Origin of the sequence: Tropicimonas sp. S265A (assembly GCF_049800835.1) — a bacterium.
GTDB lineage: Bacteria > Pseudomonadota > Alphaproteobacteria > Rhodobacterales > Rhodobacteraceae > Dinoroseobacter.
In genome coordinates this window covers 167,988-257,619 of sequence record NZ_JBNAFU010000004.1, presented here as the reverse complement: position 1 = coordinate 257,619, position 89,632 = coordinate 167,988, and the positions used below count along the sequence as shown (strand labels likewise).

Sequence of the window (89,632 nt, the reverse complement as noted above, 5' to 3'; positions counted from 1 at the left end):
CGCCGGGGCTGCGATGGCTGCGACGAGAGCGGAGAGGATCAGTGTGCGGTTCATTGGGTCTTTCCTTTATATGTGCGTTGCGGGCGATATGTGCGTTGCGCCGCGATTGGGTTTTGGTGAGCGGCAGATCGTTTGTGCCTGCCGATGAGGGAGAATTGGGGCAGATCGGTTTGGAAAGAAACGGGCATTTGGGCCGACCCATATGTGCAAAAATGCGCATCACGCCCGCGTGAGGGGTGTTGCTGTGCGATTTTCCGCCAGCACTCGGAAAAGCCACGTGAAATCAGAGGCTTGGCCCTGTCACACCGCTCACACCCCCGTGACGTTACGAAAGAAACCGCGCGCGCGGGCGAAACCTCGCACCGATCACAAGTTTCGTGAGCGGGACATCAGACAAAACCACCCGCCACATACGCACGACACCCGCACGAAACGCATACCGGAGGACCGGAAAGCCGGAGGAAAGCGAGTCGGAAAGGGGGAAAACCCAGGTTGCGGCGCCCAGGCTGCGCGTAGCGTGCTGTTGGAATTAATCGCGCTGAGCCCAGCCCGTGCGGGCCTACATGGCGCGTTTCGTGATTTCCGGCAGGCGGGCGGACACTTCATCCGCACTCATGCCCGAGCGCAACTTCGGATCATAGAGCATCCGCAGCAAAACCTCATCCCGCCGCGTTAGCAACGCAAACTCCTGATCGTCGTTGAAAATCGATGGATAGGCTTCACGGCAATCATTCGACAAACCGAGACCCTGTGCCAACTCCTCTTGGATGCAGGAGGCCCGCATGACATCCGGATGTTCGGCGCGAACGATCGCAACCGCGCGCTTGAACCCACGGCTTCTATCCGCATGTGGCTCCGCCACGACGAGGCACAGGTGATTGGGGCGCATCTTGGCGATATTGCGCACCACACTCTTGGAAATACCCGGCACCAGCTTTGGCAGAGTCTTCGACAGGCTCTTTCGTTCCGCCTCGTTCACGACGATCACGTGGAAGTTCGGCTTGTTCGGGTTCACCGTCATCGGATGTCGGGTCAGGCGCGCAAGAGTATTGGTGTAGCTCGAAATGGCCTTGAGGTCTTTGATCCGCCGGTCCTTGGGAACAGATGCACCAAACATCACCTGCAAGCGCACGGGTTCCTCCCAGCGCAGAAGTGGCTTGGCTGCCTTTGATCCAGACGCTGACAACCCGCCGCCATACTCCGTGTGAAGAGCAATCTCCAGAAAGTCGCGTTTCAGGCTTGCCGCCGTCATCGAGGATTGCGGCACTGTGCGGATCGTCTTCAGCAGACCACGGTCCTGAAACGTCCTCTGCATCTTCGCGTAATACGCCGACAACTCGTCGCTCGGACCCTGCGCGCGTGTGCTCTTCACCACGTCGGCCCCGGCCACTCCGCCAACGCTCAGCGCGCAGGCGGTGAGGCATCCGGTGAAGGCGCGGCTGAAAATTGCCATGCGTGGGGCTCCTATTGTCAGGCCGGTGAAGGGTGGCATGCCGCCGAAGCTGTCGCAAATCACGTTTTTGACGGTCGAGAACTCAGTTTGAAAGCACGACCTTATACATGGGCGCTGATGTTACCGATTTCATCCCTGATCGCGAATCGTAGCGCCTAGCGGCGCAGCACGGCGCCGGGATTCATGATCCAACCTGGGTCCAGCGCAGCCTTGATTGCGCGCATTGCGGTCAGCTTCGCGGGATCTGAATAACGCTCCAGATCCTCGACCTTCAGGCGCCCGACCCCGTGTTCCGCAGACACCGATCCGCCCATTTCATGAACAATGTCGTGCACGCACCGCTTGATCGCGGGGCGCTCCTCTTCGTGATCCGCGCGAGACAACCCGGGTTGGGGAAACACATTGTAATGCATGTTGCCGTCACCCAGATGGCCGAAGCAATTGATCCGGTATGAACCGATTTGTGCCAATGCCTGCGTTGCGCGCGGGATAAAGGCCGGCACCGCCGACAGGGGAACGGAGATATCGTGCGAACTCACCGAACCGATACGGCGGTTTGCCTCCGGGATCGACTCGCGCACTGTCCAGAGCTCTGCCGCCTGGCGCTCCGACCGCGCAATCACACCGTCAAGAACAAGCCCGGCTTCAGCCCCCCGTTCGTAAATCCTGGCCAAGGCTGCATCAGGATCAAATCCATCTCCGCCGCCGAGGTCAATCAACGCCGACCAGGCCGGATGCCCCTCGAACGGCAGGCGTACCTGCGGCATCGTCTCAGCCAGGAACGTAAATCCCATACCGCCGATCAGTTCGAACGCCGACAGAGTGTCGCCGGCAATGTCCCCGACAATGCCCAGCAACTCAAGGGCAGCGGCGGGGTCTCTGACCACCAACATTGCGACCCCGCGACGGGCGGGCCTGGGCACCAGCTTCAGCGCCGCAGCCGTAATGATGCCCAAGGTCCCCTCCGCCCCGATAAGCAGGTGGCGCAGGTCGTACCCGGTGTTGTTCTTGTGCAGCCGTGTCAGACCATGCCAGATTTCGCCTGACGGCAGCACGGCCTCGAGCCCAAGGCACAGATCGCGCGCATTACCCCACCGCAGGACATTCACGCCCCCTGCATTGGTCGCCAGCAAGCCCCCGATCCGCGCGGACCCTTCCGAGGCGAGTGACAGGGGAAACAACCGGTCTGCGTCCTTTGCTGCCCCCTGGACGTGCGCCAGAACAACTCCAGCCTCAGCGACGAGGACATTCTCCTCCGCGAAGACCTCGCGAATACGGTTCATGCGGTGCAGGGACAGAATGACAGGTGCTGGGCCTTCGGCCGCGATCTGTCCGCCGACCAGCCCGGTACCACCGGAAAACGGGACAATTCCGACACCTGCAGCCGCGGCAAGCCGAACAACCCGGGCAACCTCATCCACCGTCTTGGGTGCCACGAGGCACCCCCCGGAGCTGCGATAGCGCCCGCGCGGTTCCTGCAACCATGCTTCGGTCAGATCGGGAAAGGTCTCGGGCGGAAGTGCCGCTTTCAGGGATGCCTCAAGTGGCGCGGGGATCTTGGCAAGGTCTGTCATGGCGACACAGGATCACGAGGTCGTCACAGGCGCAAGTTCAGCTGTCATCATCGCGCAGGTACGCAGGGCGCAAGACCACGACAGTTGGCTCCGACGGGAGGGTGCGAAGGCTGACCTCTATGTGGTTTTCGCGCCGCCACTCAACGCGGAACTCTTCCTCCATCCCCGAAACGAAAGTTTCCAGAGTGAAATCGCCGAACCAATGCATCGGCAGAATGACGGAAGACCGCAGGCGTTTGAGCAACGCGATCATGTTGGGCAAAGGCAGGGTGTACCCGCCATCGACCGGTGCCATCACCACATCCAGCCGCCCCAGCGACGCGATCTGACTGTCGGACAGTTCATGATGAAGGTGCCCCAGATGCCCGATGCACAGCCCGGCAATCTCGAACACGAAAATCGAGTTTGCCAGTGGCTCGTTCACTGTTCCGAACCCGGACCTGATATCCGTGGGCACATTGCGCACCAGCACGTCCCCGAGTTCGAGATAATGATCGATCGGGTTGTTACCATCAGGCGCCCACCCCGGCAGCACATGCGGAATCCGGGGGTCTGGATTCGGTGTCCAGTGGGTGGTGTGGGCCTTGTTCATCGTGGCGACTGTCGGAAAGAACGCCGTATCTCCCAGAAACCCGGTATAGTCCGTGACGGCGGTGAACCCATCTGGTCCTTCGATCAGAAAACTGGCGTGGGCCACGTAACTGAGCCGCACGGTGAATTCTTCCAGGCCCTCGCCGAAACTGACCGGCTGAACATATTGAAATTCCGGGCTGGCATCGGCAATGGCGATGCAATGGCTCGGCTTGCGGTCCTGGGCGTTCGCCAGCGGCGCGAACGCGACAAGTGCAACAGCAGCGAGGATCGGTTTCATGAGCGCTCTGTCTCCCGGTTCGGATATGCCATACGAGGAGCTAGTGCGAAGCATTGGCCTGCCCATTCAAGTCTGCAAATATCCCTGTCGGAGCCCCCCGGTGCGCCAGAGAGACCGCTCTGTGAAACTTGCGCGTCCCCTGTTACCCTGCCCCCGTACGCCCGCGCCGGTCGCCGCGCAAATGCGCGTACAGCACATGGTTCCGCCATCTTCCGTTGATCTGAAGATAGCTTTGCGCCACCCCCTCATACTTGAAGCCACACCGTTCCAGAACGCCGCGCGATGCTGCGTTTTCCGGCAGGCACGCAGCCTCGATCCGGCTGAGATCCATCTCGGTCTGAGCATAGTGGACGAGCGCCACGATGGCTTCACGCATGAAGCCTTGTCGGGCATGGGGGGCGCCGGTCCAGTAGCCAAGGGTCCCCGCCTGCGCCGGTCCGCGCCGGATGTTGTCCAGCGTGATCGCTCCCAGCAGGGCCTGGTCGCTGCGCCGGATCAGAAACAAGGGCAGCGCGGTGCCGCCCTTGATTGAGCGCGTCGCCCAATAGACCCTGTTGGTAAAGCTCTTTCGGCTCAGGTGGTCATGCGACCATGTCGGTTCCCATTTCATCAGAAACCCGCGACTCACTTCGCGCAGGCCTGTCCAAGCGCGAAAATCGGCGTGTGACGGGGGACGCAGTGTCATGCGCTCCGTCTCGATCCGCACCGCCGACTTTTTCAAGAGCATCAGGCCGCCAGACGCTCCCGGATCTCGTCCAGACGGGGGGCAGCCTCTGCCGGACCATAGAGCGCCGCTGCCGCACGACCTTCGGAACACAACTGCCCCGCATAGGCTTTGACATCTCCGGTGGTTACCGCGTCGATCCGGGCAAGCGTCTCGTCCAGAGGCGGAACACGGCCCCAGATACCAACCAGACGCGCGAGCCGCTCTGCGCGCGCGGACGGGCTTTCCAGCCCCATCAGCAAGCCCGACTTCATCTGCGCCCGGGCACGCGCGACTTCTTCCGACGACATGTCGGCGGCGGACCTGCGAAGCTCTGACAGAGTGATATCGGTCAGTTCGGCAATCTCGGTCGCGGATGTTCCGGCATAGAGCGTCAGCATGCCTGTTTCTTCCCACGATCCGGCTTGTGCGAAGATCGAGTAACACAGGCCGCGCTTTTCCCGCACCTCCTGGAACAAGCGCGAAGACATGCCGCCGCCCATCGCCGTGGCATAAACCTGGCCCGTGTAGACCGCATCATCCAGATACCCGTGACCCGGCAGGGCCAACGCGAAATGGACCTGCTCCAGAGGCTTGATCATCCGAGCCTCGCCGCAGGTGAACTCCGCCGGGTCGACAGCCCCGCGGGGCCGCGCTTGCATGTCGCCGAAAAGCGCCTCCGCCAGCTTCACAAGGGCCGCGTGATCCACTGCACCAGCGGCAGCCAGAACCATGTTCTGCGGATTGTAGTGCGCTTCGACAAACCGGAAAAAGTCATCGCGCGCAAAACTGCGGACCCGTTCCGTCGGCCCGAGGATCGTGCGGCCCAGGGCCTGCCCGTCAAACGCTTGCTCCTGCAACCAGTCAAACACCACGTCGTCGGGCGTATCGAGCGCCTGACCGATCTCTTGCAGGATGACCCCGCGTTCGACCTCGATCTCGTTGGGATCAAAAACGGGGTTACGCAGGATATCGGCGATCACATCGACAGCCAGCGCTACATCGCTTTCCAGAACGCGGGCGTAGTAGGCCGTCACCTCGCGGGAGGTATAGGCGTTGATGTACCCGCCCACGTCCTCGATCGCCTCAGCGATCTGCAGGGTGGAGCGTTTCTGTGTGCCCTTGAAAGCCATGTGCTCAAGAAAATGAGCAATGCCGTTCTGTTCGATCCGTTCATGACGCCCGCCAGCCTGCACCCAGATGCCAACAGCAGCGGATTTCAGCCCGGGCATCGCCTCGGACACGATGCGAAACCCGTTGGGCAAGGTTGTCAGTTGTGGATCCGGGGATGTCGTCATGGCACTCGTCATGCGGCGATCCGCTCGCGGATCAACTGTTCCAATGCGCCTAGGTCATTGTCGACCCGGGTCACACGCTCTGATCGGTCATACAGGTCTTTCATCCGCTCGGGCAAGGGCGGGTGGATCCCGGTCGCCGCTTCGACGGCGGCGGGAAACTTCGCCGGATGAGCCGTGGCCAACGTCACCATCGGGCTGTCACCAAGATGCGCTTCGGCAACGTGGACCCCGACCGCGGAGTGCGGGCAGAGCAATTCTCCCATATGGGCAAAGGCGGATTTGATCCGGGCGGAGGTTTCCTCTTCGGAGACGCGACCGGAGGCGAAATCCGTTTGCAAGCGCTGCAAGGCACCCTGGCTCAGGTGGAACCCGCCTTGCCCCTTCAATTCGTCCATGAGTTGCGCGACGGCCGTACCATCGCGGTCGTACACATCAAACAGAAGGCGCTCGAAATTGGAGCTGACCTGAATGTCCATCGACGGGCTGATTGACGGGATCACCTCGTCGGTCACATACTCCCCGGTGGTCAGGCAGCGATGCAGGATGTCATTCTGGTTTGTCGCCACGATCAGCTTGTCGATCTGCAACCCCATCCGCTTGGCTATGTAACCCGCAAAGATATCGCCGAAATTTCCGGTCGGAACTGTGAAGCTCACTTCCCGTTCCGGCGCCCCTAGCGCCGTAGCGGCCGAGAAGTAGTAGACGACCTGCGCCAGAACCCGCGCCCAGTTGATCGAGTTGACGCCTGCCAGTCGCACGCCGTCCCGGAAGTCATGATCGTTGAACATGTCCTTCAGGCGAGCCTGGCAATCGTCGAAGTGACCTTCCAGCGCCAGAGCATGCACGTTCGCCTCCGACGGGGTGGTCATCTGGCGGCGCTGCACTTCGGAAACCCGGCCATGCGGGTACAGGATAAAGACATCCGCCGCCGCCAGCCCGCGAAACGCCTCGATCGCGGCAGAACCGGTGTCGCCGGAGGTCGCTCCGACAATGGTCACGCGGCTACCGCGTCGCGTGAGTTCGCGCTGAAACAACTGACCGATCAGCTGCATCGCGAAGTCCTTGAACGCCAGTGTCGGCCCGTGGAACAGTTCGCACAGGAAATGGTTCGGTCCAAGTTGCACCAGGGGCGCGCGCGCATCGTGACCAAACCCGGCATAGGCCTTGGCGATATCTTCTGCGAACTCTTCGTCGGTGAAGCTGCCGGCGATGAACGGGCGCATCACACGAAATGCAACCTCCTCATAGGGCAGTCCACGTAGCGCGCGGATGTCGCCGGCGCTCATTTGCGGGATGGTCTCTGGCACGTAAAGCCCGCCATCGCGCGCCAGCCCTGTGAGCATGGCTTCGTGAAATGCCAGCGCGGGCGCCTGCCCCCGGGTCGAGATATACTGCATGTCGCTCAGCTTTCGTCGGTCGTCTTGCGCCCGTCGGACAGGGCACCTTGGCGCCTCATACGCCAGAGATAATAGAGAGTCATCCCGAACCATACGGCCGCAAGGGAAAACCACGTGCCGGCGTATTCGAGATGATCATTGGGGATGCCGCTGGTGTCGACCGGGTACGGTTTGGCGAAGGGGGCCGGTTCGGATGTTTCGCGCAGAACCAGCAGGACGGGTTCGGTATTCAGATGCGCCGCAAGTGCGGGCACATCGCGGGCAAACCACAGCCGGTCGGACGGGTCAGGCTCCGGTGTGAAGCTGTCCACCTCTTCGGGCCAGTGCAAATTGCCGACGACGGTTGCGCGCCCGCCTGTCCGCTCCACATCGCGCTGCGCCACGGGCAGGAACCCGCGATCAACCATGATGCGCCGTCCATCGTCGGTCTCAAACGCCGTAATGACCCGGTATGCGGCCCCCACGCCCTTGGCCGAGGCCAGCACATCAAGGTGATCCTGGGTAAACGTCCCCGTTGCCTCAACTGACAGGAAACGGTCCGCTTCAGGGTCAGGGGCGGTCGGGATGGCAACCGCCGCCTCGGTGATCCGCGCCTCGATCTGGGCGAGGTAGGCTTCCTTTTCTCCCAGCCGGTTCACCTGCCAGTTCCCCAGTGCGAGCAAGACAAGCGTGCCGATCAGCCCAAAAGCCAGAGGGATTGCAAACCGTGTCATCAGCTCAGTCCTTTGACAGCAAACGGCCGGGACAAGGCCCGGCCGTCTGAAGCGTTCGGTCGATTTGGGTCAGGCGCCCCAGACATAGATGGAAGCGAACAGGAACAGCCAGACCACATCCACGAAGTGCCAGTACCACGCTGCGGCCTCGAACCCGATATGCTTGTCGGCGGTGAAATGACCTTGCCGCAGGCGCAGGTAGCACACGAAAAGAAAGATCGTGCCGATGATCACGTGCGCCCCGTGGAACCCGGTCGCCATGAAGAAGTTCGCGCCGTAAATATTGCCGGCAAAGCCGAACGCGGCATGGGTGTATTCGTACGCCTGAAACGCAGTGAAGATCACACCGAGGATAATCGCCAGAAGCAGACCTGTCGCCATATCCTTGCGGTTGTTTTCGTGCACCAGCGCATGGTGCGCCCAGGTGGCGGCTGCGCCCGAACACAGCAGGATCAGCGTGTTGATCAGTGGCAGATGCCAGGGGTCGAAGGTTTCAATTCCCACAGGTGGCCAGACACCGTCGACCGCCGGGCTCATGCCGCCCGGATCCATCGGATAGAGCGCGTGCTTGAAGAACGACCAGAACCAGGCAAGGAAGAACATCACCTCGGACATGATGAAGAAGATGAAGCCATAGCGCAGCCCGATGCGCACGACCGGCGTATGGTCTCCCGCGCTGCTTTCGCGGACGACCTCCGTCCACCAGCCGACCATTGTGACGATGACGCCAAGCAAGCCGACGATGAACATCGCAGGTGTCATGCCTTTCATCCAGAGCACGGCTCCGAACAACATGATGAACCCGGCCACGGCGCCTACGAAAGGCCAGACCGAGGGTGGCAGAATGTGGTAATCGTGGTTTTTCGCGTGTGCCATGCGGAGTCCCTCGCGCGTTTAGTTGTAGCTCTGTGCCGGACCTTCGGATCGGGTCAGGCTGGCTTGGGTTTGATCCCCTGCCTCTTCGGGCATGTCGATCTGATAGAATGTGTAAGACAGGGTGATGTGGCTGTTGAACTTGGCCTCATCATCCTCGACAAGCTCGGGGTCGACGAAGAACGTCACCGGCATCAGCACCGTTTCCCCCGGCATCAAAACCTGTTCCTCGAAACAGAAGCAGTCGATCTTGGTAAAGTACGGGCCCGCGTTGAACGGGGCCACGTTGTAACTGGCAGATCCCGCGACGGGAACATCGGTCGGGTTGTGCGCCTCGTAGAAGGCCAGACCGGTTTCACCGATGCGGATCTCCACCTCGCGCTCGACCGGTTTGAAGGTCCAGGGCATGTCGCGCTCCAGCGAGGCGTCGAACTTGACCTTGATGGTGCGGTCCAGAATGACGTCCGATCCGGCTTCGGCGGTATTGGTGGTACCGCCGAAGCCGGTGACGCGGCAGAACCAGTCATAAAACGGCACAGCCGCCCAGGCGAGGGCCCCCATCGTCACCACGACGCCGACCAGTTGCAGCACGGTCTTGCGGTGGTTGGGCGGCGTTTTGGATGTGTCTTGAACTACGGTCCTGTCAGTCATTGCTGTCCTCGATCGATCAGTTCGGGGCGCGCTACATGGTCAAAGCCCTGAACCGGGCCGTCTTCGGTGACTTTGGCGATGGTCAGGCCAAACACAATGGCGGCAAATCCGATCAGCAATCCCGCAACGCCGAAATTCCGACCCGAGCGACGGGTATGCAATTCATGATCCTTGCCGAATGCCATCGTGTCAGCCCCCTATCAACGTCAGGCCTGCACGGGTCAGCGTCGCCTCGATCAGAAGCGCACCAAAGTGCAGGAAGAGATAAAGCAGAGAGAATTTGAAGACCCGCTTCTCCACCGCGTAACCGTCCGCATCCGCCTGCGCCTCGTCACGGCGCCAGATATCCCAAGCGCCCTTCAGGAAGATGGCATTCAGCACGAGGGCGGTGACCAGATAGAGCGGCCCGGCAACCGGGGTCAGCGCAAGGCCAAGAGCCACCGGCACGAGCAGCACGGTATACACGAGGATATGCTGGCGTGTCTTCCGACGACCGTGCGTGACCGTCAGCATCGGTATGCCCGCGTCGTCGTAGTCCGATTTCATGAACAGGGCGAGCGCCCAGAAGTGCGGCGGTGTCCACATGAAGATCAGCGCAAACATCAGGACCGCTTCGACACTTACGGACCCGGTCGCTGCGACCCACCCGATCATCGGCGGAAAGGCCCCCGCAGCACCTCCGATCACGATGTTCTGCGGCGTCGACCGCTTGAGCCACATCGAATAAACAACAGCATAGAAGAAGATCGTGAAGGCCAGCAGGGCCGCAGCCAAGGCGTTAGTGGCCAGCCACAGCATCACCACCGACAGCCCGGACAACCCCAGTCCAAGCGCCAACGCCTCCCCCGGGGCGACCTTGCCCGCGGGAATAGGGCGCTGGCGCGTCCGGCGCATCACCTGATCGATATCCGCATCCCACCACATGTTCAGCGCGCCCGAGGCCCCGGCCCCGATTGCAATGAACAGGATTGCGCAGAACCCGACCATCGGGTGCACCGGAGCAGGTGCAATCAGCAAGCCCACAAGGGCCGTGAATACCACCAGCGACATCACACGCGGCTTCAGCAGCGCGAAGTAATCGCCAAAGCTTCCCTCCCCGCTCTGAATAGCAGGTCCCTGGCGGGTTTCGAAACTCAGGTCGCTCATGCGGCCTCCTCAGACAAGCGCCAAGGCGCCCGGGTTCGGGCGCCTCGTTCGAACGATCGGGATCAGCGGGACGCGACTTGCGTCGGCGCAGGCACACCGGTGTTGGCGGCAACCTGCTGCGCGACCCACTCCTCGTATGCTTCCTTCGACACGACCTTTACCGTGATCGGCATATAGGCGTGATCCTTGCCGCACAGCTCGGAGCACTGGCCAAAGTAAATGCCTTCCTTCTCGGCCGAGAACCAGAGCTCCGCCAGACGCCCCGGGATACCGTCCTGCTTCACGCCAAAGGCAGGAATGGTCCAGGAATGGATCACGTCGGCGGCCGTAACCTGGACCACAACCGTGGTGTCCACGGGAACGACCATCGCCGTGTCGGTGGCCAGAAGGTAATGTTCCGGCGCGTAGCCGTGCTCTTCAAGCTCATCCTCGGCAAGCATGAACCCTTCAAAGCTGATATCGTGATCGGGATACTCGTAGCCCCAGTACCACTGGTAGCCGGTCGCCTTGATCGTAACCTCGGCTTCGGGAATCTCCTGCTGCTTGAACAGGACCGGCAACGAGAACGCACCGATAAACACGAGGATCAAGATCGGCACCACCGTCCAGGTGATCTCGATCGGCGTGTTGTGGCTAAATGCGGCCGGGTTCGGGTTGGCCTTGGCGTTGTGACGGATGATTGTCCATGCAATCAGCGCGGTGACAAACAGCACGATGATGGTGATGATCACCAGCAACATTCCATCGAGCCACTGCAACTCGCGCGCGAGTTCTGTCGCGGCAGGTTGAAAGCCGATGCCACGGTCGATTGGCTGTCCGATAATCTCCATGCCTTCGCGATTGTCCGCCCAAGCGGAAGACGCAGTCAACGCGCCGAAAGCAGCCGCTAGCATGCCGGTTGTCCGGGTGAATTTCGCCATGTGTCGTTTCCTGTTCTCGCGCGGCTCGCAAGCCGCCCCTGTTCGCTTGCGGCGCGGTCGCCGCATTCCCATCTGCCCGGTATAGGGCGTCGGCATAGGCCGCATTGCCGTATGCCGTTGTGTCCTGCCAGTGTGTGAACCATATTCTATTCGACCAGACAAGAAGGCGACCTGCGCCCTCGTGTCGCGATTTGACATAGATCAAGGAACCCGTGATGACCGACGCAGCGTTTCGCCCGTTTGAGACCTCAATCGACGAAGGCCGGGCGCTTGCCTTGCTGCAATCCGCCGTCGCAGGCGCGGATGATGGCGAGCTTTTCCTTGAGAAAAGGCGGTCTGAGGCGCTGGTTCTGGATGACGGTCGAATCAAGACCGCCAGTTACGATGCCAGCCAGGGATTCGGCTTGCGTGCGGTGCGGGCCGAAACCGCCGGGTATGCGCATGCTACGGAGATTTCGGAAAGCGCGATTGCCCGAGCCGCCGAAACCGCACGGTTGGCCGTTGGGGATGGCGGCGGTGTGATGGCCTCGCCGCCCAAGGCGACCAACCGGCGGCTCTATACCGACGAAAACCCAATGGATGCGGCCCCCTTCGGCGTAAAGATCGACATGCTGCGCGAGATCGATGCCTTTGCCCGTGCGCTGGACCCAAGGGTTGTTCAGGTCTCCGCGTCCCTCGCGGCATCAATTCAGGAGGTCGAGATACTGCGCCCGGAAGGCCTGCGTGTATCCGATGTGCGCCCCATGACCCGGCTGAACATCTCTGTCATCGTGGAACAGAACGGTCGCCGGGAAAGTGGGTCCGCCGGAGGGGGCGGCCGCTACGGCCTGACCAGTCTGATGGCGGCAGACCATTGGCAGTCCGTGGCGCGCGAAGCGTTGCGGGTCGCGGTTGTCAACCTGTCCTCCATCCCTGCGCCTGCGGGTGTCATGGAAGTGGCCCTCGGGCCGGGCTGGCCCGGCATCCTGCTGCACGAGGCGGTGGGGCACGGGCTTGAAGGCGACTTCAATCGCAAGAAATCGTCGGCTTTTGCCGGTTTGATGGGCCAGCGCGTGGCGGCCCCCGGGGTCACTGTTCTGGATGATGGCACGATCCCGGACCGACGCGGATCGATCAGCGTCGACGACGAGGGGACGCCATCGGGCAAGAATGTCCTGATTGAAGACGGTATCCTTGTCGGCTACATGCAGGACCGCCAGAATGCGCGCTTGATGGGTGTGGAGGCGACAGGCAACGGACGCCGTGAGAGCTATGCGCACATACCGATGCCACGGATGACCAACACCTACATGCTGGGTGGCACGGCGGCGCCGGGGGATATCGTGGCGGATGTGAAGGATGGTATCTACGCGGTCGGGTTCGGGGGCGGACAGGTCGACATCACCAACGGCAAGTTCGTCTTCAGTTGTACCGAGGCTTACCGGGTCGAGAACGGAAAGGTCGGCGCGCCGGTCAAGGGAGCCACACTGATCGGTGACGGCCCCACGGCCATGACAAAGATCCGCGGTATCGGGAACGACATGGCCCTGGACCCCGGCATGGGCAATTGCGGCAAGGCCGGGCAATGGGTGCCGGTCGGTGTCGGGCAGCCGACTTTGTTGATCGATGGGCTGACAGTCGGAGGTGCCGCCGCCTGAACTCAACCCTTGGGCGAAAAAAATCGGGATAAGCCGATTTTTTCCTGTCTCTTTTACACGGCATTAAGGTTTACGGGCGCAATCTGGGCACAGATCAGGCGGGTTCGGGTGTTTGCGGTCTCTGTCGACCCACCCACCCTCGCACCACCTCAGACTTGAGGCGCAAACGACCCCTCCCGAACTCGCCTGATCCAACCCTTCCGCGGGATGTGCTGCCCAGCGGGCAGCAAGAGGATCCAGATGGCCCGCGACGACGCCCCCCAGCAGGACATGTTCGCCTCTGAGCTTCGGACGCACCACACCGCAGATGCGCATGATTTTCTGGGCTTCGCGCCCCCTGCATCCGAAGACGAAGCGCTGGATTGGTTGCAACTGATCCGCAGCCCGCGCATCGGACCGACCACGTTCCTCAAATTGCTCCGCAAACACCGCAGCGCAAGGCGCGCACTGGACGCCTTGCCAGACAGCGCCTGGGAAGCCGGGTTGCGCGACTACAGGCCGGCAGAGCGTCAGGTCGCGGAACGCGAATACAGGGCCGGTCAAAAGCTGGGCGCGCATTTGTTGGCGCTGAGTTCGGTGCGCTACAGCGCGCAACTCTCACAGATTAATGACCCACCGCCGCTTTTGTGGTGCCTCGGCGACGTGGGGCTGATGACGCGGGAATGCATCGGTATCGCCGGTGCGCGCAATGCGTCGTCTCTCGGCATGCGCCTGACGCGCGCGCTGGCCAAGGGATTGGGCAGCGAGGGCGCAGTCATCGTCTCGGGCGTGGCGCGCGGAATAGATCGCACCGCCCACGAAGCCGCGCTTGAGACCGGGACGATCGGCGTTCTTGCGGGCGGTGTGGATGTGATCTACCCGCGTGAAAACACGGATATCTACGAAAAGATGCGCGAAGACGGGCTGCTCATTTCGGAACAACCGCCCGGAATGCAACCACAGGCCCGGCACTTTCCGCGCCGCAACCGGTTGATCTCGGGCCTGTCGCTCGGGATTGTCATCCCCGAGGCCGCAACCAAGTCCGGGAGCCTGATCACCGCACGCGATGCGTCCGACCAGGGACGGGAGGTCATGGCCGTACCCGGGCATCCGTTCGATGCCCGCGCCGCGGGGTGCAACCAGCTGCTGCGCGAGGGGGCGACACTGATCCGAAACGCGGATGATGTGCTGGACGCGCTGCGCCCATTGGTCGATGCGCCCCAGCCCGGCCCCGTCGAAGGCGACGCCATGGCGCCGCGCCGCGCGAACCCCACCGCGTCAAATCCCGATAGCCGACCGCCACCGCCCGACCAGATCCGGGCACGCATCCTCGCCCATCTTGGCGCAGCCCCTTTGCCAGAAGATCAGTTGATACGAGATCTCGTCCTTCCGGCTGCTGCCGCAACCTCTGCCCTCGTTGAGTTGGAAATGGCAGGGCGCGTGATCCGGCACCCGGGGGGTGCGCTGAGCTTGGGCGGCTAGGCCGAACGTGTGCCAGAAAGCCCGCCGGAGCTAAGCCCGCTTTGCCAGTATCACGCCCCATACTGCAGGCGCGGCATTGACATTCACGAGGATCCCTCCACATCTTGCGCGCCAAGACCAGCCCCGTGAAATTAGGATCACACATGCCCGTTGTCATTGTTGAATCCCCGGCGAAAGCCAAGACAATCAACAAGTATCTCGGAGACGACTACACGGTGCTTGCCTCCTACGGGCATGTGCGGGACCTCCCCCCCAAAGATGGCTCCGTCGACCCCGAACACGGCTTCGAGATGCTGTGGGAAGTGGCGTCCGACAGCAAGAAACATGTCAAGGCCATTGCCGACGCGCTGAAGGACGATGACGCGCTGATCCTCGCGACCGACCCCGACCGTGAGGGGGAGGCGATCAGCTGGCACCTGATGGAGACTCTGACAAAGCGCAAGGCGATCAAGAAGTCCACCGAAGTGAGCCGGGTCGTGTTCAACGCGATCACCAAGACCGCCGTGACGGACGCGATGAAGGCACCCCGCGACGTGGATATGGAGCTGGTTGAGGCGTATCTCGCCCGCCGTGCGCTTGACTATCTTGTGGGCTTCAACCTTAGCCCGGTTCTGTGGCGCAAACTGCCCGGCGCGAAGTCGGCTGGCCGCGTGCAGTCGGTCTGCCTGCGCCTGATCGTTGAGCGCGAGATGGAGATCGAGGCCTTCGATCCACAGGAATACTGGACCGTCCGCGCGATGCTGGAGACCCCGCGCGGCCAGACGTTTGAAGCGCGCCTGACCCATCTGGGCGGCAAGAAGCTCGACAAGTTCGACATCGCGACTGCCGAGGCCGCAGAACTTGCAGTCAATGCCGTGTCCTCGCGCGCGCTCAGCATCCATTCGGTCGAAGCCAAACCCGGCACGCGCAACCCGTCCGCGCCCTTCATGACCTCCACCCTCCAACAGGAGGCCAGCCGCAAGTTCGGCATGGGCGCACGCCAGACCATGAGCACCGCTCAACGCCTCTACGAGGCGGGCCACATTACCTATATGCGGACCGACGGCATCGACATGGCCCCCGAGGCCGTTACGGCGGCCCGCAGCGCGATCGAGGACCGCTTCGGTACGAAGTACCTGCCCAAGAGCCCGCGCATCTATAAGAATAAGGCAAAGAACGCACAAGAAGCACACGAGTGCATCCGACCGACGGAGATGTCCGCCGCCCCGGACGTATTGAAGCTGACGGACGCGGATCAACGCAAGCTGTACGATTTGATCTGGAAACGGACAATCGCCAGCCAAATGGCCGCCGCCCAACTGGAGCGCACCACGGTCGATATCGGATCCCAAGACAAACAGGTCGTGCTGCGGGCCACCGGCCAGGTTATCGTGTTCGACGGTTTCATGAAGGTCTACACCGAGGGTCTTGATGACGATGTTCTAGACGATGACGACAAGCGCCTGCCGCAAGTCGCACAAGGCGAACCTGCAAAGCTTGCCGCATCAGGCCTTGAGGCGATTTTCGTCAAAGCCGCCGAGAGCGAGGGCAAGATCACCGCAGATGGCGGCCTGCGACGTCACCCCGGTGGGCTTCTGGACGACAGTGGCGCGGTTTTCGGCCAGCAGCATCATACCCAGCCACCCCCGCGGTACACCGAAGCCACCCTGGTCAAGCGGATGGAGGAACTCGGGATCGGTCGCCCGTCCACCTATGCCTCCATCGTGACGACGATTCAGGATCGCGGCTATGTCGTGAAGGAAAAGAACCGTCTGATCCCCGAAGACAAGGGGCGGCTCGTGACCGTCTTTCTCAGCAATTATTTCCGCAAGTACGTCGGGTATGACTTCACCGCCGACCTCGAAAACCAGCTCGACGAGGTAAGCTCAGGCGATCGCAACTACAAAGACGTTCTGGAACGCTTCTGGCGTGACTTTTCAGCCGCCATTTCCGAGACCTCCGAGCTGCGCATCACCGATGTTCTGGAAAAGATCAACGAAGTTCTGGAACCGCATCTGTTCCCCCCCAAGGAAGACGGATCGGATCCGCGCCTGTGCCCGAACTGCGGAGCGGGACGACTGAGCATGCGAACTGCGCGTTCCGGCGGGGCGTTCATCGGATGCTCGAATTATCCCGAATGTCGCTACACCCGCGCGTTCGCCCCGCCGGGCGACGGAGATGACGAGATCGGGCCAGATGGCAAGATGCTGGGCGTGGACCCAAACACGAGCCAGCCCGTCACCTTGCGAAAGGGCCGGTTCGGCCCCTATGTCCAACTGGGTGAGGCGACCGAAGAAGAGCCGAAGCCGCCGCGCGCCTCGCTTCCGAAGGGCTGGAAGGCAGAGGAACTGGATATAGAGAAAGCCCTGATGCTGCTGAGCCTGCCACGGGAGATCGGCCCCCACCCCGAAGACAACGAGAAAGTCGAAGCCGGGATCGGGCGTTACGGACCCTACGTGAAGCACGGACGCATCTATGCCAACCTGCCTGAGGTGGACGAGGTCTTCACCGTTGGCATGAACCGGGCGGTCGAACTCCTGGCCCAGAAAGCCGCGCGCGGCGGGCGCGGAGCGGCCGCAAAGCCGCTGCGCGAACTCGGAGAACACCCGCAGGAAGGTGGTCCGGTCAACGTCATGGATGGGCGGTACGGACCTTACGTCAAATGGGCCAAGATCAACGCGACCCTGCCCAAGGGCACTGAACCCGACGCGGTCACGATGGACATGGCCGTCGAACTGATCGCGGAAAAAGCGGCGAAAGGCGGCAAGAAAAAACCTGCTGCCAAACGCAAGACCGCTGCGAAGAAGACGACCAAGACCCCCTCCAAGGCCGCCACTGCGAAGAAAAAAACAGCCTGAGACCCTTTGCGTACGGCCCCTGCATTGACAGTTTTGCGCCGCAGCGCCAAAAACGGGCAACTTCTTAAGGGGCACTTCTCATGAACAAGATCTACGGAACCGCGACCGAAGCGTTGGACGGGCTGCTTTCGGATGACATGCTGATCGCGGCAGGTGGATTTGGCCTTTGTGGCATTCCCGAGTTGCTGATCCAGGCCATCGTGGACAGCGGTGTCAGCGGTCTGACCGTCGCCTCGAACAATGCCGGGGTGGACGATTTCGGATTGGGGCTTCTGCTGCAAACCAGGCAGGTCAAGAAGATGATGTCGTCTTATGTCGGTGAAAATGACCTGTTCATGCAGCAATATCTGTCAGGCGACCTGGAAATCGAATTCAACCCGCAAGGCACCCTGGCGGAGCGTATGCGCGCCGGCGGAGCGGGAATTCCTGGCTTTTATACCAAGACAGGGGTCGGAACCGTCATCGCCGAGGGCAAGGAGCACAAGGATTTCGACGGTGAGACATACATCCTTGAGCGCGGGATCTTTGCGGACCTCGCCATCGTCAAGGCTTGGAAGGCCGACGAGACCGGCAATCTGGTGTTTCGCAAGACCGCGCGTAATTTCAACCCACCGGCTGCAATGTGTGGTAAGGTCTGCGTTGTTGAGGTCGAAGAGATTGTTCCCACAGGCTCACTCGATCCGGACAACATCCATCTGCCGGGCATCTACGTGCATCGGTTGATTCAGGGTGAGCATGAAAAGCGGATCGAGCAACGCACGGTTCGCGCGGCCTGAGAGGGGAGCTCGGAGGCGCCATGAAACCACGTACGCTGGGATCGGTTCTTGATGACCGCGAAGCCCTCGCCGGGTTTTCGCGCGCACGCGTTGCAATCGTGCTGACCAATCCGAACATCAAAGACAATCCGATCGTCTACGTGAACGACGCCTTCGAACGCGTGACAGGGTACTCCAAGACTGCCGCGATCGGACGCAACTGCCGGTTTCTCCAGGGCTCTGGTACGGATGAAACGGACGTGGCGAAGCTGCGTCAGGCCATTGAGCGCGAAGAAGATGTCACCGTCGACATTCTGAACTACCGCGCGAGCGGCGAGCCGTTCCTGAACCGGCTGATCATCGCACCGGTAAAGTCGGATGACGGAAATTGCCATTACTTCATTGGCATCCAGAAGGCCATGTCCGGCCGCGATCTGGATCAGTCCACCGTCAGCCTGGAAAAGAAGCTGTCGGCGCTCCAGCGTCGGGTCAGCAAGGACATGTCGATGCTGATCGACATCGTGCGCGAGAAATCGAACACGATGCACAGCGAAGAAGGGTTCCAGGCCCTGGCACGGCGGATCGAATGCCTGCAACTGCTGTACGAGGAAATGAGCCTGAGCGATCGCGATGCCCATCGCCAAGGCATTCCGATGGCGAGCTACCTGACACGGGTCGCCAACGCGATCGCACATGCCGATGGCAAACCGGGGGTAGCCTTCACGGTGGACTGCGCGAGGTTCGATTGCAGTCTCGAAGTGGCCCTGCGCATCGGCCTGATCCTGTCAGAAGTTCTGACCAACGCATTTTCCCACGCGTTCTCGGGGCTGGATGCGGGCACGGTCAAACTGTCGGTCACTGAACTGACCGAGGGCGGGTGCCGCCTCGTAATCTCGGATGACGGCATCGGGATCCCGCGACAAATGCAATGGCCCAGTGATGACACCCTCGGCGGTCGCATCGTCGGGGAGCTGGTCGAAGGTCTTGAAGGGACCATCAATGTAAATCGCGGTGCCGCCGGCACCGTAGTGATCATAGACGTGCCCGCGGGCGCCTGAAGTAACAGAAGGAACCGGCAGCACCATGCCTTGGGATCGCAACCAGATGGCCGCACGTGCGGCGCAGGAACTAGAAGACGGCATGTACGTGAACCTCGGGATCGGGATTCCGACACTGGTGTCGAACTACATACCCGAGGGCGTCTCCGTCACGCTGCAGTCGGAAAACGGCATGCTCGGCATGGGACCGTTTCCGTCCGAGAACGAGGTTGACGCCGATCTGATTAACGCGGGCAAGCAGACAATCACGGAGCTACCGCAAACTGCTTACTTCGACAGTTCCCAGAGCTTCGGCATGATCCGCGGCGGCAAGATCGCCATGGCAATCCTCGGGGCCATGGAAGTGGCCGAAAATGGTGATCTGGCAAACTGGATGATCCCCGGCAAGTTGATCAAGGGCATGGGCGGCGCGATGGACCTCGTCGCGGGGGTCGGTCGTGTTGTTGTCGTGATGGATCACACCAACAAGAAGGGTGAGACGAAACTGCTGAGCGAGTGCACCCTGCCGTTGACCGGCAAAGGCGTGGTCGACCGCATCATCACCAACCTTGGCGTTCTGGATGTGGCCGAAGGTGGCCTCAAGATCGTTGAAACCGCCGATGGCGTGACCGAAGACGAAATCCGCGCGAAAACCGCAGCGCACATTGTCTGATCGTCCCATCGAGCAGGAACAGAACGGCTCCAAGGGCCGATATGTCCTGCGCGAAAAAGGTCTGGAGGCCGAGCTAACGTACACCGTGAGCTCCCCTACCCTCGTGATTGCAGACCATACGGGCGTGCCAGAAGCGCTGCGCGGAACGGGGGCTGGCAAAGCCCTCGTCGCCCGCCTGGTCACGGATGCGCGGACACAAGGCTTTCGCATTGTCCCGCTTTGCCCCTTCGTGAACTCTGAACGGCGCAAGCACCCCGAGTGGGCGGACCAGTTTCAGGTCTAGCGGGTGTCAGTTTGATGCGATCGGTGCGAACACGCACCCATCGGTAGCCAGTTCTGGCGGCGTCACGCACAACCCGCGCGCCACGCGCCACGCCGACAGCACCTTTAACACATATGCCCGCGTTTCGGGGAAGTCCGGCACACCGCCCGCCCCATCCTGAGCACGCTCTACCGCGCCCTCCCCGGCATTGTAACCGGCCAGAGCGAGGATCGGGTCGCCATCGAACCGCTCCATCAACCAGCTGAGGTAGGCAACACCGCCCCGCAGGTTCTGTTGCACATTGAATGGGTCCTTTACCTCGAAACGCTCTGCGGTGGCCGGGATCAATTGCATGAGCCCTTGCGCACCTTTCGGGCTGACAACGTCGACGTCCCCGCTGCTCTCCGTCCAGGCCACGGCTAGAATAAGCGCCGGAGAGACATTTTTCCCGATCGATGCAGTCAGCATGTCGCGCCCGTATTGCTCGGCAAGACTGGCAAGCGCGCTCAACGGCGGCGCTGCGGGCGCGGGATCGGCGCGGTCAAACCACGCCATCGCGGATAAAAAGCGCGCCGGTCCCGCATCCACGCGTCCGGTGCCCATGCTTTGCCAGAACCCCGACACTTCCAGCGGTTCCACATCAGTTGGCGGCGTGTCGGGCGCGGCGTCCGGTATGGCGACAGGCGGCGGATCGGGCGGCGGAACGATTTGAATATTAATCCTGTTGCGCGCCCCCGGGGCAGGCGGTGCGATCTTCTTGAAAGTGAAATCCGACGGCGGCACGGGCAACGTCTGGGTCTGTGCAGGCGCCGAAGGCTGGACCGGCAAACGAGTCGCCGAGTCCTGTCCCGTTTGGGCGGCTCCGTGAGTCGCTGTGAAAACGAGCCCAAACACGCCCCATATCGCGCCAAAACGGATATTTCCTGCCTCATTCCTGGGTTGTGCAGCCCCACCGGGCAGACAACGCCAAAAAAATTCGAAGAAAAATAAGAGCATTCTAGACCCAAAACCCCGGCATTAGACGCGTTGCGAAGGACAAACCCAGCGCTGGATCCCGGGATTGTTCACGTATCCTGCATAGGGGCAGCAAGTTTTCGCGAAAACACATTTCTTAACTCAGTGCTGCCCAAATCGCGCCCGAATCCAACAGCAAATTACAGTCATTCCGAACGGCACAGCGGTGCAACAGAAACGCACCAGCCACATCGGTACCTGACCTGACTGAAGTAACTTAACAAGGACCAAACTTATGAAACTCTTCAAGCTCGCACAGACTTTCCGCAACGACGAAGACGGCGCAGTGACCGTTGACTGGGTTGTTCTGACCGCAGCCATCGTTGGCCTGGGCATCGCAGTGTACGGTGTTGTCTCTGGCGGTATTAACGACCTGTCCACGGACATCGACACCCAGCTGAAGACTGACCAGATCAAGACGACCTTCCAGTAAGGGTCTCGATCTACCCAAAGAATCAAAAGGCCACGCCGCGCGCGTGGCCTTTTCAGTGAAACACGACGGCAACGCGGGCCCTTTAAGGCCACGCGCCAAACTTGGTCGTGAATCCGCCCCATTCCTGACAGATTTCCAAGTGACCTTACGTCACCTACAGAATGTGATCGCGAAAACCGCGGCAGCGCCAGAAAGGAAGCAAGGGATGGAACTCAAGACATTGATTAAAGACTTTATCGACCAGGAAGACGGCGCAGTGACCGTCGACTGGGTTGTCCTGACAGCCGCTATTGTCGGTTTGGCCGTCGCCGTTTACGGCGTCATCAGCCAGGGCGTTCAGGATCTGTCGACAGACATCGACACCCAACTCAAGACAGACCAGATCAAGACGACTTTCAACTAAGCCAAGCGCGAGCACCGGGAACGGGCAGTGCCGCCGGCACCGCCCTTTTTTGTTCGCTCACACCATTTCGCCCAGGCGAAAAATCCCTCAATTACCTGTTTTTAATTAACTTTTAGATGCCGTGGACTATTCGGCGAGCCGAGGGCCATGTCCAACAAACGCAGTCAAAAGACCTACCATTTTCCGCAAACGCACCACATTCGCGCCCGATTTGAGGGCGACATTGAGCACATCGAAACGGACACCAACACAACGCGCTGTGACGGTGGTAATCTGTAACAAAGGACCAAACACATGAAACTCTTCAAGCTCGCACAGACTTTCCGCAACGACGAAGACGGCGCAGTGACCGTCGACTGGGTTGTTCTGACCGCAGCCATCGTTGGCCTGGGCATCGCCGTTTACGGTGTTGTTTCCGGCGGCATCAACGACCTGTCCACGGACATCGACACCCAGCTGAAGACTGACCAGATCAAGACGACCTTCCAGTAAGGGTCTCGATCCACCCAAAGAATCAGAAGGCCACGCCGCGCGCGTGGCCTTTTTCGTGGAAGCCCGTCTTTGAACGGAAAGCCATGATGTTGCCGGATTTGCGCCGCGTCGGGAACATAGCATCGCGTTAACAATAGACTGAAGTAACCGGAACTAACCGTTCCACAGGTACAATCGAAAGGCGAACACATGCGTTTGGTGTTTGGACTGGTTTTGATTATTGGCGTTGGTCTCGCCGGGTTCGCGGTATGGACGGCCAAAGGGCGTTTTGATCAGTACCAGACTGTGCTGGCGTCCCAACAGGAACGCCTGGCACAAGCCGTCGACGTTGCCGAGATTTTCGTGATGGCCAAGGAAATCCGCTACGGACAAGAACTGACCCAGGAGCATGTGCGCAAGGTGCGCTGGCCCGCAGACGCGATTCCGGAAGGGGCGTACACGACCCTCGAAGAGATTTTCCCCGAAACTGTCGAGGGGGCCTTGCGGACGGCAACCCGTGCCATGGATGCGAATGAGCCGATCCTGAAGGCTAAGGTCACCGCACCTGGCGATACCGCTGGCGTCGCCTCGCGTTTGAAACGTGGTATGCGCGCCTTTGCGATCAGCGTGAACGTGACATCCGGCGTCTCCGGTCTCTTGCGGCCTGGTGACCGCGTCGATGTCTACTGGAGCGGCCCGATACAGGACCGCGAAGTGACCAAGCTCATCCAATCCAACCTGTCGCTCATCGCGATCGACCAGAACGCCGACATGGACGAGGCCACGCCGACAATTGCGCGCACCGTTACTGTACAGGCCTCACCGCAGGACGTCGCCTCGCTCGCACAGGCGCAACGCACAGGGGTGTTGTCACTTTCGCTGGTCGGTGCCTCCGACGATACGCTCGCCACGGCGATCGAAGTTGACCAAAATCGCCTTCTCGGCATCGAAGAAGAAGAAATCGTGATCGAAAAAGCCGAGGTCGAAGAAGTGTGCACTATCCGTACCCGCAGGGGTGCAGATGTAGTGGAAATCCCGATCCCCTGCACAAATTAAACCGCTGCAAGCGTACAAGCCGAGGCGTGGTGACCGTTGCAAAATGGCCACCGCGCCTCTTTGTTTTTAAACCAGCTTGCGTGAATAACACCGCCTTAGCCCATGATTCTTGCTAAAAATCTCGGAACCATGCACATTGCACGGATAAGGGACACAAGATCCCATTTTAATCGAGTGGTCATAGAGGCAGGATCACATGACACTGAAACGCATCTTTTGCGCGGGCCTGATCGGCGTCGCGTTGACCACGTCCCCAAGCGTGGTCGTGGCGCAATCTGAACCGATTCGCGTCCTTCAAGGGGAGACGAGTGCGCCGCTGCGGGTTCCGATGAACCGGGCCGTCGTCGTCGAGAGCGAGGTCCCGTTCGCGGAACTCTCAGTCGCCAACCCCGGAATTGCAGACATCGCAACGCTGTCAGATCGCACGATCTATGTCCTGGGCAAAGCACCCGGACGGACCACGATGACGCTGCTTGGCGCCGATGGGCGCCTGATTACCAACGTCGACGTTCAGGTCACCCCGGATGTTGCGGAGTTCAAGGAACGTCTGACGCAGATCCTCCCGGGTGAGAACATCGAGGTGCGGACCGCGAATGACGGGATCGTCCTGAGCGGTACGGCCAGCAGCATCACCGCGCTGGACCGTGCACTCGATCTCGCACAACGCTACGCCCCGGACCGGGTGTCGAACCTGATGACGGTCGGCGGCTCGCAACAGGTCATGCTGAAGGTACGTTTTGCAGAAATGCAGCGGTCGGTCGGCAAGGCACTGTCCGCAGGTATTACGGCCCAATACTCCGGCGACGATTTTTCGGTCTCCATCGGTGGCGGCAGTGGCTCGCTCGTGGATGGCGGCTCCGCAGGCCAGCCAGGCTCGACAACGCTCAACCTCAATCCAGAGGCGCTCGGCAGTATCGGCATCGGCTTCGATATCGGCGATGTGTCAATGGGCATCCTGCTCGAGGCACTGGAGCAAAAGGGCATGGTCCGCACGCTGGCGGAACCCAACCTGACTGCTTTGTCGGGCCAGAGCGCCAAGTTTCTGGCGGGTGGCGAATACCCGATCCCGGTGGCCGATGGCGACGGTGGGATCACGGTCGACTACAAACCCTTCGGTGTGCAGCTTGGGTTCATCCCGCGCGTGCTCGACGACGGGGTAATCAACCTCGAAATCGCGGCTGCGGTCTCAGCCATCGACTCCTCGGTGGCCATTGTAACCGAAAGCCTTTCGGTCGATGGGTTCAGCCGGCGCGAGGCGGAAACAACCGTGCAGCTGCGTGACGGCGAAAGCTTTGCAATTGCAGGACTTTTGCAGGATGACTTCCGCGATTTTGTTTCGCAGGTGCCGTGGTTCGGGGACATCCCGGTACTTGGCACCCTGTTCCGCAGCTCGGACTATCAGCGCGCGCAATCTGAACTCGTCGTCATTGTCACTGCACACCTCGTGACACCGACACGTGGGGAGGCCTTGGCCCTGCCGACCGACCGGGTTCGCATCCCGTCCGAAACCGAGCTGTTCCTGTTTGGTCGCACGACAAGCAACCGGTCGCCGCAAAGCGGTGCCGCAGGCGAAGTGGCACAACAGGACTTTTCCGGGTCCTATGGTTACGTGTTGGAGTAAGCGAGATGAAAATCATAACCCGCTCCGCAATCGTCCTTGCCGCCGCAACCTCGTTGAGCGCCTGCGCAGTCTACATGGGCACCGACGAAATCGGTGCCGAACTGGACGAAGGCAACTTCGGCAATCCGACGATGAACAACATCCTCGTGCAGACCGGACAACGATCTGCCGAGGCGAGCCTCGCACGGCGGTTCCAACAAGAGGTTCCATCGACGATCAACTTCGCGTTCGACAGTGCTGCTTTGACACCAGAGGCGCAGGCCGCGCTGGACGAACAGGCGCGCTTTATCCGGCAGTTCCCCGAGATCAAGTTCTCGGTCTTCGGGCACACTGACCTTGTCGGTTCCCCATCCTACAACCGTGGGCTCGGCCAACGCCGTGCCACGGCGGCGGTAAACTACATGATCTCGCGCGGGGTTGCGCGAGAGCAGCTTCAGGCGCTGGTCACCCTGGGTGAAACGCAACCACTGGTCGTCACCCAGGATCGGGAAGTCCGCAATCGGCGCACGGTTACGGAAGTCTCGGGCTTCCTGCCGCGCGCATTGACCGAACTGGATGGCAAGTACGCGGCTGTGATCTACCGCGAGTTTGTCGAGGCCGCGACGTTCGAACAGCAGATCGAGTTCGAAGACGGCGGCGGTGCCGGAGGCGGCGAAGGGGGCGGCGAAGAATAACGCGCGCCCAAATCCTGCCTTCAAGACCCCTGATTGTCCCCGCCACCGCGCGGGGGCTTTTCTTTTTGGGTGTTTGTTTTCGTCAGCCGCACAATCGCGGCTGTTTTGCCAAATTACTGCCCTGTTTACCCGCCAGCTTTAGGACCAGAGGCGTGAGTCTGTGAACCCTACCGGGGACTCCGTCGGTTTTTGAGGTGAAGATATGTCGAAAGCAGCGGCAGCAACCAATGCGTTTTCCGAAGCCGGAGAGGCGCCCGTTCAGGACGGGCCGCCCATTCTGGCCTGCACAGTGTCACGTGATGTGCAGAACTTTGAAATTCTCATCGACGAGATGGAAGCCAAGTACGGCGAGGCGTGGGGCGATCTTCTGCTTGAGGAAACGCTCGCATTTCTTGACCAGCCCGATGCTGCTCAACTTCAGGTTCTGGCGCTTGCACTGGATATCGATGACGAACCGGATCTTGACCTGATCCTCGACGTAACGCGCAAAGCAACCGAGCTCCAGGTGAATGTGCTGGTCATCGCGGACGAGCTGGACCCGCTGATCCTGCACCAGGTGCTTCAGGCCGGCGCGCGTGAGTTCCTGCCCTACCCGATGCCCGAAAACAGCCTCGCGGAGTCGATCGAACGGATCGTCCGCCCTGTCGTTCCGGCGGTCGCCTCCGCCCCGATTGACCCTGCCCCGCCCGAGGCACCGACAGAAGCTCTGCCGACACGAGTGACGAACGATTGCACGATCTTTGCGGTGCAAGGCCTGGCCGGCGGCGTTGGCGCGACGACCCTTGCCGTTAATCTCGCTTGGGAACTGGCAACGCTCAAGGGCACAGAACCTCGTGTCGCGCTGCTTGATATGGACCAGCAGTTCGGGTCCGTTGCGACCTATCTGGACCTGCCGCGCAAGGATCAGATCTTCGAACTGATGAGCGACATCGACAGCCTCGACGAGGATTCGTTTCGGCAATCCCTTCAGGTCGTGGAAGGCAAACTGAGTGTGTTCACGTCCCCGGCGGAGATCTTGCCGCTTGACCTGCTGCCGCCCGAAGACATGGAAAAACTGATCTCAACCGCTGCGGGCATGTTCGATTACATCGTGATCGATATGCCAAGCGCTCTGGTAAACTGGACCGAAACCGCGTTGCGCATGGCGGATGTCTTCTTTCCGGTGATCCAACTGGACCTGCGGTCGGCTCAGAACTCGCTGCGCTTCGTGAAAACACTGAAATTCGAGGACCTTCCGGTCGAAAAGCTGCGCTTCGTATTGAACCGGGCGCCGGGCGTGACGGATCTGGCCGGCAAGTCGAGGGTCAAACGCATGGCCGAAAGCCTCGACATCAGCTTCGGAGAAAAGCTGCCAGACGGCGGTAAGGCGGTTCTTGAATCCAATGACCACGGAACGCCACTGGCCTTGCGTTCCGCGAAGAACCCTCTGCGCAAAGAGGTGATGAAGCTCGCGAAGTCACTGCATGAAATCAGTTCGGGCGCTGAACAAGTCGCCAAGTAAGTAAAAGGGGCAACAGGTGTTTTCGAAGTACCGCAAGGACGAACCGGCCAAACCGGTGGCCGTTGAAGCAATCGCAGCGAAAGCTGCGGCCGTTGTTCCCGCAGATACCCAGGACAAGGGCGCGTCCAAGGCCGCGCGCCGCCCCATGCCGCAAAAGGCGGCTGCGCAACCCGAACAGGCGGACAAAGAAGCACGCCGCCAGCAAAAACTTAATGAAATCAAGGTCGAGCTTCACAAGGAACTGTTGGAGCAGCTGAACCTCTCGGCACTGGAAAGCGCGAGCGAAAAAGAACTGCGCGCAGAAATTGCCGAGATCGCCTCGGAAACCGTGGCGGGCATGAGCGTTGTTCTGAACAAGGAAGAGCGGCGCACCCTGCATGAAGAACTGTATGACGAAGTCCGTGGCCTCGGCCCGTTGGAGCCGCTCCTGAAAGACGACAACGTCAACGATATCCTCGTGAACGGACCACAACGCGTCTTTGTCGAGCGTGACGGCAAACTCTCGCTTTCAGACGTGAAATTTCGCGATGAAAAGCACCTGTTACGGATCATCGACAAGATTGTCTCCGCTGTGGGACGCCGTGTGGACGAACAGAACCCCTATGTGGACGCCCGTCTCGCCGATGGCTCACGCTTCAACGCGATGGTGGGCCCAATTGCCTGCGACGGCAGCCTCGTTTCCATTCGTAAGTTCAAGAAAGACAAGCTTGGCATCGACGATCTAGTGCGTTTCGGCGCGTTTTCAGAAGAGATGGCCGTTTACTTGCAGGCTGCGGTCGCCTGTCGCCTGAACGTCATCGTGTCGGGCGGGACCGGGTCGGGTAAGACGACCACGCTCAATGCCCTGTCCAGCTTCATCGACAATTCCGAACGTATCCTCACGATCGAGGATACCGCGGAACTCCAGCTTCAACAGGTGCATGTGGGCCGGATGGAAAGCCGCCCTGCAAACGTCGAGGGAAAGGGCGCCGTTTCACAGCGCGATTGTTTGCGCAACGCCCTGCGGATGCGCCCCGACCGGATCATCGTCGGCGAGACCCGCGGCGAGGAAGTGATCGACATGTTGCAGGCGATGAACACTGGCCACGATGGCTCGATGACCACCATCCACGCAAACTCCGCCCGAGACGGTGTCAGCCGATTGGAAAACATGGTCGCAATGGCCGGGATCGAAATGCCGATCCGTGCCCTGCGCGCGCAAATCTCCAGCGCTGTAAACTTGATTGTGCAGGCCTCGCGCCTTCAGGACGGGTCGCGCCGCATGGTCTCCATCACGGAGATCACGGGGATGGAAGGTGACATCATCTCCATGCAGGAGGTGTTCAAGTACCAGCGCACCGGCCTTGGACCCGACGGCAAGATCATCGGTCACTTCACGGCAACCGGCGTCCGCTCCCACTACTCGGAGCGTTTCAAGTCCTGGGGCTACGACCTTCCACCGTCCATATACGAACCGACAAAGGCCTGAGCCATGGAAATCAGTATCGAACCACTCATTTACATCGGCATTTTTGTCGGCGTGGTGATGCTGGTCGAAGGCATCTACCTGGTGGCGTTCGGCAAATCGATCAGCCTCAACAACCGGGTCAACCGGCGCCTCGAAATGCTCGACAAGGGCGGCAATCGCGAGGCTGTGCTGGAACAACTCCGCAAGGAGATGTCGCAGCACAAGGGAACGTCGATCCTGCCTCTCTACGCGATGCTCGCGGACAAGGCTCAGAAGGCCAACATCGCCTTCTCGCCCTTGGCGCTGATCATGATCATGGTCTTGTTGACCGGTGTGGCCTTTATCGGCCTGACCATCGGAACCGGCGCAAGTCTGCCGATCCGTGGGGTCGCGTCAGTCGTGATCGGTGTCGGCGGCGTCTACATGTGGGTCGCCAAGAAGGCGAAGAAACGCCTCGCCATGATCGAAGAGCAATTGCCGGACGCCGTTGAACTCATGGTGCGATCCCTGCGCGTCGGGCATCCGTTCACATCGGCAATCAACATTGTCGCGAAGGAGGTCGCGGACCCGTTGGGCACGGAATTTGGCATGATCGCTGATGAAGCCGCTTACGGTCGCGACATCACGGAGGCGCTCAAAGAGCTTGCCGAGCGAATCGACATGCAGGATTTGCGCTTCCTTGCAGTGGCCGTGTCCATCCAGAGCCAATCGGGGGGCAACCTTGCGGAGATCCTCGATGGCTTGGCGAAGGTGATCCGGGCGCGGTTCAAGCTGTTCCGGCGGGTGAAGGCCATCACCGCGGAGGCGAAATGGTCAGGAATGTTCCTGTCGGGCTTTCCGTTTGCCGCCCTTGTCGGGATCAACCTTCTGGAACCCGATTACTATGCGGATGTCGTTGATACGCCTGCATTTATTCCCGCCTGCGTGATCGTCGCCGTGTTCCTGACAGTGAACGTCATCTTCATGAAAATGATGGTCAACATCAAGGTTTGACCTGCCCGCCCGGAGATATCTGATGCTCGAGACGATCAACCTCAAAATCACCGAACTCCTCGGCCCATTGGGACCTCTGTTCGTGGTGGGATTCCTCGGCGCGATCCTGATTTTCGCCACGCTGCCGGTCTTGCTGCGCCGGGAAAAAGACCCGCTGCAAAAGCTCAAGGAAGAGCGCACAGGCCAAAAGCGTCAGGCAGCCGCCAGCGCCGATCAGAAGCAGTTGCGCCAAAACGATCCGGGCAAGAAGCTCGAGCGGTTCTCTCAATACCTCGAACCTCAGGACACTGCCGAGTTTTCCGCAATCCGGCTCAAGCTGATCCAGGCCGGATATCGTCAGAAATCCTCGGTCCAGATTTTCCACTTTGCCCAATTCGCTCTCGGCATCGGCTTTCTGCTGCTTGGGGTGCTTTACACTTTCTTTCTTGGTGGTGGCGGAGCGGAACCGGATGTCACCAAGGCCACGCTCACCACGCTGCTGCCGGGGTTTTGCGGCTACTACCTGCCGAAATACTGGATCGATAAACGGATCAACAAGCGCCAGGGCGAGATTGAAAACGGCTTTCCGGACGCGCTTGACCTGATGCTGGTCTGCGTCGAGGCCGGCCAGGGCATCGACCAGGCCATCATCCGGGTATCGAGCGAAATCCGCGCAGGTTTTCCGGACCTCGCCGACGAGTTCGAGATGGTCTCGTTCGAGATCAAGGCAGGTAAGGATAAGGTCACGGTTCTCAAGGACATGGCGGAGCGTTGCGGAGTACCGGATGTGACGTCGTTCGTGACGGTTCTGATCCAGTCGCAGAGCTTTGGTACCTCCATCGCGGATGCGCTACGGGTCTACGCGTCCGAGATGCGTGACAAGCGCGTGATGCGGGCTGAGGAAAAGGCAAACGTGTTGCCGACAAAGCTCACCCTCGGCACGATGATGTTTACAGTTCCACCGCTGTTGATCATCCTGATCGGGCCATCAATGTGGAATATCTATGAGACCTTGTCACAAAGAGGAGGGCAGTAGGCAGATCGCCATCCGCGCGGCGTTTCTGGCGCTTGCGCTCTGCGGGCTGACCGCGTGCGATACGGGATCTTCAGCGGTCCTCACCCCGATAGAGGATGGTCCCGTTGCTCCCGGTGTCGCCGTTTCCGAAGCCCCGTTGGTCGATCAGATTACCGTTGCAAACAGGCTTATGGCCGCCGGGGAATACGAACTTGCGCTGGATGCCTTCTTCCGTGCTGCTTCCCAAACCGGCCTGACCGCCGAAGTGCTCAGCGGGATAGGGTCCGCCAACCTGGAACTCGGCCGCCTGGATCAGGCCGAAGCGCAACTGCGAAACGCGATAGACAAGGACGAGGACTACACCCCCGCATGGAACAACCTCGGGGTGATCTTGATGGAAAAAGGGGAATACGGCGAAGCCAGCCGGGTCTTCAAAACGGCCTTTGCGCTCGACGATGGCGCCTCGGACGAAATTCGGTCGAACCTGAGCTTAAGCCTCGCAAAAATGGAAAATGCGCGTTATAGTCAAGAACATAACAAAGAAGACGACTTTGGCCTCGTCTGGCAGGGCTCCGGCAGTTATCTGCTCGTCGCCCCTGATCAGCCGTAAGGATCGAAGCGCTCGAGCAGTAAAGGACGCGAAGATGCGCCGCATTCTCATCTGGGGCCCTGCGGCCCTGGCTGCCCTTGCCGTTTCGGCATGTGCGCCGAAAGACGACGTCGATGTGACCCGCGAATTTGACGCTGTCAACGTGATCGACGAAAGCAATCTCAACGATCTGATGCTGAATTCCGCCTCCGCGGACGAAGCGGTGACTTACTTTGAACGGGCTACGAGAGAGTTTCCCGACCGGGTCGATCTGAAACGCGGTTTGGCGAAGTCGCACACCCGCGCAGGGAACACGACACCCGCCGTCGTGGCGTGGACAAAGGTTATCGACACGGGCGAGGCGACAAATGACGATCGTGTCGAATTCGCTGGCGCGCTGATCCGCGCAGGTGAATGGGACCGCGCCAAGACGCAACTGGACAAGATTCCACCCACCTACGAAACCTTCGATCGCTACCGCATGGAAGCGATGGTCGCGGACAGCGAAGAAGACTGGCGCGCATCCGACAGTTTCTATGAAACGGCCGTGGGCCTGACTACACGGCCCGCCGGGGTGTTGAACAATTGGGGATACTCGAAGCTGACCCGTGGTGAATTCACCGACGCGGAGCGCTTGTTCAACGAGGCGATTGGCTACGACCCCAAGCTCTTCACCGCGAAGAACAACCTGATCCTGGCACGCGGTGCACAGCGCAACTACGTCCTGCCGCCGATCCCGGTGACGCAGACGGAACGGGCTCAGTTGCTGTATACGCTTGGCCTGTCGGCCGTGAAACAGGGCGATGTGTCAACGGGGAAGGGTCTCCTGAGGGAGGCGGTCGATACACACCCGCGCCATTTCGAAGAAGCGGTACGCGCGTTGCGTACACTTGAACAGGGGGCTTGAGCTCATGACCGTCACGATGTCCGAGGCCCTTTGGTTTCTGCCCTTCATCGTGCCGGTCTGCCTTTTCGTGGCCTGGAGCGACATGAAATTCATGCGCATCCCGAACAAGACCGTCCTTCTGCTGGTCGGAGTGTTCGCCGTCGTCGGGTTGGTTGCCCTGCCGCTCGTGGACTATGCTTGGCGCTGGGTGCATCTGATCGTCATTCTGCTGATTGGGTTCATCGCATCGAGTGCGGGTCTTGTCGGCGCGGGCGACGCCAAGTTCGCCGCCGCCATGGCACCATTTTTCGCGTTTGGGGACGCGGCCCTGGTGCTCATGCTGTTTTCAGCCATTCTGCTTGGGGCGTTCGTGACGCACCGGATCGCCCGCGCAATCCCGGCCGTGCGCCGTGCACTGCCCGACTGGGAAAGCTGGACCCGCAAGCGCGACTTTCCCATGGGGCTCGCCCTCAGCGGCACCCTGATGTTCTACTTTCTTCTTCCGGTAATCCTGCCGGGAATTACCCTGTCTTAAGGTCCTCAGCCTAGCCTGCCCTCGGAGGATTGAAATGAACCAGCACATGCCCCCAGCGCTCGCGCCCGCGCGCCCTCGATCCATCGCGGATCTGGGCCTGCCTGCGACCATGTTGCAGGACATCCTGCTCAAGACGATGTTTCGCCGCTCATTAGAGCGGGCCTCCGAACTGTCGGAGGCGATGTCGATCCCCGTGCCGCTGGTTCAGGATCTGATCGACACCGCGCGCCAACTCAAGATGATCGAGTCTCTGGGCTCCCTTACATCTTCGGGTATGGAAGAAATGCGTTTCGCGCTGTCGGATTTGGGCAAGGCGCGCGCATTGGATGCGCTTGCGCAATCGGAGTATTACGGTGCGGTTCCTGTTCCGCTGGAACACTTCGCCGCGCAGTCGGAACGCCAGTCCATCAAGAACGTGACCATCACGGCAGAAAAGCTCGCTCAGTCCATGGGCCACCTCGTTTTGCCCAAAGATCTTCTGCGCCATCTTGGCCCGGCCATCACATCGGGTCGCTCGGTACTGCTCTACGGCCCGCCGGGCAATGGTAAGTCATCGATTTCAAACGGTATTCGCGACGCACTTGGGGACCATGTCTACGTGCCGCGGGCCATCTCCTACGGCGGCCAGATCATAACCGTTTTCGACCCGGTGGTGCACACGGAGGTGGAAAGCCCCGAGCAGGCCACCTCAACCCTGCGCCGCGTCGCAGGGTTCGACCACCGGTATGTCTGCTGCCAGCGCCCCGCGGTGATCACCGGGGGCGAGCTGGAACTTTCAATGCTTGATCTCAGCTACAACCCGGTAGCCCGAACCTACACAGCGCCCCTGCAAATGAAGGCCACGGGCGGCATTTTCATCGTGGACGACCTTGGTCGACAGGCTGAACCGCCACAGGCCCTCATCAACCGCTGGATCGTTCCGATGGAAGCCAGCTACGACATCCTGGCGCTTCAATCGGGTGAAAAGTTCGTGGTGCCCTTCGACACGCTCGTGATCTTTTCAACCAACTTCCACCCCAACGATATCTTCGACCAGGCGGCGTTGCGCCGGGTGTTCTTCAAACTCAAGATCGACGGGCCCACAAAGGAGGAATTCCTGCGCATCTTCGCGTTGGTTGCCAAGGCCAAGAAGATGCCGCTGGACGAGGCGACACTGCTGCACCTCATCACCAAGAAATACCCCGAGGTGGACAACGTCTATGCCAACTTCCATGCCCCCTTCCTGATCGATCAGATGATGGCCATCTGCAACTTCGAAGGGCTGTCGCCGCAGATGTCGCCGGACCTGATCGACCGCGCCTGGGAGAACCTCTACGTCAAGAAGGAAGCGATCGTTCACTAAAGACTGGCGCATCGCCGGGCCGGGCTCTAGCTGAGGTGCATGACCGATCTTCCAGCTTCGCTGTCCCGTTGGTTTTCTGATCAGGGTTGGCAGCTTCACCCACACCAGATCGACATGCTTGCGCGCAAGGATGCGCCTGCGCAGGTTCTCATTGCCCCAACGGGCGGCGGCAAGACGCTGGCTGGCTTCTTGCCCACACTGGCGGAGCTTGGCCCGACACCGCCGCCGGGGTTGCACACGCTCTATATCTCGCCGCTCAAGGCACTGGCTGCGGATATCAAACGCAATTTGCGGCGTCCGGTTGAACAGGCCGGACTGGCAATCCGCATCGAAGATCGCACGGGCGATACCACTCAGACGCAACGCAAACGGCAACGCGCGGATCCTCCGCACATTCTGCTGACAACGCCGGAAAGCCTTGCGCTGCTGCTCAGTTACGAAGACGCCCAACGGACCTTTGCGGGTGTGCAGCGCGTGATCGTGGACGAAATTCATGCGCTGGCGGAGTCAAAACGCGGGGATCAATTGATGCTCGGACTGGCGCGCCTGAACACGCTCGTGCCAGGCCTGCGGCGGGTCGGCTTGTCCGCGACAGTGGAGGATCCGCCCGCTATCGCCCGCTTTCTGGCCCGCAATCCCGATCCGTGCGAGATCCTGATGGCAGATCCGGGGCCCGCCCCGGACATTGCGATGCTGACGACCGACGACGCGCCGCCGTGGTCGGGGGGCGGTGGGCGATATGCGATCCCGGCGATCCTGGATCAGGTGCGCCGCCACAAGACAACGCTGATCTTTCACAACACCCGGGCGCAAGCGGAGCTGTTCTTTCACAACCTCTGGCTGGCCAACGACGATGCCCTGCCAATCGGCATCCATCACGGCAGCCTCGCGCGGGAACAGCGCGCCCGGGTCGAACAGGCCATGGTCGATGGTAGTCTGCGCGCGATTGTCTGCACCGGATCACTCGACCTCGGGATAGACTGGGGCGATGTGGACCTCGTCATTCAGGTGGGTGCCCCCAAGAACGTGAAACGGCTTGTGCAGCGGATCGGGCGCGCAAATCACCGCTACAACGCCCCCTCCAAGGCGTTGCTCGTGCCCGCAAACCGTTTCGAGGTCGTGGAGTGCCACGCCGCCCTCAAGGCCGTGGCTGACGGGCGCCTCGATGGCGAACCGCGTGGTCCCGGCCCGCGAGACGTGTTGTGCCAGCACATCCTGATTTCGGCGGCTGCCGGGCCGTTCGACGCGGACGCGCTGTTCGCCGAAGTATGCAGCGCGGGCGCCTATGCCAACCTGAGCCGTGCCGCCTTTGACGCGTGCCTTGAATTCTGCGCGACTGGCGGCTACGCGCTCAGGGCCTATGATCGCTGGCAACGCCTGCAACAACGCACTGACGGTCTCTGGCGCCTGCGTGACCCGCGCGCCGCACGTCAGATCCGGATGAACATCGGCACAATCATCGACACCGAAACACTGAAAGTGCGGCTCAAGAACCGGCGCGGCGGCACTCCGCTGGGGGAGGTCGAGGAAGGATTCGCGGCAACCCTCACCCCGGGCGACACGTTTCTGATCGGAGGGCAGATCGTGCGCTACGAGGGGTTGAACGAAATGACGGTGGAGGTCACGCGGCGTGCCGACAAGGAGCCGAAGATCGCCACGTTCATGGGGACGAAGTTCGCCACTTCCACGCAATTGTCCGAGATCATTCTTGAGATGTTTCGACAGGAGGACTGGCCGGAGTTGCCAACCCCGACGCGGGACTGGCTGGCATTGCAACGCAAGGTATCGAAATTGCCCGAAACACACCGCTTGCTGGTCGAAACCTTTCCCCATGACGGGCGCGATCATCTGTGCGCGTACGGCTTTGCGGGCCGCAATGCACAGCAGACACTCGGACTGCTGCTATCTCAACGCATGCAGAAGAACGGGCTGGACCCGGTCGGCTTCGTCGCCACGGACTACGCCACACTGATCTGGGGCTTGCGGCCGGTCGAAGACCCCTTGCCGCTTTTTGCCGCCGGGCAATTGCGCGCGGATTTCGAACACTGGCTGTCCGGCAACGCCGTGATGAAGCGCACCTTCCGCGCAAGCGCGATTGTGGCGGGCCTGATTGAGCGGAACACGCCCGGGCGCCGCAAGACGGGACGGCAGGCGACGTTCTCATCCGATATCCTGTACGACACGTTGCAGAAGTACGACCCGGATCATGTCCTCCTTCAAATCACGCGTGAAGAAGCGTTGCGTGGCCTCGTGGATTTCGGGCGGATTGAGGGGATGCTCAAACGCACGACCGGGCGGGTCGATCACCGTGCGCTGGACCGGGTCAGCCCCTTGGCCGCGCCGCTGTTTCTGGAGCCGTCCAGAATCCCTGTGGCAGGTGCCGAAACCCGTGACCGCATGGTGGCGGAGACGGCTGAACGGCTCATGGCGACGGCAGGTCTGACCCTTTGACCGCTGTTTTCCCTTGCATGGGCAGGCAAAATACGATTGGACCAAAGCATGAACATGCTGCCTTTTACCTTCGCGGGCCTCAATCTGCACGCGCTGCCGTCCGGAGCGTTGTGGTGGGAGTCGGCGCGGTGCTTGATGGTGGCGGATCTGCATCTGGGCAAATCGGAACGTATGGCTCGGCGCGGCGGCGCTTTGCTGCCCCCATATGAAGTGACGGAAACGCTCAACCGGTTGAAAGAAGATATCGCTCTTCTGTCCCCGGCGGAGGTGCTTTGTCTCGGTGACAGCTTTGATGATACGGCGTGTTTCAAGGCTCTGCACAACGCCGATTTGGCGAAACTTTCAGATTTGCGGGCAAAGTGTAACTGGGTCTGGATCACGGGCAACCACGACCCCGTCGGCGTCGATGCGCAGGAGATGTTCGAACTGACACGAGGCCCGTTGGTTCTGAGGCACATCGCGCACGCGGGCGCTCTGGCCCCCGGCACCCTTGGCGAGGTTTCGGGGCACTATCATCCCAAGCATCAGGTGCCGACGCGCGGCGGACGGGTTTCTCGGGCGTGCTTCCTTGTCACCCCGACGCGCATGATCCTGCCGGCATATGGGGCTTACACCGGTGGGCTTCAGCTGTGTGACCCGGCCTTTGATACCTTCAGAACCCCCGGCAGCTATGCCATTCTGACCGGATCGCGACCTGTCGCTGTGCCCCTGGACGTCCCTTCGCAAAGTTCGGCAAGGGTGGCAGGCCGATGACAAACACGGCCGACTTGGAAAGCCGCATTCGCCAGAGTTTCGACCGCCAGAGCATGATGAAGACGTTTGGCGCAGAGTTGGTGGACGTCTCGGAGGGCAAGGTGGTGATCCGCGCGCCGGTTCTACCGAAAGCGACCCAGCAACACGGTTTCGCCCATGCCGCGCTTACCTTCGCGATCGGCGACTCCGCAGCGGGCTACGCGGCGCTTTCGATGATGCCCGCAGGATCCGAAGTGGTGACCGCCGAGATCAAGATCAACCTCCTCGCGCCAGCGACAGGCCCGGAACTGACGGCAACGGGTCGCGTGGTGAAATCCGGCAAACGTCTCTCTGTCGTCACCGCAGAGGTCATGCGCAGTGACGGGACCATCGTCGCCATCCTCCAGGGCACCATGGCGCCAGTGGTGCCCACCGGACAAGCCTAGGCTGTCAGCCCCTCGGGTTCGGACAGACCATGCGCGCGACAACAGGCCGTCACGGTGTTCGCAAGCAGGCACGCAATGGTCATTGGACCAACCCCGCCCGGCACCGGCGTGATCGCCCCGGCCACGGCGGCGGCGCTGTCAAAGTCGACATCACCAACCAGTCGCGTACCGCCTTCGGGCTTGTCGATCCGGTTGATCCCGACATCGATCACCGTTGCCCCGGGTTTGATCCAGTCACCGGGTACCATCTGCGGGCGTCCGACCGCTGCCACGAGAATGTCGGCTCCGCGAACGACGTCCGGCAGATCGCGCGTGCGCGAATGGGCAATCGTGACCGTGCAACTCTCGCCCAGCAACAGTTGCGCCATCGGTTTGCCAACAATGTTGGAACGCCCCAAAACCACCGCGTTCAAACCACTCAAGTCACCCAGATGATCCCGCAGCATCATCAGACACCCGAGCGGGGTGCACGGCACCATCGATTTCTGGCCGGTCCCAAGCAAGCCCACGTTTGAGATATGGAACCCGTCCACATCCTTGGCCGGGTCAATGGTGTTGATGACCTTGTCGGCATCAATATGGTCCGGCAAAGGCAACTGCACCAGAATGCCGTGCACCGCAGGGTCGGCATTCAATCGAGCGACCAGATCCAGCAACTCCGCTTCGGGCGTGGTCATCTCAAGCTTGTGTTCGAACGAGGCCATGCCCGCCTCTGCGGTCTGCTTGCCCTTGTTGCGGACGTAGACCTGACTTGCAGGATCTTCCCCCACAAGCACCACAGCCAGCCCGGGGGTTATCCCATGCTCTTCACGCAACCGCGCAACGTGCGTTGCAACCTGCGCACGCACATTGGCGGCAAAGGCCTTACCGTCGATCCGGGTGGCAGTCATCGGGTCGTCTCCTGAGGGGGTTGGGCGGGATCTGACGCACCGAGGGTTTGTTCCTCGCGCGCGATGGACCACGCGATCAGGGTTCGCCACAGGTCCTCTGCCAGATCCGGGCTCAACCGCTCACGATCTGCGGCGGCACGCACCTTTGCGACCACCTCTTCAACGCGCGACGGGATGTTCGCAGGCAATCCGGCTTCGGCCTTGATCTGCACCGCGCGATCGATGAAGCGCGCGCGCGTGGCAAGCATCTGGATCAGGTCTGCGTCCAATCTGTCGATCCCGCGACGCAGGTCCTCCATCGTGGCACAGCGGTCGGGGCTGTTTGGGCTGGTGTCTTTCATGGTGCCCCGCACATGCCCCGAAACCGGGCCTAGAACAAGCCTTCGATTTCACCTGTGTCGTTGAGCCGGATCGCCTCTGCCGCCGGGCCGCGTGGCAAACCGGGCATGGTCATGATCGCCCCGCAGATGACGACGATAAACCCCGCCCCCGCGCTGAGCCGGACCTCACGGACCGGCAGGCCATGTCCCTCTGGCGCGCCGCGCAGACTGGGATCAGACGAGAACGAATACTGCGTCTTGGCCATACAGATCGGCAGGTGGCCGTAGCCTTGCTCTTCCCATTCGCGCAGCTGCGCCCTGATTTTCGTATCGGCCAGCACCTCGTTGGCGCGGTAGATACGCTTTGCAATGGTTTCGATCTTGTCGAAAAGCGGTTTGTCATCCGGGTATAGCGGCGAGAAATTCGCCATATCCGCATCCGCCAATTCCGCAACACGCGTGGCAAGCTCGGTTACCCCGGCGGAGCCATCCGCCCAGTGACGGCACAGGTATGCCTCTGCCCCACGGCTTTCGGCAAACGCCTTGATCGCGGCAACCTCGGCATCGGTATCGGTGACGAAATGGTTGATCGCGACAACAACGGGCACGCCGAAGCTCTTGAGATTGGCGATGTGCCGCCCGAGGTTTTCGCACCCTGCTGTCACGGCAGCGACATCTTCGGTGCCAAGCGCATCCTTGGCCACACCGCCGTGCATCTTCATGGCGCGGACCGTTGCCACGACCACCACTGCCGCTGGGGACAGACCCGCCTTGCGGCATTTGATGTTCATGAACTTCTCGGCGCCAAGGTCGGCCCCGAAGCCCGCTTCTGTGACAACGTAATCCGCCAGCTTCAATGCTGTCCTTGTCGCGATCACCGAATTGCACCCATGGGCGATGTTGGCGAACGGCCCGCCATGGACGAAGGCCGGGTTGTTCTCAAGCGTCTGCACGAGGTTGGGCTGCATCGCATCCTTCAGAAGGACAGTCATCGCGCCGTCCGCCTTGATGTCGCGTGCGTAGATCGGGCTCTTGTCGCGCCGATAGGCGACGATGATTTCGCCCAGACGCCGCTCCAGATCGCCCAGGTCGGTCGCAAGGCACAGGCAAGCCATGACCTCGGACGCGACCGTGATGTCGAATCCGGCCTCCGAGGGGAAACCGTTCGACACCCCGCCGAGCGACGCAGTGATCTGTCGCAGAGCGCGATCGTTCATGTCCATAACGCGCCGCCAGACAACGCGGCGCTGGTCGATCTCCAGGCTGTTTCCCCAGTAGATATGGTTGTCGATCATCGCGCTGAGGAGATTGTGCGCGCTCGTGATTGCGTGGAAATCCCCTGTGAAGTGAAGGTTCATATCCTCCATCGGGACCACCTGGGCGTTCCCCCCGCCAGCGGCGCCACCCTTCATCCCGAAACATGGCCCGAGCGAGGCCTCGCGAATACAGATCGCGGCCTTCTTGCCGATGGCATTCAGCCCGTCCCCAAGGCCAACCGTCGTGGTCGTTTTGCCCTCGCCTGCAGGTGTCGGGTTTACGGCTGTCACAAGGATCAGCTTACCATCGGGCCGGTCCGCAAGCGTGTCGATAAACGCCTGGCCCACCTTTGCCTTGTCATGGCCATAAGGTACCAGCGCCTCCGATGGAACGCCGAGCTTCGCGCCGATTTCCGTAATTGGTTTCTTGTTGGCCGCGCGCGCGATCTCGATGTCGGAGCGAATTGTCATGCCATCTCCCCCGTGGTTGTCCCGATGGGTTCGGGATCAGTCACGCCAGTTCTAAAGCCGACATACTCCGAGGGCAGGAGCGATTACGACCTTTCACGCCGCGAAATCGCCTGTCTGGGTTTCTTTTCAGAAACCCGCGGTCAGTTATCGGAACGCACCGACCGGGTGGGAAACGCCCGTTTTGCGGCAGCGCTCAGGGCGTCATGGCGGACCCAGCTGCAGATCGCAAAGACAAGTAACAGTCCAAAACCCAGTTCAAGGACCTCTTCCATGACCACAAAAGCAAAATCCATGGGCTCGGTCAGCTCGATCCCGAAGGGCGCAAGCTTGCGCCCTGCCCCGTCGAGCGATTTGGCCACGACAACAGTGACAAAGGCAACGATGACCGACCACGCCCAGACCTCTGCTGCGCGAAGCCCTTGTATCAAGGGCCGCCAACCGTGGCGCACAAGATGGTACAGCGTGACCAGGATCAGGCAGACAAAGGCAGCGCCAATCAGCTTCTGATCGAGGGGGTAGTCGCCTGTATAGAGGCGCAATTGCAGGATGCCCTTCTCCATGAACCGCTTGTCGAAATCCAGTTCACGTGCCGTAAACAGGACCATGATGACCGCAACGGACCAGCCTCGACCGAATGCGAGGTCGGGTCTCAGCACCGCAAAGCCCAGCGCGCCGCACAGGAAAATCGTCGCGGACGCATTTTCGATCGCGCCACTCTCCTGCACGAAGTCATAGGCAGAGTTCCCGCTGAAATATCCCAGCGCGCAGAATGCGAGAGTCACGACGATCGCCAGCCAGAACGGCCAATGGCCGCCGGATGGGATCGGGCGATCTGAATCGAGGGTGTCTGCCATTTGGGGGCCGTTTTCGTGAACTGAGCCCTCGAACGTATACATAAGTGTTACAAATATCAATCGGCCAAACGAAAAGCGCCGCCCGAGCAGGCGGCGCTTCTCCGGATTGTGACGTCAAGCCATCAGGCCGTCGGCTCAGGCTCCAGACCACCATCCCCGGACGGCTTCGCCCGCGGCTTGGTCTTGGGAATGGCCGTGACAGAGGGTGTGCCGGTCGGCGGTGTGTCATCCTCATCATCACCGCGATTCAACGGCTCGCCATTCATCACCTTGGTGATTTCGGCGCCGGTCAGGGTTTCGTACTCAAGCAGACCTTGCGCAAGCCGTTCCCATTCCTCGTTTTTTTCGGTGAGAATGCGTTTCGCGGTCTCGTAGCCCTCGTCGATGATCTCCTTGACCTTCTGGTCGATGATTTTCTGGGTTTCCTGAGAATGGCTCGTGCCACCGCCATAGCTGCCCAGATAGGACTGCTGCTCGTTGGCATAGTCAACGTGGCCCAGTTCCTCGGCAAACCCGAACTGCGTCACCATGGCCCGGGCGATCTTGGACACCTGCTGGATATCAGAAGTCGCACCCGACGTGACATTCTCAGGCCCGAATTTCAGCTCTTCGGCGACCTTGCCTCCCATCGCCATCGCGATTTTGGAGGTGTACTTGGTCTTGGTCACACTCAGTTGATCACGCTCAGGCAGTGACATCACCAGCCCCAAGGCGCGCCCGCGCGGGATGATGGTCGCCTTGTGGATCGGATCGTGCTGCGGCACGTTCAGACCGACGATCGCGTGGCCTGCCTCGTGATAGGCAGTCAGCATCTTCTCGTCCTCGGTCATGACCATCGACCGGCGCTCCGCGCCCATCATGACCTTGTCCTTGGCGTTCTCGAAATCCTCCATCGTCACGAACCGACGCCCGACGCGCGCCGCCATCAACGCCGACTCATTCACAAGGTTTGCCAGATCGGCACCCGAAAAGCCGGGCGTGCCGCGCGCGATAATGCGCAGGTCAACATCGGGACCCAGCGGCACCTTGCGGGCATGAACGCCGAGGATTTTTTCGCGACCTTTGATATCGGGGTTCGGTACCTGCACCTGACGGTCGAACCTGCCCGGGCGCAGCAGCGCTGGGTCCAGCACGTCCGGGCGGTTGGTGGCCGCGACGATAATGATGCCCTCGTTGGCCTCGAACCCGTCCATCTCCACAAGCAACTGGTTCAGCGTTTGCTCACGCTCGTCGTTGCCGCCGCCATAACCGACGCCACGCGACCGGCCCACAGCATCAATCTCGTCGATGAACACGATGCAGGGTGCGTTTTTCTTGGCCTGCTCGAACATGTCCCGAACACGCGATGCACCAACGCCGACGAACATTTCCACGAAGTCGGAGCCCGAGATGGTGAAGAACGGCACGCCCGCCTCGCCCGCAACGGCGCGGGCCAGCAAGGTCTTACCCGTACCCGGAGGGCCCACCAGCAGAGCGCCTTTGGGGATCTTGCCACCGAGACGCGAGAATTTCTGTGGGTTGCGAAGGAACTCGACGATCTCTTCCAGGTCGTCCTTGGCCTCGTCGATGCCGGCAACATCGTCGAAGGTCACGCGCCCCTGCTTTTCGGTCAGCAGCTTGGCCTTGGACTTGCCGAAGCCCATTGCGCCTCCGCGCCCACCACCCTGCATACGGTTCATGAAGAAAATCCAGATCCCGATCAGGATCAGGAATGGCAGGAGCGTGCCGACATAGGCCAGAATGCCCGACTGTTCCTGCGGACGTGCCTCGATTGCGACGTTCTCCGCCAAAAGCAATTCAGTGACATCGACGCCCTCGGGCTTGACGGTGTTCAGCTGCTGACCATCGCCAGTACGCATCGTAATGGTTTCGCCATCGAGCACGACAGAGGACACATCCCCTTGCTCCACCCGCTCGACAAAATCAGAGTAGCTGATCGAACGCGCGTTTACGGTCGATTGACCGCCGCTAAACAGGTTGAACAGGGCCAGGATGAGCAAGAACAGCACAACCCAGAACGCGACATTTCGCAAATTGCCCACGGAAATTCTCCTTCGGTCGCCGGCGCGCACGGTCCCATGCGCATCAGTTAAAATAGCCACACAATGGGGCAATTCAATGCGGAATCAGGCCAGACAAGAAAGAAGTCATGTCAGGAGAGCTGTAAACTTGGACTGACAGGCCCCATGACAGGGCCGGAACGGCAATCGGCGTCTCGTTTTCCCACAGCGCCGGAAGGCTGAGAAGTACCGCTCGCGGCAGGTCGGAGGACACCTCGCCAAGCGCCCGCAGCCCGGCTTCCCCCAGAGCTGCGATGGTCATGTGCTGCTCCGGAGGCTCAACGTGCCACCGCTCGTCCCAAACCTGTTCACCGGACACGTGACACTCCGCAACAGCCGCAAGCTCTCGCGCGATAAACAGCTGCGCCCGGCGGGGAATGAGCTGACAGCCATGAAGCGTCGATGCTTGCCCCGCCTGTACCTGTTCCCATGTCCTGACCAGACTTGCGTAGCGCGGCCGATAGGGCTGGTTCGACGTCCATTGCAGGGCATGAGCCAGCAGGCGAAACCGTGTGTCTTCTTCAAGCTCTGACAAGCCATCCCGATCAAGAACAAGAACGCCGCTGGAGACCTTGGCGAGTTTCCTTGCGCTGGACAGCGCACGCGCCAGCAACGCAGTCTTGGCGCGCGCCATCGCGGTAGCCGTTGCCGCAAGACGCGCGGGGTCAAGCCCGAGCGCAGCAAGCTCATCCGCAGCCTTGCGAAACCGGACCCGTTCAAATTTCAGGTCTTCGTTGGAAGGATCATCGACCCAGTCAACCCCACGCGCCACCAGCCAGGATTTCAGCTCATCCCGCGTGCGCGCCAGAACCGGGCGCATCCATAAAGTGCCATGTGCGCGCCGGGCTTCCGCCATTGCGGCGAGCCCGTCAACACCGGACCCCCTTGCGAGCCGCATCAGGAACGTCTCGGCCTGATCATCCTGCGTGTGGCCGAGCAAAACCGCCTCCAGCCCCATGGTTCGCGCCCAGTCTGCCAATAGCAACTGCCGGGCCTCGCGCGCTTGGTCCTGAAGGTTTCCCGTTCCGTCCCAGCCAGACCAGCCAAGGGTCCGGTGCGGCACCCCGAGGCCCCTTGCAATGTCGCAGACACTTTTTGCCTCGTCTGCCGAACTGGCGCGCAAACCGTGATCGACCGTCGCGGCATGAACGCTGACATCGTTCAGGCCGGCCCATTCAGCCACAAGATGCAACACGGCGACCGAGTCGCTGCCCCCAGAAACCGCAACGCCGATCTTTGACCCCCGGGCGATGTAACCGGTCATGACCACGGCGACATGAGCCTCAAGGTCGCAATTGCTCAAGGGCAGCTCAACTCGCCGCGTGCGGTGTTGGCGTCCACGGCTGCCGGGCCACCCGGGAACCGGACGCTGACTTCACGCAGGGTCAGACACGCCTCATCCCGCTGGCCCAACGCGTTCAGCGATACCCCCAACTTATACAGCGCGTTGGGGGACTGCGGTCCGTTCGGCGTGCCGGAAAAGCTGTCCAGATAGGCGCGCGCGGCACCGTTCCAGTTGCTCAGGCTTGCGAGCGCTTCTCCGCGCAGGTAGTGCGCCTCCGCCACCAGCGGACCGCCCGGGTACGTTTCGGCATAGGTTGCGAACGCATCGGCGGCCGCCTGCGCCTGCCCGTCATCAAGCAGCGCGCGGGCCGCGTCGAAATCAGCCTGTTCTGCCAGTGCCAGTTCCGGGCCGGACGGTTCGGGCGAAGGGGGTGGCGCGACTGGTACAGGGGCTTCCGGTGCGGCCGCCTCGCCGCCCAGCGTGGTCGTTTCGCCCAATTGGGAAAAGTCGCCCCCCTCGAGTTCGACCAGACGGAATTCCAGATCGCCGATCCGATTGGTGCCGTCGGTCACGATGCTGTCGATCCGGAACTCCAGTTGCTCGGTCTTGGCCGTCAGCCGGGAAAGCTCGGCTTCGATCGTATCCACCCGCTCCAATGCGCCGGGCGGCAGGGTGATCTGGGGGCTGCCCGTTGTGGAAAGCTCGCGCCGCAAGCGCTGAATCTCGACGAAGAGGACGGACAACTCCTGTCGGATATCCGCAAGCGTCTGCGCATCGGGCACCTGGGCCTGCGCGGGCAAACCCAGCCCAAGCAGGCAAAACAACGATGCAGATCGTGCGAGCCGACTTAACATTGGACAGGCCTCAAGACCCTGCGCCAGCGCTCAGAACGGTCACGCCGCGACGGTTCTTGGCATAACAGCTTTCCTCGGAACAAATTTCAAGCGGGCGCTCCTTGCCGTAGGTGACAGTGCTCAACCGGTTGTCCGCCACACCGCGATCCACAAGGAAATCCCGAACGGCACTGGCCCGCCTTGCCCCCAGGGCGAGGTTGTATTCCCGCGTGCCCTGTTCGTCCGCATGGCCCTCGACCACCGCGGTGTAGGCCCCATTTTCAGTCAGCCACCGCGCCTGTTCCGTCAGCGTGGCCCGTGCCGCATCCGTAAGGGTACTTTGATCCACTTCGAATAGAACCCGGTCGCCGACCGCCTGCTGGAAGTAGGCAGGCGAGGTCGGATCGTCGATCGACCCGGACGTGACCCCGCCGTTTTGTCCAAACCCTCCTGCCGCGGTGGAGGAGTTGCCGAAAAGCCCGTTCTGCCCGGAACACCCGGCAAGGGCCGCCGCGGCAACCAGCGCCAGAAGTGTGCGGTGGGGAAAAAGTGTCTCGATTGCCATGGTCCCGATCCTCGTTCTGCTCATTATGGGAAGGCTTTTCATGGAGGCTAACACGCCCCGTGATCCGTGTGAATCCTATTCAAGCAAGGGGGACCAGGCCGGGTCGGACGCTGCGCCAGGCGTCGGCACCCGGCGCAGGTTCCGCCCCGAAATGTCGACTGAATAAAGCGCAGGCGCACCACCTGCACCAGCGGTTTCGCGGGTGAACATGATCACTCGGCCATTTGGCGCCCAGGTCGGCCCCTCATCGAGGAACGAGGAGGTCAGCAAGCGTTCCTCCGATCCATCCGCACGCATTACGCCGATATGAAACCGGCCCTTGTTTTGCTTGGTGAACGCGATCAGGTCCCCGCGCGGCGACCAGACCGGTGTGCCATAGCGCCCCTCGCCGAAACTGATCCGCCGCGCCTCGCCGCCGCCAGCGGGCATGACGTAAAGCTGCTGGTTCCCGGAGCGGTCACTTTCGAAAACAACCTGACGTCCGTCCGGGCTGTAGCTCGGGGCGGTTTCGATCGCGGGCGTGTTGGTCAGTTGTGTCTGCCGTCCCGAGCCGATGTCGAGCTTGTAGATGTCGGTGTTTGCGCCATTGGTCAGCGAATAGACCACGGACCGACCATCGGGCGAGAACCGTGGTGCGAAGCTCATGTTCGCACTGCCCCCGAGGCTCCGCGACCGCACGGAGTTGACGTCAAGCTCCGTGATCTGCGGCATACCGGTCGCATAGGATGTGTAAAGCACCTTGTCCCCGTTGGGGGAGAACCTTGGAGCCAGCACAATCGCGCTGTCATCGGTCAGAAACTGCACGTTCTGTCCATCGTAATCCATGATCGCGAGGCGCTTGCGTCGGTCATTCTTGGGCCCCTGTTCGGACACGAACACCACGCGCGTGTCGAAATATCCGCCTTCGCCCGTGATCCGCGAATAAACGGCATCCGCGACCTTGTGGGCCATGCGACGCCAGCTTTCGGGGGAAGCTGAAAATTGCAGACCTGCGCCGAGGGGTGCTTCTGCAAACACATCAAACAGCCGGAACTTCACCGACAGACGGCCATCCGCGCCGACCCCCACAGACCCCGTGACGAGCGCCTGTGCATTGATCGCTTTCCAGTCAGCGAACTGAACCGGCGAGTCAAACGACGTCACACGACTGATGAACGCGTCCTTCGGGATCGCGCGGAACAAGCCTGAATTCTGCAAATCCTGCGCTACGACGAGGGCGATGTTGTTTGCGTAGCGTTGCGCGGCGACGCTTTCGGCGACAAAGGCGGGGATGGCCACCGGCAGAGGCTCGATCACGCCCTCGGTAATCTCGATCCTGAGGGGGCCCGGTCGCGCCTGCGCGTCGGCGGGCATCGGCGCAAGGCCCAGTCCAAGGGCACAAGCCAGTGCGGAGAGCAGAAATTTCGTCATCGGATCCGCATCCTTTCAGGATTGAATGTCATTTCGATATCACGCCATTGCGCGTATTTCTCAACCGGCAGATCAAATCCACGTGCGCCGCAGCGGATGATTGCCCGGCGCGCAGCTTCATAGGCTTGCTGGGTAGCCGCTTCGGAACCACCTTCGGCATCGATCATGCGGATGGACCCCACGTTTGGTCGACCATCCTGCTCCATCTGGACCCCGACGGTCACGGTTGTGCGCAGCGCTTCGGAAGACAGGCTGCCCGTGTTCCAGCACTGCTGCACCGCCACGCGCAGTCCATCTCGCTCTGACGCTGTCATGGGTGGGCCGACCGGCAGTGTCGGATCAGCCGCGGGCGGCGTATCGCTGGCCTCCGCCACGGCCTCGGCCACCGCATTTGCAATCGGGTCCTGAGGGGTTTCTGGCTGCGGCTCGGGCTCCGGCTGCCGGACCGGACGGTTGGGGCGCGCTTGCGGGCGCGGCGTGCTGACGGGGGCGAGCGCAATTTCCTCGGACCGGCTGTCAGGATCGGTCTCCGTTGCCTCTGTAATGATCCGCGTGGTTGCCGCCTCCGGCGCTTCGGCCTCTTGTGGCTCTGCCGCCTCCGACCCTGCACCATCGGGGGTCGCGGCGTCTTGCGGGGTCTCGGCCAATTGGGCTTCTTCAGGAGGTTGGGGCACCGGAACAGGAGCGACACGATCCGCTGGCGGCGGTGGTAGTGGCGGTGCCTGAGGCGCAGGGGCGGATACTTCGGGCGGTTCGGCTTGAGGGGTTTCAACGGGCGGCGGGGGTGGTGGGGCCGGCACTTCGGCCACCGGCGCGGGCTGAGGCGCATCCGGAGCATCGGTGACAACCTCCGGGCGCGTTGCCTCGCGCCCTTCGAGGGCGGCTTCCGAGATCAGCGTCACATTCGTCGTTGCCGGCACAGGGTCGAGGGATGACCGAAACAGGGTCCCTCCCAAAATCACCCAAAGAATGATCGCAAGGTGACCTGCCCCCGACACGAGCGTGCCGGTGCTGAAACGACGGGTGAGCGCGCTCAACACGGCGGGCCTAGCCCTCGGGCTCCGGCGCGGCGTCACTCCCATCAAGACGTGGACCGCCCGTGTCCGTCACAAGCCCGATATTCGCAAAGCCACCAGCGTTCAGCGCCCCCATCACTTCCATCACGCGGGCGTACGGAATGGACCCATCGGCGCGCAGAAACACCTGATCGCTGGCCCGTTCAGCGGCGATCGCGCGCAGACGGGGGATCAGGTCTGCTGCGGGTACCTCGGTGGTCTGGATCATCACGCGCCCATCCGGAGCAATCGTCAAGGTCAGCGGCTCTTCCTCGTTACCGGGCAAGGCATCGGCCGCGGTGCGCGGCAGTTCGACCGGTACGCCAACTGTCAAGAGCGGGGCGGCGACCATGAAAATGATCAAAAGCACAAGCATCACGTCAACGAACGGGGTGACATTGATCTCGGACATCGGCTGTGATCCGCGCTTGCCGCGCCCGCGCCTGCGACTTCCGCCGCTGTCTTGAGGTTTGACGCTCGTAACCATGGGTCAGCTGTCCAACTGGCGCGACAGGATCGTGGCGAATTCGTCCGCGAAACTCTCATAACCGCCGATGATCCGATCCGCATCCGCCGACAGCTTGTTGTAGGCCACAACTGCCGGGATCGCCGCCAGCAAGCCCAATCCGGTCGCCAGCAGCGCCTCGGCGATGCCGGGTGCCACAACTGCGAGGTTCGTGTTCTGCTGGATCGCGATCTGCTCGAACGCATGCTTGATGCCCCACACCGTTCCAAACAACCCGATGAAAGGCGCGGTTGACCCGGTGGTTGCCAGAAAGTTCAAGCCGTAGCGCAGGCTTTCGGACTGCTTGGAGATCGCCACATCCATGGACCGGTCTATCCGCTGCTGCGCCCCGGCAATCAAATCTCCTGTCTCTCGTTGGGACCGTCGCCATTCCGTCATGCCAGCCGCGAATACCTGCTGCGCAGGTCCGTCGGGCGCAGGACCGATTTCATCGAAAAGATCGTCCAGCGGCTCGCCTGACCAGAACGCGCTATCGAATGCCAGCGCCTCGGACCGCGCCCGCCTGTAGGTCAGCCATTTCTGGATGATGATCGACCATGACCAGAAGGACATGGCGATCAGCCCGATCATCACCAATTGAACCGTAAAAGTCGCCCGCGCAAACAGCGCGAGGAACGAGAAGTCAACCTCGGGTGTCATGAGCCTGTTACTGCCTTTGTCCGGCGCCTTTGGCGCGCTTGTTTATGGGCGGCAGGTTACGCGAACTGGCGCAACAAGGAAAGAGAAAGCACCACTGCGCGCGTTATTCCGCAAAGGCCGCCTTCAGCGCGGCGGGCAGGCGCGCCGGTCGCCCGGCCCCTGTCAGGCAAACCAGCGTGACCGTTGAGGAAAACAGGCACGTCTGGGCACGCCAAACCGATTGATCAAGAACGATCCGGGCCCCCTTCAGCGCGTCGAGACTGGTTTTCACCATCAGTTGATCGTCAAACCTTGCCGGGCTCAGGTAATCCGCTTCCACCCGGCGTACTGCAAACACGATATCTTCTTCTGACTTCAGCGTTGTCTGGTCTATGCCCAGCTCCCGCACGTATTCCGTCCGCGCCCTTTCGATGAACCGAAGGTAGTTGGCATAATAGACAATGCCCGCGAGGTCAGTATCCTCATAATACACCCGCACCGGCCACAGGTGGGGACCGGTCATTGCAGCGCTCCGATCCGGGCCGCGAGCCGCAGGGCGTGGGTTGGATCTGTCGCCGCGACCGGCAGGACCGGATCGTAGGCGGCGCGGATCAAATCCCCGATCTCCGGGCGCAGGATAGCACCAACTCCGGGCAACACCGCGAGCGGCGAGGCATCGGTGAAAGCAGTGTCAGACCATAACAGGATTGTCTGAACTGCCTGGCTCAGGGCGATGGTTTCCGCCGGAACCTTCGACATCTCGGCATCCATCCGGACGAAAACGAACGCGGCCTTGATGCCGCCCGCCGCGTCGAACCGGAAAAACCGGTACTGGTTCGCGTCTGCCTGTCGTAAACGCGTCACCAGCGGCGCCAGATCCGGGATCAGCCGGTCGAGGTTCGGCGTGTCGATCAATTCCTGCCAATCGCGCAGGAAAAAGATCATCAGGTTGCTGCCCAATTCGGGGTCGGTCTCGATCACCTCAAGGCCCGCAAGGGTGGCAACAGCCTCCAGCGCGCCCTTCATGACGGAAAGGGTTTCCTCCTCAACCCCGAAAACGACCGGCGCCTGTGGACGTCCCCAACGCGCACAAAGGTAGCTTTCGTCGCTGCGCGTGAACAAGGAGGTGATCTGTTCAGGCTCCATGTGGCGCCTCTTTCTTAGGTCTGTTTTGTATCCGGGCAGGCATATCGCCGTGCCCACGCCAAGACAAATCGTCTGGTTCAAGCTGGGTCAGGCGGTTCGAACAGGTCGTTTTGCCCCGAAGCTGACGGTGCGTTCAGGCCCAGATGAGTCCACGCCTTTGCCGCCAGCATCCGCCCGCGCGGGGTGCGCTGCAGGAAGCCCTGTTGCAACAGGTAAGGCTCGATCACCTCTTCGACTGCATCGCGCGCCTCCGACAAGGCCGCAGCGATTGTCTCGATCCCCACCGGTCCGCCTGCATAGTTTTCAGCCAGCAAGGTCAGATAGCGCCGGTCGCCTCCGTCCAGACCAGCGGCATCTACGCCCAGCCGGGTCAGCGCGTGATCGGCCACGGCTTTGGTGATGACACCATCTGCCTCGACCAGGGCGAAATCAACGACCCGGCGCAGCAAGCGCCCGGCAATCCTCGGGGTTCCGCGCGCGCGCCGGGCAATCTCGGCAATGCCACCCGGCTCGGCCCCGACCCCCAAAAGGCGCGCGCCCCGGCTCACGATCTCCTGCAATTCGGGCACCGCGTAGAATTGCAATCGGACGGGGATGCCGAACCGGTCACGCAAAGGGGTCGTCAGAAGCCCCAGCCGCGTCGTCGCGCCAACGAGCGTGAAGGGTTGCAGCTCGATCCGGACAGTCCTTGCCGCAGGCCCTTCGCCGATCACCAGATCGAGCTCGAAATCCTCCATCGCGGGATAGAGCACCTCTTCGACAGCCGGGTTCAGGCGGTGAATTTCATCGATGAACAGCACGTCCCGCGGGTCGAGATTGGTCAGCAGCGCTGCCAGATCACCCGCCTTTGCGAGGACCGGCCCGGAGGTCATCCGAAAGTTCACCCCAAGTTCGCGGGCCATGATCTGCGCCAACGTGGTCTTGCCCAGACCGGGCGGACCGTGAAACAGCACGTGGTCCATCGCTTCGCCACGCTGTTTCGCGCTTTCGATAAACACTCGCAGGTTGGCGCGCGCCTCTGCCTGGCCGATGAACTCCTCGAGGATCTGTGGTCTGAGCGCTCGGTCGGCACCTTCGCGCTCTTCGGGGATCGGGTGCGGGCGCAGCATGGGATCGGGGTCGGACATGGTCGCTTATCCCTTCGGCGCCAAAAGGCGCAGCGCGCCCCGGATGACATCGGCTTCAGTGGACGCCCCGTCGGCACAAGCCTGCGCCACCGCGCTCGCAGCCTCTCCCTGCCCGTACCCCAGATTGACCAGCGCCGAGAGCGCAGACGCCTGATGGGCTGCACTATCCACGGCGCGCCCTGCACCCGCCTGAAAGGGCGGGGGCGCCGCCGCTGCGGGCTCGATGCCCGTTGCGGCGGCCGCTCCATCTGGCTCCTGGACCACCGCGGACAGGGTTGCGCCCATGGCCATCACCTGCGGCGCCTTTTCCTTCAGTTCGTTGACCACGCGCTGCGCGATCTTCGGACCCACGCCCTGAGCGGCCTTCACCGCCGCCCAATCACCAAGGGCAATGGCCCGGCTTACCCCGTCGGCCCCCAAGGCGGACAGGATGGACAAAGACGCTTTCGCCCCGATCCCCTGAACACTCATCAGCAATCGGTGCCACTCCTTTTCCAGCAGCGTGGCAAACCCGAACAATTGCAAGAGATCCTCACGTACCAGAAGATCGGTGTAGAGGACCGCCGCCTCCCCCGGTCCCGGCAGCGCGGCAAGCGTTCGGTCCGAACAGTACACAACGTATCCCACGCCCCGCACATCCAGCATCACATGGTCACTACTGCGATACGCGACCACGCCCGACAGCATTCCGATCATGCCACACCGCCGACTTGTGACGCGACAACCCGCTTGCGCGATTGCAGGTGGAATGCATGACACATCGCGATTGCCAGCGCATCCGCAGCATCCGGACCCGCAAGAACCGCGCCCGGCAATTGCAGCTTGACCATATGCTGAACCTGTTCCTTGGCGGCGTGTCCGACGCCCACAACGGTTTTCTTGATGTGGTTTGGCGCGTACTCAGCCACATCCAGCCCGGCCGCCGCAGGCACCACCAGCGCAATCGCCCGGGCCTGGCCCAGCTTCAGCGTGCCGCTTGCATCCTTGTTGACGAACGTATGCTCAACCGCCGCTGCATTCGGAGCGAACCGTGCGACGATCTCGGTCAGTTGCACATGAAGGCTCAGAAGGCGCGTCGCCAACGCCTTCCCGTGCGATGTGATCTCGCCATTCTCAACATGCCGAAGCCGACTGCCTGTGACGTCGATGACCCCCCAACCGAGGGTCCTCAACCCCGGGTCGATGCCCAATACGCGCATCTTTCCCCCGTAATTTTATCTGCTCTATGCGTGGTTAGCACGAAACAGGAACATCTGCCAACAACCAATCCCGTCATGATACCGGATCGGCCCCCGGGCACCGCCGCTTTCGTTATGCAATATGATCGGGGAAGCCATGCAGGTTTAGCAATTGTGCCGGTGCGCGACCCCTCCTAGATGCGGGTCACAAACACAAAGAAAAAACCGCCCACATCCGAGGATATCATCATGGCCTACACTGCTGTCAGCAAACCTTCTGCCACCGGACCTGCGTTCGACCTTGGCGCACTGTTTCGCGCCGCAATCGATGCCTACCGCATCCACCAGACACGCCGCATGCTGCGCGCGCTGTCGGATCGTGAGTTGCTGGACATCGGATTGGTACGCGCCGACATCGACAAGGTCGGCCTTTCAGGCAAGGCGCGCGGCTAAGCGCGCCGCCTAGAACGACAGGTACTGCGCGATTTCGAGCGTCATCGCATCGGGCGTCAACAGGATGCCCAACAGACGCTCGAATGTCGTACCGTCGCTCATGCCCTGAACATGGCCACGATAAGCCGCTTCCCCCATGCTCGCGACCGCGACGGATTTCAGCCCGATGACCATGGCGAACAGTAAGACAACCTTGCTGAGCGGCAGCCAGGATCCGGGCACACGGTGCTCGCGGTTCAAACGCAACATATCGGCTTTGCGCTGACGCGCATGCGCGATTTCGATCCGGTCAATCCGGGAGGCCATTGCAGACATCTGTTCGTCGCGGGACATAGACTCGCACCTGTAAACTCGTAACAGGCCCAGATTAGCATCCCCGCGCGAAATGTGCAGAGATCAAGGCAGAGTCAGGGTCAAACTGGTCCAATCGCCGATGCTGCGTCGCGCAGAAAGCGACAATCCCGCCAAGCTGTATGCATTGATCACGTCTTCGGCCTGTTCGTTGAGTAATCCGGACAGAATCACTGACCCGCCCTGCCCCAATGCCGCCGCAATTTCCGGCGCAAGATCGATCAGCGGGCCTTTCAGAATGTTTGCAAAAATCAGATCGTAAGGCTCGTGCGCCGCGATCTGTGGATGATCCAATCCAGTGGCTTCCAGACACAACACGCGGCCAGCCATGCCATTCGCGGCCAAATTCGCCTCTGCCACTTCGACCGCCACAGGATCGATGTCTGAGGCGACAACCGTGGCGTCCGGCGCAACCCGCGCCGCTGCCATCGCCAGAACCGCCGTCCCGCACCCGACATCCAGTACCCGCGCCGGGATCCGCCCCGCCTCCAGAAGCTCATCGAATGCGATCAGGCACCCTTGGGTGGTCCCATGGTGGCCCGTGCCAAATGCCATTGCCGCCTCGATCAGCAGTGGCACGACATCCGTAGGGACCCGGTCCGCATCATGGCTGCCATAAAGCAGAAATCGCCCCGCCCGAACCGGTGCCAGTTCGCGTTTGACCTTGGCGACCCAATCGGTCTCGGGCAATTCGGACACGGTGAACGGCTTTGCGCCAAACCCCGCCGCAAGCAAGGCAAGCCCGGCAATATCCGGGCTTTCCGTGAAATATCCGCCAACCTCCCAGAGCCCCGATCCGTCTTCGATTTCGAAGACCCCGACACCTGTCGGCTCGGGATCAAGACGCTCCATCGCGTCGCCGAGCGCTTCGGCCGGGGCTTTGCCAGCCAATGTGGTCAGCGCTGTAAAGGTGGGCATGGGGCAGCTCCGTTGGATCAGTTGCCGCCCCCTTAGGCCCTCGCGCGCCTACTCGCAAGCATGGCTCACGCCTGTGCGCCGGTTCCGATCGGGCATGAAACGCCTGTCCCACCGATCCCGCAGTATCCGCCGGGGTTCTTGGCGAGGTACTGTTGATGATAATCCTCGGCAAAATAAAACTCGGGCGCATCGATGATTTCCGTTGTCACCGCACCGTAGCCTGCCGCCGCCAGTTTCGGCGCGAACGCGGCTTTGCTGGCTTCGGCCGCGGCCTTCTGCGCGGGCGAGTAGGCATAGATGCCCGAGCGATATTGCGTGCCCACATCGTTGCCCTGGCGCATGCCCTGCGTGGGGTCATGGCCTTCCCAGAAAACTCTCAGCAGGTCCTCATAGCTGACCTTCGACGGATCATAGATCACGCGAACAACTTCGTTGTGACCAGTCTGCCCAGAGCAAACCTCCTGATATGTCGGGTTTTGCGTAAACCCACCGGCATAGCCGACCATCGTCGTCCAGACGCCGTCCAGCGACCAGAACATCCGTTCAACCCCCCAGAAACAGCCCATCCCGAACATCGCTTCGTCCATCCCGTCGGGCACATCCGCACGCAGCGGACGGCCGGAGACGAAATGCATCTCGGCGGTGGGAATGGCTTGTGTGCGTCCGGGCAACGCCTCGTCCGGCGTAATCATCTGGGCTTTCTTGCGGGTCATGAAGAACATGCGTTTCCTCCTTGGTTCCCCCTTAGGTAGGATCGCGGTCTCGAATTCTCCATGATTCCAGCATCTCTTGGCCCGCTTTGCCGAACAGATTTTGGTGAACCGAGACAATGAGGGTGTTTTGATGAAGCTGCGGCAAATCCGTTTATACGTTCTGTTCACTGTCGCCCTGTGTGCCTTGCAAGCGATGGGGCTGCACCTTGGCACCGCGCTGAACATCGACTTTGGCTGGAGCACGGTTGTGCTTGCAAACCTGATCGCCGCGCAGGCGGTACTGTGGTCGTTTGTCCGGCAGACCGGGCGCGGGATGTCCCAGATCGAAAAACTGCGTTTTGCAGGCTATGCGGCGTTCCTGACCACGCTGCTGGCTTTGGGCGTGATCTGGCTGTCGCAAGCCGCGACCGGCGCGTTGAGCCCGGGTGCAGGCATAATGACCTTCATCGCAGCGCAAGACCTGTACGACCTCGCCTATGGGTTCGGCGTCAGCGTTGCGGCGATTGTGATGGGGCTGAGTTTTGGAACTCGGACAAGTTTGCGGCTGCGCTCACGCTTCGGAAAACCGCGTCATTCGGCGGGCGCGGCCAACCGGGTCTGAAACACCGTCTCATGGCCCGGCCCCGGGTGGCGCGGGATCATCAGCGCCAGACAGAGCGACGTCGCCGCCATGCCTGCGGCCAGCCAGAATACCCCACCCGGCGAGACAATCCAGAGATAGCCCAGAGATGCCGGTAGAAACACTGCCGCGATGTGGTTGATGGTGAAGGCCACCGCAGCTGTCGGCGCGATATCCCCCGGGTCGGCTATCTTCTGGAAATAGGTCTTGAGTGCGAAAGCCAGCGCAAAGAAAAGGTGGTCGAGCACATAAAGCGCTGCCGCCAGCACCACGCCCCAGCCGAACCAGTAGATGCCGCCATAGGCTAGAAACACGCAGATCAGCCCGACATACTCGAACGCCAATGCATTACGCTCGCCGAACCGGGCAACGGCTTTGCCCATCAACGGCGCACACAGCATGTTGGCCACGAAGTTGATCAGGAAAAGCGCCGTGACCTCGTGCACTTCGAACCCGAACTTCTCCACCATCATGAAGGCGGCAAAGACGACGAAGATCTGTCGCCGCGCGCCCGACATGAACTGCAACGCGTAATAAAGCCAGTAACGGCGGCGCAGCACCATGCGCTTGCGCTGCGGGTTGGGGGCTTCGAACTGCGGAAAGGCAAACAGGCAGAAAAGTGCAATCGCCATGCAGGCCCCGCCGGCTGAGAGATAGACAAAGCTGTAGCTCAGATCGAAGGCCTTCCAGCTGACCACCAGCGTGCCGTAGCTTAGCAGCGATGCAGCAGACCCCGCCGCCACAATCCACCCCAACGTCTGGGGGGCCTTGTCCTTGTCGATCCACTGCAGTTGGAGCGATTGGTTGACCGTTTCGAAATAGTGAAACCCGATGGAACTGAGCAACGTCATCGTCAGGATGCCGCCATAGGTCGGGAACTGCGCCGTTAGCGCCGTGCCAATCCCCAGCAACACCAGAGAGGCCAGACCAAGCATCTGTTCGCGGATAAAGATGATCAGAAAGATCACCCCGACGGCCAGAAAACCTGGAATCTCCCGAACTGTGTGCAGCCAGCCGATCTCAACCCCGGTGAACCCCGCACGCTCTATCACGAAGTTGTTCAGAAGCGCGGACCACGTGGCAAAGGCGAGCGGCATGGCAAAGGCCATGAGGAACAGCAACACGACAGGCTGGCGCCAGCGCGGCAGAGAAGACGCTTCGGACAGGGGCACGATCTGCATGGGCGCAGCTTTACGCCTCCGCGCAGGTCATGGCGAGGAAAAAGGCGTGATCTGGATCAAGGTCGCCGCACAGCAGATGTGCGAGACACATTCAACTTCGTGAATGGAGGCGCGCGGGATGGACATACTCCCCCTTGTGGAACGGATCGGCGAGGGCCCCACAGCAGCCGTGTTCGGGCTGATCACGGGCATCGTGTTCGGAATCGCGGCCCAACGCTCGCGCTTTTGCCTGCGCGCAGCGGCGGTTGAGTTCGCACGTGGCAGTCTTGGGGACCGCATGGCGGTCTGGTTGTTGTGCTTTTCCACCGCCCTAGTCTGGGTGCAGGGCGCGGCCCTGACCGGGCTGATGCGGGTGGAGGATGCACGTATGATGGCGGTGCCTGGATCCTGGTCGGGGGCGATCATCGGTGGGCTGATGTTCGGCGTCGGAATGGTCCTTGCGCGCGGGTGCTCCGGGCGGCTGCTGGTCCTGGCGGCCACAGGGAACCTTCGATCTGTGGTCTCGGGCCTGATCTTTGCGGTGTTTGCAATCATGGCACTTCAGGGTGTCCTGGCCCCGATGCGAGACATGCTTGCGTCGCTCTGGATCACCTCCGGAGGAACCAACATGAATCTTCTGAATGCGCTTGGGGTTCCGGAGGCAAGCGGACTGGTCTTGGGACTTGTGCTCGCGCTTATCGCGCTTGAGCTCTCCCGCCGTAATCAGATCGGGGCAAAACGACTGTTCATGGCGTCGGGCGTCGGGTTCGCCGTCGCTCTCGGGTGGGTGCTGACATTTGCCTTATCGCAAGTTGCCTTTGATCCTGTCCCAATCGAAAGCGCGACATTCACGGGACCTTCCGCGAACACGCTCTTGTTCTTTCTTGAACCGAACCCGGTGCTTGAATTCGATATCGGTCTGGTGCCCGGTGTCTTCGTCGGGGCATTTCTGGCTGCGTGGGCAGGCGGTGAGTTGAAATGGCAGGGGTTCGACGGGGCCGCCCCGATGACACGGTCGATGATCGGTGCGGCGTTGATGGGCTTTGGCGGTATGCTTGCCGGCGGGTGCGCCATCGGAGCTGGCGTCACCGGCGGCTCTATTTTTGCCGGTACGGCCTGGCTCGCGCTGACCTGCATGTGGATCGGCGCCATGATCACCGACTATCTGGTTGACCAGCGCGGGCTGAACACCGCTCGCATCTGAGCCATGTCTATGGCGCGGGTGCTGCGGGCTTTTCCCGTAGCCAAACCCAGAAACTCAACGCAATCGCGGAACCGGAAACTAAGGTCATCACCGTTCCGGGAAAGAAATTCACGTAGCCCGGAACATCGACGAAAAACAGGTACCCCAGATCCGCAAGACCGCCGACCATGCCTGTTACCCAGATGGCGGTCATGTTGGACTTCCAGATGAATATCGCGCCGATGATCGTTGCCACGCCGAACCACGCAAGGTTCCAACCATGCTGGTTCAGAATGCCACCCACGGCTCCGGGATAGTCGTGCGCCAATTCCTGCGACGGGACTGCGTCGGCAATTGCCTGAAAGCCGCCGGCCGCATCACTGAGCAAGACCACGCCACCTGCAAAGGCATGGACCAAACCCCAGATAACCCACAAAACAGCAGAGATCTTCAGCATGAGCCTTGCGCGCTGGGACATGGAAACGATCCTTTGTGGTGGCGGTCGCGCAACGACCGTGATTGGGTCTCGGAAGATGACCATGATAAAAGTTGATTAAGTCAACAATCTGCAAGAAAGTGGACCATGTCAACCAATTTTACCGGCGCTTCGGATATTCGCATCGCCCAACTTGTGGATCGTCTTTTCCGACGCATCCACGCAGGGCTGCACAGTCGCGCGCCAGAGTTTGACAAAGACAACATCGGACCCGGCGGAAGCATGATCCTGCTGACCATCGAAGAGCTTCAGCCAACACCGATCCATGCGCTTGTGACGCATCTTGCCCGCGACAAATCCCAGATCACGCGCGCGCTGAAATCGCTTGAGACCAAGGGGATGATCAAGCGCCAGACCGCCGAAGACGATGGCCGCGTTGTCGTCGTGGCGCTGACCGACACGGGCCAGCACATGGTGGAACAGCTACAGGTCGTCCTCGCCGAAACAATAGGAGAGATACTTGGCCCTCTGGCGGCAGAGGACCATGCCGTACTTGAAACCCTGCTGAGGCGAGTGGTTCCGCCACCCGGACGGGCACAAAGCTGATCCGAATAAGCCGCGCCTTGCCTCAGGCCTTGGGATGGGCGTTTCGGTAAACGTCCATCAGTCGCGAGGTATCGACCGCCGTGTAGGCCTGCGTCGTCGACAGAGAGGCATGGCCCAGTAGTTCCTGAATAGCCCGCAAATCGCCGCCCGCGCTCAGCAAATGGGTCGCAAAGGAATGGCGCAAGGCATGCGGCGTTGCCGTAGATGGCAAGCCTAGCTGAAGCCTTGCCTGCTCCATCACCTTGGCAATAAGCCGGGAGTTCAAAGCCCCGCCCCGCACCCCGCGAAACAGCGGCGCGTCAGCCTCTTGTGGGTGGGGGCAAAGTGCCAAGTACTGGTCTACGGCCTTACGCGCGGCGGGAAGAACAGGCACGAGACGTTCCTTGTCGCCCTTGCCGCGAATACGCAGCACCTCCGGCAGAGGTGCATCCGCACCGGTCAGACCAAGCGCCTCGGAAATGCGCAAGCCGCAGCCATACAGCAGGGTCACCACCGCCACGTCACGCGCCGCGACCCACCCGTCCTTGGCCTGCATCTCCACCCGGTCAATCATGGCTTGGGCGGCATCTTCGGCCAACGGGCGCGGCAGTTTCCGGGTGTATTTCGGGCTGCGCGCGGCCAGAACGGCTGTGGGCTCGAAGCCGTCCCGCTCGCCCAGCCAGCGGAAGAATGTCTTGACTGCCGACAGCGCCCGGGCCAACGACCGCGCGCTGAGCCCCTGTTTGCGCGCGTCGGCCATCCACGCACGCATCTCTGTCTGGGTCACTGATTTGAGCATCGCCGTGCCCCCGGTCTCACCGCGATAGCGCGTCAGAAACCCGAGAAATCCGGACACATCCCGGCGGTAAGCGGAAATCGTCGCTTCGGACGCCGCCTGCAGCGCACGCATCCTGTCCAGCCACGCCTCCAGCACGGCATGGGTCTGATCGGTCAGTTGGGTCTCTGTCACGCGATCCAGCGCAGGATGGCGCGTTCAGTCACCCCCGCAAAGAAGGTCAAGAGATCGGTACCCTGATTGGGGCGGAAATGTTCGGGATCTTCGGAGCCAAGTGCCAGAAGACCGGGCAAACGCGCCTCGCCGAAATCGAGCTTCAAGAGCGCTTCGGACCCGATATGCGGCGCGGCAGCCCCGTACAGGATCGCCGTTTCAGGCGAAGCCGTTTGCAGTGTCACCTTGCGCGTCGGCATATTGCTGGAACTGCCGGTCATCCGATCAATCCCACCGAATTCCACGACCTTCAAAACTTCGTCGAGTTGCGCGAGCACCGGATCCGGGGCGGCGTCGTGACTTTCCAAAACGAGACGCACCGCGTCCACGTGCAGCAGGTCCGCCACCTCGCCCCCCAGGTTCTGCATGAACGCGGTAAATTCCACCGGTTCGAGCACGCTCAGGATGGCCCGGTGGATCTGGTTCGTGCCAGCGAGGTTTTCATACGCCGCTGCGATCACACTGCGATGGGTATCCTCAAGCCGGTCGAGCCGTGCTTCGAGCTTTTCCATCGCAATACCGCGCAAATCGACGATATTGGTTCCCATTTTGCGCTCATCGGCATGAACGAGGGCGCGCATAACCTCCGGATCATCCAGAATCATGTCGGGTTCCGCCATGATCCGATCCTTCAGATCATGCAGAATTTCAGCGGCTTCGCGCATCTTATTCGGGTTCCTGCTCAAATCTCGCAACTCTTGTTGTTTTGCGCAGCAGCATACACGATCACAGAATCTTCTGGCCAGTCTTTTCCCAGTCGGACAGAAATTGTGCCAGACCCTTGTCCGTGAGCACGTGGTTGGCCATCGCCTTGATCACGCCCGGAGGGGCCGTCGCGACATCCGCCCCGATGAGGGCCGCGTCCTTCATATGGTTGGCGGAGCGGATCGAGGCTGCCAGGATGTTCGTCTCATACCCGTAATTGTCGTAGATCGCGCGGATATCGGCAATCAACTCCATCCCGTCGAGATTGATATCGTCCAGCCGCCCAATGAACGGCGAGATGAACGTGGCTCCGGCCTTCGCCGCAATCAGCGCCTGATTGGCCGAAAAACACAGCGTGACATTCACCATCGTGCCAGCATCCGTGAGCGTTTTGCAGGTTTTCAGACCCGCCCATGTCAAAGGCACCTTCACGGCGATGTTGGGCGCGATCTCGGCCAGCTTGCGACCCTCCGCGATCATCTCGTCTGCGTCGGTCGCCACCACCTCGGCGCTGACGGGTCCGTCGACCATGTCACAGATTTCTTTCGTGACCTCCAGGATATCGCGGCCAGACTTAAGGATAAGCGACGGGTTTGTCGTCACTCCGTCGACCATGCCGAGGTCGTTCAGTTCTGCGATGGCGGCCACATCTGCGGTATCGACGAAGAATTTCACGGGGAGAACTCCTGCAAAGGGGTTGAGGACAGTTTGGCGGTCTCTTATCGCATGGGGGTTAGCGGGGAAAGGGTGGTCGCGATGCGGTTTGAAGCGGGAGAGTTGTTGGGCGTTCTCACGACCCAACCGCTTGATCGCACCCTTGACTACCGCGCGCCCGAAGGCGGATGCAGCCTCGGCGATTTCGTCGAAGTGCCGTTGGGCCCGCGCCGTGTCGTCGGCGTGGTCTGGGGCCGAGCTGCGGGCGGATGGGACCCGGCCAAGGTGCGCGCAATCCACCGTGTTCTGGATGTCCCCCCGATGCGCGAGGAGATGGTGGAATTCCTGACCCGCGCGGGAGCTTACACGCTGACGCCCCTGTCGGCGATGCTGCGGCTGGCCACGCGCGCGCCGGGGTTGGGCGACGCCCCGGGGATGCGCAAGGTGCTCGTCCGTGGGCATGGGGAACCCGCCCGCATGACCGACGCGCGGACAGCTGTGATGGATGCGCTGGTCGACTACGACGATGCCCCCGTCACGCAAGCGGAACTGGCACAGGCCGCCGGGGTGACACCCTCGGTGATCAAGGGGCTGGTAAAGGCCGGGGCCATCCTGGAGCAAGACAGTCCGCGCGACCTGCCCTACGCGCCGCTTGATGTGACCCGGGCGGGCAAGCCGCTGACGGCTGATCAGGAAGTGGCCAGTGGTACGCTTATCCACGCAATCGAGGCGCAAGCCTACGGGACCACGCTGCTGAAGGGCGTGACCGGATCCGGGAAAACGGAAGTCTATCTCGAAGCCGTCGCCGCCTGTCTCGCCCAAGGGCGGCAGGCTCTGGTTCTGCTCCCGGAAATCGCGCTCTCTGCCGAGTTCCTGGCCCGCGTGGAGGCCCGGTTCGGCGCGCGGCCCGCAGAATGGCATTCCGGTGTGACAATGACGGAACGCCGCCGGTGCTGGCGCATGGTCGCCGAGGGCGGGGCCCAGTTCGTTGTCGGGGCCAGATCCGCCCTGTTCCTGCCTTTTCGCGATCTGGGCCTGATCGTCGTCGATGAGGAACACGATACGTCCTACAAGCAAGAGGATGGGGTGCTTTACAATGCGCGGGACATGGCCGTGCTGCGCGCGTCGATTTGCTCTGCACAAGTCGTTCTGGCCTCCGCCACGCCGTCGCTGGAAACTTGGGTGAACGCAGAACAGGGCAAGTATGGCAAGCTGACGCTGACCTCCCGCTTTGGCGATGCGGAACTTCCAGAGATGCGCGCGATTGACCTGCGCGGTCAGGACATGCCCGCCAACCAGTGGCTCTCTCCCGCGTTGCGGGCGGCAACGAGTGCCCGGCTCAAGGCCGGCGAGCAGACACTGTTTTTTCTGAACCGACGCGGCTATGCGCCCGTGACCCTGTGCAGGGCTTGCGGGCACCAGATCGGATGTGATGACTGCGACGCGCGCATGGTCGAACACAGGTTCCAGAAACGATTGATGTGCCATCAATGCGGGGCGACCAAAGCCATCCCCGACAAATGCCCGTCCTGCGCCGCCGAGGGCAAACTCGCGCCCGTCGGCCCGGGGGTGGAGCGTGTGGCAGAAGAAGCCGCAGCCGCCTTCCCCGACGCGCGGATTGCGGTTCTTTCGTCGGACCTGTTCGGATCAGCGCGTGCGCTTAAGGCCCAGATCGCCGAGATTACCGAAGGCGCTGCGGATATCATCATCGGGACCCAGCTTGTCGCGAAAGGGCACAATTTTCCGCTGCTGACGCTGGTGGGTGTCGTGGATGCAGATCTGGGTCTGCAGGGATCAGACCTGCGCGCTGCCGAGCGAACGTTCCAACTGATGCGACAGGTCGCCGGCCGTGCGGGGCGTGCCGAAAAACCCGGCGAAGCGCTACTGCAAACATTTCAGCCCGAACATCCCGTTATCCGATCCATCCTGTCCGGCGACGAGGAGGCGTTCTGGACAGCCGAAGCCCGAGAGCGACAAGCCGCAGGCATGCCACCGTTCGGACGGCTTGCGGGGATCATCCTGTCTTCGCCCGACTTGCAGGCCGTTTTCGATGTTGGCAACGCGCTTGCGCGGGCGGACGGGCCGCTGCAAGCTGTCGGAGCTCAGGTGTACGGCCCCGCGCCAGCGCCGATTGCCCGCGTACGTGGGCGGCATCGCATCAGACTATTGGTGAAGGCTGCAAAGACGACGCCGTTGCAACCGGCACTGGCAAAATGGGTTGCACAGATCAAGCTGCCGCGCGATCTGCGCCTTGCTGTCGACATAGACCCACAGAGTTTCTTCTAGGCCGCATCTCTACCACGTGGCCTGCAAGGCAACGGGTTGACCCAATTGAGACCCACCTGCCCTTTCGGCAGTTGATGCCGTTTCGGCCACCGCCTGATCCTGTACCATTGCGGTCAGCCACATCATCGCAAGCACAGGGGCAAGGATCGCCATCGCAGCCGCGGGTTTCCACCACACGACCTGCCGCTTGAGCCGCCCGATGGCGGCACCGGCGCAGGCACCGAGCACGATGAAGGCGAGCGGAAGGGCCACCAGTACCAGAATGAACGCCATTGCCCCTGCCCCGGCCAGGCCCGCAACCGATTTTCCCGTGGCAAAGATCATCGCAGTGACAACGCCGCCCAGAAGGATCACGAGCGTCTCTGAACCAACACGCGCGCCCCGGCGTGGTCCTTTCATCCAGGAAAGGGCAAAGGCCGCGTAATATCCGGCCAAGAGGATCACGATCGTTTCCGGCAAGGTCATCTTCACCTCCTGAGTGTATTTGCGCATGCAGCATACCAGAAAGTTGTAACCCTCTCATGGCAATTTACGTTTTGATAACCTGATTGGCCCTTTTGCTGTTTTGGCGTCGACCTCTTTGCCTCTTTGAGTTGCAACAAGCCCAATTTCTGAGCCCACGCGACGCACCTCTGGCATCAAGGGGCGCCAGTCCTCTGCAAGGGCACGCGCGGCTTCTGAGGGGCAAAATGTACGCCCTGCCCCCCTTTGCTCGGCAAGAGCAAGAAGGACTTCGGCGATCCTTGTGTCACTCGGCCGCAATCTTGTCCTGTGTGCGTGTCTCGAAATCCGCCGCACTGTGACGTTCATGCAGCTGCATGGATGGCTCGCCAAAGGTCCTGTTCACCATGCGACCACGCTGAACAGCCGCGCGTGCGTCGATGCGGTTGGCCCAGCCCACGACGTTCGTGTAGCTCTCGACATCAAGAAACTCTGCGGCATCGTAGAGGCGCCCCAGAACCAATTGACCGTACCATGACCACACCGCGATATCGGCAATTGTGTAGGTGTCGCCCGCCAGCCACTCGCTTTCCGCAAGGCGCCGGTCCAGGACATCGAGCTGGCGTTTCGCCTCCATCGAGAAACGGTTGATCGGGTACTCCATGGGCTCTGGCGCATATGCATAGAAATGGCCGAAACCTCCGCCGAGGTAAGGCGCGCTGCCCATCTGCCAGAACAACCAGCTGAGCATCTCGGGCCGGGCATCATGGCTGAGAAAAGCGTCAAACTTCTCCGCGAGATGCAACAGAATCGCCCCGCTTTCGAACACGCGCACGGGTTCAGCGCCCGAGTGGTCCATCAAGGCGGGGATCTTGGAGTTCGGGTTTACATCGACAAACCCGGACCCGAACTGGTCGCCATCGCCGATCTTGATCAGCCATGCATCATATTCAGCGTCATGTCCGGCAGCCAGAAGCTCTTCGAGCAGGACCGTCACTTTCACCCCGTTCGGGGTCGCCAGCGAATAGAGCTGGAAGGGATGTTTGCCGACGGGCAAATCCTTGTCGTGTGTCGCTCCGGCGATCGGACGATTTATAGAGGCAAACTTGCCGCCACTCTGCTGATCCCATGTCCAGACGTTCGGGGGCGTGTAGCTTGGGGTGGTGCTCATCGGGGTCTCCTTCGGTTAGGGCACAGGTAGTGCGGGAACCGTGGCTGCCCAACTGACAGGCGAGGTTTTGCGCGCTTCAACCCGGTCAGGCGCCGTCTTTGCCTGCCCGTCCGGCGGCGCCGGCGCCGGCTTGTTGATCGCGCAGGGGTTGCGCCATTTCCAATTCCAAGCCGCGGCCATGAAAACTCAGCACTTCCGACAACTTGCGCGGCGCGATGGCCAAATGGGATACGACCTCCGGCGATACGACCACTGCCCGACCGGACTGTGGGTTGGGGGCATCGGGCAGAAAAAGCACGACACGTCCATCGGACAGGCGGTCCACTTCGAAACCCAAACGCGCGGTGTCACCAAGTTCTGCGATGACGGGGCGAAAGCCGTGCATCAGATCATCATCTCCGGACGCGCCGCCGAGGTAGCTTTTCACGATCGTGTAACCTGGAACCCCGCGGGCCATCGCGCGGTCCAACCCGGTCAGGTACCGCGACAGGCCGGTCGCCCGCGACAGCAGCCCCAGAAGATATATTCCGAGGACCAAAACCAGTAGGCACATGCCCACGACAAGAACAACTCCGATCACGCGATCCACTCCGAGCCTCGCAACAACCGGTTCGAGAAATGGGCGGAGGGTGGCCACTGCCTTTGCCACCACGAAAACCAGGGCAAAAAGCGGCAGAAACACAACCGCGCCTGTGATCATCGTTGCGATAAAATGGGTTCTCATACGTTTCCTTCGTACGGCTTGAACGGAACGGCGCGCTCAAAACCTGTAGCTGGCGGACAACAGGAAGCGATCGCTGTTCGCGCTGTAACTGTATTCTCCGGTCAGGGAATACCCCTGGATGAACCCCAGGTTCAAACCCAGCGCGACCGCCCACCGGTCTATGTTCTGAACGTCGGCCCTGTAACGTACTTCCAGACTGTCGCCGTTCGGAAAGGCATCGTTCAAGCGCGTCACACCCTCCACTGTCTGATCCAGAACGAAGTAATTCAAACCGACATAGGGGGCCGCGATGTTGCCCTGGCCGTAGGACCAGCGCCTTCCCAGCCGTGCACCGGCGTTGTAGGACCGGATTGTGGTCTCTGCGTTCTCGCCGAACGACGCGGTAGCGGAGAGTGTTCCGCTGGTAAACCAATTGCCCCATCCATAGACGGCCGTTGCCCCTAGTGTGACAGCCAGCGTGTCCACGCCGGCGCGGAACGTCGCCCGGACCGGATCGCACGGATTGAAGGGCGGGCACAAAGCAGGTGGCAACACGTCCGCCGGGTCAACGACCACGTCGAGATCCACATTTCCGTCTACCTGGGCCAGCGTGGCGAAAACGTTGATGTTGGGCAGAACCCAGACGTCGCCCTTGACGGAAACCGAGTCGGTATCGCTGATCACGTTCTCCAGGGTGACGAAGGGAATGGACACAAGGTCAGTCCCTGGCGGTGGCGGCGTGGCCCGTCCAAGCGCCACCGCAAGGTTCGAAATGCTCTGTTCCTGCCGGTTGTCGATACCCATGATACTCAGTCCATAGGGCTGTGGCAGGCTGAACCCCCGGTCGATCGCATCCTGTGCCCTGAGCGGAAAACGACGGTCATACTCAATCTGGTCTTCAGGTGTTTCGACTGCGTCAGGGTATCTGAGACGCAACCTTTCAGGGATCACCCAAAGAGCCGACAGGGACGGCAGGATGCCGTCTGCCTCCGGGATGTCGGGGCTAGCCCCCTGCGCTGCCGCGCCGCCAATGGCGTAGGTGGAGCAGAGCATCGCCGAAAGGCCGCGCCGGACAGTGTCACGCAGCAATGGAAAGACCGTCGCCAAGGGTCAGAAACGGAAGGTGTACCCGACGAATGGGCCAACCTGCGTCACATCATAGGCGAACGTCCCATCGGACCGCTCCGTCTCGAAGTCGATGCTGTAGTAGCGTACGCCCACCTTCAATGCACTGGTGTCGCTCAGCGCGTAGTCCGCGCCAAGTGTGGCGCTCCATTGCAGGTCGCTGTCATTCACCCCGAAGCCACCCGCATCCACAAGCGCGCCCCCAGTCCAACGATCATTGATTTCCCAGACGTAACGGGCGCCGATGACCGGCTCCCACCAGGTTTCCGTTCCCCCCAGCGTCAGGCCGGGCCCCGGGCCTCCGGACAGGCTGATTTCCTGTTTCAGGCTGTTGTAGCGCACGCCACCCTGCACATCGAAAGAATAGCGGGCGCCGTTTGCCAGAACTCCGGAACTGGCGCGATAACCGGCCAGCAACCCGAGCCACCACTGGCGCGAGTCCACGTCTGCCACAACCATCCCCGCCGGCCCGGAACCATTCGCGGAAAGGTCCACGTAGTTGCCGTCGACAATAAGGCCGAAATCATTCTGCCAGGCTTCGTAGCGCAAGGATGCCCCGAAATTGAGGATGTCCAGAACATCACCGAGGTCGAGGTCGACATCGGCCTCTGCCCCTGCGACGGTCGAGGTTCCGGACGTCTCGAAAGGTGTGAAAAGGTACAGTGTCAGGTCTTGCGACCAGTCACCGCCGGACTGAAGCACGGCCGAATTTGCAAATGCGGCAGTCGCCCACAACGCACATGCCGTTGATCCTGCAAGTGTCTTGAACATATCTCTTGTCCTGTTCATTGATCGCGGGTGAGGTCCGCTGACCGGTATCGTCGCAACCTGCAAGCGAAAAAGCAACATCCCGGCCGCACCACGAAAGGCAATGACAAGACGACTTTACCGGCGATATGACTGACCTACCGCTCACCGAAGGACCGTCAGCCGTGCTGAGAGAAATCCGAATTCGCTTCCAAGAGGCATTTGCCCGCTGGCTCCCGTTTCTGACCGTACACCTTTTCATTCGCCTCGTGATCGCAGCCATCCTTGTGCCATTGATCGGCGCCCTGCTGGCCTTGTCTTTGAGCTTCGGCGATCAGGCCGCCATGACGGATCAGGACATTGCCCGGTTTCTCCTGACACCGGCAGGTCTGCTGGCGGGGATTGCCGTAGTCTCCCTGTTGGTGATTGCCGCCGTGCTGGATGTGGCAGTTATGACAACGCTGCTGCATCAGGGTCACTCGCGCCCCGTACACGCCCTTCAGACCGCCACACGGTTCATTCTGCGATCCATCGGTCCGCTCGTTCGCTTCGCTCTTGCTTTTCTTGCGCGGGTTGCATTGCTCGCCGCGCCCTTTCTGGCGATGGCCGGGGCAATCGCCCTGCTCCTGCTTCGCGAGTACGACATCAACTACTATCTGACCGCGCGCCCACCCAGCTTTCTGATCGCGGTTGTGTTGATTGGAGGGCTGCTCACCGTTCTGGCGGCTCTGTTGCTGCACCGGTTCTCCGGCTGGGCCATAGCGATGCATTTGACGCTGTTCGAACGCAGCAGTGCACGGGCATCGTTCCTCGCAAGCCGGGACCGGATGGAGGGGCACCGCAAGAACCTTGTGATGCGCGTGCTGACCTGGCTCGCGGTTCGCGGTCTGATTGCCGCTGCGATCGCGGCCGTCGCAGGTTTCGCGCTGGCCGAGTTACCTGATCTGGCGGGCAACCGGTTGCGCCTTTTGACCGGATCAATGATCGCGGTCGGCGTTCTGTGGTCGCTCGCCAACACGGTTCTGAACGCCATCGCGAACGGGGTTCTGGCCGATATCCTCAACGATGAGTTCGAGCGCGCGCAGATCGGCCGCACGAGCTACGAAGACCACCACGGCCAGGCAGATCCGGTCCCTCTGTTCTCGGTGCCGAACCTTGTCGTCGGCGGGCTTGCCATCCTGTCGATCGCCAGCCTTGGAACCGGCGGGGTCCTTCTTGAAAACGTGCGCAGCGACGCGCAGGTGGAGGTGATCGGCCACCGCGGCGCTGCTGCCTTGCGCCCCGAGAACACACTGGCGGCCGTGGAGAAGGCCATCGAGGACGGCGCCGACTGGGTGGAGATCGACGTCCAGGAAAGCGCCGATGGCGAGGTGATTATCGCCCACGACAGTGATTTCATGAAAGCCGCACGCGTGCCCACAAAAGTCTGGGACGTTACCGCAGCCGAGTTGGCGGATATCGACATAGGCAGCTGGTTCGACCCAGCCTATGCAGACGAACGCGTCCCGACACTCGAACAGGTTCTGGCAACTGCCAAGGACCGCGCCAAAGTCATCATCGAATTGAAGTATTACGGGCATGATGTCGATCTTGAGAACCGGGTCATTGCCGAGGTCGAAGCGGCGGGCATGGCGGACCAGATTGCCACGATGTCGCTGAAATACCCTGCGGTTCAGAAAATGCTGTCGCTGCGACCGGACTGGCGCACAGGCGTTCTGGCGGCCACCGCCGTCGGGGACCTTAGCGGGCTCGACGGCAATTTCCTTGCGGTGAATACCGGACAGGCCACGACGCGTCTGGTCCAGCGCGCCGACGCGGCTGGAAAGGACGTGTATGTCTGGACTGTCAATGATCCGGTTTCGATGATGCGCATGATCACGCTCGGTGTTGACGGGCTGATCACCGATGATCCCGCACTGGCGCGACGTGTGATCGCGCATCGTGCCTCGCTCAACACGATCGAAAGGCTGTTGCTGGCGGTCGGTGACAGGATCGGTGTGGCTTTCGACCTGGATGCACCTGAGGAGCTGCGCCCATGAGAACGTTATTATTCGCGGTTGTTTGCTGCTTGCCGACAGTGGCGCAGGCGGATCAGGAAACTTCCTTCGGCGCATTGCAGCGCACGTTCGAATTGCCTGCACACCGCGGGCTCCAGAGGACGATCAAAGCGCCCGAAACCGTTCTCGAACCGTTTACAACGGATGGATGCAGCGGCGGGCTATCGTCAACATGGGCGGTGGTGGCAGACATCTTTCCCGGCTTTGCGGACGCCCATGAAGGGCGCCCCCCATGGGAGGCATGCTGCGTCGCACATGACCGCCGGTACCACGATGCGGATGGCGCAGGGTCGCCGGACGCGAGCTTCGACGCGCGGCTGAAGGCGGACGAGGAACTGCGAAGCTGCGTCCGCGCGCACGGCGAAACAAACCTCGATAAGATGGCCGCGCGTTATGACGCCACCCCAGATCAGGTTGAACTGGCCTACCGGACCATCGCGGACGCGATGTTCAATGCGGTGCGCTTCGGCGGCGGTCCCTGCACGGGGCTGCCTTGGCGCTGGGGGTACGGCTATCCGCAATGCCTGCCGTCTTTGCCCTGACCCATAAAACAAAGGAGAGGCCGATGGCCGAACGCAGTTTGCCGGGAACCCTGAAGAACCTCGCGCTCGCGCTTCTGAACGCCACGCTGCTGCTTTTGGCCGTGTGCCTGTTTCTGGCCTGGCAGCTTGTTCAGAGCTTCGCGGATATCTCAACTCAGTTGACAGAGACGCTCACCGGTATCACGCCGCTGCGCACGGATGTTCAGGTCCTTTCGGCAGAGAGCGCTGCCTTGCGCGCGGAACTGACCGCGTTGCGTGACCTCGAGAGGACTGGGACGGCTGACCTTTCACAAGGTGCGCTCGCCAGGATTGCCGGGCTGGAGGCCCGTCTGACCGAGATTGCCGACAGAGTCGACGGGATCACCTCTGCCCCCGAAACCCTCATGATTGCCGCTCTGGACCACGCGTTGGATAGGGCGACTGGCGGGCTCACCAAGCTTGCCGACTGCAAAGCCCCGGATACCTGAAATGCATAGCGTCGCACGGGGGGATGGTGCAGCGTCTCAACCGGACAGACGCAGGGCGGCGTGACCCGATTTCTGCGCTTTGCAGTCCCGAAAGTCTGGAGTAGAACCGGGCAAAGTGGTCCCGTAGCTCAACTGGATAGAGCACCTGACTTCTAATCAGGATGTTGGGGGTTCGAGTCCTCCCGGGATCGCCACCACCTGCGCCGCTACCGTCGCTCCGATCTCAGATTTCGCACCTCATGAAGGTGCTGAGCGGGTCGGCAACATATGAACCAAACGGCGCGCACTCGACAAACCCGACACTCTTGTAAAGCGCCCTGGCCGGCGCAAACAGGTCCGCCGTTCCGGTTTCCAGCCACAGCGTTTGATAACCGGACTGCTTCGCCTGCGCTGTCAGATACGCCAAAAGGGCCCTTCCCGCGCCGCGCCCGCGCAGGGTGTCGTGGCAGTGCATGGACTTCAGTTCCGCAGCCCCGTCTGCCAAGGGAAGAAACGCTCCGATGGCAAGAACCTCACCCGCCCGGTCACGTCCGCAGAACACCCGCGCGCCAGAGGCTCGCAACTCGGCTGCGGTCATGACATGACAACTCTCCGCCGGGGAAGTCGCGCGCATCAAGGCGTGATGGCGCGCCAGCAAGGCATCCGCCGACGGATCAATCGTATGTAACTGTGAAAACGTCAGAGGGTGGTTCAATGAGTCCAGGCGCGCCGACGGTTCGTGGCGAAGTTGTCCCCGTAGCCGCCCGGCCGAATATTGGCCTTGCGCTTTTTCGGCTCGGTCACAATTGCCTCGATCCCATGCTCTTTCGCGTAGGCCAGCGCCGCTTCCTTGGTGGCAAAGGTCAGCTTGATCTGCGCTTGCGTATCCGCCGATCCGGTCCACCCCATCAACGGGTCCAGTTCGCGCGGGGCCGCGGGGGCGTATTCCAACACCCAATGATGCGTTTTGGCCTGACCGGATGACATGGCGGTGCGGGCCGGTTGATAAATACGCGCTTGCATGTCGGACCTCCAAAGGTTGCGTCCCTGTATCGCTGAACCTCTCGGTGGAGGCAAGAACGCACGATGCGACCGACGGACGCAAATCAGTCGCGACAAGACCGGCCTAAAGCGCTTTGGTGGGGAGGTGCGAAGCGACTGCCGATCAGCTCCGAGGGAGCGAGGGGTGGGGTGGGTGGTACGGAACCGACCGACAGCCTTTGCTGCTTGCAAGATAAGGCTACCGACATCATTGGCACATTGCCAAATGTTTTCTCACGTAAAACTTGTGCATGACGCCCGACTTGAAAGCTACAAAAAAATCAAACCTTTGATTTTTTTACGACTTTTCAGAATTCCGTTACAATTCCTACGACCATGGTCTAGCGTGTCACACAAGCCGAGACCCCGAACCGGTTTGACCCAAATCAAGCTGTGTGGCGCTGATCTTGCCGCGTTTGGACCGATCGGTTCTTCAATAGCAAGCTGAGTCGGGCCTTGTTCCCGCGCCCAAGGCACGCATCTTAGGGGAAGCAGAGGACAGTTCGATGAATCAGCCCATTCTCCACGCCGCCGCCCCGGACGTTCGGACACGCGACAAGCTTGAAGGCGGCCAGACGTTCCGTATGGAAACCAGCTTTGCCCCGGCGGGTGATCAGCCGACAGCAATCACCGAGTTGGCGCAAGGTGTCCGCGATGGCGAGCGCGACCAGGTTCTGCTGGGCGCAACCGGTACCGGCAAGACCTTCACAATGGCCAAGGTGATCGAGGAAACGCAGCGCCCGGCAATCATCCTCGCCCCGAACAAGACCCTTGCGGCACAGCTTTACGGGGAGTTCAAAGGCTTTTTCCCGGACAACGCGGTCGAATACTTCGTCAGCTACTACGACTATTACCAGCCAGAAGCTTATGTCGCCCGCTCCGACACGTATATCGAGAAGGAAAGCCAGATTAACGAGCAGATTGACCGTATGCGGCACTCTGCAACGCGGGCACTTCTGGAACGCGACGACGTGATTATCGTCGCCTCGGTCTCGTGCATCTACGGTATCGGGTCTGTCGAAACCTATGGGGCCATGACCCAGGACCTGATCGCGGGCAAGGAATACGACCAGCGCAAGGTCATGGCCGATCTGGTGGCCCAGCAATACCGCAGGAATGACGCCGCATTTCAGCGGGGCAGTTTCCGGGTGCGCGGCGACAGTCTGGAGGTCTGGCCGGCCCACCTTGAGGACCGCGCGCTTAAATTCTCGTTCTTCGGAGAAGAGCTCGAAACGATCACGGAATTCGACCCGCTGACCGGAGAGAAGACCGGCACGCTGGAGCGGATCCGTATTTACGCCAATTCGCACTACGTGACACCGCGCCCAACGATGCAGCAGGCCATCATCAGCATCAAGAAAGAGCTGCGCATGCGGCTCGACCAACTGGTCGCGGAAGGCAAACTCTTGGAAGCGCAGCGCCTGGAGCAACGCACAAATTTCGATATCGAGATGCTGGAGGCGACCGGTGTTTGCAACGGGATCGAGAACTATTCCCGCTATCTGACGGGCCGCGCACCCGGCGAACCGCCCCCCACCCTGTTTGAATACATCCCCGACAACGCTATCGTCTTTGCAGACGAAAGCCATGTCTCTGTCCCGCAGATCGGCGGCATGTACAAGGGCGACTACCGGCGCAAGTTCACGCTGGCGGAACATGGCTTCCGCCTGCCCTCCTGCATGGACAACCGCCCGCTCAAGTTCGAGGAATGGGATGCGATGCGCCCGCAATCGGTCTTTGTATCCGCAACCCCCGCCGCCTGGGAATTGGAACAAACCGGCGGCGTGTTCACCGAACAGGTCATCCGCCCCACGGGCCTTCTGGACCCCAAGGTGGAAATTCGCCCGGTGGAGATGCAGGTGGATGACCTGCTGGATGAAGTGCGCAAGGTGGCCGCCGACGGGTTCCGCACGCTTGTGACGACGCTGACCAAGCGCATGGCCGAGGACCTGACCGAATACATGCATGAACAGGGCATCAAGGTCCGCTACATGCACTCGGACATCGACACACTGGAGCGCATCGAGATCCTGCGCGACCTGCGCCTCGGCGCGTTCGACGTGCTGATCGGGATCAACCTTCTGCGCGAGGGTTTGGATATTCCCGAATGCGGGCTGGTGGCCATTCTTGACGCGGATAAGGAAGGTTTCCTGCGCTCCGAAACCTCTCTTGTCCAGACTATCGGGCGGGCAGCGCGGAACGCCGATGGGCGCGTGATCATGTATGCCGACAAGATCACCGGCTCGATGGAACGCGCGATGGCCGAAACCGACCGCCGCCGTGCCAAGCAGATCGCCTATAACGAAGAACACGGGATTACTCCCGAGACGGTCAAGAAAAACGTCGAAGATGTTCTGGCTGGCCTCTACCAAGGCGACGTGGACATGAACCGCGTGACCGCGAAAGTCGACAAACCCATGATCGGCGCAAACCTGCAGGCCCATCTGGACGGGTTGCGCGAGGAGATGCGCAAAGCCGCCGAGAACCTCGAGTTCGAAGAAGCCGCTCGGCTCAGGGATGAGGTCAAACGGCTGGAGGCCGTGGATCTGGCCGTCGCAGACGATCCGCTCGCGCGTCAGTCAGCGGTGCAGGCCGCAAGCGATGCAGCCGTTAAGGCGCAAGGGCGGTCAACTGCGGGACGCCCGGGGCAGCGTGGAGGGAATGTGAAGCGGCGGCGTAAAAACTAGACTTCCGATGCCGTCGCTTGGACATGCTCGGCTGATCCACACTCGGCAGCATTCTCTGAACGCGTAAAGCGAAACTGGCAACGCCTGAAAAACAGGCGAATGCCCGCGTTCTTATGGCTGAAGCTATGAACCCTAGCATCAAGCCCACATAACTCTTGTCAGCTTACAACGACAGCGCTTTGCTGAGGCTTCATCACCTTATTTTTCCCCGGAGCTATACTATGAAGACTTCTTTTCTTTCGGCGGCGGCATTGTGCGCTGCTGCCCTCGCATTGCCCGCTCATGCCAACACGATCACGCTCGATTTCGAGGGACTCGGAGTGAAACAGTCTGTCAACGGCGCCGAGGCAATCATAGAAGGCGTCGGCGATTTCTATAATGGGGGCCTTGGCGCGGATGGCAGCGGTCCCGGCGTGGATTTTGGAGTGACGTTTTCCGACAATGCGCTTGCTATTCAGGACGCAGATGTCGATCCAAGCCTGCCTTTTAACTCGGGCAATTTCGGCGGCGAACCAACACCGGATACGGTTTTGTTCTTTTTGACCGGAAGCGCTGCAACGATAAGCTTCGCGTCTGGTTTTGATACGGGATTTTCTTTCTTCTACAGTTCAATCAATTTCACCGGTAGCATCGACGTCTATTCCGAAGTTGACGCTACCGGGACGTTGCTTGCATCGCTGCAATTGCCTACCACGCCCTTTAACGGAGCTCCGGACCCGACCGGTCAGTTCAGCCCGTTTGTACCGATCGGCGTATCCTTTGACGGGATCGCGAAGTCGATCGATTTCGGGGGAACGATCAACCAAATTGGGTTCGACAACATCACTTTTGGGTCCGCGACGCCGGGAGATGTTGGCACTGTTCCAGGAGGAACATCCGTGATCCCGCTGCCCGCTGGTATGCCCCTTATGATTGGCGCTTTGGCTTTATTGGGTGGGCTACATCGGCGAAAATCGTTGGCGGCTCCGGCACGCGGCTGACCCAACCCGCAACAGTACCGCGCAAAAGGCTTTGTCAGTCTCTTGCGCCCAGCTACTTTGCGAGTATGCGCTTGATAATTGCTCTCACGCTGCTCCCGCTCCCCGCCCTTGCTTGGCAGGCAGGCTTTGAAGGCCGCCTCTGCACCTTGACCCACATCGAGGACAGCGCGGAGGTGCGGCTGACCTTCGATCCCTCCGGTCCGCTCTACACCATAGCCATCACCACCCCAGCACCTTGGCCGGATGCGGACGTGTTTGGGATCACGTTTGACGGGCCGAACGCATTGACGATCTCGACCGACCGGCAGACACTTTCAAACGCCAATCGCACACTGACTGTTTCCGACCGGGGTTTTGGCAATGTGCTGAACGGCCTTGCCCAGAACGCGACCGCGATTGCGTTCACGGGCGACACGGCTGTGCAATTCAGTCTCGACGGCGCGGAACCCGAGGTCGCGATATTTCGCGCCTGTCTGGACGCCCCCACGGCCTAGCCGCGAAATCCCGAGGACAGGATGACCGGAACGATCAGGTCTTCCTCATCAACCAGATGCCGGTCCAGAAGGCGACCGAACCGCGTCATCTCGTCCAGCAGAGGTCCGGCCTCCCGGGTGCGCAGGGTCGTGTTCGCCGCATCCGCCGCACTGTGCAAAAGGCCATCCATTGCGTGGTGATCCGCGTCCAGAACCTCGAACCCCCGCGTGATACGGGCGTCCAATCGGGCCAGACGGGGGAAGTATTGGTGATCCTCGATCTGGTGATGGGCATGCAGCTCGTTGAGCAGCGTTCCCGCAAGTTCTGACAGGCGCGGCGCGTATTCCTCGAACCCGGTTTGCCCGTCCATGTAGTTCTGCGTGTCCGCTTCGATCTGCGCCAGTAACCGCCTGAAAATCAGGTGGCGGGACAGCCAGAAGCGGACCAAATCGTTGAAATTCGGGTGCTGTGGCCACGCGGCGCGGGGATACGCCTCCTCGAGAACACGCAGCGCGTCAGGCCAGCCGGAGCGGTCTTCGAGGCTCAAGCGATCATCCATGCTGCCTCAACCTGCGGCGTACCGCGGTCAGCCTCATCCAAGCTGCGCGAGCACTTCGGTCAGCAGCGCGTCGACCTCGGCCTGCGCCGCGCCGCGCTTGCGGCTCTCCTGTGCGCCGAAGCCTTCGCCCAGTGTCTCGGCATAGACGATCCTGTTGGCGAGATTTGCGGTCGCCAGTTCGGCGTCCGTCTGTGCGGCGGCGTCGGCCACTTCCGCGCCCAGCCGTGTCCCGGAGCGGGTCCGGTTCAGCACAAGCAGCGTCTTGACCCCAACCCGGTCGGCCAGATCAAGCACCCCTTCGGTGGCCCAGAGGTCCACATGGCTGGTCGCGATTGGCACCAGCACCAGGTCGGCGGCGCGCAAGGCGGGTTTCAGGTCGCTGTCGACCTTTGGCGGGGTATCGATGATGACAAGGTCGTTCTCGCGAGACATCTTGCCGACCTCATACCCGATACCCCAGGCAGACGCCGTGGAAAACTCCATGTCCGGCGCCCCCTCCAGCCGCTCCAACCGGGTCATGAACCACCGACCGAGAGACCCTTGCGGGTCTGTATCGATCAAGGCCACGCTGTGGCCTGCACGGACCGCAGCCACGGCCAGATTGACCGCCAATGTGGTTTTGCCCGAGCCGCCCTTCTGCTGCGCCACGGTGACGATACGGCCTGCCATAGTCCACCTCTCGTTTGATGCAGGGTCAGACTGCGCCGATTCTGAGGCGAGTGCATCCGAAAACGACGCACCCCACGGCACGCAGGACCACGAACGCGTTGAAATAGTGGCCGCATCGGCCCTGCAACGCGCCACGCCGCGCGGCGGGATTAACCCGCCGTTAACCTTGATTGCCAAATCTGCGCCCATGCGCTTGGGCTTGATCTGTCTGGTGTGGCTGGTCAGCTGCGCCTCCGCGCTCGCAGGACCCTGGCCGCGCGAGAAGGGCAGTTTTTTCACGTCTGCCTCGGTTGAAAGCCCCGAGGACGGGGACACCCGCGAACTGTATTACTCCGCCTATGCAGAATACGGCATGACGGACTGGCTGACACTCGGCTTCGACGGCGGGACCGACTACTACACGAATGGCGAGGGATATGCCTTTGCGCGCGTTCCGATCCCGGTTGAGCTTGGCCCACACAAATTTGCCGTTCTGGGCGGTGTTGGCGCGCGGATGGACGAAAGCACCCTGATGGAGCGGATTTATGTGCTTGGGGCAAGCTGGGGCATGGGGTTCGAAAGCCCGCTTGGACCAGGCTGGGCCACGCTGGACGGCACCTTGCGGCACCGCCGCACCAGCGACAGCCGGCTGGCAAAACTCGACGCAACGCTTGGCCTCAACCGCGAGAGTGGACAACTCTGGTTTGCGCAGTTGCGCTATTCCAACGATACGCTGGCCGAAGAGCCGATATGGGAAGTCGCCCCATCCATCGCATGGCCACTCTGGGGGGCAGCGAAGCTGGAGACGTCAGCCTCGTTCGGCCTGCAAGGTAGCGATCAGATCAAACTCAAACTCGGTCTGTGGCTGGAGTTCTGAACTGACCGGCCCGGCATGTGCCTACCGGATAACGTGCACCGAACATGGCGAATGGCGCACGACACGGGCCGCCGTCGACCCGAGAAAGAAATCCTGAAGCCCGGGCTTGTGCGACGAGATCACGATGCAGTCGACGCCATGATCGGTTGCGTAGTCGACAATCGTCGCGCCCGAATGCCCTGTCACGACCTTCGGCGTCACACCTTCGGGATTGCCCAGTTCTGCGGCCAGCACATTGGTGAACTCGGTGACACGATTGCTCAGATGCTCTTCCGGCAGGTATTGCGTGGCATAGCTCGGCAACGCCTCCAGAACATATAACGCAGTGATCGAAGCCCCTTCGGCGGCCATGGCGCGGGCAAGCTCCAACGCGCCTGCTCCGGTTTCGGGGTGATCCACATCCACGGCGACCAGAATATTCGAATACATGACACAAGTCCTTGTCTTGTCAGCTGTTCTCCGGGATCATTTCTAGGACGTTCAGCCGGAAAATACCTTGATCCAAGTCATGTTTTGCGAAGGGATGCAGCGATGCCGGAAACCTCTCCGATCAGACCGACTGATGACGAGGCGCGGGCGCTGGCGCGTGAACTGATATCAAAGGCGCGTTTCGGAGCCCTCGGGGTGCTCGAGCCGCAAACCGACATGCCGATGGTTAGCCGGATTTCCGTCTCCACGACAGCGCAGGGCATACCCTTGTCGCTGATCTCGGACCTGTCCCACCACACTCAGGCACTCAAGGCGGATGCGAGGTGTTCACTACTGGTCGGAGAGCCGGGGTCCAAAGGCGACCCCCTGACCCATCCTCGCATCACCCTGCAATGCGAGGCACGTTTCATCACCCGCACAGACGACACATTCGCGACACTAAGGGCGCGTTACCTATCCAGTCATCCCAAAGCGCAGCTTTACATCGACTTCGCCGATTTCAACTTTGTCGAGCTGCGACCTGGCGTTGCGCATCTGAACGGCGGGTTCGGCAAGGCCTTCACCCTGACCCCCTCGGACCTTGGGCTGGCAATGGATTAGCAGCTACCAGCCTTCGGTACCCGGGCCGCCCTTGATCACACCAGTCAAATTGGAGGTGACCCACCCCCCGTAGAATGACCCGGGTTGGTTTTCCACCAATTCCTCGCCGACGAAACAGGCCTCTACGCGTTCTGGATAAAATGAAAAGAACCCCGCAATTGGTGCAAATCGTTTTGTTGGTTGCGGATACGCCCATGCAGCACGGTGGCTGACCATACCGCCGACCTTTGCGTCAAAATACCGGGCGGCTCCTTTCCATTCGCACCAACTGCTGCCAGTTGTTCTGGTCAGCGCACCCTGCTGCACATCCTCGGGGGGAAAGTAGTAGGTCGGTGGGTGATGGGTCTCCAGCACGCGGTAGCCGGAGGTTGTTTCCGCCAGAACCGCCCCGGCAAGTATAACGCGCAGACGGGTTGGCACCGGCTCCAGCGCGGGCGGGCGTGGGTAATCTTGCACATCTTCTAAGGGAAGCGTCATGGCGAACAACCTCTTGGGCTATTCAACGAGGTAGCCCGGGGCGAAGGGCCGACAACGAGACGGATCTCACCCGGAACCGCGCGACGATCATCCGCGACGCAAGAGCAATGTGCTGCCACCCGCGACGACAAGGACGCACAAGCCCAGTGCCGTCAATGCATCTGGCAATGTGTCGAACACAAACCATCCGAAGAAAGTTGCCGCCACGAGTTGGAAGTAAACGAAGGGCGCAAGTGTGCCTGCCTCTGCGCGGCGGTAGGCAACAATCAGGAGGAAATTGCCCAGCATAGATGCAGCCCCGCTGACCAGAACAAGCCCGGAAACCCTGATCGACATCTCGGGCAAGGTACCCATACCAAATGGCGCAAGGATCACGGCCCCCACCAGAAGTTGCGACAGCAACAACGCACGCGGGCGTGCGACCTCTGCCAGCCATCGGCTGGTCACCAGGTAGAACCCGTAGAAAATTCCTGCGAGAACCGCGAACGCCAGACCTGGGGTCATGCCGAAACCGGGCCGTACCACCAACAACACCCCCATGAACCCAATCACCAGCAAGCCCGCGCGCGCCCAACTCCAACGCTCCCCCAACAGCCAGCACGACAGGAAAAAAGACAGGATCGGACCAATGAAGAAGGCGCCGAAGACATTCGCGATCGGTTCGGTTTTCAGGGATGTCAGGATGCAGGCGATCCCGCAGACGATGAAACCGCCGCGCAGCCAGATCCGCCAGTCTCGCAACAGAGATGGCGCAAGTGCACTGGCGGCAAACGGCGCGGCCAGCAGGGCTCCGATCACGAACCTGCTCCACCCGACGAAGATCGGTGCAACGCCGGCCTGCATCAGCAATTTCGCGGCCGTATCGCCGAGCGGAACGAGGCTCATGGCGATCAGCATCATCAGAACCGTCAGGAGCATCGCGGACCTTTTGCAACAATCCGCCCTGCCTTAGACCGCGGAACCCGCCATAACAACCAGTTGCCTTGTTCCTGTCACAGGTCTGGGCTTTACTGTGGTCGATGACCGGATCGCCGCAGATATCGCGCCGAGGATTGCTGACGGGGCTCGCCGCCGGTCTGGCGAGTCCTGCGCTGGCGAATGCACCTGGGCGCAGCCCCTTTCCCAAGCCGCGGCCCGGCGACGGGATGCGGCGCGCGCTTCCCGCAACGGCCGATCTGGTCGCGCGGGCAAACGTTCGGGGGGCGACATCAGTCGCGTTGATCGACCTTGAGTCGAACATGCTCCTTGATGGGTTTGCGCCCGCGCTACGGCTGCCCCCAGCCTCGACCACCAAGGCGCTGACGGCGCTTTATGCGCTGCGAACCCTTGGCCCGTCCCACAGGTTCGTTACGCAACTGTTGCGTACCGGCCCGATCGAGGGCGGCGTGCTCAAGGGTGACTTGATCCTTGCCGGTGGCGGCGACCCGACACTCGACACCGACGCCCTGGCGGAGTTGGCACGCAGCCTTTCGGACGCAGGCGTAACGGCGGTGTCCGGTAATTTCTACCATGATGGCACAGCGTTGCCCTCAATTGCGTCGATCGATCCTGGTCAGCCGGATCATCTGGGGTACAACCCCGCAATCGCCGGGCTGAACCTGAATTTCAACCGGGTCTACTTCGAGTGGAAACGCGAGGACGGCAACTATGCCGTCTCGATGGATGCGCGATCAGGGACGTTGCGGCCTCGCGTTCGGGTCTCGTCCATGTCCGTGCAACCAAGACAAGCGCCGATCTATACCTATGAACGGCGTGAAGGGCGCGACCACTGGACCGTCGCCCGTGGTGCACTCGGGCGAGAGGGCGGTCGCTGGCTGCCCGTTCGTGAGCCTGAGGCGTATGCTGCGGATGTGTTCCGAACCCTCGCAGGCCAGACAGGGATTTCGCTGAAACCCTCGCAGCCGCTGCCTGCGGACCTTCCGTCTGCAACGTCGCTCTCTGCTCTCAACAGCGCAGCGTTGCCGCAGATCCTGCGCGGGATGCTGAAATACTCCACGAATCTAACGGCCGAATGCGTGGGGCTGTCGGCAACCCAAGCGCTCGGAGCGCGCCCCGAAACACTCGCCGCCTCGGGCCGGTCGATGGCAAGCTGGTATGCTGCTCAGATGCCGTACCCGGCGGAGATGACGTTCTCGGATCACTCAGGTCTGACCGATAGCACACGAATCTCGTCCAGAGACCTCGCTACGGCTCTTGCGCAACGCGGCGCGATCACGGAACTTGGCCCGCTCCTGAAGCCGGTAACGCTGCGGGACAGGCAGGGCAATCAGCTGTCGGACTACCCGACCGCGATCTTTGCCAAAACCGGTACATTGAACTTTGTCTCAGCACTTGGCGGGTATATCGTCCCGCCCTCGGGCAAACGGTACGCGTTTTGCATCATGTCTGCCGATCTGGACCGGAGGGCACTGTTGACCCGCGCGCAAAGGGATCGCCCGGAGGGCGCACGCCCCTGGGCGCGGCGTGCACGCAAGCTGCAAAACGACCTTCTGCTCAACTGGACGCGTGGGCTGTTGACCTGAGCGCCGCGCGCCACACCGCACCTGCCAAATTTGTTTCGACTTGATCGAAGAACTACGCCTAGAATATCGAACCACCAGTCCGATACTAAGGCTGCCGATGCATGGCGCGTTCATCGAACCGCAAGGATATCACACTGAAATCGCTTGAGCTTTTTCAGATTTGTGCCCGTCAGGGATCTCTTCAGGCAACCGCCAACGAAACGGGCTTGTCGATCAGCACCGTCTCGCACCACCTGCGCGGCCTCGAAGATCATTTGGGCGTCGAACTCTTCAACCACGCGCGCCGTCCCATGGGCCTGACGCCGAAAGGCCACGTTTTCCTGCGCAACATCGACAGCGCACTGCACACGATCCGCAAGGCGAAGGCCGAAGCCTCCTCGGGTAACGTGGCGGAGGCAAGCTATCTGAGGGTTGGCAGCATCGAGGATCTGGACAGCGACATCACACCGGAGTTGGCCGTGTTTCTGGCCGGGATCATGCCGGAGTGCGACTTCCTGTACCATACCGGCACGAGCCACGAGCTTCTTGAAATGCTGAAGAACCGGCAACTCGATATCGGGATCACGACCAACCCGTCGGAACGACTGCCAGATCTGAGCGACCGCCCGCTGTTTCGGGATCCGTTCGTGGTGGTTGTCCCGCGGTCAAATGACAAACCAGTTGCGGACATTGTTGCCGGAAAGACCGACTTGCCGTTCTTGCAGTTTTCGAGTGACCTGATCATCGCCCGGCAGATCGAAGCGCAGCTTCGGCGCCTCGGTGTGACCGTGCCCTACAGGTTCGAATGCGGAAACACCCAGACGCTGATGGCGATGGTTGCGGCAGAGGCGGGATGGACCATTACCACACCGCTGATGTTCTCAAGGGCCAGAAGGTTTCACACCAAGCTCGCAATGCACCAGTTTCCCGGCAAGGGGTTTTCCCGCACCTTGTCGCTTGTTGCGACGCCGGATTGCTCGCAATCGGTGCTGACCATGGTCGACCAAAAACTCAGGGCGCTTGTTTCCACGCATGTGATCGCACCGTTTCACGAAACTGTACCATGGCTGAAGGACCGCTTCGTCCTGATTGACTGAACCGCGTGCGTGTAGAGCTACAGAATGTTGAACCGCGCGCGGATCGCCTGATCCTGCGCATCGGTCAAATACACCGGATGATGGTTCGCAAGGATGTCACGCGCGCGCGCTCGCGCGACCTCCGCGGCATCGCGCGCACCATTTTGCATCCATGTGCGGGGATCGTCCCGGTCCGCAAGGACCGGATAGAAGTAGTCCCGCTCCATCGCGGACAACGTGTGCCGCCCGCCGAGGAAGTGGCCTTCGCCCAGCACCGCTTCGCAAATCGCACCGTAGCCCAGATGCTCTTCATCCACCTCGATCCCGCGTAGGGCCCGGTATGTGTGCGAATGCATTTCATCATCAAGGACAAAAGCCTCGAAACTCGCGCCCAACAAGGACGCTGTCATGCCGGAGCTCTCGTAAATCAGGTTCCCCCCAGCCAGCGCGGCCGCAAGCGAGGTCAACCCCTTCTCCATACCATACTGCGCATCGATTGCCTTGGCGTCCGTCATCGAACACGCAACCCCGGACGGCAGCCCCAACCAGTTCGACAGTTGCGCAGACGCGGCGTTTAGTACGGCGGTCTCTCCGCTGCCTCCGGAAAACGCCCCGGTGCGCAGATCAATCACAAGCGGCCAGTTCGAAAACACCATTGGAAACCCCGGACGAATGGCATGGACCATAACAAGGCTCGCCAGCGTTTCCGCGAGGGACTGCGCCAGAAATCCCGCCAGCGTCGCCGGGGCCGTGGCTCCAGCCTGGGCCGCCGTGATGCACGAGATGGGAATGTTGTGATCGATGCAGCCATAGACCACATCCACAGCATCGGACCCATAGCGCATCGGAGAAATGACCGGACTGATATGCGCCTTGAGGAACGGGCGCTCTGCGAACGCGCCAGTGCCCCCGGCTGCGATATCCAGTATCTGGATGATCGGCGCAATGTGATCCGCGAGCGTGAACGAGGTCGCGACCGGCTTTGTTGTATTCCTGAGCAGCGCATAGACCGTGTTCACATCCAGATCGAAATTGTCCTCCACGTCCGTCGCAACACAGCACCGCGTGTACCAACTGACATTTGCCAGCGTGTCCTGCAGCCGCGTGAAATCGTGCAAATCCTCAAGTGTCGAGGGACGATACAGTTGCGTTTCCAGATCCAGCGTTTGGACCGCGGCGCCGCCGGTTCCGAAATGAACGCTCGACCCGCCGACCTTGATCGACCGACGTTCATCGCGCCCATGCAACACAAAGGTTTTTGCGGCCTGATCAATGGCCTCCCCTACCAGTGCCGCCGGAAACAGCACCCGCCCGGCGCCGTTGTCCGTGGCGCCCACGTCCAGCAGATCGCGGTGCAGACGTTCCGGCACATCCCCCATCCCGAGGGTTTCCAACAGACGCAAGGCTGTATCGTAAATCCGGTCCAAATCCGCTTCGGTAAGGGGCTTGTACGCGCCCCCGGTCTGACCGGGCGGACAGGGATTCACCTTTGGCTTCGCAGCCCGTTGTGCAAGCCGCCCCTCGCGCCCCCCGCGTTTTTCACGTCGCTGCGTCAACCTGGGCCACTCCAACCGCTCAGATGCTCGTTCGATCAATCGTGTTTTCGGCGTTTGGCGCAAATCGCCTCTCGGAAATCCGAAAAAATCGAAACAGAAATTCTATTATCTAGCAAATCATGCTGGCTGCATTGCCGGCAAAGCGAATTTCGTCGCCTTAGGAGATACGGGCTGAGCGGAGACGACACATGAAATCGCGCACAAGGGTTGTGGTTATCGGCGGCGGCATCGCGGGCTGCTCAACGCTCTATCACCTGACACAGGAGGGGTGGACAGACGTCGTTCTGGTGGAACGGAACGAACTGACCTCCGGCACCACGTGGCATTCCGCAGCACAGGTCACGAATTTCGGCATGACGCAAACGATGGTTGGGCTGAAAACCCATTCCATCAAGCTCTACAAGAAATTGGCCGATGATCCGGACTATCCGATCAACTACCATCACGGCGATGGCGGCATCCGGCTGGCCAATACCGAAGAACAGATGCAGGGCTACCGGCATTTCGCCTCGATGGCGCGCGGGATGGGCGTTCATTTCGAGGTGATAGATGCGCAGGAATGCGCCCGCCGCCATCCGCTGATCTCTACCGAGAACCTGATCGGCGGGCTATGGGACCCGCTGGACGGGGATATCGACCCGGCGCAACTCTGTCAGGCGCTGGCACGACGGGCCCGCAAGGCCGGGGCGGAGGTCTATCGCAACACGCCCGTCATCGGCCTGACGCAGCACCCAGACGACACGTGGACGGTGCAAACCGAGCACGGAGATATCGATTGCGATATCGTCGTGAACGCGTGCGGGTACCGGGTGAACGAAGTGGGCGCGATGATGGGCGTCCATCACCCGGTATCATCGATGGAACATCAGTATTTCCTGACCGAGGACATCCCCGCGATCCGGGACGCCGGGCACCGCATGCCCCTGCTGCGCTGCCCCATCAGCGACTACTACTGTCGCCAGGAAAAGAACGGGCTGCTTGTCGGATTCTATGAACAGGCCTGCAAGACCTGGGGAATGGACGGGATTGATCCGAACTTCGTCAACGCCTTGTGCCCGGATGATCTGGACCGCGTGACTGATGTGTTGGACGGCGCCTTTGCCCGGATGCCCGCCCTGATGGAGACGGGTATTCGTACGATCGTCAATGGCCCCATCACCTATACCATTGACGGGGCACCTCTGGTCGGGCTGATTCCGGGCAAACGCAACGCGTTTTGCATCATCGGGCTGCGCGCAGGCCTTGGGGAGGGCGGCGGGCACGGGTGGCTCCTGGCGCAACAGATCGCTCAGGGCGAGGCGTGCTATGACACGTGGGGGCTGGACCCGCGCCGGTTCACCGGCCACGCAAATGTCGAACTGACCGCCCTCAAGGCGATCGAAGATTACCGCAACGAGTTTCGCTTTCACTTCCCGCACGAACACCGCCCCGCCGGGCGACCGGCAAAGACAACACCACTAACGCCGGTTCTGGCGGCCGAAGGCGCGGCATTCACCGTGATCAATGGCTGGGAACGGGTGGAGTACATCAAGCCCGACCCTGATTTTCATCCCACCCTGAGTTTCCGCTTCGACGAAGCGTTCGACGTCGTTGCGAGAGAGGTGAAAACCGTGCACGAAGCCACCGGACTTTGCGAGGTCAACGGCTTCAACAGGATCGAGATTACAGGGGCGGATCGCCACAAATTTCTTGATCGGCTGGTGTGTGGTGCCGTGCCCAAACGTGACGGACGGGTCGGCCTTGGCTACCTCCTGAACCACCACGGAATGGTCAAGGCAGAGGCGACACTGGCAAACCTGCCCGCCTCCGACAGGGGACCGGCGCGGGTGTGGTATGGCTCTGCGGCCGCGTCAGAGTACCATGATATGGACTGGCTGCGCGCGCATCTGCGCCCCAGCGAAGACGTTCAACTGAAAAGCTTGACCAATGACCAGACCATTCTGGTTCTCGCAGGCCCGGCGTCCCGCGCCCTACTGGAAACGGTGAGCCGCGCCGACTGGTCGGCAGATGCCTTTCCGTGGCTGTCGGTGCGCGAGTGCTTCATCGGCATCGCACCGGCAACCGTTATGGGGGTCAGTTTCTCAGGCGAACTCGCCTACGAGATCCATGTCCCGAACGCCTCGCTCTACGCGGCCTACCTTGCGCTGCGCGAAGCAGGCGACGCATGCGGGTTGGGATTGTTTGGCGCCCGCGCGGTCGAGTCCATGCGGATGGAGAAAGGCTTTCTGCATTGGAAGTCCGATCTGCTGACAGAGTTCGATCCGTTCGAGACGGGTCTGGATCGGTTCGTCCGCCTGCAAAAGGGCGCTTTCATCGGGCGCGAGGCAGTGTTGAAACGTCATGCGAACGGTCCGCGGAAGAAGTTGGTCAGCCTTCGGATCGCAACCGACCAAGCCCCCGCCCATGCCGGTGCGTCGCTGATGGATGGCGACCGCGTGGTGGGTACAATCACCTCCGGCGACTGGGGGCACAGGGTCGGTCTGAACCTCGCCTACGGGTTCGTCGACCCAGCGTTTTCAGACATCGGGAGTACGATGCAACTGGACCTCTGCGGAGAACCGGTTGAGGCGACAGTGATACCGCCCTGCCCGTTCGACCCAGAGTTTGCAAGACTGCGGAGTTAGGTAAGACACCGCCCGTGGCAGCGCGTCATCGAAGGCTCAGTCGTCCCATTCCACATCGAACTTTGTCACCACGGCCCGGACTTCGGCGTCTGTCAGCGCGCGCGGCGTGGCGCCGCGGGTCAGCAGGGCCAGGCGCGCGGTGTCTTCGAGTTCCTCGATCGCGTTGCAGGCGGCCTCCACATCCTTGCCAGCAACGACCGGGCCGTGATTGGCAAGCATCACAGCGCTGCGTTTACCGGAGAGCCCGCGCACGGCATCCCCCATGGCCGGATCCCCCGGCAGAAAAAACGGCAGCAGTTTCACCTTTCCCAGCTTCATGATGCCGTAAGGTGTCAGCGGCGGCAGAAAATTATCCGGGTCGACATCCGGCAGAAGCGACAACGCAACCGAGTGACAGGCGTGCAGGTGCACGACTGCCCCCGCCGCGCTGCGCGTGTCGTAAAATGCAGTGTGCAAGGGCATTTCCTTGGTTGGCGCGTCCCCATCGATCAATCGACCGGCGGCGTCAAACCGACTGAGCCGGGCCGGATCGAGGCGCCCGAAACTCGTACCGGTGGGGCTGACCAGCAAGCCGCCATCGTCTGTGCGGGCGGAGATGTTGCCGGTGCTCCCTCCCGTCAGGCCGCGATCGAACATGGATCTCGCCAACAGGCAAATCTGCTCGCGCAATTCGGCCTCGGCGCTCATGACTGCTCCAGCTTGCTTTGTGCATCCGAGAAAAAGTCTTCTTGCCCGAAATTTCCGGATTTCAGGGTCAGTGCGATGTCCCGACCGCCGCTTCGGCAAAAGGTCCACGGCACACCCGGTGCGATTTCCGCCCCGATGTTCAGCCGGGTCACACCCAGCGCCTGCGTTACCGCACCGGAGGTTTCGCCACCCGCCACGATGAAACGGTCGACACCCCTGTCCCGCGCGGCAACCGCACACGCCGCGAGGGCCTCCTCGACGATCTGACCGGCACGCGCCGTGCCCAGATGGTCTTGCGCGGCCTTGACAGAGGCCGGGTCGGCCGTTGCGTAGATCAGCGGTGCGGATGTCTGGGATTGCTGCGCGAGCCAGTCCAGCGCGCCTTGCGCGCCGGTCTGCGCGAGTTGAACGGGATCGAGTTGATAACTTGGCGCTCCAAGCGCCCGGTAAGCCGCAACCTGCGCATTTGTCATGGACGAGCAACTGCCCGACAGCACGATTGTACCCTGCCCGAGCGCCGGGCGCGGTTGTCCCTGCACGGCGCCGGTCAGCAATCCGTCAGATGCGTAAAGGCCGGGTAACGGCATGGCAACGGCGCTTCCGCCCGTCATCAGCGGCATGTCCTTGCACGCCTCGGCGATCACGCTCAGGTCGGAATCCGCCACGGCG

General features: G+C 61.3%; 94 protein-coding genes and 1 tRNA gene (1 of these 95 running past the window's edge). 41 read left to right on the top strand and 54 right to left on the bottom strand.

Features of this window, described 5'->3' with window-relative positions; all coding sequences use genetic code 11:
* Positions 1-559: 559 nt before the first annotated feature.
* The 12 genes from ACP15N_RS12995 to coxB form a co-directional block, all read right to left on the bottom strand.
* Positions 560-1,453 carry a DUF2927 domain-containing protein gene (locus tag ACP15N_RS12995; RefSeq protein WP_425092732.1) on the bottom strand — a complete coding sequence of 298 codons (894 nt, stop codon included), beginning with the start codon at positions 1,451-1,453 and terminating at the stop codon, positions 560-562.
* A 155-nt stretch (positions 1,454-1,608) separates the two neighbouring features.
* On the bottom strand, positions 1,609-3,027 hold the full coding sequence (locus ACP15N_RS12990; protein WP_425092731.1) for an FAD-binding oxidoreductase: 1,419 nt from the start codon (positions 3,025-3,027) through the stop codon (positions 1,609-1,611).
* Positions 3,028-3,064: 37 nt separating this feature from the next.
* On the bottom strand, positions 3,065-3,898 hold the full coding sequence (locus tag ACP15N_RS12985; RefSeq protein WP_425092730.1) for an MBL fold metallo-hydrolase: 834 nt from the start codon (positions 3,896-3,898) through the stop codon (positions 3,065-3,067).
* A 142-nt stretch (positions 3,899-4,040) separates the two neighbouring features.
* Positions 4,041-4,625 carry a GNAT family N-acetyltransferase gene (locus ACP15N_RS12980; RefSeq protein WP_425092729.1) on the bottom strand — a complete coding sequence of 195 codons (585 nt, stop codon included), beginning with the start codon at positions 4,623-4,625 and terminating at the stop codon, positions 4,041-4,043.
* Positions 4,625-5,899, bottom strand: coding sequence for a M16 family metallopeptidase (locus ACP15N_RS12975; protein WP_425092728.1), 1,275 nt, complete (start codon positions 5,897-5,899; stop codon positions 4,625-4,627). Before ACP15N_RS12975 ends, ACP15N_RS12980 begins: the two co-directional genes overlap by 1 nt.
* Before the next feature lie 8 nt (positions 5,900-5,907).
* The gene (gene thrC / locus ACP15N_RS12970) at positions 5,908-7,296 is read right to left on the bottom strand and encodes a threonine synthase (protein WP_425092727.1); all 1,389 of its coding nucleotides are present in this window, start codon (positions 7,294-7,296) and stop codon (positions 5,908-5,910) included.
* Between the two features lie 5 nt (positions 7,297-7,301).
* The gene (locus ACP15N_RS12965; protein WP_425092726.1) at positions 7,302-8,009 is read right to left on the bottom strand and encodes an SURF1 family protein; all 708 of its coding nucleotides are present in this window, start codon (positions 8,007-8,009) and stop codon (positions 7,302-7,304) included.
* Between the two features lie 69 nt (positions 8,010-8,078).
* Positions 8,079-8,885 (bottom strand): cytochrome c oxidase subunit 3, encoded by an 807-nt coding sequence (locus ACP15N_RS12960; RefSeq protein WP_425092725.1) that lies wholly within the window; start codon positions 8,883-8,885, stop codon positions 8,079-8,081.
* 18 nt (positions 8,886-8,903) lie between these two features.
* Entirely contained in the window at positions 8,904-9,533 is a 630-nt protein-coding gene (locus tag ACP15N_RS12955) for a cytochrome c oxidase assembly protein (protein ID WP_425092724.1), read from the bottom strand.
* Positions 9,530-9,718, bottom strand: coding sequence for a hypothetical protein (locus ACP15N_RS12950; protein WP_425092723.1), 189 nt, complete (start codon positions 9,716-9,718; stop codon positions 9,530-9,532). The genes ACP15N_RS12955 and ACP15N_RS12950 overlap by 4 nt, the downstream gene beginning before the upstream one ends.
* 4 nt (positions 9,719-9,722) lie before the next feature.
* Entirely contained in the window at positions 9,723-10,679 is a 957-nt protein-coding gene (gene cyoE / locus ACP15N_RS12945) for a heme o synthase (protein ID WP_425092722.1), read from the bottom strand.
* A 62-nt stretch (positions 10,680-10,741) separates the two neighbouring features.
* Positions 10,742-11,599: a cytochrome c oxidase subunit II gene (gene coxB / locus ACP15N_RS12940; protein ID WP_425092721.1), complete on the bottom strand. Its 858-nt coding sequence runs from the start codon at positions 11,597-11,599 to the stop codon at positions 10,742-10,744.
* 215 nt (positions 11,600-11,814) lie between these two features.
* Here coxB and tldD point away from each other — a divergent pair, with 215 nt between their 5' ends.
* From tldD to ACP15N_RS12905, 7 genes are all read left to right on the top strand, one after another.
* Positions 11,815-13,236, top strand: a complete 1,422-nt coding sequence (gene tldD, locus ACP15N_RS12935) for a metalloprotease TldD (protein ID WP_425092720.1) — start codon at positions 11,815-11,817, stop codon at positions 13,234-13,236.
* A 240-nt stretch (positions 13,237-13,476) separates the two neighbouring features.
* The gene (dprA, locus tag ACP15N_RS12930) at positions 13,477-14,697 is read left to right on the top strand and encodes a DNA-processing protein DprA (protein WP_425092719.1); all 1,221 of its coding nucleotides are present in this window, start codon (positions 13,477-13,479) and stop codon (positions 14,695-14,697) included.
* A gap of 143 nt (positions 14,698-14,840) precedes the next feature.
* Complete coding sequence (topA, locus tag ACP15N_RS12925) at positions 14,841-17,534, top strand: type I DNA topoisomerase (RefSeq protein WP_425092718.1); 2,694 nt, start codon at positions 14,841-14,843, stop codon at positions 17,532-17,534.
* 80 nt (positions 17,535-17,614) lie between these two features.
* A complete protein-coding gene (locus ACP15N_RS12920) occupies positions 17,615-18,310 on the top strand; it encodes a CoA transferase subunit A (RefSeq protein ID WP_425092717.1) in 696 nt (231 codons plus the stop codon).
* 20 nt (positions 18,311-18,330) lie between these two features.
* Complete coding sequence (locus ACP15N_RS12915) at positions 18,331-19,347, top strand: PAS domain-containing protein (RefSeq protein WP_425092716.1); 1,017 nt, start codon at positions 18,331-18,333, stop codon at positions 19,345-19,347.
* 25 nt (positions 19,348-19,372) lie between these two features.
* Positions 19,373-19,999, top strand: coding sequence for a 3-oxoacid CoA-transferase subunit B (locus ACP15N_RS12910; RefSeq protein WP_425092715.1), 627 nt, complete (start codon positions 19,373-19,375; stop codon positions 19,997-19,999).
* A complete protein-coding gene (locus tag ACP15N_RS12905; RefSeq protein ID WP_425092714.1) occupies positions 19,992-20,282 on the top strand; it encodes a GNAT family N-acetyltransferase in 291 nt (96 codons plus the stop codon). Before ACP15N_RS12910 ends, ACP15N_RS12905 begins: the two co-directional genes overlap by 8 nt.
* 6 nt (positions 20,283-20,288) lie before the next feature.
* Here ACP15N_RS12905 and ACP15N_RS12900 read toward each other — a convergent pair whose 3' ends face one another.
* Positions 20,289-21,044 (bottom strand): lytic transglycosylase domain-containing protein, encoded by a 756-nt coding sequence (locus ACP15N_RS12900; RefSeq protein ID WP_425092736.1) that lies wholly within the window; start codon positions 21,042-21,044, stop codon positions 20,289-20,291.
* Positions 21,045-21,510: 466 nt separating this feature from the next.
* Between ACP15N_RS12900 and ACP15N_RS12895 the strand changes: the two genes are divergently transcribed.
* From ACP15N_RS12895 to ACP15N_RS12815, 17 genes are all read left to right on the top strand, one after another.
* Positions 21,511-21,708: a Flp family type IVb pilin gene (locus tag ACP15N_RS12895; protein ID WP_425092712.1), complete on the top strand. Its 198-nt coding sequence runs from the start codon at positions 21,511-21,513 to the stop codon at positions 21,706-21,708.
* A gap of 205 nt (positions 21,709-21,913) precedes the next feature.
* Positions 21,914-22,111: a pilus assembly protein gene (locus ACP15N_RS12890; protein ID WP_425092713.1), complete on the top strand. Its 198-nt coding sequence runs from the start codon at positions 21,914-21,916 to the stop codon at positions 22,109-22,111.
* 294 nt (positions 22,112-22,405) lie between these two features.
* The gene (locus ACP15N_RS12885; RefSeq protein WP_425092712.1) at positions 22,406-22,603 is read left to right on the top strand and encodes a Flp family type IVb pilin; all 198 of its coding nucleotides are present in this window, start codon (positions 22,406-22,408) and stop codon (positions 22,601-22,603) included.
* A gap of 189 nt (positions 22,604-22,792) precedes the next feature.
* Entirely contained in the window at positions 22,793-23,638 is an 846-nt protein-coding gene (gene cpaB / locus ACP15N_RS12880) for a Flp pilus assembly protein CpaB (protein WP_425092711.1), read from the top strand.
* A 196-nt stretch (positions 23,639-23,834) separates the two neighbouring features.
* Complete coding sequence (locus ACP15N_RS12875) at positions 23,835-25,259, top strand: type II and III secretion system protein family protein (protein WP_425092710.1); 1,425 nt, start codon at positions 23,835-23,837, stop codon at positions 25,257-25,259.
* 5 nt (positions 25,260-25,264) lie between these two features.
* Positions 25,265-25,933, top strand: coding sequence for an OmpA family protein (locus ACP15N_RS12870; RefSeq protein WP_425092709.1), 669 nt, complete (start codon positions 25,265-25,267; stop codon positions 25,931-25,933).
* 202 nt (positions 25,934-26,135) lie between these two features.
* The gene (locus ACP15N_RS12865) at positions 26,136-27,434 is read left to right on the top strand and encodes an AAA family ATPase (protein ID WP_425092708.1); all 1,299 of its coding nucleotides are present in this window, start codon (positions 26,136-26,138) and stop codon (positions 27,432-27,434) included.
* Positions 27,435-27,450: 16 nt separating this feature from the next.
* Positions 27,451-28,902: a CpaF family protein gene (locus tag ACP15N_RS12860; protein ID WP_425092707.1), complete on the top strand. Its 1,452-nt coding sequence runs from the start codon at positions 27,451-27,453 to the stop codon at positions 28,900-28,902.
* A 3-nt stretch (positions 28,903-28,905) separates the two neighbouring features.
* Entirely contained in the window at positions 28,906-29,874 is a 969-nt protein-coding gene (locus ACP15N_RS12855; protein ID WP_425092706.1) for a type II secretion system F family protein, read from the top strand.
* A 22-nt stretch (positions 29,875-29,896) separates the two neighbouring features.
* Positions 29,897-30,889 (top strand): type II secretion system F family protein, encoded by a 993-nt coding sequence (locus ACP15N_RS12850; protein ID WP_425092705.1) that lies wholly within the window; start codon positions 29,897-29,899, stop codon positions 30,887-30,889.
* Positions 30,890-31,025: 136 nt separating this feature from the next.
* Entirely contained in the window at positions 31,026-31,478 is a 453-nt protein-coding gene (locus ACP15N_RS12845) for a tetratricopeptide repeat protein (protein ID WP_425092704.1), read from the top strand.
* Positions 31,479-31,512: 34 nt separating this feature from the next.
* On the top strand, positions 31,513-32,364 hold the full coding sequence (locus ACP15N_RS12840; protein WP_425092703.1) for a tetratricopeptide repeat protein: 852 nt from the start codon (positions 31,513-31,515) through the stop codon (positions 32,362-32,364).
* Positions 32,365-32,368: 4 nt separating this feature from the next.
* Entirely contained in the window at positions 32,369-32,878 is a 510-nt protein-coding gene (locus ACP15N_RS12835) for a prepilin peptidase (RefSeq protein ID WP_425092702.1), read from the top strand.
* Positions 32,879-32,912: 34 nt separating this feature from the next.
* A complete protein-coding gene (locus ACP15N_RS12830) occupies positions 32,913-34,220 on the top strand; it encodes an ATPase (RefSeq protein WP_425092701.1) in 1,308 nt (435 codons plus the stop codon).
* Positions 34,221-34,259: 39 nt separating this feature from the next.
* Positions 34,260-36,671: a ligase-associated DNA damage response DEXH box helicase gene (locus ACP15N_RS12825; protein WP_425092700.1), complete on the top strand. Its 2,412-nt coding sequence runs from the start codon at positions 34,260-34,262 to the stop codon at positions 36,669-36,671.
* Positions 36,672-36,719: 48 nt separating this feature from the next.
* Entirely contained in the window at positions 36,720-37,424 is a 705-nt protein-coding gene (gene pdeM, locus ACP15N_RS12820; protein WP_425092699.1) for a ligase-associated DNA damage response endonuclease PdeM, read from the top strand.
* Positions 37,421-37,849: a PaaI family thioesterase gene (locus ACP15N_RS12815; RefSeq protein WP_425092698.1), complete on the top strand. Its 429-nt coding sequence runs from the start codon at positions 37,421-37,423 to the stop codon at positions 37,847-37,849. Before pdeM ends, ACP15N_RS12815 begins: the two co-directional genes overlap by 4 nt.
* Here ACP15N_RS12815 and folD read toward each other — a convergent pair.
* The 17 genes from folD to ruvC form a co-directional block, all read right to left on the bottom strand.
* Positions 37,846-38,739 (bottom strand): bifunctional methylenetetrahydrofolate dehydrogenase/methenyltetrahydrofolate cyclohydrolase FolD, encoded by an 894-nt coding sequence (gene folD / locus ACP15N_RS12810; protein ID WP_425092697.1) that lies wholly within the window; start codon positions 38,737-38,739, stop codon positions 37,846-37,848. The two genes, ACP15N_RS12815 and folD, sit on opposite strands and share 4 nt — an antisense overlap.
* Entirely contained in the window at positions 38,736-39,080 is a 345-nt protein-coding gene (locus ACP15N_RS12805; RefSeq protein WP_425092696.1) for a chorismate mutase, read from the bottom strand. Before ACP15N_RS12805 ends, folD begins: the two co-directional genes overlap by 4 nt.
* Positions 39,081-39,109: 29 nt before the next feature.
* Entirely contained in the window at positions 39,110-40,786 is a 1,677-nt protein-coding gene (locus tag ACP15N_RS12800) for a formate--tetrahydrofolate ligase (RefSeq protein WP_425092695.1), read from the bottom strand.
* A 140-nt stretch (positions 40,787-40,926) separates the two neighbouring features.
* A complete protein-coding gene (locus tag ACP15N_RS12795; protein WP_425092694.1) occupies positions 40,927-41,640 on the bottom strand; it encodes a hypothetical protein in 714 nt (237 codons plus the stop codon).
* A 122-nt stretch (positions 41,641-41,762) separates the two neighbouring features.
* The gene (gene ftsH / locus ACP15N_RS12790) at positions 41,763-43,682 is read right to left on the bottom strand and encodes an ATP-dependent zinc metalloprotease FtsH (RefSeq protein ID WP_425092693.1); all 1,920 of its coding nucleotides are present in this window, start codon (positions 43,680-43,682) and stop codon (positions 41,763-41,765) included.
* 73 nt (positions 43,683-43,755) lie between these two features.
* Positions 43,756-44,964 carry a tRNA lysidine(34) synthetase TilS gene (tilS, locus tag ACP15N_RS12785; RefSeq protein ID WP_425092692.1) on the bottom strand — a complete coding sequence of 403 codons (1,209 nt, stop codon included), beginning with the start codon at positions 44,962-44,964 and terminating at the stop codon, positions 43,756-43,758.
* A 35-nt stretch (positions 44,965-44,999) separates the two neighbouring features.
* Positions 45,000-45,839 (bottom strand): tol-pal system protein YbgF, encoded by an 840-nt coding sequence (gene ybgF, locus ACP15N_RS12780; protein WP_425092691.1) that lies wholly within the window; start codon positions 45,837-45,839, stop codon positions 45,000-45,002.
* 10 nt (positions 45,840-45,849) lie between these two features.
* The gene (gene pal / locus ACP15N_RS12775; RefSeq protein ID WP_425092690.1) at positions 45,850-46,383 is read right to left on the bottom strand and encodes a peptidoglycan-associated lipoprotein Pal; all 534 of its coding nucleotides are present in this window, start codon (positions 46,381-46,383) and stop codon (positions 45,850-45,852) included.
* A gap of 75 nt (positions 46,384-46,458) precedes the next feature.
* The gene (gene tolB, locus ACP15N_RS12770; protein ID WP_425092689.1) at positions 46,459-47,793 is read right to left on the bottom strand and encodes a Tol-Pal system beta propeller repeat protein TolB; all 1,335 of its coding nucleotides are present in this window, start codon (positions 47,791-47,793) and stop codon (positions 46,459-46,461) included.
* Positions 47,790-48,830, bottom strand: coding sequence for an energy transducer TonB (locus ACP15N_RS12765; protein ID WP_425092688.1), 1,041 nt, complete (start codon positions 48,828-48,830; stop codon positions 47,790-47,792). The genes tolB and ACP15N_RS12765 overlap by 4 nt, the downstream gene beginning before the upstream one ends.
* 10 nt (positions 48,831-48,840) lie before the next feature.
* The gene (tolR, locus tag ACP15N_RS12760) at positions 48,841-49,335 is read right to left on the bottom strand and encodes a protein TolR (RefSeq protein WP_425092687.1); all 495 of its coding nucleotides are present in this window, start codon (positions 49,333-49,335) and stop codon (positions 48,841-48,843) included.
* A 3-nt stretch (positions 49,336-49,338) separates the two neighbouring features.
* Positions 49,339-50,013, bottom strand: a complete 675-nt coding sequence (gene tolQ, locus ACP15N_RS12755; RefSeq protein WP_425092686.1) for a protein TolQ — start codon at positions 50,011-50,013, stop codon at positions 49,339-49,341.
* 103 nt (positions 50,014-50,116) lie between these two features.
* Entirely contained in the window at positions 50,117-50,515 is a 399-nt protein-coding gene (ybgC, locus tag ACP15N_RS12750; RefSeq protein ID WP_425092685.1) for a tol-pal system-associated acyl-CoA thioesterase, read from the bottom strand.
* Positions 50,512-51,138, bottom strand: a complete 627-nt coding sequence (locus ACP15N_RS12745; RefSeq protein ID WP_425092684.1) for a hypothetical protein — start codon at positions 51,136-51,138, stop codon at positions 50,512-50,514. Before ACP15N_RS12745 ends, ybgC begins: the two co-directional genes overlap by 4 nt.
* Positions 51,139-51,215: 77 nt before the next feature.
* Positions 51,216-52,265, bottom strand: coding sequence for a Holliday junction branch migration DNA helicase RuvB (ruvB, locus tag ACP15N_RS12740; RefSeq protein ID WP_425092683.1), 1,050 nt, complete (start codon positions 52,263-52,265; stop codon positions 51,216-51,218).
* Between the two features lie 6 nt (positions 52,266-52,271).
* The gene (ruvA, locus tag ACP15N_RS12735; RefSeq protein WP_425092682.1) at positions 52,272-52,961 is read right to left on the bottom strand and encodes a Holliday junction branch migration protein RuvA; all 690 of its coding nucleotides are present in this window, start codon (positions 52,959-52,961) and stop codon (positions 52,272-52,274) included.
* Positions 52,958-53,464, bottom strand: a complete 507-nt coding sequence (gene ruvC, locus ACP15N_RS12730) for a crossover junction endodeoxyribonuclease RuvC (protein WP_425092681.1) — start codon at positions 53,462-53,464, stop codon at positions 52,958-52,960. Before ruvC ends, ruvA begins: the two co-directional genes overlap by 4 nt.
* A 228-nt stretch (positions 53,465-53,692) precedes the next feature.
* Here ruvC and ACP15N_RS12725 point away from each other — a divergent pair, with 228 nt between their 5' ends.
* Positions 53,693-53,896 carry a DUF1127 domain-containing protein gene (locus tag ACP15N_RS12725; RefSeq protein WP_425092680.1) on the top strand — a complete coding sequence of 68 codons (204 nt, stop codon included), beginning with the start codon at positions 53,693-53,695 and terminating at the stop codon, positions 53,894-53,896.
* Between the two features lie 9 nt (positions 53,897-53,905).
* Here ACP15N_RS12725 and ACP15N_RS12720 read toward each other — a convergent pair whose 3' ends face one another.
* The 3 genes from ACP15N_RS12720 to msrA form a co-directional block, all read right to left on the bottom strand.
* Positions 53,906-54,229: a hypothetical protein gene (locus ACP15N_RS12720; RefSeq protein WP_425092679.1), complete on the bottom strand. Its 324-nt coding sequence runs from the start codon at positions 54,227-54,229 to the stop codon at positions 53,906-53,908.
* A gap of 63 nt (positions 54,230-54,292) precedes the next feature.
* Positions 54,293-55,165 carry a 50S ribosomal protein L11 methyltransferase gene (locus tag ACP15N_RS12715; RefSeq protein WP_425092678.1) on the bottom strand — a complete coding sequence of 291 codons (873 nt, stop codon included), beginning with the start codon at positions 55,163-55,165 and terminating at the stop codon, positions 54,293-54,295.
* A 65-nt stretch (positions 55,166-55,230) separates the two neighbouring features.
* Positions 55,231-55,887, bottom strand: a complete 657-nt coding sequence (msrA, locus tag ACP15N_RS12710) for a peptide-methionine (S)-S-oxide reductase MsrA (protein ID WP_425092677.1) — start codon at positions 55,885-55,887, stop codon at positions 55,231-55,233.
* 121 nt (positions 55,888-56,008) lie between these two features.
* Between msrA and ACP15N_RS12705 the strand changes: the two genes are divergently transcribed.
* On the top strand, positions 56,009-56,479 hold the full coding sequence (locus ACP15N_RS12705; protein WP_425092676.1) for a hypothetical protein: 471 nt from the start codon (positions 56,009-56,011) through the stop codon (positions 56,477-56,479).
* Here the strand turns inward: ACP15N_RS12705 and ACP15N_RS12700 are convergent.
* Entirely contained in the window at positions 56,449-57,678 is a 1,230-nt protein-coding gene (locus ACP15N_RS12700) for an MFS transporter (RefSeq protein WP_425092675.1), read from the bottom strand. The genes ACP15N_RS12705 and ACP15N_RS12700 overlap by 31 nt on opposite strands.
* Before the next feature lie 118 nt (positions 57,679-57,796).
* Between ACP15N_RS12700 and ACP15N_RS12695 the strand changes: the two genes are divergently transcribed.
* Entirely contained in the window at positions 57,797-58,861 is a 1,065-nt protein-coding gene (locus ACP15N_RS12695) for a YeeE/YedE family protein (RefSeq protein ID WP_425092674.1), read from the top strand.
* A gap of 7 nt (positions 58,862-58,868) precedes the next feature.
* On the opposite strand, the gene ACP15N_RS12690 is transcribed toward ACP15N_RS12695, so the two are convergent.
* On the bottom strand, positions 58,869-59,318 hold the full coding sequence (locus ACP15N_RS12690; protein WP_425092673.1) for a hypothetical protein: 450 nt from the start codon (positions 59,316-59,318) through the stop codon (positions 58,869-58,871).
* A gap of 105 nt (positions 59,319-59,423) precedes the next feature.
* Between ACP15N_RS12690 and ACP15N_RS12685 the strand changes: the two genes are divergently transcribed.
* Complete coding sequence (locus ACP15N_RS12685) at positions 59,424-59,882, top strand: MarR family winged helix-turn-helix transcriptional regulator (protein ID WP_425092672.1); 459 nt, start codon at positions 59,424-59,426, stop codon at positions 59,880-59,882.
* Between the two features lie 22 nt (positions 59,883-59,904).
* Here ACP15N_RS12685 and ACP15N_RS12680 read toward each other — a convergent pair whose 3' ends face one another.
* The 3 genes from ACP15N_RS12680 to fsa all read right to left on the bottom strand — a co-directional run bounded on the left by ACP15N_RS12680 (position 59,905) and on the right by fsa (position 62,250).
* Positions 59,905-60,831 carry a tyrosine recombinase XerC gene (locus tag ACP15N_RS12680; protein ID WP_425092671.1) on the bottom strand — a complete coding sequence of 309 codons (927 nt, stop codon included), beginning with the start codon at positions 60,829-60,831 and terminating at the stop codon, positions 59,905-59,907.
* On the bottom strand, positions 60,828-61,535 hold the full coding sequence (locus ACP15N_RS12675; protein WP_425092670.1) for a DUF484 family protein: 708 nt from the start codon (positions 61,533-61,535) through the stop codon (positions 60,828-60,830). Before ACP15N_RS12675 ends, ACP15N_RS12680 begins: the two co-directional genes overlap by 4 nt.
* Before the next feature lie 61 nt (positions 61,536-61,596).
* On the bottom strand, positions 61,597-62,250 hold the full coding sequence (gene fsa / locus ACP15N_RS12670; protein ID WP_425092669.1) for a fructose-6-phosphate aldolase: 654 nt from the start codon (positions 62,248-62,250) through the stop codon (positions 61,597-61,599).
* Between the two features lie 81 nt (positions 62,251-62,331).
* Here fsa and ACP15N_RS12665 point away from each other — a divergent pair, with 81 nt between their 5' ends.
* Positions 62,332-64,515 carry a primosomal protein N' gene (locus tag ACP15N_RS12665; protein ID WP_425092668.1) on the top strand — a complete coding sequence of 728 codons (2,184 nt, stop codon included), beginning with the start codon at positions 62,332-62,334 and terminating at the stop codon, positions 64,513-64,515.
* Positions 64,516-64,524: 9 nt separating this feature from the next.
* On the opposite strand, the gene ACP15N_RS12660 is transcribed toward ACP15N_RS12665, so the two are convergent.
* The 6 genes from ACP15N_RS12660 to ACP15N_RS12635 form a co-directional block, all read right to left on the bottom strand.
* Positions 64,525-64,980, bottom strand: a complete 456-nt coding sequence (locus ACP15N_RS12660; RefSeq protein WP_425092667.1) for a hypothetical protein — start codon at positions 64,978-64,980, stop codon at positions 64,525-64,527.
* A gap of 54 nt (positions 64,981-65,034) precedes the next feature.
* A complete protein-coding gene (locus tag ACP15N_RS12655; RefSeq protein ID WP_425092666.1) occupies positions 65,035-65,325 on the bottom strand; it encodes a DUF3253 domain-containing protein in 291 nt (96 codons plus the stop codon).
* Positions 65,264-66,127, bottom strand: coding sequence for a glutathione-dependent disulfide-bond oxidoreductase (gene yghU, locus ACP15N_RS12650; protein ID WP_425092665.1), 864 nt, complete (start codon positions 66,125-66,127; stop codon positions 65,264-65,266). The genes ACP15N_RS12655 and yghU overlap by 62 nt, the downstream gene beginning before the upstream one ends.
* 85 nt (positions 66,128-66,212) lie before the next feature.
* Positions 66,213-66,851 carry a hypothetical protein gene (locus tag ACP15N_RS12645; protein WP_425092664.1) on the bottom strand — a complete coding sequence of 213 codons (639 nt, stop codon included), beginning with the start codon at positions 66,849-66,851 and terminating at the stop codon, positions 66,213-66,215.
* Between the two features lie 36 nt (positions 66,852-66,887).
* Positions 66,888-67,937 carry an autotransporter outer membrane beta-barrel domain-containing protein gene (locus tag ACP15N_RS12640; RefSeq protein ID WP_425092663.1) on the bottom strand — a complete coding sequence of 350 codons (1,050 nt, stop codon included), beginning with the start codon at positions 67,935-67,937 and terminating at the stop codon, positions 66,888-66,890.
* Between the two features lie 3 nt (positions 67,938-67,940).
* Positions 67,941-68,726, bottom strand: coding sequence for a hypothetical protein (locus ACP15N_RS12635; protein ID WP_425092662.1), 786 nt, complete (start codon positions 68,724-68,726; stop codon positions 67,941-67,943).
* Positions 68,727-68,851: 125 nt separating this feature from the next.
* Here ACP15N_RS12635 and ACP15N_RS12630 point away from each other — a divergent pair, with 125 nt between their 5' ends.
* The 4 genes from ACP15N_RS12630 (at position 68,852) to ACP15N_RS12615 (ending at position 71,962) form a co-directional block, all read left to right on the top strand.
* Entirely contained in the window at positions 68,852-70,741 is a 1,890-nt protein-coding gene (locus tag ACP15N_RS12630) for a glycerophosphodiester phosphodiesterase family protein (RefSeq protein WP_425092661.1), read from the top strand.
* A complete protein-coding gene (locus tag ACP15N_RS12625; RefSeq protein WP_425092660.1) occupies positions 70,738-71,301 on the top strand; it encodes a hypothetical protein in 564 nt (187 codons plus the stop codon). The genes ACP15N_RS12630 and ACP15N_RS12625 overlap by 4 nt, the downstream gene beginning before the upstream one ends.
* Before the next feature lie 23 nt (positions 71,302-71,324).
* Entirely contained in the window at positions 71,325-71,768 is a 444-nt protein-coding gene (locus tag ACP15N_RS12620; RefSeq protein ID WP_425092659.1) for a hypothetical protein, read from the top strand.
* Positions 71,769-71,885: 117 nt separating this feature from the next.
* Positions 71,886-71,962, top strand: a tRNA-Arg gene (locus tag ACP15N_RS12615).
* Positions 71,963-71,991: 29 nt separating this feature from the next.
* Here the strand turns inward: ACP15N_RS12615 and ACP15N_RS12610 are convergent.
* Positions 71,992-72,345 (bottom strand): GNAT family N-acetyltransferase, encoded by a 354-nt coding sequence (locus ACP15N_RS12610; RefSeq protein ID WP_425092658.1) that lies wholly within the window; start codon positions 72,343-72,345, stop codon positions 71,992-71,994.
* A 113-nt stretch (positions 72,346-72,458) separates the two neighbouring features.
* Positions 72,459-72,770, bottom strand: a complete 312-nt coding sequence (locus tag ACP15N_RS12605) for an ETC complex I subunit (protein ID WP_425092657.1) — start codon at positions 72,768-72,770, stop codon at positions 72,459-72,461.
* Between the two features lie 524 nt (positions 72,771-73,294).
* Here ACP15N_RS12605 and uvrB point away from each other — a divergent pair.
* From uvrB to ACP15N_RS12590, 3 genes are all read left to right on the top strand, one after another.
* Positions 73,295-75,475 (top strand): excinuclease ABC subunit UvrB, encoded by a 2,181-nt coding sequence (gene uvrB, locus ACP15N_RS12600; protein ID WP_425092656.1) that lies wholly within the window; start codon positions 73,295-73,297, stop codon positions 75,473-75,475.
* Positions 75,476-75,696: 221 nt separating this feature from the next.
* A complete protein-coding gene (locus ACP15N_RS12595; RefSeq protein WP_425092655.1) occupies positions 75,697-76,455 on the top strand; it encodes a VPLPA-CTERM sorting domain-containing protein in 759 nt (252 codons plus the stop codon).
* A 146-nt stretch (positions 76,456-76,601) separates the two neighbouring features.
* Positions 76,602-76,949, top strand: a complete 348-nt coding sequence (locus tag ACP15N_RS12590; protein ID WP_425092654.1) for a hypothetical protein — start codon at positions 76,602-76,604, stop codon at positions 76,947-76,949.
* Here the strand turns inward: ACP15N_RS12590 and ACP15N_RS12585 are convergent.
* Both ACP15N_RS12585 and parA read right to left on the bottom strand, forming a co-directional pair.
* Positions 76,946-77,488 (bottom strand): hemerythrin domain-containing protein, encoded by a 543-nt coding sequence (locus ACP15N_RS12585; RefSeq protein ID WP_425092652.1) that lies wholly within the window; start codon positions 77,486-77,488, stop codon positions 76,946-76,948. The genes ACP15N_RS12590 and ACP15N_RS12585 overlap by 4 nt on opposite strands.
* 33 nt (positions 77,489-77,521) lie before the next feature.
* Positions 77,522-78,157 carry a ParA family partition ATPase gene (parA, locus tag ACP15N_RS12580; RefSeq protein ID WP_425092650.1) on the bottom strand — a complete coding sequence of 212 codons (636 nt, stop codon included), beginning with the start codon at positions 78,155-78,157 and terminating at the stop codon, positions 77,522-77,524.
* Positions 78,158-78,344: 187 nt separating this feature from the next.
* Between parA and ACP15N_RS12575 the strand changes: the two genes are divergently transcribed.
* Positions 78,345-79,013: a hypothetical protein gene (locus ACP15N_RS12575; RefSeq protein ID WP_425092649.1), complete on the top strand. Its 669-nt coding sequence runs from the start codon at positions 78,345-78,347 to the stop codon at positions 79,011-79,013.
* 21 nt (positions 79,014-79,034) lie between these two features.
* Here ACP15N_RS12575 and ACP15N_RS12570 read toward each other — a convergent pair whose 3' ends face one another.
* Positions 79,035-79,442, bottom strand: coding sequence for a universal stress protein (locus ACP15N_RS12570; RefSeq protein WP_425092647.1), 408 nt, complete (start codon positions 79,440-79,442; stop codon positions 79,035-79,037).
* A gap of 102 nt (positions 79,443-79,544) precedes the next feature.
* Between ACP15N_RS12570 and ACP15N_RS12565 the strand changes: the two genes are divergently transcribed.
* The gene (locus tag ACP15N_RS12565) at positions 79,545-80,042 is read left to right on the top strand and encodes a HugZ family protein (RefSeq protein WP_425092645.1); all 498 of its coding nucleotides are present in this window, start codon (positions 79,545-79,547) and stop codon (positions 80,040-80,042) included.
* A 3-nt stretch (positions 80,043-80,045) separates the two neighbouring features.
* Here the strand turns inward: ACP15N_RS12565 and ACP15N_RS12560 are convergent, their stop codons facing one another.
* Together ACP15N_RS12560 and ACP15N_RS12555 are read right to left on the bottom strand one after the other, a co-directional pair.
* Positions 80,046-80,519, bottom strand: a complete 474-nt coding sequence (locus ACP15N_RS12560) for a DUF427 domain-containing protein (protein ID WP_425092643.1) — start codon at positions 80,517-80,519, stop codon at positions 80,046-80,048.
* A gap of 87 nt (positions 80,520-80,606) precedes the next feature.
* Positions 80,607-81,437 (bottom strand): DMT family transporter, encoded by an 831-nt coding sequence (locus tag ACP15N_RS12555; RefSeq protein ID WP_425092641.1) that lies wholly within the window; start codon positions 81,435-81,437, stop codon positions 80,607-80,609.
* Between the two features lie 65 nt (positions 81,438-81,502).
* Between ACP15N_RS12555 and dacB the strand changes: the two genes are divergently transcribed.
* Positions 81,503-83,041 (top strand): D-alanyl-D-alanine carboxypeptidase/D-alanyl-D-alanine endopeptidase, encoded by a 1,539-nt coding sequence (gene dacB, locus ACP15N_RS12550; RefSeq protein ID WP_425092639.1) that lies wholly within the window; start codon positions 81,503-81,505, stop codon positions 83,039-83,041.
* 101 nt (positions 83,042-83,142) lie between these two features.
* The gene (locus ACP15N_RS12545) at positions 83,143-84,117 is read left to right on the top strand and encodes a LysR family transcriptional regulator (protein ID WP_425092636.1); all 975 of its coding nucleotides are present in this window, start codon (positions 83,143-83,145) and stop codon (positions 84,115-84,117) included.
* A 17-nt stretch (positions 84,118-84,134) separates the two neighbouring features.
* On the opposite strand, the gene ACP15N_RS12540 is transcribed toward ACP15N_RS12545, so the two are convergent.
* A complete protein-coding gene (locus ACP15N_RS12540) occupies positions 84,135-85,652 on the bottom strand; it encodes a trimethylamine methyltransferase family protein (protein WP_425092634.1) in 1,518 nt (505 codons plus the stop codon).
* 188 nt (positions 85,653-85,840) lie between these two features.
* Between ACP15N_RS12540 and ACP15N_RS12535 the strand changes: the two genes are divergently transcribed.
* Positions 85,841-88,276 carry a GcvT family protein gene (locus tag ACP15N_RS12535; RefSeq protein ID WP_425092632.1) on the top strand — a complete coding sequence of 812 codons (2,436 nt, stop codon included), beginning with the start codon at positions 85,841-85,843 and terminating at the stop codon, positions 88,274-88,276.
* 36 nt (positions 88,277-88,312) lie between these two features.
* Here the strand turns inward: ACP15N_RS12535 and ACP15N_RS12530 are convergent, their stop codons facing one another.
* Together ACP15N_RS12530 and otnK are read right to left on the bottom strand one after the other, a co-directional pair.
* Complete coding sequence (locus tag ACP15N_RS12530) at positions 88,313-88,963, bottom strand: aldolase (RefSeq protein WP_425092630.1); 651 nt, start codon at positions 88,961-88,963, stop codon at positions 88,313-88,315.
* Positions 88,960-89,632, bottom strand: partial view of a 3-oxo-tetronate kinase gene (gene otnK, locus ACP15N_RS12525; RefSeq protein WP_425092629.1) — the 3' portion only. It continues 599 nt past the right edge of the window; only the last 673 of its 1,272 coding nucleotides appear in the window; its start codon lies beyond the right edge, outside the window — the gene reads right to left on this strand; the stop codon is at positions 88,960-88,962. Before otnK ends, ACP15N_RS12530 begins: the two co-directional genes overlap by 4 nt.

Bases quoted from the DNA above. Each gene is read 5' to 3' on its own strand.
- ACP15N_RS12995 (WP_425092732.1), bottom strand. From the start codon at position 1,453: ATGGCAATTTTCAGCCGCGCCTTCACCGGATGCCTCACCGCCTGCGCG.
- ACP15N_RS12990 (WP_425092731.1), bottom strand. From the start codon at position 3,027: ATGACAGACCTTGCCAAGATCCCCGCGCCACTTGAGGCATCCCTGAAA.
- ACP15N_RS12985 (WP_425092730.1), bottom strand. From the start codon at position 3,898: ATGAAACCGATCCTCGCTGCTGTTGCACTTGTCGCGTTCGCGCCGCTG.
- ACP15N_RS12980 (WP_425092729.1), bottom strand. From the start codon at position 4,625: ATGCTCTTGAAAAAGTCGGCGGTGCGGATCGAGACGGAGCGCATGACA.
- ACP15N_RS12975 (WP_425092728.1), bottom strand. From the start codon at position 5,899: ATGACGACATCCCCGGATCCACAACTGACAACCTTGCCCAACGGGTTT.
- thrC (WP_425092727.1), bottom strand. From the start codon at position 7,296: ATGCAGTATATCTCGACCCGGGGGCAGGCGCCCGCGCTGGCATTTCAC.
- ACP15N_RS12965 (WP_425092726.1), bottom strand. From the start codon at position 8,009: ATGACACGGTTTGCAATCCCTCTGGCTTTTGGGCTGATCGGCACGCTT.
- ACP15N_RS12960 (WP_425092725.1), bottom strand. From the start codon at position 8,885: ATGGCACACGCGAAAAACCACGATTACCACATTCTGCCACCCTCGGTC.
- ACP15N_RS12955 (WP_425092724.1), bottom strand. From the start codon at position 9,533: ATGACTGACAGGACCGTAGTTCAAGACACATCCAAAACGCCGCCCAAC.
- ACP15N_RS12950 (WP_425092723.1), bottom strand. From the start codon at position 9,718: ATGGCATTCGGCAAGGATCATGAATTGCATACCCGTCGCTCGGGTCGG.
- cyoE (WP_425092722.1), bottom strand. From the start codon at position 10,679: ATGAGCGACCTGAGTTTCGAAACCCGCCAGGGACCTGCTATTCAGAGC.
- coxB (WP_425092721.1), bottom strand. From the start codon at position 11,599: ATGGCGAAATTCACCCGGACAACCGGCATGCTAGCGGCTGCTTTCGGC.
- tldD (WP_425092720.1), top strand. From the start codon at position 11,815: ATGACCGACGCAGCGTTTCGCCCGTTTGAGACCTCAATCGACGAAGGC.
- dprA (WP_425092719.1), top strand. From the start codon at position 13,477: ATGGCCCGCGACGACGCCCCCCAGCAGGACATGTTCGCCTCTGAGCTT.
- topA (WP_425092718.1), top strand. From the start codon at position 14,841: ATGCCCGTTGTCATTGTTGAATCCCCGGCGAAAGCCAAGACAATCAAC.
- ACP15N_RS12920 (WP_425092717.1), top strand. From the start codon at position 17,615: ATGAACAAGATCTACGGAACCGCGACCGAAGCGTTGGACGGGCTGCTT.
- ACP15N_RS12915 (WP_425092716.1), top strand. From the start codon at position 18,331: ATGAAACCACGTACGCTGGGATCGGTTCTTGATGACCGCGAAGCCCTC.
- ACP15N_RS12910 (WP_425092715.1), top strand. From the start codon at position 19,373: ATGCCTTGGGATCGCAACCAGATGGCCGCACGTGCGGCGCAGGAACTA.
- ACP15N_RS12895 (WP_425092712.1), top strand. From the start codon at position 21,511: ATGAAACTCTTCAAGCTCGCACAGACTTTCCGCAACGACGAAGACGGC.
- ACP15N_RS12890 (WP_425092713.1), top strand. From the start codon at position 21,914: ATGGAACTCAAGACATTGATTAAAGACTTTATCGACCAGGAAGACGGC.
- ACP15N_RS12885 (WP_425092712.1), top strand. From the start codon at position 22,406: ATGAAACTCTTCAAGCTCGCACAGACTTTCCGCAACGACGAAGACGGC.
- cpaB (WP_425092711.1), top strand. From the start codon at position 22,793: ATGCGTTTGGTGTTTGGACTGGTTTTGATTATTGGCGTTGGTCTCGCC.
- ACP15N_RS12875 (WP_425092710.1), top strand. From the start codon at position 23,835: ATGACACTGAAACGCATCTTTTGCGCGGGCCTGATCGGCGTCGCGTTG.
- ACP15N_RS12870 (WP_425092709.1), top strand. From the start codon at position 25,265: ATGAAAATCATAACCCGCTCCGCAATCGTCCTTGCCGCCGCAACCTCG.
- ACP15N_RS12865 (WP_425092708.1), top strand. From the start codon at position 26,136: ATGTCGAAAGCAGCGGCAGCAACCAATGCGTTTTCCGAAGCCGGAGAG.
- ACP15N_RS12855 (WP_425092706.1), top strand. From the start codon at position 28,906: ATGGAAATCAGTATCGAACCACTCATTTACATCGGCATTTTTGTCGGC.
- ACP15N_RS12850 (WP_425092705.1), top strand. From the start codon at position 29,897: ATGCTCGAGACGATCAACCTCAAAATCACCGAACTCCTCGGCCCATTG.
- ACP15N_RS12840 (WP_425092703.1), top strand. From the start codon at position 31,513: ATGCGCCGCATTCTCATCTGGGGCCCTGCGGCCCTGGCTGCCCTTGCC.
- ACP15N_RS12835 (WP_425092702.1), top strand. From the start codon at position 32,369: ATGACCGTCACGATGTCCGAGGCCCTTTGGTTTCTGCCCTTCATCGTG.
- ACP15N_RS12830 (WP_425092701.1), top strand. From the start codon at position 32,913: ATGAACCAGCACATGCCCCCAGCGCTCGCGCCCGCGCGCCCTCGATCC.
- ACP15N_RS12825 (WP_425092700.1), top strand. From the start codon at position 34,260: ATGACCGATCTTCCAGCTTCGCTGTCCCGTTGGTTTTCTGATCAGGGT.
- pdeM (WP_425092699.1), top strand. From the start codon at position 36,720: ATGAACATGCTGCCTTTTACCTTCGCGGGCCTCAATCTGCACGCGCTG.
- ACP15N_RS12815 (WP_425092698.1), top strand. From the start codon at position 37,421: ATGACAAACACGGCCGACTTGGAAAGCCGCATTCGCCAGAGTTTCGAC.
- folD (WP_425092697.1), bottom strand. From the start codon at position 38,739: ATGACTGCCACCCGGATCGACGGTAAGGCCTTTGCCGCCAATGTGCGT.
- ACP15N_RS12805 (WP_425092696.1), bottom strand. From the start codon at position 39,080: ATGAAAGACACCAGCCCAAACAGCCCCGACCGCTGTGCCACGATGGAG.
- ACP15N_RS12800 (WP_425092695.1), bottom strand. From the start codon at position 40,786: ATGACAATTCGCTCCGACATCGAGATCGCGCGCGCGGCCAACAAGAAA.
- ACP15N_RS12795 (WP_425092694.1), bottom strand. From the start codon at position 41,640: ATGGCAGACACCCTCGATTCAGATCGCCCGATCCCATCCGGCGGCCAT.
- tilS (WP_425092692.1), bottom strand. From the start codon at position 44,964: ATGACCGGTTACATCGCCCGGGGGTCAAAGATCGGCGTTGCGGTTTCT.
- ybgF (WP_425092691.1), bottom strand. From the start codon at position 45,839: ATGTTAAGTCGGCTCGCACGATCTGCATCGTTGTTTTGCCTGCTTGGG.
- pal (WP_425092690.1), bottom strand. From the start codon at position 46,383: ATGGCAATCGAGACACTTTTTCCCCACCGCACACTTCTGGCGCTGGTT.
- tolB (WP_425092689.1), bottom strand. From the start codon at position 47,793: ATGACGAAATTTCTGCTCTCCGCACTGGCTTGTGCCCTTGGACTGGGC.
- tolR (WP_425092687.1), bottom strand. From the start codon at position 49,335: ATGGTTACGAGCGTCAAACCTCAAGACAGCGGCGGAAGTCGCAGGCGC.
- tolQ (WP_425092686.1), bottom strand. From the start codon at position 50,013: ATGACACCCGAGGTTGACTTCTCGTTCCTCGCGCTGTTTGCGCGGGCG.
- ybgC (WP_425092685.1), bottom strand. From the start codon at position 50,515: ATGACCGGTCCCCACCTGTGGCCGGTGCGGGTGTATTATGAGGATACT.
- ACP15N_RS12745 (WP_425092684.1), bottom strand. From the start codon at position 51,138: ATGGAGCCTGAACAGATCACCTCCTTGTTCACGCGCAGCGACGAAAGC.
- ruvB (WP_425092683.1), bottom strand. From the start codon at position 52,265: ATGTCCGACCCCGATCCCATGCTGCGCCCGCACCCGATCCCCGAAGAG.
- ruvA (WP_425092682.1), bottom strand. From the start codon at position 52,961: ATGATCGGAATGCTGTCGGGCGTGGTCGCGTATCGCAGTAGTGACCAT.
- ruvC (WP_425092681.1), bottom strand. From the start codon at position 53,464: ATGCGCGTATTGGGCATCGACCCGGGGTTGAGGACCCTCGGTTGGGGG.
- ACP15N_RS12725 (WP_425092680.1), top strand. From the start codon at position 53,693: ATGGCCTACACTGCTGTCAGCAAACCTTCTGCCACCGGACCTGCGTTC.
- ACP15N_RS12720 (WP_425092679.1), bottom strand. From the start codon at position 54,229: ATGTCCCGCGACGAACAGATGTCTGCAATGGCCTCCCGGATTGACCGG.
- ACP15N_RS12715 (WP_425092678.1), bottom strand. From the start codon at position 55,165: ATGCCCACCTTTACAGCGCTGACCACATTGGCTGGCAAAGCCCCGGCC.
- msrA (WP_425092677.1), bottom strand. From the start codon at position 55,887: ATGTTCTTCATGACCCGCAAGAAAGCCCAGATGATTACGCCGGACGAG.
- ACP15N_RS12705 (WP_425092676.1), top strand. From the start codon at position 56,009: ATGAAGCTGCGGCAAATCCGTTTATACGTTCTGTTCACTGTCGCCCTG.
- ACP15N_RS12700 (WP_425092675.1), bottom strand. From the start codon at position 57,678: ATGCAGATCGTGCCCCTGTCCGAAGCGTCTTCTCTGCCGCGCTGGCGC.
- ACP15N_RS12695 (WP_425092674.1), top strand. From the start codon at position 57,797: ATGGACATACTCCCCCTTGTGGAACGGATCGGCGAGGGCCCCACAGCA.
- ACP15N_RS12690 (WP_425092673.1), bottom strand. From the start codon at position 59,318: ATGTCCCAGCGCGCAAGGCTCATGCTGAAGATCTCTGCTGTTTTGTGG.
- ACP15N_RS12685 (WP_425092672.1), top strand. From the start codon at position 59,424: ATGTCAACCAATTTTACCGGCGCTTCGGATATTCGCATCGCCCAACTT.
- ACP15N_RS12675 (WP_425092670.1), bottom strand. From the start codon at position 61,535: ATGCGCGAAGCCGCTGAAATTCTGCATGATCTGAAGGATCGGATCATG.
- ACP15N_RS12665 (WP_425092668.1), top strand. From the start codon at position 62,332: ATGCGGTTTGAAGCGGGAGAGTTGTTGGGCGTTCTCACGACCCAACCG.
- ACP15N_RS12660 (WP_425092667.1), bottom strand. From the start codon at position 64,980: ATGACCTTGCCGGAAACGATCGTGATCCTCTTGGCCGGATATTACGCG.
- ACP15N_RS12655 (WP_425092666.1), bottom strand. From the start codon at position 65,325: ATGAACGTCACAGTGCGGCGGATTTCGAGACACGCACACAGGACAAGA.
- yghU (WP_425092665.1), bottom strand. From the start codon at position 66,127: ATGAGCACCACCCCAAGCTACACGCCCCCGAACGTCTGGACATGGGAT.
- ACP15N_RS12645 (WP_425092664.1), bottom strand. From the start codon at position 66,851: ATGAGAACCCATTTTATCGCAACGATGATCACAGGCGCGGTTGTGTTT.
- ACP15N_RS12635 (WP_425092662.1), bottom strand. From the start codon at position 68,726: ATGTTCAAGACACTTGCAGGATCAACGGCATGTGCGTTGTGGGCGACT.
- ACP15N_RS12630 (WP_425092661.1), top strand. From the start codon at position 68,852: ATGACTGACCTACCGCTCACCGAAGGACCGTCAGCCGTGCTGAGAGAA.
- ACP15N_RS12625 (WP_425092660.1), top strand. From the start codon at position 70,738: ATGAGAACGTTATTATTCGCGGTTGTTTGCTGCTTGCCGACAGTGGCG.
- ACP15N_RS12620 (WP_425092659.1), top strand. From the start codon at position 71,325: ATGGCCGAACGCAGTTTGCCGGGAACCCTGAAGAACCTCGCGCTCGCG.
- ACP15N_RS12610 (WP_425092658.1), bottom strand. From the start codon at position 72,345: ATGACCGCAGCCGAGTTGCGAGCCTCTGGCGCGCGGGTGTTCTGCGGA.
- ACP15N_RS12605 (WP_425092657.1), bottom strand. From the start codon at position 72,770: ATGCAAGCGCGTATTTATCAACCGGCCCGCACCGCCATGTCATCCGGT.
- uvrB (WP_425092656.1), top strand. From the start codon at position 73,295: ATGAATCAGCCCATTCTCCACGCCGCCGCCCCGGACGTTCGGACACGC.
- ACP15N_RS12595 (WP_425092655.1), top strand. From the start codon at position 75,697: ATGAAGACTTCTTTTCTTTCGGCGGCGGCATTGTGCGCTGCTGCCCTC.
- ACP15N_RS12585 (WP_425092652.1), bottom strand. From the start codon at position 77,488: ATGGATGATCGCTTGAGCCTCGAAGACCGCTCCGGCTGGCCTGACGCG.
- parA (WP_425092650.1), bottom strand. From the start codon at position 78,157: ATGGCAGGCCGTATCGTCACCGTGGCGCAGCAGAAGGGCGGCTCGGGC.
- ACP15N_RS12575 (WP_425092649.1), top strand. From the start codon at position 78,345: ATGCGCTTGGGCTTGATCTGTCTGGTGTGGCTGGTCAGCTGCGCCTCC.
- ACP15N_RS12570 (WP_425092647.1), bottom strand. From the start codon at position 79,442: ATGTATTCGAATATTCTGGTCGCCGTGGATGTGGATCACCCCGAAACC.
- ACP15N_RS12565 (WP_425092645.1), top strand. From the start codon at position 79,545: ATGCCGGAAACCTCTCCGATCAGACCGACTGATGACGAGGCGCGGGCG.
- ACP15N_RS12560 (WP_425092643.1), bottom strand. From the start codon at position 80,519: ATGACGCTTCCCTTAGAAGATGTGCAAGATTACCCACGCCCGCCCGCG.
- ACP15N_RS12555 (WP_425092641.1), bottom strand. From the start codon at position 81,437: ATGCTCCTGACGGTTCTGATGATGCTGATCGCCATGAGCCTCGTTCCG.
- ACP15N_RS12545 (WP_425092636.1), top strand. From the start codon at position 83,143: ATGGCGCGTTCATCGAACCGCAAGGATATCACACTGAAATCGCTTGAG.
- ACP15N_RS12535 (WP_425092632.1), top strand. From the start codon at position 85,841: ATGAAATCGCGCACAAGGGTTGTGGTTATCGGCGGCGGCATCGCGGGC.
- ACP15N_RS12530 (WP_425092630.1), bottom strand. From the start codon at position 88,963: ATGAGCGCCGAGGCCGAATTGCGCGAGCAGATTTGCCTGTTGGCGAGA.